This is a genomic window from Scytonema sp. HK-05, from assembly GCF_963872035.1.
Lineage (GTDB): Bacteria > Cyanobacteriota > Cyanobacteriia > Cyanobacteriales > Nostocaceae > Kalymmatonema.
The window spans coordinates 1-103,792 of sequence record NZ_CAWMYC010000099.1 but is presented as its reverse complement, the minus strand read 5'-3'; the positions used below and the strand labels follow the sequence as shown (position 1 = coordinate 103,792).

Sequence of the window (103,792 nt, the reverse complement as noted above, 5' to 3'; positions counted from 1 at the left end):
AGTTAATAAAAAGCCGCCACTAAACGGCGGGGCTTTAAACCCCATTTTTCGGTAATCATCAAAACTGGAGGACAATCATCACCCAAAATAGCTCGCATCTTGGCGCAACAAGCAAAGCCATCCATTCCTGGCATCATCGCATCTAATAAAACCATGTCTAGTGGTTGTTGCTGACAAATATCTAAACAATGTTGTCCGTTGCACGCCTCGGCAAATCGATATCCTTCCTTCTCCATAGCCCGCTGCAGCACCAAGCGAAAAGCTTTTTCATTATCTACAACAAGAATCAATGGTGGGTTATTCTGAAAGTCGGCATTAGGCATGCTGTCTCCTTGGATGTTGTCATTGCAAAGCAGCTTCTACCTGTTGATACTCTTTCTTAAGCTACTAGCCCAGGGTAGAAATACTGACTTGGAAATGCCCTGACTCCTCTGTTCTATTTCTTTGCATGGTTAAGCAAAAACCATTACTCGAAGCGCTATATAGACGCTCTATTTCTGGTAGTTTTGTTTTTGTCACATTTTTTTATATATATTGATTTATATTTTATATTTCTTAAGGTAGGTTTGTTTTTTCTTTCCTACCTACTTAGCTAAAGCTTTAAAGCAGCCATTTTCCAATTTCTGAAGTACATCCAACAAGAGTGAGAACTCACAACTCACCAATCAGGATGCATTCTGCGTTCTTTCAAAAGGTATTCTATGCAATTGAAACCCGCCATATCTGTTTTTAGAGCAGTCAGTGATTTGTTTAGAATTATTGCATTTCAAATTTCCAAGCCAAGTTTATTTTCTTTTAATGCAAGAATAGGGTAGATACTGTTAGCCTGTGAATTGAGCAAAGCAGCAATTCAACTCTATTACAGGTGTTTCAGACTGTTAACAAAGCTTCACAATTAGTGATTAATCTTTAGTTCTATACCAATTGGTTGACTGGTCAAAAATTAGCAAGGAATTTCTATTTAGGTTCTAAACATTATGCCAATTCAACTTCCCAGCCCCAATATGAAGCATTATCGTAATGAATGGATTGAGGAATGGTGCCTAGAAAATGGCTGGACAGATCTCTTTGAGGAGCGGTGTAACAACTACTGGGCATTTCCTCCAGGAGCAGTTATGCCTGAGCCAATTCCGACTCACACTCTCAAATTGATTAAAGCTCAAAAGGGACTGACATCTCAGGAAAAATTCTGGTCGATATCAGCAGTTCTTGGCACACTTGTAGCTGTCATGTCTACCTATTTGCTCAAATGTCCAATGCCTCTAGTTTTGGCTTTTGCTTTTGATGCAGTGACGGCAGCTCAACTTGAGGTAGAGTAAGCTGAAAGTTGAGTTATTGTGACTAGGGCGTGTTTAAGGTTGGTTGACTTTTGGAAGAGGTACGTGACTGTGGATACGTCCCATTAAATATCTGGGCAAACTGTTCGGCTGTAAAAGACTGTACCAGGTTTAAGTTTAATGGTGCTTGGCTAATAAATTTGGCGTAGGATGCGCTCACATAGGGGCGATATTGCTGTTGATTGATCAAATGAGTTTGGAAGAATACCAAGCTAAGAGCATTGACATAGGAGCGAGCGATCGCCGGATCTGGACCAATTAAACTCGGGGGAACAGGTAAAAGTCCCGTATTAGGATTTATTTTGTCCACAGTAGAGAAATGCGTTCCGTTCTCGATTAAGACAAGGTACTTATTTTGAGTTTGCAGCCAGGTAAACGGACGAATCTGTTCTGGTACAGCTGGCGTAAAAATATCTTGACTACCTCCAACCAGCATCACAGGAACTTGGATTTGGCGAAATCCCTCTTGTCCTAAAATCGTACTACCCAAGGGATTGAGTGCCATCACTGCTTTAATTCTTTGGTCTTGTAGGGGATAGTTATCAGCTTGCAGATCACCAGCTCGGCATTGTAAAAAAACTGATAAATTCAAAGAACGATTGGGATAACAATCCTTACGAATTTGCTCAAAATTAATTGTTGCTCCTGCCGAGGTGAGAACAGTATATCCTCCTAAAGAATGACCAATTGCGCCTACCTGTTGCAAATTCAGTTGTCCTTTAAAGGTGGGGTTAGTTTCAGAAAGACGCTGAAGTTCATCCAAAAGAAACTTGACATCCAGTGGACGATTAATTAACTCTGTAGCTTGTGGTGGACCAGCCAAACCAGCAAAGTATTGCTCAAATTTCTTAGCATCACTCCCAGGATGTTCGAGGACAGCAACTGCAAAGCCATAAGAAGCCAAATGCTGAGCCACGTAAGCAAATGTCTCCCGGTTTTCCGCTACGCCGTGAGAAATCACGATCACGGGGAAAGGAGGCTTTTGGGTATTTTGAGTTTTCGTTACTGTTTGAGGTAGATATAAATCAGCCTCAAAACGCCGACTTCGAGAGTTATCATTGAGAGTCAGGGTTTGTTTTGAGAAGCGAAAAGAACCTGCACGTCGTAAGTCTGGCTGTTTTGAAAAATCCGTGCTTGGCTGATTTGCTGCTTCTGTTTCTGCTATTTGTTTGAGTACAACAACAACTGCATCTCTTTTCTGAAGGAGTTCTGACAAGTTAGCGATAATTCCTTGGGTTTCGCTCAAATTTAGCCTGATAGTTGGGCTAGGATAGCGACGGATTACATTCACAACAGTTAAGCCTTCTGAGTCAGCAGCACCCAAGATGAGCGCAGAACGTAGAGCGTAGAAACCATTTTGTCTAGCTTCTGTAAGTAGCAATTCGCCCAGACGTTTCAGCAAGTTTTCACCAATGGCTGAGTAGCTGAACTGAGAGACTAGGGTGGGGGTAACATTAAACCTTGTCTGGAGGAAGTTTCGCAGTTGTGCCAACTGCTGTGGTGGGACACGATTAGCATAAAAGGAAAATTCTTTAGTAATCTTACCTTCTTTGGCAAACACTTCTAAGGAAGCTGTGGAGATAGAAAACTCACCAAACGGAGGATAGAAGAATTCAATTTCCTCTGCTCCTAGTACCGGAGTTGTCGTGGTAATACTGGAGAGGATTCCGAAGGTGAAAGCACTTAATAATGTTTGTAGCCAACTTTTGCGAGCAGACCAATCTTTTACCACACCTGGTAGGACTTTGGTGTTAACTTTTGTTTGGTTGTGAGGTATTATCATTTGAAAAATTTTACTTGCCCACGTATAGCGGTTCTCAATTGCATGGAGTACATGCTAGGGGCACAAGGCATTGCTTTGTGCCCCTACTTTAACTGTGTTTAAGCCACTGAAAAATTGCACTTGCGATTTTTGATTCTTTTTCTACAATAGTAAAAAAAATATTTCAATATTATTACTTAATTTTATTTATTTTTTAGTATAAAAACATTATTGTTAATTTCCTCAGGTTGATGAAAATTTTAACATAGTAAACGGCATGATTTTTGCTGAAACAGCTTGTTTTGATAGCTTTACTTCATATATGCAGGACTAGACGTTATAAAGGTAATACTTTAACTTATCTTTGAATCAGAAGAACTATTTTCGATTTTTTATATATACAAAAATCGCTCAAGTTGATATACTTCTTCTAAAGCAAATACGTCATAGAGCGTACGTATACAGGTTTGCATCCTAACCCCTAGTACCGCAAGGCGGAAGTCAAAAGTCAAAAGTCAAAAGTCAAAAGTATTATGGAATGAGGTTTTTAGGGATTTTAAATGGTGAACCAGCGCTGCAGGAGGGTTTCCCTCCGTAGGCGACTGGTGAACCCGAAGGGTTGCCCTATTTACGCCGCGTTGTACTAGATTTCGCAAGTATCTCATTTTTTTGTGGAGATACTCGTTTCTACTTGCTTAATTGTGAATAAAGCAAAGTAGTAAACCGCTCACTGTGTAGCGGTTCCGATAACTACAAAACACCCTTGCTCGTTTTGCCCACCTAAAAGAAAACTGCAGCAATCGGCAGCCATGCAACTGCTACTTTCACCCCTTTTACATGGGGACACCAGACAAAGAAGTCTCCAAAGAGGACAGCCTGTAGCTCACGTAGTGCAGATGCGCCCAAGACACGACTTTCTCGTCGCAAGCACGGTTGTTGCAGCTTCGTCACTACCCCTAATTATGTTTGGTATTCTGCCATAGACACTTTCTGTGGTGAGATACGCTTTCACTGTTTACTTACTCCCCTTTTTGCGTGTAAAATTTCCTATTTTCTCTCCCCCTGCTTCTCCTGCTTCCGAAAGCTGCGATCATGGGTAATCTTTGCGTGGAAACGGAGTCGCGCTCCTCAGGTTTGCTTCTACCAAAAGTTGCAGCAGAATTGTTATCCCTGCTGAATTCATCTGAACAAATCTTTAGGAGGACGGATTCATGGAATCATCAAACAACACGACATTCGAGCAGCAAGTTTTTGAACTTACGAACCAAGAACGAGCCAAGAATGGTCTTTCACCTCTGAAAGCAAATGCTGAGTTGAACTTTGCTGCAGACAAATATGCTGAAGAGATGTCAGAACGTCGTGTCTTGAGTCATACAGGACCAGATGGCTCTAAAGCTTGGGATCGAGCAGAGGCAGTTGGCTATGAAGCTCGAATGATGGGAGAGAATATAGCTGCAGGTCAAAGAACACCTGAACAGGTTGTAAAAGGTTGGATGGATAGCCCTGGACACCGAGCTAATATCCTCAGGTCGCAATATACTGATATCGGCGTTGGTTTTTATAACAACTATTGGGTTCAGGACTTTGGTAGTGGTGATACAAACCCGATTAGCAACATACCAGGATCTACATCTAACTCAGAGATTGTAGCCCAATCAGCACCTGCCCCGGAATCTACCTCCACGCTTACAACGACATTGGGCAATATTTTTTCTTCAGATTCTCAACCTACACCTGAATCTGGTTCTGACACCAAAGGAAGTGGTAGTGACATCATAACCAAGCAACCTAATGATTGGCTGCTCAACGGTGGTGTGGACAACAACACGCTCTCAACCGCTCCTAAAGGTGATACTTTCATAGTTGGTGAAGGTGCAAACGCTGACTGGATTAAAAACCTTCAACTGAGCGACGACAAAGGTGTTATCGGTCGTCTCGACACAATCTTTGAGACATTATCAGCGCCTCAAACTCAAATAAGTAACCAAACCCTAACTGAAGATAGGAATAGGGGAACTTTGTTTGCACAAGTACAAGACGTTAATGCTAATTCTTTGATTCCAGCAGGATCAATACCGTTTAGTTACAAAGGTTAGTTACAAGGTTTTCTGTAAGGTAGGCAATGCCCATAAAAGCTTATGTGACGGACATTTGAGATTTTGTGCGGCATTGCCCATACCATTTATGGTCTAATCAGAGCGAAAAGCCCTGTAATACCATTTCACGTTAATCGCGATACATTGAAATTCTGTAAAGACGCGCCATGGCGCGTCTCTACACTACCGATTTGTATCATCCTTTTCGTAAAATGGTATAAGTGATTATCCGAACTTGACATGAGGGTTATTTGTGACAATTCTATGCGTTTAGAGACGTAGCATCCTACGTCTCTACATAGGTCATAAGACTTGGTGGCGGGAAGATATTAACGAAATAACCACACGCGCAACAGTGAAAGCAACTGTTCGATATCTACAGGTTTGGTGATGTAGTCCGATGCACCTGCTTCAATACACTTTTCTCTGTCGCCTTGCATTGCCTTTGCGGTTAGTGCAATAATCGGCAGGGATTTAAATTGATTGTTCTGTCGGATTTGGCGGGTTGTTTCATAACCATCCATTTCTGGCATCATCACATCCATCAACACCACATTAATATCAGGTGTATTTTGCAAAACTTCGATGCCATCTCTCCCATTTTCGGCATATAAGACCTGCATTTGATAACGCTCTAGCATACTTGTGAGGGCAAAGATATTACGCACATCGTCATCTACAATGAGAACTTTTTTACCCGCAAGTACTGAGTCAGTGGAATGCAACTGTTCCAGAATTTCTCGCTTGGGGGCAGGCATATTTGCCTGAACTCTGTGCAGGAACAAGGCTGTTTCATCAAGCAGACGTTCTGGAGAGCGGACATCTTTAATAATAATCGTCTCTGCCAAGCGCCTGAGTTGAGTGTCTTCTGCTCTATTCAATTCTCTGGCAGTGTAGACGATAATTGGTAGTGCTTCACCATTGGGTTGTTGTTTGATTTTTTCGATCAGTTCAAACCCGCTCATGTCGGGCAAACCTAAATCGAGAACGACACAATCAAAATACCCATTTTGTATGGCTTCTAGCGCCTCGGCACCGGTGCGGACAGCAGTGGTGGCAACATCGGTGTTGCCAATCAACTCCACTATGCTGTGCCGTTGATTCTCGTCGTCTTCCACGACGAGTAGATTTTTCACCCGGCGTTCGACGAAACCTTTGATTTTGGTCAATGCTTGATGCAACGCCTCACTACTAACGGGCTTTTGGATATAAGCAATTGCGCCTAGTTGCAATCCGCGCTGTCGTCCCTCCTCAACTGTCATAATATGGACTGGGATATGACGGGTACTTGGATCATGCTTGAGGCGATCCAGCACTGCCCAACCATCCATTCCAGGTAAGCGGATATCCAAGATGATCGCTGAAGGCTGAAATTGTTGTGCCAGCGCTAAACCCGTACTGCCACTGTGGGCGACAATGCCCTTAAATCCTTGTTGTCGCGTCATGTCTAAAAGAATACGGGCAAAATTAACGTCATCTTCGACGATGAGAAGTATGCGATCGCCCTCTTGGATATTGCCTCTGTCATCAAGCAGGGAACTGGTGATTTGGTCGGGTGATATGCTGTTGGGGCTTGTTGTAATAGGAGGTTCGCCAGATGCGGGGCTAGAGTCCACGTTCACGTATGCTTGCGGTGCGCTCAGCGCGAAGCGTGTCTCAAGGGCAGAATAAGGTTGGGGTGTTTTGTGACGAAGTGCCCTGGTGGAGGGCTGTGGTGAAATCCTCTGTCCATCTTCCCATGTTCCCATCTCTTGATCTGAGTGAAGCGACTGGGGTAAGTAAAGTGTAAACGTACTACCTTCCCCAAGACGGCTCGTTAATTTAATTTCTCCACCAAGAAGACGGGTGATTTCGCGGCTAATTGATAAGCCTAACCCCGTACCACCATATTTGCGACTCGTGGTGCCATCAGCTTGTTGAAACGCCTCGAAAATGATCCTTTGCTTTTCAGGGGCAATGCCAATTCCCGTATCGCTGACTGCGAAAGCGATCACAGTTTGAGCGTGGCTCAAAGTTGCGTGATCGGGACTCCACCCTTGTGTTGCCACGAAGATGTGCAAGCGGACTTCTCCACGTTCTGTAAATTTAAAAGCATTGGCAAGCAGATTTTTCAAGACTTGTTGTAAGCGCTTTGCATCTGTGTGGATGCTTCTGGGCAAATTCGGAGCACAGTCAACGGTGAAATTGAGCCCTTTGTCAATAGCGACTTGTCGAAAGGTACGCTCAATGTGTTCTTGCAATTCTGTAAACAGCATCTGGTCTACGTCAATTGACATTGTTCCAGATTCAATTTTTGCTAAATCTAAAATGTCGTTGATCAGCGTTAACAAGTCATTGCCTGCTGAGTAAATCGTACGGCTATACTCGACTTGTTTGGCAGTGAGGTTCTTCTCGACATTATCTGTCAGCAATTTCGCCAAAATCAACAAGCTGTTCAACGGTGTCCGCAATTCGTGGGACATATTTGCGAGAAACTCAGACTTGTATCTTGACGAGAGCGCCAGTTGTTCTGCTTTCTCTTCTAATTCTCGGCTTGCCTTTTCAATTTCTTGATTTTTGCGTTCGACTTCTTTGTTTTGTAAAGCTAATAACTCGGACCTTTCTTCGAGAGAAGCGTTGGTTTCTTGTAACTCTTCTTGCTGTTTCTTCAGTAAATCCTCGGAGGCTTTGAGCGATTGAGCCTGTTGTTCTAGCCGCTTGTTGGTTTCTCGCAGTTCGTTTTGTTGACTTTGTAACTCGTGTGCCAAAGACTGCGACTGTTTAAGTAACTCTTCAGTACGCATACTGGCGGCGATGGTGTTCAACACGATCGCGATACTTTCGGTGAGTTGGTCGAAGAATGACAGATGAATCTCGCTAAAGCGGCGGAATGAAGCGAGTTCAATAACTGCTGTGACTTGTCCTTCAAACAGTACAGGTAACACAACGACATTCAGCGGCGTAAATTCGCCTAAGCCAGAACTAATCTTGATATAGTCGTGCGGGACTTCTGTCAGCAGAATGCGTTCTTTTTCCAAAGCGGATTGTCCCACTAAACCTTCACCCAAGTAGAAGCGGTTGGCAAGATGCCTGCGCTCGCGGTATGCGTAGCTGCTGAGTAACTTCAAATACTGCGTCTCTTCCGCAGAATCCATGATATAGAAGACGCCATGCGAAGCTCCCACTAACGGTGCTAACTCGGAGAGAATCAGTTTAGACACCGTTTCTAGATCACGCTGACCCTGAAGCATTCGGGTAAACTTGGCGAGGTTCGTTTTCAACCAGTCTTGTTCAGTGTTTTTCTGCGTTGTCTCCCGCAGGTTGGCAATCATCTGGTTGATGTTGTCTTTGAGGATGGCGACCTCACCTTCTGCTTCCACGGCAATCGAACGCGTTAAGTCGCCTTTGGTCACAGCCGTTGCCACCTCGGCGATCGCCCGCAACTGAGTGGTGAGGGTAGCAGCCAGTTCGTTGACGTTGTCGGTCAAATCTTTCCAAGTTCCCGCCGCCCCTGGCACTTTGGCTTGTCCACCCAACTTACCTTCAATACCCACCTCACGCGCCACGGTGGTGACTTGGTTGGCAAACGTCGCCAGCGTGTCAATCATTTCGTTGATTGTTTCTGCCAAAGTTTCAATTTCTCCTTTGGCATCCAGCATCAGTTTCCGCTTCAAGTCACCGTTAGCAACTGCCGTCACCACTTTGGCAATGCCTCGCACTTGTGCCGTCAAGTTCCCTGCCATCGAGTTCACGTTGTCGGTCAAATCTTTCCAAGTCCCAGCTACACCTTGCACTTGGGCTTGTCCGCCCAATTTACCTTCGGTTCCCACCTCACGGGCAACTCGCGTCACCTCTGATGCAAAGGAACTCAGCTGATCCACCATTGTATTAATGGTGTTCTTAAGTTCCAGAATTTCGCCTTTGACATCAACGGTGATTTTCTTCGATAAGTCACCTGTTGCCACTGCCTTTGTCACTTCGGCAATGTTCCGCAGTTGTGCCGTCAAGTTACCTGCCATCAAGTTGAAGTTGTCGGTCAAATCTTTCCACGTACCGGCAACACCTCTGACATAAGCTTGCACACCTAACTTACCTTCGGTTCCCACCTCACGGGCAACTCGCGTCACCTCGGATGCAAACGAGTTGAGTTGGTCCACCATCGTATTGATAGTGTTCTTCAACTCCAAAATTTCACCTTTGACATCAACAGTAATTTTCTTAGAAAGGTCGCCGTTTGCCACCGCCGTTGTGACTTCGGCAATGTTCCGCACCTGTGCCGTCAACGAACCCGCCATCGAATTCACGCTGTCGGTTAAGTCCTTCCAAGTTCCCGCAACTCCCCGAACTTCCGCTTGCACGCCCAGCTTACCTTCGGTTCCCACTTCACGGGCAACTCGCGTCACCTCAGAAGCAAACGAGTTTAGCTGATCCACCATTGTATTTATGGTGTTCTTGAGTTCCAAAATTTCGCCTTTGACATCAACGGTGATTTTCTTAGAAAGGTCGCCAGTTGCCACCGCCGTGGTGACTGTGGCAATGTTCCGCACCTGTGCCGTCAACGAACCCGCCATGAAGTTCACGCTGTCGGTCAAATCTTTCCAAGTTCCGGCAACACCGCGCACATCCGCTTGTACACCCAGCTTACCTTCAGAACCCACTTCACGGGCAACCCGCGTCACCTCCGATGCAAAGGAGTTGAGTTGATCCACCATGATATTGATGGTGTTTTTCAACTCCAAAATTTCCCCTTTGACTTGCACAGTGATTTTCTTAGAAAGGTCACCGTTGGCGATCGCTGTCGTCACGTCGGCAATGTTTCGCACCTGCGCCGTCAAGGAACCCGCCATGAAGTTAACCGAGTCAGTCAAGTCCTTCCAAGTTCCGGCAACGCCTTTCACATCGGCTTGTACACCCAGCTTGCCTTCAGAACCCACCTCACGGGCGACTCGTGTTACCTCGCTGGCGAAGGAACTCAGTTGATCCACCATTGTATTAATGGTGTTTTTCAACTCCAAAATTTCGCCTTTGACATCAACAGTAATTTTCTTCGAGAGGTCACCATTTGCCACCGCCGTCGTCACTTCCGCGATGTTCCGCACTTGTGAAGTCAACGAACCCGCCATCAAGTTCACGTTATCGGTCAAGTCCTTCCAAGTCCCCGCCACACCTCGTACTTCTGCTTGTACGCCCAGCTTACCTTCGGTGCCAACTTCACGGGCTACCCGCGTCACCTCCGAGGCGAAGGAGTTGAGTTGATCCACCATCGTATTAATAGTGTTCTTCAACTCCAGAATTTCGCCTTTGACATCAACAGTAATTTTCTTCGAGAGGTCACCTGTTGCCACCGCCGTCGTCACTTCCGCGATATTCCGCACCTGCGCTGTCAAGGAACCCGCCATGAAATTTACACTGTCCGTCAAGTCCTTCCAAGTTCCCGCAACACCCCGGACTTCCGCTTGACCGCCAAGTTTACCATCTGCACCCACCTCACGGGCAACTCGCGTCACCTCCGATGCGAAGGAGTTGAGCTGATCCACCATGATGTTCACGGTGTTCTTCAACTCCCAAATCTCACCTCTAACATCAACAGTAATTTTCTTAGAGAGGTCACCATTGGCGATCGCTGTGGTCACTTCAGCAATATTCCGCACCTGTGCCGTCAAGGAACCTGCCATCAAGTTCACGTTATCCGTCAAGTCCTTCCAAGTTCCGGCAACGCCTCGCACTTCTGCTTGTACGCCCAGCTTACCTTCGGTTCCCACTTCACGGGCAACCCGCGTCACCTCTGATGCAAAGGAATTGAGCTGATCCACCATTGTATTAATAGTGTTTTTCAACTCCAAAATTTCGCCTTTCACATCTACGGTGATTTTCTTCGATAAGTCACCGTTTGCCACCGCCGTTGTTACTTCAGCGATGTTCCGCACCTGTGCCGTCAAAGAACCTGCCATGAAATTCACACTGTCGGTCAAATCCTTCCAAGTCCCCGCAACACCCCGTACTTCCGCTTGACCGCCTAGTTTACCATCTGCACCTACCTCACGGGCGACCCGCGTCACTTCCGATGCGAAGGAGTTGAGCTGATCCACCATGATGTTAACGGTGTTCTTCAACTCCAGAATTTCGCCTTTGACATCAACAGTAATTTTCTTGGAAAGGTCGCCATTTGCCACTGCTGTCGTTACTTCGGCAATGTTGCGCAATTGTGCCGTCAAGTTCCCCGCCATCAAGTTGACGCTGTCGGTCAAATCCTTCCAAGTTCCCGCAACACCACTCACTTCTGCTTGTACGCCCAGTTTGCCTTCGGTTCCCACCCCACGGGCAACCCGTGTGACTTCTGATGCAAAGGAATTAAGTTGATCCACCATTGTGTTGATGGTGTTTTTCAACTCCAGAATTTCACCGTTAACATTAACAGTAATTTTCTTAGAAAGGTCGCCGTTTGCCACTGCTGTCGTCACTTCCGCAATATTGCGAACTTGTGCCGTCAAATTCCCCGCCATCAAGTTGACGTTGTCAGTCAAATCCTTCCAAGTTCCCGCAACACCCCGAACTTCCGCTTGTACGCCCAGTTTGCCTTCGGTTCCCACCTCTCGGGCGACTCGTGTCACCTCAGATGCAAACGAGTTCAACTGCCCCACCATCGTATTGACCATTTGGGCAGTTTGCAGAAATTCCCCTTTCAAGGGTCTACCTTCAATTTCTGGTGCGATCGTTTGAGATAAGTCACCATTCGCCACAGCCCGGATCACACGCGCTGTTTCCGCTGTCGGCTGGACTAAATCTGTCACTAGGGTGTTGACAGAATCAACACAATCTGACCAAGAACCTTGAACTTTTCCTAGAGAGGCACGTTCGCTGATTTTGCCGTCTTTCCCAACAACATTACTAATTCGCTGTAGCTCTTCTGTCAGCCGTTCATTTTGTTCAATAATATCGTTGAGCGTATCAGCGATTTTTCCTGCCATGCCTGTTTGATCTAAGGGCATACGGGCAGAAAAGTCTCCTTTTTTGACGGCTGCCAGCGTTTTCAATAGCTGTCTTAAATCCAGATTATCGGTTTCTCTCGTTAACTGTTCAGTCGGCATGGCGGCGGGGCTTTAATATCTATATTAATTATTATCAATTAATTTTCTCTGCTACTGCTTGCTATCAGTTCCAATTGCGTTCTTTGACACAAAAGATACACCAATATATTCCGCAAGAAGAAACTTTGCGATTCGACAGCTAGCTGTACAAGAGATGCAGTATAAACTATAACGAATTTAAAACACCTTGATAAAGATAGATTCTAGAAATCTATCCCGAGTATGAAAAGTCTTTTTTTTGAGAATACTCCCTAATTTTTCAGTTCCACTGAGGCGATCTGCGCTTCGCAGCAGCGCTTCGCTATCGCCCGGATACGTAATTACATGACTGCTTGCTATGTAGTAGATGTGACCAGACTTATTACTTTAGAAGCAATTCGCGGCGTTGAAGCTCATAACTTTGGATTTTGGGATGCTCAAATTTGGGCTACTGCGAGGCTGAATCAAATTTCAGAGGTTTACAGTGAGGATTTCAATTCCGGTGCAATGATAGAGGGTGTACAGTTTACTAATCCTCTCACAAATTAGGTGTAGGTTGGATGGAACGATAGCGAAACTCAACAAATAATAGAGTGCTTGCAAAAGTATATGGGAGCATCCCAATGCGTGCAAAAACAATGGTAATGGGAGCATCTTGCTCCCTACTTTAATTGAAAGCGGGCAAGATGCCCGCACTACAAAATAAAATAAATTTACACATTTGGGATGCTCCCAAGTATATGGATATTTAGAACCGCAGAACTACGCAGATAAACGCAGATAAATTATCTGTGTCCATCTGTGTCCATCTGTGGTTTTTTTACAAAATAGTCTTTTGCAAGAGACACCATGAACTACCCACCATTACCAAACCTAATTCTTGAGTTTAGTCCAACGCCAAGCCAGCCAGCCAAAAAGCAAGGTAGCAGCAAAACTCCAAAACAACGATGTCACTATGAGATGCGGCGGTTTGTTAAAAGATATTGTGATTGGTTTGTCAATGTGTTGCGTGACAACGCCAGAGACGATCGCCCCTGCACCCAATCCGACACCGACGATTTGGATAGTGTTTTCTAAAGAGCGATCGCGTTCGGCTTGTTCTATTTCTACTATCCCGCGAATTGAGGATATAGCTTGCTCTAACAACGTAGAACCGTGACGGAAATATCCCAAATCAGCTTGAATTTGTTTTTGGAAAAAAGGAGAATTGTCCTGGCTGAAAGCTTTTAAAAGCGCCAAGTCAGCATTTTGGATTATACCACTTATTTGTTGCAATTTTTCGGAATAATTAGACTCATTTATGGCGATTGTATTTTGATAATCTTCTAAATTTCGCAGCAAACGAGTATACTTCAAGGCTAATTGCGGTAATTCTTTCAACTTGTTTTTCAAGTCTTTTAATTCGTTTGTTGTCACCTCATCGTTTTCATCTTTCTTGGGCAAGTTATCAATTGCGTCTTCTATCTCTTTATAGGCTGAAGCAACATCGTGATAAGTAATGCGACTATCTTGATAAGCTTTGATAATTTTGGTGCGAAAGAAGAACAAGTCTAACAATTCTTGATAACATAGATTTAAATTCTCATCTGCCTTGCTATCGCGGAATAACCAGATGAGGACGTGTTGATAGTGAGTTAACTGGCTAAACAAGCCATATTCAAAAATCGGACTTCCAAATAACTCTCCTTGACGATGAAAAGGCGGACGTTGAGATGCATTAGGAAAAACTGCTTCCAGACACTCTTGAGCAATTTTATGGAGATTTTTTTCATCTTTAGCGCCTGTTAGCCAAGCGGTTATTAATAAAGTTTGTCCGAGAAAGAATTTGTTCTTTTCTAAGGTGAAACAATTATTTGGATTTAACTTGCTTAAGAAAGCAATATTGACATCTTCCGTTGGTGTACCATCATCTTCTTTTTCTGGACGACGTAAATTGAGCCACAAAGCGTAGCTATCAGAAAGTCGTAAGGGATGAGCAAAGCCTTTAATGACGACTTGTTGCTTGTCATCTAGCGAGATTTTACCCTCTACATCTACAGCATAATTATCATCTTTGACTTCTAAGTCTTTGAGCAAATCAACGCGCAAACTGTCCGGTTCTTTGTGAATATCTATGCGCCGACTCAGATGTAAATCTTGATGTAAAGTGGAGTGGACTATTTTATCAGCATTTTGCCACAGTTGAATATCATCAGCTTGCACAGAAGTGGGATCTATATTTGCACCTTTGTAAAGCTGAAAAGCGAAGAGGTGAATATTAGGAGCATAGATTTTCATGTAAGGTTTTGGTACTCAGTTTTTGATATTTTCTCCCTTCTCATTCCCTTCTCGTTCCCTTCTCGTTCCCATGCTCTGCATGGGAATGCATTCTGTGAGGCTTTGCCTCCAGTTTATCAGTTTTGAGGCAGAGCCTCAAACCATGCGTTCCCAGCCGGAGGCTAGGAACGAGAAGCCGGAGAAAGCCGGAGGCTAGGAACGAGAAGCAGGAGGCTGGGAACGAGGAACGAGAAACTCTATTTTTGCTCATCTCCCTTCTTTCTTTCTTGTAATTTTTGCACTTCCTCTTGCAAAACTCGGTAACGATTTTCCAGAGTATTTTCTTGACTTTGCGGTTTCGTCTTCGCCACTTTACTAATTTCTCGTTCTTCAACCAGCATGGCATCTATCACAGATTTATGATTTTTGTACCACTGACGAATCACTTCTGCAATTGCTTCTGAGGTAAGATTTTCTATCGCAGCAAGATTTTTTTGCAGTGTCGGTAAATCGGCGATCGCATCGTCAGAAAACACATAATCTTGTTCTCTCACGACTTGGGTAAAGGCTTCGATAATCTTATCTGGTTCCATAGTTTTTACCTGTTTGAGATTTTGGATTATTTTTCTCGGTTGTATCCTTCATACAACCTGATTATGAATAAGGAAATACTCCCCCTCTCTGCTAGCGGAGAGGGGGTTGGGGGGTGAGGTTATTCTCCTATTGCACAAAAAGCTGCCCAAAAACCCGCCTGTTCAAATGGTTTATGTTCTGGCTTATATTCTTTTAATCTCTCTTTGACTTTCTGTTTTTGTTGAGCATTCATATCTGTTTTAGTATCAATCCATTGCAGTAACTCTTCTTGCGTGACTCGACGAAACCACTGCTGTGCAGAGTTAAGAGCAATTGGCACATTGTGAGTTACTGTTTGCAAGTTTTCATAAAATTTAATCATTAATAAAGCGGTGGAAAAGTCATCGACAGCCCATAAACTACTGACAATACTGGCTGCACCGGCGCGGATAAACCCACTGGGTAAACCAATATATTCATCGCTGGTATTGAAACCGTCAACTAAGCCTGTTTCGCAAGCGGAAAGCGTCACAAGACGACAGTTAGGTAAATTTAATTGAAAGATATCTTCTAGAGTAAGGCACTTTTTTAAATCAATTCCGGCGTCTTCAGAAACTCGCAAATAGCGGGAGATTTCTGCATCTGCTGGGAGAGGAGAAATCTCAGAAGCTGCTAACTGTAAAGCGGATTTTTCAGGAAGGTTAAAATTGAAGTAGCCGTGACAAGAAAAATGCAGCCAGTTTGCATCGCGGAAATATTCGGCGGTTGTTGGTTCTGTCAAAGCTTGTGCTGTTGCTTCACTTTTTTTCAGGATTTGGCGTGGGTGAAATGCAGCAGCAATTGTCTCGACTTCGATGTCGGTGAATTCTAAATTATCTGTCGGGTTTTGAATCGCGAATAGGTGACTGTTCAAAACCTCACCCCCTCCCCTCTCCTTAGTAAGGAGAGGGGTGCCCGTCAGGGCGGGGTGAGGTAATTTAGTATGAGATAATGTTTTGGCTTTGTTTTGCGTCACGCGCCAAAGTTGACAACTGGGGGCGTATCCTACTCCCTGGGGGAATAATTCCAGGAGACACGATTCCTGTATGGGTAAAGCATGGAGAGGGAGAAGGTGCAGGTAACGATGGGGTATTAAAATAACTTTCTTGCACTCTTGTGGAACAACAGAAAGAATTTCTTGTATATGTAAAATCTCAGCGAGTTGGCTGAGTTTATCATTCAGGCAATATCGCCAGTGCTTTTTGTTATCAGAGTAAAGCTGGAGATATTCATCTCTCCAATTCTGCAACTTTTTTAAATCTTGAGGTTCCGACTGCCAAATTTCTGGTTGCTCTTTGTGGCGGGTGATGATGAAAGCGCGAAAACAATTGCCAAAGATATAGAATTGAATGATCGCAGTTTCCTTATCTAGCAGGTTGTAAATTTCGTCATAGCGGATAGGGTTTAAGCCGATAATTTTTGTGATCAGTTGTTCTCGCGTTTGACGCAACTTATTCAGCAAGGCATGATCGCTATCTTGGAGATAAGATTTTTCTGCTTGTTCTACACGGCGCTTTTCTTCTTCGATGTTTTGCTGTAGCTGTTGGAATTGATTTTTCAATTCTTCAGAAATTGCGAGTTTGGGGTACAAGTCAGGGGTGAACAGCAGTTCCACCAAGTTACGGGTTTTGCTACGCTCAATATATTCGATTGCTTCGCTATATTTTTTCAACTCCAGACAAACTTCTACCATGCGGCGATAAAGACTGTTCCATTCTTCTGCTTGTTTGCGTTTGCTTTCATCGCCAGAAACAATTTCCCCCCGCAACAACTCCGCTGTTTCAATAGCAGATTTAAAAGTTGTGTAAGCGTCAGTGAAGCGTTGTACGTCTTGGTAAGCAATACCCAGGTTGAATGATGTGTCAGCATGGTTTTGCGGGAAGGCGTCTTTGGTTCTAACGGACAAAGCATTCGTGTAAGAAGCGATCGCCATTTCTATATTCTGTGCTTTCTCCCCCAATATTCTGTCAGAGTAAGCAAGCCCCAGATTATTTTGCGTCATCGCCCAATCTTGGGGAAACGCTTGGCGGGTGTAAACGGACAAAGCATTTGTGTAACAAGCGATCGCCATTTCTATATTCTGTGCTTTCTCCCCCAATATTCTGTCAGCGTAAGCAGTCGCCAGATTATTTTGCGTTGTCGCCCAATCTTGGGGAAACGCTTGGCGGGTTCTAACGGACAAAGCATTTGTGTAAGATGCGATCGCCATTTCTATATTCTGTGCTTTCTCCCCCAATATTCTGTCAGCGTAAGCAATCGCCAGATTATTTTGCGTTGTCGCCCAATCTTGGGGAAACGCTTGGCGGGTTCTTACGGACAAAGCATTCGTGTAAGAAGCGATCGCCATTTCTATATTCTGTGCTTTCTCCCCCAATATTCTGTTACGGTAAGCAGCCGCCAGATTATTTTGCGTCATCGCCCAATCTTGGGGAAACGCTTCGCGGGTGTAAACGGACAAAGCATTCGTGTAAGAAGCGATCGCCATTTCTATATTCTGTGCTTTCTCCCCCAATATTCTGTTACGGTAAGCAGCCCCCAGATTATTTTGCGTCATCGCCCATTGTTGGGGAAACGCTTGGCGGGTTCTAACGGACAAAGCATTCGTGTAAGAAGCGATCGCCAATTCTATATTCTGTGCTTTCTCCCCCAATATTCTGTCACCGTAAGCATTCCCCAGATTATTTTGCGTCATCGCCCATTGTTGGGGAAACGCTTGGCGGGTTCTAACGGACAAAGCATTCGTGTAAGAAGCGATCGCCAATTCTATATTCTGTGCTTTCTCCCCCAATATTCTGTTACGGTAAGCATTCCCCAGATTATTTTGCGTCATCGCCCATTGTTGGGGAAACGCTTCGCGGGTGTAAACGGACAAAGCATTCGTGTAAGAAGCGATCGCCAATTCTATATTCTGTGCTTTCTCCCCCAATATTCTGTTACGGTAAGCAATCGCCAGATTATTTTGCGTCATCGCCCAATCTTGGGGAAACGCTTCGCGGGTGTAAACGGACAAAGCATTCGTGTAAGATGCGATCGCCAATTCTATATTCTGTGCTTTCTCCCCCAATATTCTGTCAGCGTAAGCAAGCCCCAGATTATTTTGCGTCATCGCCCAATCTTGGGGAAAGGCGTCGCGGGTGTAAACGGACAAAGCATTCGTGTAAGATGCGATCGCCAATTCTATATTCTGTGCTTTCTCCCCCAATATTCTGTCAGCGTAAGCAGTCGCCAGATTATTTTGCGTACTCGCCCATTGTTGGGGAAACGCTTGGCGGGTGAACACGGTTAACACGACTTCATAACCAGCAATAGCAATTTCCATGTTGCTGGCTTTGTCACCCAAGGGGAATTGCTGAATGAGATTACTAAAATTGCCAATATCTCCAGCGATGGATGGTGCTTCATCTGTCTCAACTTCCGCCAGCTTACTTGTCGCCCAACGCCGCAAGACTTCTGCTAAATTACGATTGAGATATTTTGTGTTTTCTACCAGCAACGGGTAAATTACCTGCGCATCACCTTCGCTTTCTGCTGTTGCTTGCAGTACCTCCATCAAAAATTGCAGATAGGCTTGTAACCCATCTCCATCAGCGGTAAGGGGAGAATTCTCCCCCCTCTCTGCTTGCGGAGAGGGGGGTTGGGGGGTGAGGTTCAACGCTTCCCTCAACTGATTTGCCAGATTTCTCAACCAATTTCCTATTCCCCACATTTTCATACCCCCTGCAGTGAGAAATTCTCCGCCACAGCTTCCAGCATGAGCAAGAATTCAGCATCAAGTAAATCTTGGTTAGCCTGTAAAACCTCTGGTTCTTCCCCACTCGGACAATTCAGCAGTCTTTCAATCAAGTCGAGATAGGCTTGCTGGCGCTGTTCGTTCATCAGTAGGCGCGGGTGTGAGATATCAATATTATGATGCTTCAACAGTATTGCCCGCAATTACGGAAATATACGCCTGTTGCATTCATGACTTACACCTCACTCCGCCCTTACAGACACCTCTGTTCCAAATTGGGAGACGGGACGAGGGCATAGGTGTCTAAGGCAAGAACCTTGTCATTAAGTTACATCACGGCTTTATGCTTACCACCCCGAAGCTGCTTCACCCCACCCCGGCTTTGGCTAACGCCAAAACCTCCCCTCCCCTTACCAAGGGGAGGGGATTAAGGGGTGGGGTAAATCAACGTGGAATAAACGTTTGAACGTGATTGTTGACACGCATGGCTTCTAGCCCGTCCTATAAACTGGGCGGGCAAGATGCCCACCCCACTGTTAGGGGATAATTTATTTGTTGGAAATCCCTTAATACTCGGAGCCCGAAGTTCTGATACTCGTCGCTGAGATTTTGATACTCGTCGCCGAGTCTCAAACACTCGGAGCGCGAAGTTCTGATACTCGTCGCCGAGTCTTAAACACTCGTGGTTGAGTCTTAAACACTCATCGCTGAGTCTTCAACACTCGTCGCTGAGTCTTCAACACTCGGAGCGCGAAGTTCTGATACTCGTCGCCGAGTCTTAAACACTCGTCAACCAAGTTCTGATACTCGTCGCTGAGATTTTAGGGACTTCCAAATAAAAAAATATCCAACTTTTTCTTGTGGGATGGGCATCTTGCCCGTCCTATAAACTGGGGAGATTAGATACCATTGGTGTCAACTTAAGCCAAAACCCTGTCTTTAATCTCGTGCGCGGTGGTTCCACCTGGAAATGCCCTTAAAACAGTGAACAGTGAACAACTGATAACTGATAACTGATAACTGGTAACTGTTGAAGCGGCTAGCAACGCAAGTAAGGCAGGCAGAGCCTCCCAATAGGCATTCCCAGCCTCAGGCTGGGAACGAGGCAAGGCTGGGAACGAGGCAAGGCTGGGAACGAGGCAACGCAAGTAAGGCAGGCAGAGCCTCCCAATAGGCATTCCCAGCCTCAGGCTGGGAACGAGGCAAGGCTGGGAACGAGGCAAGGCTGGGAACGAGGCAACGCAAGTAAGGCAGGCAGAGCCTCCCAATAGGCATTCCCAGCCTCAGGCTGGGAACGAGGCACGCCAAAACCTCCCCTCCCCTTACCAAGGGGAGGGGATTGAGGGGTGGGGTAAATCAACGTGGAATAAACTGGGGAAACCAGATGCCCACCCCACTCTCATTGGATAATTTATTTGTTGAAATATTCTTTACGACCAATTGCGCTATTGTGAAGCTGAGTTTACCTGCGCACACCTTCTCCATTATTCATAGAATAGCATAAAATCCACATTTTTTGTAAGCAATTCCCCCTTGAGTTACGACAACACCTGCAAATATCTCGCGGAAAACTACCCAGCCGATTTTGCCAGATGGTTACTCTCCTCTGACACCTCAGATATCGAAGTCCTGAAAACCGAACTCAACCTAGAACCAATCCGCGCAGATTCAGTCACCTTCCTGCAAATCTCCAACCAAATCCTGCATTTAGAACAGGACTTACGCACTGAAAACCCGAAACCTCGATCCCCCCGCTAGCCCACGCCAGTCCGCTCAACGGGGGGAACCCCCGCACGCGGCTGGCTCCCCTTAAAAAGGGGGGAATCTTAAAAGCCCCCTTTTTAAGGGGGTTGGGGGATCTCTTCTGCGTAAGTCCGATAGAATTTCAAACTTCACCAAAATCCACACCGCCACTCGACTTTCGCATGCTTGATTACTACACAAGATTGAAACGACAATACTGGTGTGACATTGAGCAAGTGTTGATTTTCTTACAAGCCACTTCCTCAGAAATTGTCTTTAACACTCAATATGTGGACAGAAAAACCAGACACGAGTATCGAGTCATTCGTCTGTGGGAGGAAGATCCAACACCACTGCTGGCTAACCCCGCACTCCTACCACTGGCGACGTTGGCTAGAACCGACTCACCCCAGGACTTATTAGAACAAGTCGCCGCTGCTGTCGATATGATTGAGGAAAGGGACGAACGACAGAATATATCAGCTTGCGTACAGGTTTTAGCTGGTTTGAGGTTTCCAAAAAATTTGATTACACAGCTATTTAGAGAGGAAGTTATGCAAGAATCTGTGATTTATCAAGACATTTTGCAAAAGGGATTGCAGCAGGGAGAACAAAGAGGTCTACAAAAAGGAGAGGTAGCAGTCATACTGCGTCTTTTAATACGTCGGTTTGGTGCAATTGAACCAGAGATAGAACAGCAGATTCAGACTTTATCCATCACTCAGTTAGACGAGTTAGCTGAGGCACTGTTGGATTTCTCCAGCCAAAGCGATTTAGTCAATTACCTGGTGAATATCTCTCCAGCGCAACCGAACCAATAAGATAAAGCGAGTCGTACCCCAATACGCTTGGTGATAAGACCAGAATCCTTATCAGGAACACAATGTTGAACTCTCGGATGGCGCGTCTCTACACACATGATTTTTTACACATCAACCTTAACTGAACGTATTGAGTCGTAAAGCGGCGATCGCCCTTTAAGACGCTGCGTTACTTTGTGCCTTCGCCACGCCTAACACCACTCAACTACAATAAAGAAAGATAGACTTTGTTGAGATTTGTATAGTTAGGATAAACTATCATGGCTGCCGCCGTTTTAATTGAAAATTTAAAAAAGCGCTACGGCACGGTTGAAGCCGTGAAGGATGTTTCCTTCAAGGTAGAACCAGGGGAAATCTTTGGTTTACTCGGTCCCAATGGAGCGGGAAAAACCACTACCCTGCGTTCTTTGTGTACTCTCACCACACCGGATGCGGGTATTATAGAAGTATCTGGCATATCTGTTATTAATAACCCTCGGGCAGCAAGAAAACGGCTAGGTTATGTCGCCCAAGAAGTGGCACCAGATAAAGTACTGACTGGGCGGGAACTTTTGCAACTGCAAGCAGCGCTGTATCACTTACCTGGCACAGTGGCAAAACAACGAGTGAACACGATGCTGGAGTTACTCGGGTTGCAGGAATATGCTGATAAAAAGACTGGCACTTACTCTGGCGGCTTACGCAAACGCCTAGATTTGGCAGCGGGATTACTTCATGCACCGGATGTCCTGGTTTTGGATGAGCCAACGGTAGGACTTGACATAGAAACCCGTTTTGTGGTATGGAATTTCTTGCGGAAGTTGCGAGAAGCTGGAACAACCGTAGTGATTACCAGCCATTATTTAGAAGAAATTGACGCTTTGGCTGATAGGGTGGCGATTATTGACCGTGGAGTTGTGATTGCCACTGGGACACCTTCTCAGTTGAAAGATAAAGTGGGGGGCGATCGCATCACTTTACGAATCCGCGAGTTTTCACCCGTTGAGGAAGCCGAGAAAGCCAAAGATTTGCTGAAATCTTTGTCGTTTGTTCAAGAAGTGATTATTAATAACGCTCAGGGGAATTCCCTCAACTTAGTAGTGACACCGCAAAATGATGCTTTGATTTCCATCCAACAATCGCTGAATTCCGCTGGTTTACCGATTTTTGGTATTGCCCAATCTCGACCGAGTTTAGATGATGTTTACCTAGCAGCGACGGGACGAACTCTGATGGATGCGGAACTGGCGGCTGCTGGAAGTCGCGATCCCAAGGCTGAGAAGAAGCAGAGTATGAGATAGATATTAGGGAATGAGTTCGTAGTGAGCGCTTAAGCGCTTACTACAAACCGAATTTACAACTAACAAATGTAGAGACGCGCCATGGCACGTCTCTACAACTAACAATTAACAACTAACAACTACTATGAGTGGTACTGTTTCACCTCCAAAATCTGATATTAATTGGCAGCAAGTCGCGTCACCCCAAGCATATGAGGTAGAGACTGCTCCTAACGTATTTGGTGAATTTGTGCAAGAGACGCTGGCTTTGACTCGTCGCTTGTTTATTCAATTGCAGCGGCGTCCCTCAACGTTAATTGCGGGTATTATTCAGCCGGTGATGTGGTTGGTGCTGTTTGGCGCTTTGTTTCAAAATGCACCGAAAGGCATATTTGGTGATACCACAAATTATGGGCAATTTCTGAGCGCAGGTATAATTGTTTTTACTGCATTTGGTGGGGCGCTGAATGCTGGCTTACCCGTGATGTTTGACCGAGAATTCGGCTTTTTAAATCGTTTGCTGGTAGCGCCACTAGCATCGCGGTTTTCGATAGTTTTTGCTTCGGCTATCTTTATTATCAGTCAAAGTTTGGTGCAAGCAGCCGTCATTGTGACAGCAGCAGCGTTTTTAGGGGCTGGTTTACCAGATGCAGCAGGTTTGGCAACAATAGCTTTAATTGTCTTCCTCTTGGCATTAGGCGTAACTGCTATCAGCCTTGGTTTGGCTTTTGCCTTGCCTGGACACATCGAACTCATCGCGGTTATTTTTGTCAGTAACCTGCCATTGTTGTTTGCCAGCACAGCTTTAGCTCCTTTATCCTTCATGCCCAAATGGTTGCAGGTTGTAGCTACCCTTAATCCCCTGAGCTATGCCATTGAACCAATTCGCTATTTGTATTTTCACAAAGATTGGGCATTAAATAGCGTAGTGATGCACGCTTTTTGGGGTGATGTCACCTTTGGCGGTGCGTTGCTGGTGTTGCTTGGCTTCGCCGTTGTAGCTTTATTGAGTATTCAACCCCAACTGCGGCGGACTCTTGCTTAAGATAAAAGCATTACTTATTTTAAGGTAAAAACTCATCCGCACTCCCACACCTTGAGGGTGTGGGTTTTCAAAATTCTTGGAGGCTTTTATGAAAATACCTTTTTTACCGCTTAAGCAACTATTTGCAGTCACCTTTGCAGGAATGAGCTTTACTTCCTTAGTATTGCCTCAACCCAGCTTAGCTCAATCCAGAAGTATCCTGCAAGACCTCAATCCACAACAGGCTGACGATCCATTGTCACCTCGCAGCGATGAGGTGAATAATATGGGTGCGTTTGGTCTATTACATCGCCTTCAACAAGGAACTACGGTTTGGAATGCAAATGAACAGAACCAACAACTGAATGACGCTGCAGCTGCGTTCAGAGCAAAGCAACAACAATTGCTTCAGCAACAGCAAACTCAACAGCAGCCAAACCAACCACGCTTTCAGGTGACTACGCCTCAGACGACTAAGTGAAAAAACTTGGGGAGGATAAGGAGGACGAGGAAGTTATCCCCCTGTCCCATCTCCTTATCCCCTGATCTCGTCTACAGCCCCAATGCAGCTAAAACATCACTAGCATGGGTAGATGTGTTGACACTAGAGTCAACCTTGATGATTTTGCCGTTACCATCAATCACGTAGGTAACGCGCTTGGCGTATCCACCACCATCAACATCGTATGCTTGAATCAAGCTTTTATCGGTGTCAGCCAGTAGCGGAAAATTGAGATTATATTTTTGGGTGAATGCCTGGTGGGAGGCTTCATCATCTGCGCTGACTCCCAATATCACTATATCTTTGCTCTTGTATTGGTCAACGGCGTCCCGAAAGCTACAAGCTTGTTTGGTACAGCCTGGTGTGTCATCTTTGGGGTAGAAATACAAAACTACCGTTTTCCCCTTAAAATCAGATAACGAGACAGTGTTGCCGTTGGTGTCTTTGACGGTAAATGTAGGTGCATCACTACCAACTGCTAGTGCCATAGTTTTAGTATCTCTCGTATACAAGGTTAGTTGCAGGGCAAGTCATGTTAACAACATGGTTCAACTTTCCCTGACGAGTGCTATTGTATCAAAGTTTGTCTATTTTTTTTAAGTGGCGTCTACTACAGGTATTCCATAGAAGTCAGAATTCAGCTTGGAACTCCACCTATAACGGGATATTTCACAAATATTGAAATGTTATCCGGTTCCTTGAACGCAGCCCGGCTTGTACCACTGATTCATCTCCCACCCCCACGCGAATTCCCAAGCTAATACCGATTCAAAAAATGTTTGCGACAGATACCCCACCCACGAAGAGAGCGCACCCTCCCCGATTCATGGGGAGGGTTAGGGAGGAGTATTTTACTATGTGTTGCATTCTTTTTTCAAATTGGTATAAGTTCTGAGTTCTAACCGATGTACTCTTGTTAGTCAAAAGGTTGTCTATTGCCGATAGGAGTAGGTAGTAGATAATAGGTAATATGTGAAGATTTGTTGGATTAGGTATCTCCTGCTACAATTTACTTAGCAGTAGATATCTCTCTTTAAAGAAAATTTATCAAGAGAGCCATAATGCCTGTTGTCGATTCTCAAAGCCAGAAAACCTTTTCCTACGCCCAGCCTACGCTAAAACGAGCTCAAAGAGCGCTAGTGTGTTCTCCCTTCAATCTTGGTTTGTTTGAAGCGATGCGCTCTCGTCGTGTAGCGATAAGTGAGATGATTGGTAATTCTGGTGTCCAGAAGGACTTCACGAAACGACCTCTGTCAGAATTGGCAGCAGATAACGCTTTGGTGTGGCTAATCCAAGTGGGTGTACTGCGCCGCGAAGTTGATGGTCAGGGTATTACAGACAGTTTTCGGCTGACTCCCCTAGGTCGCCAATTGGTGGAACAATCTCAGGGTAAAGCTTGGGGTAGTCCTACATGGGGCGATCGCCTTTACAATGCTGTCATTCGTTGGTTTAGACTACCCTTTTAGGATTAAGGGTCAACAAGAGTTAAGAGTGGGGAATCAAAGGGAACAATAAACACGGAAGTTTCAACTCAATTCATGAAGTCTTGATCATACCTATCCGACTTCATTGGTGAAATCTTGGCTCTTTAGTCAAGAGTCCAAAAACTTGTAACTCATGACTAATGAGTCATAAATCACCCTTAACCCTTTAAGTTCACACACCCAATCTGGAAAAACAGATATTTGGTTATGAAAGCAATTATGATAGTGGGAACGACATCCCATGCAGGGAAATCACTGTTAACCGCAGCTATTTGTCGCATTTTGTCGCGGCGTGGCTGGCGAGTGGCTCCCTTCAAAGGTCAAAATATGGCTTTAAATGCTTATGTTACCGCCAATGGAGGGGAAATTGGCTACGCTCAGGCGGTACAAGCTTGGGCTGCGGGAGTTATTCCTTGGGTAGAAATGAATCCAATTTTACTCAAACCCCAAGGAGATATGACCTCGCAAGTCATAATCAAGGGAAAGCCTGTGGGCAAAGTGAGTGCTGCCGAGTACTACGAACAATATTTTGAACTAGGGTGGCGGACAATTGAAGAATCGCTACAGCATTTGAGCACAGAATTTGATTTATTGGTTTGCGAAGGTGCTGGGAGTCCTGCGGAAATCAACCTCAAACACCGAGATTTGACGAATATGCGGGTGGCAAAACACCTGAATGCACAAACTCTACTGGTTGTTGATATTGACAGAGGTGGCGCTTTTGCCCATGTCGTGGGAACTTTGGAGTTACTGGAGCCAGAGGAACGCGCTTTAATTCGGGGTATAGTCATTAACAAGTTCCGTGGACAGCGATCGCTCTTAGAACCGGGAATAAAATGGTTGGAAGAACGCATTGGTATTCCTGTTATCGGTGTTATCCCTTACTTGGAACAGGTATTTCCCGCTGAAGATTCTCTAGACTTGTTAGAACGTAGAGTCCAAAAATTACAAAGTGAACTTAACATCAGTGTTATCCGCTTACCGAGAATCTCTAACTTTACCGACTTTGACCCATTAGAATCAGAACCTACAGTCGGAGTGAGATACTTAAGTCCCAAGCAAGAATTAGGACATCCTGATGCCGTGATTATCCCAGGGACAAAGACCACAATTCCTGACTTGTTGCTACTGCAAAAAAGTGGTATGGCAGAAGCAATTCAGCACTACGCAGCAGCTGGTGGTACAGTTCTTGGTATCTGTGGTGGGTATCAAATATTAGGTCAGATGATAGCCGATCCAGAGGGGATTGAGGGACAAGCTGGTAGATATCAAGGACTGGGCTTATTACCGATAAAAACTGTGATCACAGGACAGAAAATTGCCCGCCAGCGCCAAGTCAGCTCGAATTATCCGCAAATGGGCTTACCCGTGATTGGGTTTGAAATTCACCAAGGGCGATCGCGCATAGAAATTCCCACAACAGAGCCTCAGAAGTACCATACTCTGTTTGACGATGCTAATTTAGGTTTGGTGGATAATTGCTTATCCGTTTGGGGTACTTATCTCCACGGTATTTTTGACAACGGTCCTTGGAGACGTGCTTGGTTAAACCGCTTGCGTCAACAGCGGGGTTTAAAATCTTTGCCTACGGGCGTTGCCAATTACCGGGAACAAAGAGAGCATATTTTAGACTCTCTTGCAACTGAAGTTGAACGCCATTTAGACTTAACACCGTTTTTGTCTTAAGGATGGTTTTCATGAGTGTTCGCGTCCGGTTTCTACCAGATGATATTACAGTTGATGCCGAAGTGGGAGAACCACTGCTGGATGTAGCAGATCGGGCAGGTGTGTTCATTCCCACTGGCTGTCTGATGGGGTCGTGTTACGCTTGCAGTGTGGAAGTGGAGGACGGAGATACCATCCGCGCTTGTATTGCCGCAGTACCACCCGGACGCGAGCAATTGACGATAAATTTGTTTAGTGACCCGACTTGGTAATGGCTTCATACAGTGGCGTTGCTGATTTGAAGTATGAATTCAGTTTTGTCATGCTTCATTTCGCGCTCGCTACATTCAGCATCTGCGAGATTTTTCGCTTCACTTCGTTACGCTCAAAATGACAATTCATATCCTGATTCAGCAACGCCCATACAGTTTATAGGTGTGCTGAAACACAACTACAAGCAAATGACCAGTTGATCAGGAACTACCAACGAAACCGTTATGAGCACTTGTAGGTGAGCGATTTCGTCGGCAGAACTTTAACACTATTACTCATGACTAACCGATGGCAAAAGCTATCTCAGCAATACAGCTTTCGATAGATCCCTGTACTACTGATTACTGGAAATTAGACTTTTGAGTTCGGAATCTACCTGGTACAAGTAGTTCTGGTTAGTTAGAAAGTGTGATGGTAATTTGTTGTCCTCAATTGCAGCTTGGACAAGCGTTTTAGCAGTGATACTTCCAGATTGATAAGCACTAAGCAGGGCTGCGTAACTGGGAATTTTATACTGCTTCAACTCACCTTGATAAGCCAAGAAAACCAGATTCTCTGGTTTGATTTTATAATCTGAGGTACTCTCGACCGTAGTTGGGCTAACTGTTGTTGTTTGTGCTTGTACAATGGGCGCTGTGGTAGCAGACAGAAGCAACAGCGATAGACTATTCAGAATTAGGTGTTTCATAGTATAATATCCAAAAGCATGAACTATTCAAGTCAAAAAAATTGTTTAGTAGCAAAAACTGAGCCTGGGACTTGCTTATGGTACTGAGGCTTGGTAAATGCTCAAACTTTTGACCTTTCGTATATTATTTGGCTTATTTGAAGAGAAATAAAGGCTAGATATACCAGTTAATCTGCAAGTTAGCAATAATTTAGCAAGACAGCATAACACTCAATCTAGGACATTGAGAAGAGTAAAATCAAGATTGAGCCGTTAAGCTGCAACTTATTGAGGTTATCCCAACTAGAACTTGCGTTTATGCACCAAAACCCCGAGTTTCGATCTCCGAGACTCGGGGTAACATTGACTACATTTAATTGACTACATTTAGATGATGACTAGGATTGATTTGATTTCGCCTTAAGAGCATATTCTCGAAACCTTTCCAAATCCGCTTTAATAGTTGATTCTACAGCACGTCCCAAAAACAAATTATCCATAATTTTCCCTATGATACCGGGGATAGCATAGGCAACGCTAAGTTTAACAATACTACTACTGTGGCGGTCATAAAAACGCACTGCTCCCTGATTTGGCAAACCATCCACCGATTCCCACTGGATGATTTGGTTCGGGACAACTTTGAGAATGCGGGATTTCCAAGTAAACTCCAAACCGCCAGTGTTGAGCTTCCACAAAGATATCTCTGGATTATCCTTTGGAACCGTCACTGAATCAATCCACTTCATCCACCGGGGCATTTGCTCCAAATCAGCCCAGAGGCTCCATACTAACTCTATGGGAGCCTCTACCTCAACCTGCACACTATGCTCCAACCAATCTGCCATATCTGTTATTCCTTGGCGTCCTTAGCGCCTTGGCGGTTCATTTCTTCAGATTCTCCAAAATCGCCTTCGCCGCACGCCTTCCCGAAATTGTTGCACCCTCCATACTATCGATGTAATCCTGTTGCGTATAACTACCCGCTAGGAAGAAATTAGAAATCGGCGTCTTTTGCTGAGGACGATAAATATCAACTCCTGGTGCTTCTCTGTACAGAGACTGAGCAAGTTTTACCACACTGTACCAAGTCATATTTAGCTCCCGCGAGGAGGGGAACAACTGATGCACTTGCTTGAGGACGTGTTGGGCGATCGCCTCATTACTTTGCTTAATAAACGGATCACCTGGTGTCAGAACTGCCTGCAATAGTGAACCTTGTCCTTCCCTGTAATAATCTCCAGGGCTTGTCAATGCCAAATCAGAAAAACACGAAAAGTCAGCATCAGCAGTATAAAGCAAATTATCAATTCCTGCTGCATGGTTGAGTTGTTTGCGCTCTTCGGCATCATGCAGTTCCGTCACCCAGCCATCAAACCGCAACTGTACTGTTGCTACTGGCACACATTCCAATTTATATATATTTTCAAACTCTGACCACTTGCGCCACGCTTGAGGCAGCAAACGCTGGATTCCTGGGACATCACAGGCAGCGACATAGGCATCAGCTGTGATCACTTCTTCTGTATCACCATCAGCCACTACCATTCCAGTGACACGCGTTTGGTCTGCCTCTTCAGTAAACTGTATTTCTCGCACTCTCCGACGAGTGTAAACTTTTGTCCCCCTAGCTTCGAGATACTCCAAGATAGGCTTGTGCAGGTACTCATAAGGGGAACCTTCCAGCATTCGCAGTTTCGACGCTTCGGTTCTGACTGCGAATAACTGAAAGACTGTTAGCATACAACGGGCAGAAATATGTTCGCAATCGATAAAACCGAGGGCGTAGGCGATGGGGTTCCACATCCGCTTGATGCTACCATCATTACCCCCATGACTGCGGAACCAGTCGGCAAAGCTGACTTTATCCAAGTCACGAATATTTTTCATCGCGCCGTCAAAGTCTACCAAGCCGCGTACTATAGGGCTAGTTCCTAATGCCACTGCATTTTGCAACTTATCCAGCAACGAAAGTTGGGAAGCGGTGAAAAATGCTTTTAATCCATTAAAAGGCGCACCCATGATGAAGCGAAAATCTAAAACACCAACTTTTCCCCCCTCATTAATGAAGGTGTGGATATGTTCCTTAGGGCGCAGGTTGTCCAACGCCCCCACTTTCTTCATCAATTCCAACATCTGGTAGTAGTTGCCAAAGAAGACGTGCAACCCCATTTCAATATGGTTGCCATCGCCATCAACCCAGCTGCCCACTTTCCCACCCACAAACGGACGGGACTCAAAAATGTGGACTTCACAGCCAGAATCCGATAAATCGACAGCGGTTACTAGCCCAGCCAGTCCCGCACCTACGATTGCAACGCGCATTCCGTCCTTCCTTTTCAGTTTCATTACAAATTGTAACTGGGTTGGTGTCGGAATTTGCCACTTATATCAAGTTATGTGTGAGGAAGTGATAGTCAGTAGTTGTGAGTCGGTCGTCAAAAACCTTTGGATTGTTGACTTCAGACTTTAAACTCTAGAGTGTCTCCTTAGCGACTTGCTTCTTTAGCCTCCTCGGAGGAGAGCGGCAGTCCTCGGATCAGCTCCCGGATGACATCCGTTGCAGGTCTACCCGTCTGCCCACAATACTTTTCCAGTTTTTCCGCCTCCTGTGCTGCTAAATTGACAGTGATACGTTTTACAGCCCATTTCTTATTTGTCATTTGATTGTACTATCTGCTGGTTGTTAACATCATCAAAAGAAACTAACTAGACGATGAAAAGGATAAGATTATCAGAGTTTTTGTCAGGAAACAAGTAATTTGGTTAAGACCAAAAAATTGTTCAATTTTGATAAAGTATGCTTCATTTTCCAATAAAGTCTAAATAGAGAACTCCTTTAATCGCTCTTGTGACAGGAAAAATAGCGCACACTCGTTGCTAAAAGATTAAACTCAGCAACAAGATGAATAAAGCCTGACTATGAATTTTATAAATTTAGTTGAGATATCTTCTGTCAACCAAATAACGAATTTTAATGTTGGTAGTTACAAGAGCATTTAAGTTTGTCTACAGCCCAAGTTAACCAAACACTCTAGTCATAAAATCATAATCTTACTTGGCAGCTACCTTGTATGCACCTTCTAGTGGCATCTACAGGTGGTTCCCAAGAACTTTAAAGTAGGCACCGACAAGCAACTGCTCCCAAGAGGAAACCTGTTTTGTGAACATTTGCGTGGTGCCATGAAAGTGCATACTTACAAAGTTGATAACTTTGGAGTCAAGACTTGTGCATTTTCTTCTTATCGCCCCCACTTCTACACTATTCCATATTTGGCAACTCATGGGGAGTCACCCGAATAGCTAGGAGTTCCAACCCCTGTTCATCAGGGAGATGACCTTCTTCCTTCGAGTCTCATCACCCAAGAAAAGAGGTTAGAAGCACTTTGCGAGGTGTAGAGATGCAAAGCTGTCTGGGAATTCTAAGAATACACTGCAATCTCCCACAGATTCATGAGCTATGGATTCATGCAATGTCGCTTAGCTTCCACTGATAGCAGGGCTTCAGTTTTGTCCCAAACTTTTTATTAACATTCCGTAATAATTATATTAATTTACGGGTTGTTTTTTCTCACCTTGCTTGTAGTGCTACCTTGGTTAAATTTAGGGTGCAATTCGTTTCTATCTCCAGAGCATCAATTTGGAGATTCTGGAAATAGCATTGAAACGACAGCCGCCTTAAAACCCAACATTACCATTATTTCCTTTGTTTTTTTAGTCTTTGATTTTATCAATTCAAACGTTTTCTAACAATTTGAATTTATTGCCATAATCTTGCATAAATGAAACAATTAACTGATTACATTGTATATCTTTTTTAGAAGAGATTTTAGTCTTTACTAATTTTTCATCAATGGTATGAAAATTCTTAATTTTACTTCAATCATAAAATATTATTAAAGCCATCATAAAATTTTGAACAACAGTTTTTAAAGATTTTGAAAAAACAAAATTACAAAAACTTTATATTTGGCAATATTTCCCACTGGCACGACATTTGTAAATTAGATGCGGGGCAATGTATTGTCATCTAAATTAGAGTTAGTGACTGCTGACTAACTGGTCACAGATGGAATTTGCATTTATAAGCAGATATTAATGGTTGCAGAGAAGCCCAAGAAGACATGGGAACAGGGATACCAAGAAAAGAGAATTTTGAAGAAATTTGGTCAAATCTCCTCTTCATGTCACTGAAGAGTGTCCATCAGCCTTATCCCAAAAATCTGGAATCTCAATCCTATTGTGATAGCTTCAAGGAAAGTTGAAGATGAGATGGTGTAATTCTTAGAGTGTCAATATTGATTTGAGTGTTGCGTACTGAGTCTGCACTAGTGCTAACCACAAAGACAAATTTACTACGAATACACTAAAGTTTTACTAACAAAATTTAAAGTGCCGCTTATATGTATTTTTTTCGACATTTGAGCTAAATAATGCTGTGACAGCACATGATTTTTTTATCTATTTTATAGGTTTAAAAGTTTAAAAAATTATAAATAAAATTTTTGTTTAGTTTTTTTAAAATAAATAAACACTTTAAGAGTAAACAATACGTTCGCCAATTTCTGAAAAGCCCCAGAGGCTAGAAGTCTGGACGGCAATTGCTATCTCCTAAGCCTAGCGGCACCACAGGCATAGGGCTTACAACGGGGGGAACCCGCCTTTAAAGCCAAGGAAGTCCTGTTTTGGAGAGGATTAATGTAGGAGCATTTTGGCGAAGGTCTTGAGTAAAACAACACTATATGGCTACAAGTAGCAGTACTATCACTTAGGCACTGGGCTTGTCTATTCAGACTGAGTGAGAGATATAGGGTAATACCGTTCAGAGAAGAGAATTTCCATGCAACGATAACCAATACAATCTTAGGTTGCATGCAACCTAAGACACATGTACTCTAGGGCACATTCGTGCCACGGTATGCCGTGTGGACACAAAGAGCGATCGCCCAAGGGGCATCCCGAGAGCCAATCGCAAAAAATTTTTAACTGAACCGTATTGGGATACAGGGTAATATCAAGTCCGGATAACCACTTGTAAAAAAATACCCCTCCCCAACCCTCCCCTTGATAAGGGGAGGGTGCCGTCAGGCGGGTGGGGTAAATGTGGAAATTATAAATTTGATAAGGGGAGGGTGCCGTCAGGCGGGTGGGGTAAATGTGGGAATTATAAATTTAGACTGGACAAAATGCCCAGCCGATAAAATATATATATATTTCATCCAAAAGAGAATGACCATCATTCTCTATGCTTTTGCCTAAAGGCTTATTCAAATTGGAGTTGGGGCATGAGTTGGAGAGTGCCAATGCCTAAATCCTTGGGAGAAAGGTAGCGCGCTTCAAACAAAGCCATCATATCTCGTAACTGGGGATTACCACGAGAAGACCCTGTCAATCCTTTGGCAATAATCAAGCCACAGTATCCTTTGGTATTTTTACACCGCTGATTCCATTTTTTACGGGCTTCTACGTGTATTGGATCGTCATCTTCAAACTCACCGAACAGGAACAATTCGCCGTTTTCAGTTTGTAACAAACCTAAGTCATAGCCTTTGCTATCAAAAGGATCAGCACCTGGATTAAAACAAATTGCTTTGAGTCCTCCAGCTTCTTCGATATTTGAAATCACAGTTTTCGCTTTAGGACGGGAAGTTTGAATTAAAATCACGGGCAAACCATCCCCTGCTTGTGTGATTTCTCCAGTTTTGTGATATTTTGCACCTTGATGCAAGTACTCCAACATCTCCCATGACACGACTCCTAAGCTGAGGAATGAGTCTTCTGGTATCAAATCATCTCGTAATGACTGGAACATTGGTGTCGATTCTGACTCCATGTCATCATCCTCGACGTCAAAACCTCCTATTTCCTCTAACTCGGCGGCTAACTGCGGCATGGAACAGACAGTTACAGGCAGTGATTTTGTTGGTTCATCCGATGACTCGGGTAACGGAATGCGATAGCGACGACTGAGGGTAGGGAAGGTGTCATCACTAAGCTGACGGCGGTGATCGCGGATAAAGCGATTTAGGCTTTCTAATGCCACCAAGACTACAAGTGCTTCTTCGTCATATAAAACAGACCGCAGTCCTTCTAAAGGATGGATGTTACCGAAGGTGGGTTCTATTTCCGATAACGGCAAATCCGCTAAATCGCCGAATTCTTCATCATCATCTTCGTCATCATCTTCGTCTATGTCGTCAGCACTCTCAAAGGTGAGAAACAGGCAATCTTGTTTAAGGAAAGCTTCTTCTAAATGCCCTTGCGATTCGTCTTCTGTTAAAACTGTTGCGCGAAACCGCTTCAACGACTCTTCTGAACGATACAACAAAATGCCATACTCCATCCCCAGCATTCCCATAACTGAGGCGTAGAGTGTACCAACATCCCATTTATTAATTTCTATGGACAAGATTTGCTGTTCTTCTAATAATTCCCAAGGCGCTGCTTGCCAAATTGCAAATGCTTTTTCTCGCAACGCTTGTGCATACTGTGGGGGCAAATCAGGAACTTGGCTATCCAAGATGTCGGTAAACCCACGAAACAGTTCATCAATCAAAGGCAGTTCTGGTACATAGTCAATTGCAATGTCCAAATCCTGTAGGACTCCGCGCAGGTAAAATTGGATTTCGCGGTCTTTGACTACAATTCTTTGAGGGCGAGCAGGTTTTGCTGGACTGTGAGGATGCTCCATTGCTCGCATGAGGGTACGAACAATTGCTTCTGGACCAGTTTCTGCTGCGACTACGTCCATACCCCGGACAATGCCTTGTGAGCCATCTACCCAAAGAATGCATTCGCCCTTTGCCTCTAAGTCTGAGTTGTGAGTTTGTGATGACGACAATGGACGGCGATCGCCCTCCCATACAGAAGGAATTTGGGTTAATTTCTTCAGCCGACGACTGGTAGAGCGATTAAAACTTGTCATAGAGGTAAGTTAATCAAAACAAGCTATATAGAATTAAACTTTCAACTTGGGCTTACGCCTCGGATCAAAACTCTCTGGCTGTTTGTGAACAGTGGTCGCTGCTGGTGGCTACCACAAGGCTTGAACTTCAAAATATCAAATCTCTAAATACATTGAATCTCTCAATTCTAGAATAAAAATCTTTGTGTGCTTTTGACGCAGTGTTTACAATTTGCATTCCTGTGGCATTAATGTCGCTAGAATGGATACAAAAACCTTTACAGCCACCAAGCGGTAAGCTTGGTGTTGAAACTAGAGTGCTTGCCCCCACACAGCCATGCTCACACCAACTGATACCATTTGACTTTAAGGTTGATATATATGGGCAAGCAGTTGTTGAGCAGCAAAGGCAAGGGGAGTCAATTGTATCAGGATTTTTGTGAAACGGTATAAGGAATAAGGAGTAAAAACAGCAGATGACACAAGCAACTCAGTCTCAACAACGGGGAATTCTATTGAGCGAAGCCGCATTGCGTCAGGTGAAATTCTTGCAAGATCAGCAAGGCGGCAAAGACCTATGCTTACGGGTTGGAGTGCGTCAAGGTGGCTGTTCCGGAATGTCTTACTTGATGGATTTTGAAGACCCCAGCAAGATTACTCCTCAAGATGAAGTTTTTGATTATGATGGCTTCAAAATTGTTTGCGATCGCAAAAGTTTATTATATCTCTATGGTTTAATGCTAGATTATAGCAACTCTATGATTGGCGGTGGTTTTCAATTCACTAACCCCAACGCCAGCCAAACCTGCGGTTGCGGGAAGTCGTTTGGTGTGTAATATAGTCATTTGTCCTTTGTCATTTGACGAAGGACTGATGACTGGTGACTAATGACTAATGACTCATGACTAATACAGTTGACTCTCTGTTTGATACAGGTTTAGAACGTTATAAAGCCGGAGAAGAAGCTTCAACTCTTATTCCTGTGTTTAAGGATCTGTGCGATCGCGCTCCCAGAAGTAGTCCTGCTTGGACTTGTCTAGCGTGGTTGTATTTACTAGATGACAAACCCAACCTTGCTTACAAGGCTGCACAGAAGGCGGTAAAGCTCAATCCACAAGATGCCCAAGCACGGGTGAATCTTGCTGTTGCCATGCTGGAAACAGGTCAAAAAGGTTTGCGACAACACGTTGACTTTGCACAACAGTTGATTTTTGTCAACCCAGACTGGCGAGAAGAAGTCAAAAATAGCATTGAAGACGGTTTCAACAGAAAACCAGACTGGCAAAGTTTGGCAAAAGTCAAAAACTGGCTGTTTCCCGAGGAATAATTGCTAAACAGTCCCACATCTACAGTCAATAGTCTAAAGCTATTGACTGATAATTAATCACTACTATGAAAGATAAGTTTTTAAGCTGGCTAAACTTGGTTTTAATGGCAGATGTGTTCCTAGTTTTGTTTGGTTTTGGGTGGTTGGCGGTTGCAGCTATTGGTAAAGCAGTAGGAGTCCCACTGGGCTTAGATTTGTGGCACACGCTTTGGCAACCTGTATTTAACCCGGCTATTGGCATCCTTATGGCTGGTGCCATCATCAGTGGCATTGTTAATTGGGTTTCTCAGAAATTCCTCAAAACTGGTAATTAATGATTGGTATTAAAATATAGCGGTTCTGGTGTTGAGTGCAACACATCAAGAAATAAGAACCACAGATGGACACAGATGAACACAGATAAATAATTATAATTACTTCATCCCAACGAGAAGCACTATAGTTATCAGTTATCAGTTATCAGTTACCAGTTATCAGTTATCAGCTTTTTGTTCACTGTTCACTGCTTACTGGTCACTGTTCACTGTTCACTAGATTTCTTGCAAAAGTTAATTATCTTTAAAAATAAACCACTCATGGAACACAGATAATTTATCGGTGTGCATCTGTGTTCCATGAGTGGTTCTATATAAAAAATACTTTTGCAATTCTCCTAAAAAACTGATCAACCAAGAGGCACAGCGGTTCAGGAGTTGCGACCACAGAAGAATCCCCACGAATGAATTCGGGAGCAAGAATCAATCCCTAATGCTTCATTCCTAGGATTTGAGAATTTTTACCAGTGCTGGTTCCAAATTGGGATAGTTGTACTTAAATCCACTTTCTAAAGTACGTTTGGGAACGACTTGTTGACCTTCCAGAACGACCATTGCCCCGTCCCCTAAAAGGGCTTCGAGAGCAAATGCCGGAACAGGTAACCAAGAAGGACGATTCATGACTTTTCCCATAGTTTGGGTCAATTGAGCCATTCGGACAGGATGAGGGGCAGTGGCGTTATATACCCCTTGCATTTCGGGTTTCGTTAAAGCTAGAAAAATCAGGTTAACGACATCATCTAAGTCAATCCATGAGAACCATTGCTGACCACTACCCAAGGGACCACCAGCGAAAAGTTTGAACGGTGTAATCATTTTACCCAAAGCACCACCGTTACCCAAAACAATACCCAATCGGACAATGACGAGTCGCACGCCAGCATCTGTTACCTTTGTTGCTTCTGCTTCCCAGGCTTGGCAAACTTGGGCAAGAAAATCGTGACCGGGTGAACTGGTTTCATCAAAGGTAGCCGTTTCACTCGTACCGTAGTAGCCAATAGCCGAAGCGTTGACTAACACACTAGGCTTGGGGTCAGCGTTGGCGATCGCGTCCACAATGTTTTGTGTAGCCAGTTTACGGCTGTTTAAGATTTCCTGTTTCCGTTCGGGTGTCCAACGTCCTTCAGCAATAGATTCGCCTGCAAGATTAACGACACCATCACAACCAGAAATGGCACTTTGCCAACCTCCCGATGCTGTTGGTGTGTAGGCAACAATTTCCACATCGGGAAAAGCCGTAGGTGGAAATACCTTTTGGGCATAAGTGGTGTTACGAGTTAACACTAGCACTTTTATACCCTCCACCTGTAGTCGTTCTACCAAACGACTACCTACAAATCCTGTTGCTCCAGCAATTGCTACTTTCATAATCAACCTCCGCCAAACCGCTATTTTAAAGTTTTTTATCCAAGTTTTGGCTTATGCCACCTTAGTTGACTCTGGGAATTTGCTTGTGTGTCTTGTGCTGCTTTTGTCTTTACTCAAAACACAGGTTCTTTAATGAATCTATAATGATTTGGCTTTTAGATGGTTCGGTATTATAGGATGGACGGAGTGTTGCAAGGCTTGGGGCTATTATGGCTCGCTATACGTGTTCATTTATTCTTTCTGTTCCTCTTGACCAACTTCAACCGTTACTTGTAGAACTTCTGCAAGATTGTAATTTGGATGTTCAATACTATACAGCCGATTACATCATGGCGCGTGAAATTCCTGGTCATATATCCTTTTTAAAGTTAGTAACGGTGGAAGCATTGATTGACAAAAGCACAGCTACTGAAACAGAAACCCGGATGAGTATCGTGATTAAAAACGAGGAACTAGCACTTCAGCGAGAGAATCACTGCCGACAAATGTTTGAATATGTTAAGCAGGCAATTGAAGACTGCCGCCATTGGCATCTGATTGAGAGTCTCGCCGGGTAAGTAGCTATTCTTTGCTTTTGACGCTTTCCCGCCTTATAAGGATGCTCCGGGTGAAAACCCTTGGTGTCCGACTCTTGTCCTATACATCCGATGAAAGCTGCCATCGATGCGTTTACGCCTGAGTCAAAAAATGGGACTATGAAATGGTCAGTACAAGACATAAAAACCTACCCCTGGACTGGGGGAAAGTACACCGCTAAAAGATTGTTCGGAGATATCACTACGCACCTTGTGTGCAAACGTGCCGTAGCGTGCGAATCTGAGAAATCAGGATATTAAGACAGCGATGTCTTAAGAATTTCTGCTCCTTTAGAACACAGAGTGTCAATCTGTAAAGAAAGGCGTCTGCTTGGGCTAGCTCAATGATAAGGCTAGCTTATAGCAAAACGCCCCTCCAAAAAATGTGCAAGCTGACAGTAGAAATATTCCAGAATCAATATGGCTTCAGTCCTCCAGATCCTCGGTCATGCCGGGGTTTATTAGTGTAATATCATACTCACTGGAATCTGTTTGTCCTCCTGTGCGCATACTATCTCGCAGTAGGTAATAAATAGCACGTACTTGAGGTCCAAAAACGATTTCGTCCTCATTTTTCAGGTCATGAGCGGGGATCTTCCGCCCGTTATTAATCATTAGACCATTGGAACTAGGTTTGCCTTTGGCATCACCATCGACAATCCGATAATAATAGCTATGCTTCTTACCATCGCGCGGTAGCCTAATGAGTGTGGCATGGCGGCGCGAGACAAACTGCGAGATTAAACGGATATCGCAGTGGGCGTCCCTACCAATGGAATATACGGGGCGATCAAGAATAAATTCTTTGCGTCCTTGATCGTCTTCTATTATCAGTAGATGGCTTTCATTTGTTTCTGCTGCCATTGAAAAATCGTTGCTAAATTCGTCGGTTGAACTGTTATTAATCAAGATTTGTTTCGTATTGTTTGCTGCCATTCTTTAAGTAAAAGTCTATGGTAATTATCTTATATGCTTTTAAATTGCTTAGTTGTTCACAAGAGTAGAACAAGCTGTCCTACTCTTTTAACTACTGTGGGCGTTGCACCCGTCTCAACAGGTTTTGTGCGTCTCGAAACACTTAACTACCGACCTAGTTTAACGTGAGATTGGCAAAACCAAATATTTACGCTCACAAATAATACCTCGAAACGAGGAGATTAGGAGCGATGAGCAAAACGTCGTAATAAAAGGGAATTCGTGACGACACTAACAGAGCTAAAAGCCATTAATGCAGCTGCACCCGATGGGCTTAAGACAAAACCTAAACTTGGCAACAAAACACCAGCTGCCAAAGGAATGCCAAGAGTGTTATACGCAAAAGCCCAAAATAAATTTTGACGGATTTTGCTCAAAGTTGCACGACTCAGTTGTATGGATTTTACAACATCAGTTAAGTTATCCCGCATCAAGACAATTTCCGCTGTTTCCATTGCAACATCAGTGCCTGAGTGTAAAGCAATACCTATATCGGCTTGAGATAGGGCTGGAGCATCATTAATGCCATCTCCTACCATCGCGACAATAGAGCGCTGAGTACTTCCCTTTGTTAAGCGTGCTTGTAATTCTTCAATGGCAGCAGCCTTCTTCGCAGGGAGAACGCCAGCCATGACATCAGCAGCATCCAGTCCGAGTTGTTTTGCTGTCACACTTGCTGCTTGTTGTGTATCTCCACTGAGCAACATCACCCGTAAACCCATGTGGCGCAACTCGTCTAGTGCTGCTTTAGCATCTGGTCTTAGGGTATCTTGAACAGCAATCAGTCCGGCTACCGCGTCTCCAACTGCTACGAAAACTACCGTTTTCCCATCTGTTGCTAGCTTGTGAGCCTGTTTTTGTGCAGTTTCACTGACAGAAATTCCGTGCCAATGCAACCAGTCACAGTTCCCTAAAAGCACCAAAGTGCCTTCTACGACAGCAGAGACACCAAGCCCTGGTTCGGTACGAAAGTCCACAGCATCTGGGATAGATAACTCTTGGCGTTGCGCTTCTTGCTGAATTGCCGTTGCTAAAGGATGAATAGTGCCGATTTCTACTGCTGCTGCCAGTTGTATGAGCGATTGGGAATGATTCTCCAGTCCCTCAATTGGTAGGCAATCTGTGACTACGGGACGACCTGTGGTAAGAGTACCAGTTTTATCAAACACGACTGTGTTTAATTCGTGTACTTTTTCTAAAACGTCGCCGCCTTTGATCAGCAAACCCCGTTCTGCGCCAATAGCTGTTCCTACTAAAATTGCTGTTGGTGTAGCAAGCCCTAAAGCACAGGGGCAAGCGACTACCATTACGGCAATTGCTAGCTTTAAACTCACAAGGAGCGGGGTGTAGATCGTGGGGTGTGAACTGTGAGGCGTGCTGAGTAAGGAGTGGTGAGAGATTTGCATGGCATACGACATAATTGCGTGATGCCAGATGTGCGTGCCGAAAAAGTACCAAAAGACAAATGTTAACAATGCCGCCGTTAATACACCGTAAGTGAAGTACCCAGCGACTGTATCTGCTAATTTTTGTACCGGCGCTTTACGGGTTTGTGCGGCTTCCACTAAGGCGACAATTTGAGCCAAAGTCGTATCACTTCCAGTGCGGGTTGCTTCAATGGCGATCGCTCCTGATTGATTGAGTGTCCCTGCTGTCACGAAATCTCCTGGTTGCTTTGTCACTGGCACCGCTTCTCCAGTTAGCATGGACTCATTTACAGTTGTTTGCCCATCAACGACTTTACCATCGACTGGAATTTTCTCTCCTGGCAAAACCTGCAACCATTCACCAACGCGCACCACCTCAGCGGGAATTTCTACAATTCCGTTATTGGAAGACAACGCAGCAGGCGATTCCGTCGTTTTAGGCTTGGCAATCAATCGCGCAACAATCGGCTGGAGGGCGAGCAATTCTTTAAATGCTGCTGCAGCGCGACCTCTGGCTTGTTTTTCCAGTGTCCGTCCTAGTAGGATAAAGCCTAACATCATGACTGGCTCGTCAAAGAAGCACTCCCACCCAAGTTGAGGAAACAGCAGAGCCACCAAGCTAGCGATGTAAGCTGTCAGTGTTCCCAATCCCACTAGAGTGTTCATGTTGGGTGCATTGTGCCGTAAACCCCGCCACCCATCCACTAAAATTGGGCGACCAGGGATGAGAAGCGCTAGCGCTGCCAATCCACAGTGGAACCAGATGTTATGCAAAATCGGTATTACGTAACCACCAATGTTACCTACATGACCAATAAATGACAGGATCAGCAGGACAGCAGCAACGATCAATTGCTGTTTTGCAGACTGCATTTCTCGGCGCTGTCGTTCTGCTGGGTCTTGTATTGATTCTGTCTCACCTACTACTTTCCCGCCTAGTTTCCGGGGTTGAGTTGGGAACCCAGCAGCTGTCAATTGCTTTGCCAGTGCATCCGCATCGACTGCACCAGCTTCCAAATCTACGACTGCTACCTCTGTCGCCAGGTTCACACAGGCGCTCTTAACTCCTGGATACTCAGTAAGCCGACGTTCTACTGCCCTCACACAGCCAGCACACTTCATACCCCCGACATCCAAAGTGATTTTCTCTGTTGTCGAGGCTGGTTCTGGGGAAACGTTAGTTTTCGAGACAATTTGCATGGAAAGTTTTTGAATTTGCTACGATGAAACTTTAACGCCTCTCTAAAAGCGTCTCTAATTCGAGCGTAGGCGAAATCCAAAGCTTTGACATAATGTCAAACTTATTAAGTTTTGTTAAGTTATGGTTGTATAGGGGTCTAGTTGTGTATTAGTTATAAAAAAATTGTTTTTCTTTTGAATTTCTAATTTAATTTACACCTTCAGACCCTATCACCGACGACTCGAACGCAGATAAGTCACGTATATAAGTGTAACTAGCTGTATTGGTATAAGGAGCATCTCGCTTTTCCAAAAAGGATTGACTGCGATATGAGACATAGTGCAGAAATAAGCTAATCCCAATACTGTGAGTAGTGTTAAGGTTATATTTTTACGTTTGAGCGTTAGCATATTGGTACAAATAAAATATTTGTCACTAAAGATAAATAGTGTTTAGAGTAAGTAATAGACTAAAATTGAGTTCTTCAGATCCCCGACTTCTTTAAGAAGTCGGGGATCTTAGACAGAAGATAGTTTATTCTTAACTTAAAATTAATTGATACATACTATAGAAAGAAATTTACCCACAGGAGGGTGAATAAAAGAGAGATAAAGTTCTCGGTTTAGTGACAAATCTTAAAGGTATAAGCAATGGTAACTCAAGGCTGTCAATAGCCATTTGTAGGATGAGGAGAGCCCCTCCTACTACTGTAAAATTATGAGTTCATGCACCTCAGATAGATACTCTAAAATAGAAATTCAATACTGAAAGACGAATTTCTAAAACCAGCCCTGCTTTTTCACGAAGTAGGTATCAACAAATTCGTCGTGGGATTTGTTCAAATAAATCATCCCTTCAATTAAACCTACAAGCTGCATAATCAAGAATGTAAATCCGTAGGTGAAATAACCTCCTACTAAGGAAATCACTAGCATGATAAATCCTTCTGGTGCATACCCAAGAATGAATTTATGGATACCAAAACCTCCAAAAATAATGCCGCAGTACCCAGCTAAAAGTTGTTTGGCGGCGTGACTGGGGGTGAAATTTGCCATATGCATCAAGCTCCTTCACTTTATAAATGATGTATAAAATTGAAATCTTATACTGCTATAAAATAATTCTGTTTAAGTACTGAGTATTAATAGTTTTTTATTAACCAGAATAAATACTAGTCAAACAGATATGCAAAAGCTGCGTACCACTAGTTTTTAGGGAACGCAAAAGCTTTCGAGGAGGGAGGTTTTCAGGACAACGCCTGAGACTACACTCGTCAATAACTGCTCTTTCTTTACTTTAACGAGAAATTCTAGTACAGCACTTTTGTACGATTTCTTGCCCAAAAATGCTTTTATTGAGAGTATTTTGCAATTAATGCGAAATACAACTATGCCCCATTACTTCATACAAGTTAACTAGTGCTATTTCCGGATTTTTTTTATTTCTCCTGACATAAGTATCAGTCTCCAAGCGCTTAACGACCCTACATACGCAGATCCTTATGTGTACTCCAGTTTACACATCTCTAGACGATTCATGAAAAGTGGAGTTCGCATTTCGTTTTTTATTCCGCCCATGCAGGGTTTGGGCTTTCAGACTTACCGCAATTTTTTGTAAGTGTTATCCGTAATAATATTTGTGCATTAAAGGTAGCATTGATCCACACTAAATACCAATAATGAATTGGTAAAAAATTGTAAATTTTTTTTAAAGATTTTGAGTATTTTCAATGGCAAGCAAAAAGTATTATTTACTAGTACTGCCTAAGACAAAAAGGCTTAGCAGAGTGCCGCTGTTCCAAAGGCTGTGGAGAAGCATAGGAGCAAGGAGATTGCGCGATCGCGTGTAAACGATCCCCAAGACAGTACCTAGGGCGAATAGTGGTAAAATTTCTGACAAGCTTAGATGAGCTGCTGCAAACAGAAAAGCACTGGCAAGAATTGATCCCCACACAGGTAAGTAACGAGTCAGGGAGGGTAATAAAAACCCGCGAAACAAAAGTTCTTCAAATATTGGGGCGGCGATCGCAGCCGTAGAGAAGAATATGCCAAGCGCCACAGTATCTTGACTTTCTAACGCCAGTTGCAACAAGGGATTACTACCACCTTGTCCTCGCCAGAGTTGTTGATTAATCAAAGACACGACCACCACTATGGGCAAAGCCACGCAATAGCCACCCAGCCCCCACAAAAACCACTTACCTCCTAACCGGAAGCGAAACCAGTCGTCTGGTAAAGGGAAAAAGCGTTTGATAGATAAATACAGTACTGATAGGGCACCAAATGCCACCAACAGGTAACTTACCAAGACGTATAATGCTTGAATTCTGACATTAGGGGCGGGACGCGGGATAGGGAGGAGAGATATGACTATGGGTACAAGAAGTTGTCCCATTAAGAAAAAGCCCACGACAAAAACTTGTAAAATCGTTTCCCCATCCCAAGGCGTTGACCAACCCACATCCGAATTTTGAGCCAATAAAGCTGTTTTCCCTTTAACAAGGCGCTGTCCAACCAAAAAAATCAGCAGCCCTAAACCTAAAAAAGCCGTCAGTGCTGGAACGGTTCCGATAATTGCTAATTTCAACAATGCTTGTTCAGCAGCTTCTTGTTGAACTGCTTCCAAGTCTGCCAAAGCATCCTGACGCTGCTGAAGTTGGTATACTTGACTCAGAGCAATATAGCGAAACCAACCTTCTAAATTCTTTTGAATCAGTTGTTCGGAAGAAGGCAAAATACGCGGGGGATCACTCCTCAGCCCTGCCAACACAGCAGCAGTTTTCTCAAATTCAGGATTAATGTCTGAACGTTGCTGTAATTGACTCCAAGTTTTCTGTGCCGTCTCTATTTTTCCTTGCTGCGCTTGTAAAATTCCCAGTCGCAAGTCTAATTCAGGAATCAATTTTTGCAGTTGGTTGACAGACTGCTGCAATTGTTGTTGCTGTACCTGACGAGAGGTGTTGGTAGCAGGAGGCAATTCTGGTTGCGGTTTAGGAGTTGTAGGAGTCGTCGCGGGTTGAGATTGGATCTGCGCCAGTTGCTTTTTGGCTTTTTCCAAATTAGTTTGAGCGGATTTACGCGCCTCTTGATACTGTTCTGTCGCGCTTTCAAGAGGTTTAACGCCCAGTAGTGCATCCTGCAATGACTTAAAATTCGCGTTCTTGTCATCTAACGGTTCCCAAGAAGCAGCTTGCAGCACAATATTTGTTTGATAAAGTTCCAAACGACTCTGGAACTGAGGTTCCTGCCAACTGCTTAACAAAGACGAGCCAGCAAACAATATCGCAACTAACGTCAGTATGATTAAACCCAACCGCTTGAGAGTCATCTGTTCTCCCTTAACTAACCAAATTTAGAGCGCAAGCTTCACAGATTCTCCTATGGAGGTTCACCTAGTGGGAATTTTCGCAAGAAAACGCTGTCAGAGTATAAATTTCTTAATACAGAGACAATGGTTCTCGACTCGATATCATCAGTGTAAGAGTCTGCAAGCAACTTCACTATCTTAAAGTACAAGCCATTGCACTGCTTGCCCTGTGGGGAGGATTTACCCAGTTCTGACGATACTCCTGTAAATAATCAATTGCAAGATTTGATCCCCAGTTTGCTCAAAGCAATCCTAGCTTAGGTATGGGTAAGCCGCATGGATTGGTTTTTTGGCGTTGACATGGGGATTTAGTACGATCTTGATGATCGCGCGATCGTACCAGAAGGATTTTTGAGTTTAGCGGTAGATCCTAATACTTGAAGTTGATTTTTGTGCCGACACTCTAGAAGGATGCGGCTACACAAACGAAGCCCGTAGTCAAATGTTTAACAAAATATACTAAAAATGAACCACAGATGCACACAGATAATTAAGTAGTGTTAATCTGTGTGCATCTGTGGTTCTAAATATCCATTAATCATATTTTTGCAAGAAGTCTAATCACCACCCAACTATAATATTTTCCCTCTCACCCAAGCGCGAAATGATTTTAGCAAGGCAATTTCCCCCACGGTTTTACTCTGCTCAATAAATCTGCTTATTTCACTAACTGAGACTGTGGGAAAAGCAATACTAAACTCACGCTCAACATATTGCCCTTCTACCAACTGATAAAATTTCAAATCTCGTCCGTTGTATCGCCATAGTTCAGGTACAGCCAACGCAGAGTAAATCGCTAATTTGTTAACTGAACTGCTGGTAATATCAATCTCAATTACTAAATCTGGCGGTGGATCAGTTTCTAAATCAAGTGTTTGCCTACCTCTAACAATAGGTTCGCTTTGGATGTAGTAACAGTTGTCTGGTTCTATTCCTCGCTTTGCTATTTGTCGTTTTAATGTTGTAGATCCAGCACTTTTAATGTCAATTTCTAGTTCTTCAACCAAGGCAAAGATAAAACGGTCGAATTGAATTTTAGAGTTTTCATGTTCAAAAAGTGGCGTCATAATTTCTAAAGTGCCACACTCATAAGCAAACCGAGAACCTCTATCCTCACCTGTTTCTGTTAGCAAGGCTTCAAAGGTTTCCCAGCTAATATTGTGCAGCACTGTTCTTTGTTCAGCAGGGGTTGAGGTAGTAATCATGCTTGAAAAATACCTGGCGATGTTCGTAATGGCGGCTATACAAACATGACGCGAAGCGGCTTCCCGAAGGGAAGTCCGCCTACGCGGACTTATATCATAGCGTGCGTAGGCAGGCTTTGTATGTGTGCCTGGTTTGCTCCCAGACTTCTAGTCTGAGGGGCGCAACAAACATTAGACTTCTTGTAAAAATACGATTTATGAATTTTTGAACCACAGATGGACACCGATGGACACCGATATTTATCTGTGTGCATCTGTCTTCATCTGTGGTTTAATTCCAAAAAAATTGACTTATGCAAGAGTTCTATTGTCCATCATCAACTTAACTTAAGAAACCGCCAAAGAAATCTAACGTTTCCTTCAACGCTTTGACAAAAACATCAATTTCTTCACGAGTGTTGTAGAAAGATAGACTAGCCCGTGCAGTCGCCGGAATCACTAAGTGGCGGTGTAATGGTTGCGTGCAGTGGTGTCCGGAACGGATGGCAATGCCTTCTTGGTCTAATAATGTAGATATGTCGTTAGCGTGAATTTCTCCGGCGGTGAATGCAGCAAGAGCAGCTCTGCCCAAACCTGCTACTTTAGGTTTAGGACCATAAATGCGAATTTGTGGAATTTGTTCTAGCTGCTCGAATAGATAGCCAGTCAATTCTGATTCGTAGGCATAGATTTTATCCATGCCAATCCCACTAAGGTAGTCTACCGCTGCACCAAGAGCAATTGTTTCTCCAATTGAAGGTGTACCCGCTTCAAATTTATGTGGTAAATCCGCGTAGGTAGAATGGTCTAAAAACACATCCGCAATCATTTCACCACCGCCCAAAAAGGGAGGCATTGATCGCAGCAATTCTAACTTGCCATACAAAAAGCCAATCCCTGTTGGAGCACACATTTTGTGACCAGAAGCCACCAACCAATCACAGTCAATTTGCTGCACGTTGATAGGCATATGAGGGACGCTTTGGCAAGCATCAATTAATACTTTCGCGCCATATTTATGAGCTATTTCGCAAATCTCCTTTACAGGGTTAATACAACCCAACGTATTAGAGACATGTACCAGCGACACCAATTTTGTTTTGTCGGAAACCAGCTTTTTGAACTGTTCCAAATCAAAAGTTTCTTCTGCAGCCAGTTCGACAAATTTCAGCACCGCACCCGTCTTTTGTGCGACAAAATGCCAGGGTACCAAATTACTGTGGTGTTCCATCACCGAGAGAATTATCTCATCCCCTCGCTGCAAATTGTTCATTCCCCAACTGTAAGCAACCAAGTTTATCGCCTCAGACGCATTGCGGGTGAAGACAATTTCCTGGCGCGATGCAGCATTTACAAACGCAGCAACTTTGTCTCTTGAGGCTTCGTAAGCGTCGGTGGCTTTGGCGCTGAGAATATGCACGCCACGATGCACGTTGGAATTGTACTGCTCGTAATAGTCTCGCAGGGTGTTGAGTACGAGCAAAGGTTTTTGCGACGTGGCGGCGTTGTCGAAGTAAATTAAGGGTTTGCCGTTAACTTCTTGGTGTAGTATCGGGAAGTCAGCACGGACTATATCAGCAAGGGTTTTTTCTTGGGTAAAAGTCATTTTAATTATTACTCATTAGTCATTAGCCATTGTAGAGACGCTTTCATTCAGCGCGTCTCTACATCTTTGTCATTAGTCATTAATTATTGACTGATAACTGTTGACGGTTTGTGTGAGTCTTTCTCGCAAAGAGGGTACAGGTATTTGGTTGATGATTTCGGCGGCGAAGGCGTTAATCAATAAGTTGCGAGCATCATTCTCATCGATACCCCGACTTTGCAAGTAGAAGATTTCATCATCTTCCAACTGGCTAACCGTAGCACCGTGGGCGCATTTTACGTTATCTGCGGTAATTTCCAATTGCGGCTTGGTATCAACTCTGGCTTTCGGCGACAACAGCAAGTTGCGGTTCAACTGTGCTGCATCTGTTAACTGTGCAGGCTTTGGAACAAAAATTTTGCCGTTAAACACTCCATGAGCGCGATCGCCCACGATACACTTATGCAATTGCCGACTCGTACTATAAGGATAATTGAGCGCGATCGCACTATGCGTATCCGCCAACTGGTTTCCCCCAATCATCGTCAATCCATTGAGGGTAGTTTCCGTTTGTTCACCAGTTTGCAAAATCTCTAAATTGTGGCGCGACAGCTTTCCACCAAAAGTTACCGCATGACAAGTATACCGACTGTCACGAGCTTGAGAAACAGCAGTCTTCCCAATATGGAAAGCCTCTGCACCTTCCAACTCAAGCCGAGTGTGACTCACCTGAGCATTTTCCTCTATCCAAATCTCCGTCACCGCATTGGTAAAGTAAACCTTCTCTGCGCTCTCTGCGCCTCTGCGGTTCGTAAATTCTTCCACCAACGTCACACTACTACCAGTCTCTGCCACCACCAAACAACGCGGTAGAGAAATCGAAGGAGCCTCTCCAGCAACAAGAAACACCAAATGAATCGGTGTTTCCACTACCACATTTTTCGCCACCCAAACCACCGCAACATCTTTTATTCCACTGGTATTGAGGGCGGTAAATACCTCATGTGCTCCCTCAGTTTGAGCCAAATATTGCTGCACGCGTGATTGTAGAGACGCGCCACCTCTCGTCTCTACAGGCAAATTAGTCAAATTGCTTACCACAATCCCATCAGGCAAATCTGCAACCGCTGATAACTCAGGCGTATAAATTCCGTTAACGAACACCAAGCGACTGTTAGCAGCTTCTGGTACTAGCAGCGTATCCGCTTGTACAGACGTTGCATCCAATGTCTCTACATTAAATTGCACTTTCCGCAAAGACGACAAATCAGTGAAGCGCCATTCTTCATCGCGGGTGGTGGGGAGAACCGATTTACGTACCCAAAGCGCGGCGCGTTCATGTAACTCCTGCAACCAAGCATCAACCTCAACAGACGCGCTATGGCGTGTCTGGACAACCTGATTTAACAACTCAGTTAGATAAGCATCCCTATCCAGCACAGTCGATGCCAAATCTACTGGATTTGAGTTAGGAACCGAACTGGGAGAAACCAGAATATTCATCACACACCTACCTCAGCCGCATTCTCTTCCAACACCCAGTCATAACCACGCGATTCTAACTCTAGCGCCAATTCCTTACCGCCACTGGTAAGAATTTGCCCGTTTGCCATCACATGGACGTAATCTGGCACGATGTAATTCAGTAATCGCTGATAGTGCGTAATCATAATCGTGGCATTTTCTGGACTCGCCAGCTGATTCACTCCATTCGCCACAATCTTTAGCGCGTCAATATCCAAACCCGAATCTGTTTCATCCAAAATTGCCAGCTTCGGTTCTAGCAGTGCCATTTGCAGAATCTCGTTGCGCTTCTTCTCGCCACCAGAGAAACCTTCATTTAAACTCCGACTCAGGAAAGCAGGATTCATCTTCACGACATCCAGCTTTTGCTCGATCAAATCATCAAAATCAAACGCATCCAATTCCTCTAAACCCTGCGCCTTACGACGCGAGTTGTAAGCCACCCGCAGGAAATCCAAATTGCTCACACCCGGAATTTCCAACGGATATTGAAACGCCAAAAATATCCCAGATCTAGCGCGTTCCTCTGGTTCCATTTCCAGCAAGTTTTGCCCTTGGAAAATTATCTCGCCGCCAGTCACTTCATACGCGGGATGTCCAGCCAAAACTTTAGAAAAAGTACTCTTACCAGAACCATTCGGTCCCATAATCGCATGGATTTCACCCAAGCGTACCTCAAGGTTCACACCTTTAAGAATAGGTGTTCCATCAACTTTTGCTGTCAAATTCCGTACAGACAGCACAACTTCACTATTCTCAATAATCATGCTTGTTCTCTCTCTCTTCTCTCTTCTTCCTTGGCGCACTTGGCGTCTTGGCGGTTAAATATTCAAACCACAGATGGACACAGATGCACACAGATAATTTATCTGCGTCCATCTGCTACAACCGGCTGTGGTTCCATTTACCCAACACTACCTTCCAACTTCAGACTCAGCAGCTTATCAGCTTCCACTGCAAACTCCATCGGTAGCTGATTAAACACATCCTTACAGAAGCCGCTAATCATCATCGAAATAGCATCTTCCGACGAAATCCCCCGCTGTGCAAAGTAGAATAGTTGGTCTTCCCCAATCTTGGAAGTGGAAGCTTCATGCTCCACCTTCGCAGTATGATTTTGTACTTGAATGTAAGGGAAAGTATTCGCGTGAGCATTATCCCCAATCAGCATTGAGTCGCACTGGGAATAGTTCCGCGCCCCTTGTGCCTTGGGATTGATTTTCACCAAACCCCGGTAGCTATTACTAGATTGTCCGGCAGAAATTCCCTTAGAAATAATCGTGCTGCGGGTGTTCTTACCAACGTGAATCATCTTTGTACCGGTATCGGCTTGCTGCATATTATTTGTCAGCGCCACCGAGTAGAATTCACCCACAGAGTTATCACCCACTAGCACACAGCTAGGATACTTCCAAGTGATAGCCGAACCAGTTTCTACCTGTGTCCAAGAAATCTTGGAATTAACACCTTGACACAAACCGCGCTTGGTGACGAAGTTGTAAATACCGCCTTTGCCATTCGCATCACCAGCGTACCAGTTCTGCACGGTGGAATATTTAATTTCGGCGTTGTCGAGAGCGACGAGTTCTACGACAGCGGCGTGTAGCTGGTTGCTGTCATACATCGGCGCGGTGCAGCCTTCCAGGTAGGAAACATAGCTACCTTCTTCAGCAACAATCAGTGTCCGCTCGAATTGTCCAGTCTCACCATTGTTGATGCGGAAGTAGGTAGACAGTTCCATCGGGCATTTTACGCCTTTGGGTATATAGACGAAGGAACCATCGCTAAATACAGCGGCATTGAGAGCTGCAAAGTAATTATCTGCGGCTGGGACAACGCTACCCAAGTACTTCTGCACCAATTCTGGATATTCCTGCAATGCTTCCGAAATTGAGCAGAAGATAACACCATCTTTAAGCAGCTTTTCTTTAAAGGTGGTACCGATGGAAACGCTATCGAAAATCGCATCAACGGCGACGTTTGCCAGTCGCTTTTGTTCTGATAAGGGAATGCCTAGCTTCTCAAAAGTATCCAACAAAGTTGGATCAACTTCGTCCAAGCTGTTAAGCTTTTGTTTTGCTTGCTTGGGTGCGGAGTAGTAGATGATATTTTGATAATCTATCAGAGGATACTTAACGCTTGGCCAAGTTGGTTCTGCCATTTTTTGCCACTGGCGAAAAGCTCTCAGGCGAAAATCCAACATGAACTCCGGCTCGTTTTTCTTGGCGGAGATGAGGCGGACGATGTCCTCGTTTAGTCCACGCGGAATCATGTCGGCTTCAATGTCGGTGATAAAGCCGTACTTGTATGGCTGGTTGACTAAGGTTTTGACAGTGGCACTCATCGGTAGTTTTCTCTTGTGTTCGCTGTATGGAATCTCTTTAAGGATGGGAGACGGGCTTTTTGTAGCCGATTCCCAGATTGAGTAACCAAGTGGTTACGGGACTGCTAAAATAAGTATAGAGACTAAAACAACAACTATGTTGTTTAACTTATCTTCATTTTAAGCTAGATTAACAACAACATTGTTGTCAAAATCATATTTTCTTCAAAACAAATGAATTTTTAGGACGATGATGGTGACTATCCAGCAGTCCTCAACAAAGCAAGATATTCTAGAATATCTGCTGAAACACCCGCAGACTACAGCTTTTGATTTAGCCGAGGCTCTTGATATTAGCCCCCAAGCGATTCGTCGTCATCTTAAGGATTTAGAGGCGGAGCAACTGATTTCTTTCTCTTTGTCCGTGCAAGGGGGAATGGGGCGTCCGCAGCATATTTATCAATTAACTCATCAGGGACGCGATCGCCTGAGTAAAGAAGTTGCCGATAGCTACGGTCAATTTGCTGTTTCTCTACTGGATACATTAGCAGAAACGGTAGGACGCGACCAAGTCAGTTCAATTTTACGAAAGCAGTGGGAGCGTAAAGCACAAGAATATCGAGAACGCCTGGGTAACGCTTCCTTATCACAAAGGGTGGCAACTTTGGTAGAACTGAGAAAAGCTGAAGGCTTCATGGCTGAATCTCACCCTGTAGAATCGAGTGAGTCATCGCAAGGCGAAGGATTTATCCTCATGGAACACAACTGTGCAATTTCTAACGTTGCCGAGTCTTTCCCCAGCGTCTGCGGTCATGAATTAGAAATGTTTGCCGCAGTTTTACCAGATTGTACAGTAGAGCGTACGCACTGGATTATTAACGGCGAACATCGCTGCGGTTATTTAGTACAAGAGCGAAAAAACAGAGCTTAACTTTTCCATGAAATGAGTACCCCCAACCAGTGGGGACTTCATATTAAGTCTAAGTCATGAATTATAAATAATTCGTAGTAGGCTTTACCAATCTGTGATGATTCATCACCAGTTACAACTACTAAATTTGAGTCAGTTTTAGAGAAAAGTTATGGAGTTACCATCACAGCAATCAACACCACAATTTTTAACTCCAGAAGAGGCAGTCAAAGTCGATGCTGCTTTGCTTTCCTCACCGGAGAAATTTTTAACCAGATTGACAATTTCATCACTCAGGCTTTTGAAACAAATTGCTCAAGAGTATGAAGTAAAGATTGAAGATTTGACAGCGCAACAGGTCATTGCTTGGTTTGAAAAAGATGGGAAGATTCGGCGAGAGCAAGGAATTGAGGCGGCGTACTTGAAGTGGTAGTGGGAAATAGTTAGTTGTTAACAACTAACTACTAACCAGTAACTACTACCAATAACAAAAAAGCACCTTAATTAAGGTGCTATAAAAAGAAGATATATTTATTTTTATCAACAAGTTTTTAGGCGTGATGGGTAGTGCGCGGACTGCGAGCTCCAGCAGCAGCTCCAATCATTGAAGCGAGTAAACCTAACAAGGAACCGAATACAAACCACCACAAGCCCGAACGTACATTTGCTGCAATCTCACGAGCTTGTTGAGCAGTAACGTTGCTTTGCGGTACATTCACGCCACCTTGCCGCTGCACTTGGTTAATAACTTCTCCAGCATTGGAAGCAGCAACACCAAAAGCACCCGATACTCCACTTGCTAACAGCCAAGAGCTTAATGCTAAAGTTGTTGCCCAAAGTATTGCGCCGTTGAGAAGAGCTGTATTGCGGTTCATTGGACCACAAGCACGAGCCATAACCCAAGCACCAGTAAACAGGGAAATCAACAAACCGATGGTTGACCAAATCCCCGCATTACCTGCAACGTTAGGTGCAATTGTTCTGGGTGCGCCTGAACCTTCAACAGTGCCTGCTGCGATCGCGCTAAACATGGCGCTCAAAATCAATTGAGTTGCTAAGGCAACCAACAAACCAGAAATAATAGGACCCCAGCGAACACGGTCGTGGTAATCGCCTACTCGACCGATCACAGGCTCGGTAATAACTTCGTCACCTAGTCGATTTGTGTATGACATACTATATTTTCCCCTTAACTACTCCACTAAACTTTTTTCTCAGGTTTTCATGCTAATGATTAAAATTAAATGGCTTGTGATGATTTTACATATCTATCAGTGGAAATAATTAAGAAGTCTATCTTTAGTTATAAGAATATTATTATTTTCACAACATTTGTTTAACTTTTATTAAGTGTTAATACCTTGACCAAATTGAAAATTTTTGATGATAATTTACAAAATTTCAAAAGACCAATCAGATGAAACTAACATTTTTTAATTATAGCTCTCTTTTTTTAATTACAGTTAATCTATCATTTAATCAATATCAAAATACTTATTAGTAAACAGTTATTAGTGAACAGATAATAACTATATAAATACCATTTAATTTAAGAAATGTTGTTAATGGTTGTTTAGTACTTAGTCGGTAGTTGGAGCGTTGTTTATCACTACCGACTACCCACTAGCAGTCATAACGAGTCAGTTCACAATATTTAGAATTGCTGTAATAACTGCTAACGCAGTTTCACAGCGGTGCCTGTGGCAGTAATCAGTATGAGAACACCTGATTGGTCAACATTGATTGTGCCAGTATCGACTTCAATGCCAACGACAGCATCTGCTCCTAAACGTAATGCCCGTCGCTCTAATTCTTCTAAAGCCTTGCGTTGACCCTCCTCAAAGAGGCGTTCGTAGCTACCCGTGCGCCCACCGATAATATCGCGGATGCTAGCAAAAAAATCTCGGAGGAAATTGCTGCCATAGACAACTTCCGCCGTCACAATCCCTAAATATGACTGAATGATGGTTCCTTGAATCACATCGGTCGTAGTTAAAATCATATATTTGCCTCAAAAACATAACTGTCAGTTCATACTGGTGTTTGGATTTTCAAGTGTAGAAGCAGATACCTGAAAAGCAGATTGTATGAAAAATGAATGTTAATTTACTGTAATTTCACAGAACAAAAGGAAAATTATCGTAAATATTTTGTAAAAGTAAACAAATAGAGTTTGCAAAACCAAATATATCTGTTTTAATGGACAATCAACCACGGAGATTGTAGAAAAAAGTTGCAGAAACTTTCAGGTAATTTACTGTGTATAATCGAACATCATTGATAGTAAGTGTTCTCCTAGTAGGAAGCTTTGTAGCAACAATACCCTTGGTAGCTCAGGCTCAAGAAGCACTACCACAACAGCAAAGCAGCCAGGAGTTAAAGGGACTTTTGGAGGAAGGGCGGAGGCTGGTAGATAGTGGTGATTACAATGGGGCGATCGCCATCTATCAAAGAGCAGCTGCTGTAGAACCAAAAAACGCCACGATTTATTCTGGCATTGGCTATCTCTACGCCCAACAAGGGAATTTTCCCGCAGCACTACAGGCTTACCGTCGTGCTGTTGCCCTTAATCCTAACAATAGCGATTATCAATATGCTTTGGGTTATGTCAGTGGCAATTTGGGAGATAACAAGGGCGCAAAGGAAGCCTACCGTCAAGCGATACAAGCTAACCGGAGTAATGTCAACGCTTATATAGGGTTGGCTACAGTTCTGTTGCGTTTAGGAGAGAACAACAATCTGAAATGGGCATACGAACAAGCTGTCAACCTTGACCCGAAAAATCCTCAAATCTATGAGTTGCGGGGTAATATCTTAATGAAGCAGGGCAAATCAAGAGAAGCAATTACAGTGTTTCAACAAGCCCGGGATTTATACCAAAAGCAGGGTATGCAGGACGGCGTAGCAAGGGTAGAAGCCGTACTCCGAACTTTGAGGGGGTAAGATTAGTCCAACTTGCGTCCGGTGAGTTCAACGAAAATATCTTCTAAGTTAGAGGGACGTACCATCATCCCTGTTTTATCATTTTGTTGATTTAGGTACAAGTTTGCATCTTCCAAAGTGGGGAAAAAGAGATATTCCCAACGGTCTCCTGTTTGCTTCATGACCAAACCTTCGCCATGAGCGGAGCGCAACTGTTGTAGGGTGCCAAGAGAAATTAATCTACCACTATCCATAATGCCAATGCGATCGCACAAATACTCCACCTCATCCATATAATGAGTAGTGAGCAGCATTGTCATCCCTTGCTTATTCAAATCCCGAATAATCTCCCAAAGACGTCGCCTTGTTTGGGGGTCTAGTCCTACCGTCGGTTCATCTAGAAACAGAATTTGCGGTTGATGCAACAACGCTCTGGCTATCTGTAGCCGCCGCTTCATACCCCCAGACAGGGTTTTTACCAAGTCATCGCGTTTGGTTGCCAGTTCAACATACTCCAGCCATTGATTAATCAATCGCTGTCGCTTAGGATTGGCAATGTGATGTAGCCTGCCGTGCAGCTCCATATTTTCCCACACGGTTAAATCGTTATCCACACTAATTTGCTGCAACACAACGCCAATATGCTGCTTTGCTAATATCGATTGCGACACTACATTATAACCAGATACCTCTATCCGTCCCTGGCTTGGTTTCGTCAGCGTGGTCAACATCCGAATTGTCGTAGATTTCCCCGCACCATTCGGACCAAGTAAACCAAACATTTCTCCCGCATTAATTGTAAATGAGAGGTCATTGACCACGGGAACATTATTGTAAATCTTGTAAACGTTTTCTAGGTGAACAGCAACAGTCATGGATAGCTTGGCAAGAGAGAACTTGATCGCCTGTTGTGACCATTGTGCCAGAAGAGAACGCTTTACTCTATTTATCTATCTCTATTTATCTATATTTATTTTTTGGAAAACAAACAAATCCCCTGCCCCTTATACTATTATGGGGCAAGGGGGGTAACAAGTCACAAACATTTCAGAAAACGGGATTACATCAAGTTGTTAACTCACTCTCGCAAAACTAACCAGAATATCTAAAGCCAAACTAAACACTGATTTGAGGTTATACTAAATAGGGTACTTCCTACACGTACTTCAATTGCTATTGCCAATATATTTTCCATTGGAAGTCCCATCCTCACCACAAGAACTGCTATTCTTTGGTAAGGTTTGTACGGGCTGAGAGGGTTCAAGTAACTTGAGATGGTTTGTCTGTGACGTTGATTCTACATGAGCAATGATGTCCCTAAGTCGATCATTGACTACTGTTGGTCGATGTTGTCTTCTCATACGTTCCACTCCTAAAATAGTAGATCACCCAACTGACGACAAATAGTGGAAACTTTAATTATATCTCAATTCAAGGTTTGGTTAAGGTACAGGTACAACAGAGCGATTTTTTAGATCGCCCTACTTCATGATCTATCACCATCGCCTGCTTTAGCAATGACATCTGCAATACCATTTGCTTTTTAAAATGTTAAGAAAAATTGAGTTGTTTTATATATATAGAAATATTATTAAGTTTCAAGAACGCATATACTCTATTTGATAGATGACACAAAGCCAGACTTATGCAGTACTAAGGCTGATGGTTCGCTATTAGCAAAATTGATAAATGCTTGAGTCGGCTTTCGTCTTTTTCGAGACAAGAGCGATGGTACGTACTATTTGATACTTGCCAGTTTCTACATTTTCTGGCGTCGCTTCTACATTATTAAGCCTGAGGCGGTTGACCGGTAGTTGGTGAGAAATGGCGTAAGCTGAAGAAAAAGCAGCAATGCTGTAAGGTGTGTTTTGTACTGGTGCAATGACATCTTTCTCGTCCCTAAAAATGACTGCTGACGGCGAATTCTTCAAATTACCAAGATAATGCTTCCGTTTTACTAGATGTCACCTCGGTTGGCGATCGCCAACCGAGGATGGTTGCACCAGAGGCTAACCTGAAAACTGGTTTACCCCGCTTCCATGTCTTTCGTCAAGGTGAATTGTTGACACTCCTCAGCCGTCATGCTGAGGATTCTTGCTTCAACCGTCCGGACTAGATACTTGAATCTTGCATTCAAGTATCCCCGTTTGGATACGTCCACTTTTCGCAAGGACTGCCCGACCGCGTTTGAAAAGATTTGTTCAATTACTTCTATCTCTTTCCTACAACAAGAGCACGAAGCTGAGCATTGTAGCTGGGGAGTACCCAATATTGCCTCACTAGAGCCTTTTAGACTACGGGCAATAGTATAATTTCATACTTTTAGTACGCTGTCAATAAAAAGCGGCCCTACAAGGGCGGGGCTTTAAACCCAAATTTTCGGTAAAATAACTCACTGATATCCAAGATGTGATTATTTAATTGTCTGTGGTGTTTATAATTGGGCTGCAACTAGTTTATCAAGGGCTCTTTGCTAGTTCGTCCTGATGGGAAATCAGCAATTCTTGAAGGATTAAATCCACAGATAGAGTTTCGGATTTTAGAAAAGATTGGGAATGACTAACCAGCGGTAGATAGAATTACAGGGGTGCAAAGTTTAACGGTAGATAATTGATTTTGGGAATTTCATACAGAAGTGAGAAAACTGGCAACTCAACTGATGGAGTGATTTCATCGAGTGATTTAAAGGTTAAATTAGTAGGGGTATTACGATTTACCTTTGCCTGTTTACAATTTTTCCAACTTAATAAAGAAGTATTTTTATTCTAATGGTTTGATGAATTCAATTCCCCCTGGATTTCAACTTGAGCAAGCTGTCATTCTGGCTTTACTCGTAGCTAGAACGAGCTATGAAATTATTTTTTCACCAGAAGCCGTCGAAGACTTACGCACTTTAGAGCCAAATATTCGCTCGACAGTATGTGATGCTATAAAAGAATACCTGCGACATGAGCCGACCAAAACCAGAAAGAATCGGATAAAGCGTTTACGAGGGATGTCGCCGTCGCAGTTTCGGTTACGAGTGCATGACCTGTTTATTGTTTATGATGTTACAGAAACCACAATCGAAATTTTGGCAATTGTATTCAAATCTGAAGTAGAAGCTTGGTTAGAAAAGGTGGGGAAACCCGATGAAGAAAATAGCACTTTCTGAAATTCAAAAGAATTTATCCAAGTATTTGCAGTCGGCTGGTGAGGAGGAAATTGTGATTATTCACAATGGGAAATAAGCAGGAATACTCATTGGTTTTCAATCAGAAGATGACTGGTTAGATTACTGTTTGCAAAACAACCCACGCTTCCTCTATAAAATTAAATCAGCTAGAAAAAGTCTTCAATCTGGGCAAGGAGTGAAACTGGAAGATATTGAGTTTTAAAATTTGCATCGCAATCAATTTTTCACCTCTTCCCACGCTTGCAAAATCCTTTCAGCTTCCTGACACAAAACCTCGTGATACTGACCGTTGCTTGCAAGCAAACCACCCCACTGATTCACATCACCAGTGTTATACTGCAACGGCGTACCGTCAAAATGAGTGAACTTACCACCAGCTTCTGTCAGAATCAGTTCTGGGGCAGCTATATCCCAATCTTTTGGGGCAGACTTACCAGAAAGAGAAATATAAACATCTGCCCGTTGTTCAACTATTGCAGCAATTTTGCCGCCTACACTGCCAACTGCTTTCTGATTTTGACATGGTAAGTGTTGTAGTAGGTAATTTAATCTTTGATTGCGGTGACTGCGACTCACAACTAAGGTTAAATCTTCGATACGTTCCCGTGATGACACTTGTAACGGTATTTTCCCATCACGGGTTTCCACAAAAGCACCGCCTCCCTTGATGGCATAGTACAACTTTTGAGCTTCAGGTACTGCTACTACAGCAAGCACTGGACGTGTTTCCTGCACTAAGGCAATGTGAATTGCATACTCCCCAGTTTTTTCGATAAAATCTCGCGTACCATCCAATGGATCAATGATCCACACCCATTCTTGCTTAGCTTGTTCGACTTTGTAAGTTTCTTCGCTAATGTAGGCAAAATCATCATGACCCAAAGCAGCTTGCAGGTTCTCTAAAATGTAATTATTGACATTTACATCTGCAATTGTGACAGGCTCATTCTGTTTATACTGTACTTCTAGATTGTAGTCGCCAGTCTGATGGTAGAAAGAGCGCAGTATATCTGTTGCTCCCCAACCTACGGAACGAGTTAATTCTAGGATTTTTTCTAAGTCTTTCATTAATTGCCTTGTCCTCTTATCTGTCTTGAGTGTTTAACGGCTATGTAATCCCCATATTCCAAAACGCAGGAGTGTTATACCGCACACTACGGTATTAAGCTTTCTACAGAAGGCTATCCCACGACTTGTAGGATAGCATGACAGGCAAGCGTGTTATATTAGACAGCTACTTACTCCCTTCCCGGTACAAAATTACCGAACTTGAACCTTGGCGTTCTTGGCGTCTTGGCGGTTTTTTATAAGTAATCTTCTGGCGGGAAGCGAGTAGGAAGTCAGATTACTAAGGGCTTTCGATGGTTTCGTAATCTTTCTGATGGTCGGATACCTATAGGTTGCACAGATCATAGAAAAACGAACCGCCAAGGACGCAAAGGACACGAAGAAAAGAGGGTTAGAGAGAGTTGTTCCGTAAGCCCTGAAAGTGAAAAATTTACTGCTGAGAATGCATCCAGCGGCGTGTGCCAAAAAATTGACAGGAAAAAGAAGCAATCTGTGCTGCTTGCTGCAATGCAGTCGGAAAACTTTCCCGTAAAATGTAATGACAAAAAGCACCGTGGAAAATATCTCCAGCCCCTAGTGTATCAACGGCTTGTACTGTCGGCACATCTATCACGCCTGTTTTACCGTGTTGGAGGTATCGAATGGGTTTTTCTCCATGAGTGATGGCGATGTGAGGAATACCAACTCGACTGAGATAGGTAAAAACCTCATCTTCAGTATGGCAGTTCGGGGGATAAAAATTAGCAGAACAAAGAGCATAATCTACATAAGGTAAGACTTTGTCAAACCCGAGTTTCCAACTACCGCCATCGATAGCAACTGGGATATTCTTAGCTTTTGCCATTTGGGCAATTTGATTCCCAACAGTCATCTGATGTCCATCAATCAAGACTATATCAACGTTTTGCAAAATGTCTGGCGGGACAGATTCGCTGCTTGCTTGAGTTTTGACGGCGTTGATGGAAATAACTGCCCGTTCACCAGTTGCTTGGGTGACAATAATAGAAGAAACTGGCGGCGCGTTTTGGGTAGTGGGGTTAAGATCAGTTATCGCAACTTTGTGATTTGCCAAATCTCCTTTAATTAGCTGCGTCATTGGGTGAGAACCTATGACACCCAAGACTGTAGCTTGATTGCCCAAATGACTGAAAGTGACAGCAGCGTTAGTTGCTGGACCACCTGCGGTCATAGTATAGTCAGCAGCGACTAGCTTCTGGTTATTTTTGGGGGGAGACTCAGCAAGGTAAATCAAGTCCAAGGTGACTAAACCGACAAATAGTCCATGTTTTTCCATTTTTGTGCAGTAGGCGAGACATCTGCCAAGACTGAATAATCTGTGGTTCCTAATAGTCAATACATTTTGCAAAAAGTCTAATTTATGGCGGGCAAGATGCCCACCCCACAAGATAATATTTATGCATGGACATAAAACCAGCAACACTCTATGTGGTAGGTACACCGATTGGCAATCTGGAAGATATGACATTCCGTGCCGTAAAAATTTTGCAAACAGTGGATGTCATCGCTGCGGAAGATACGCGCCACACGGGTAGACTACTACAACATTTTCAAATTAAAACGCCCCAGGTGAGTTACCACGAACATAACCGTAGCAGCCGCATCCCAGAGTTATTAGAACAACTGAGTAACGGCAAAGCAATTGCTTTAGTCACTGATGCAGGTGTACCAGGAATTTCTGATCCTGGATATGAACTGGTTAAAGTTTGTATTGAGGCTGGGATACCAGTCGTGCCAATTCCTGGTGCAAATGCAGCAATTACGGCATTGAGTGCAGCAGGATTACCAACAGATCGATTTGTTTTTGAAGGATTTCTGTCAGCTAAAGGTCAACAGAGGCGATCGCACCTACAATCCCTGGAAACAGAATCCCGCACACTCATTTTCTACGAATCTCCCCACCGCTTGCGCGAAAGTTTACAAGATTTCGCAGATATTTTCGGAACTTCTCGCCAAATCGTCATAGCGCGAGAGTTAACTAAATTGTATGAGGAATTTTGGCGGGGAACAATTGAGAGTGCGATCGCTCACTACAGCGAACGCGAACCCCAAGGCGAATATACTTTACTCGTGGCGGGAACCCCACCGGCTCAACCACAACTTAGCGAAGAAGAACTCAAAGCAGAGTTGCTAAAGATTATGAGTCAGGGAATATCGCGATCGCAAGCTAGCCGTCAGTTAGCAAAAATGACTTCGCTTCCCCGTCGTCAACTATATCAATTAGCGCTTGCAATCAAAATGGACCAAGAGACTCAATAATCAATCCTCAAAAATTCTTATTCCCTACTTCCGCTACTGTCTCAGTTTTCTTAAGGGGAGTTTCGCCAATGTTAAGGCAGCACTACAATGGGAGATATTGATTATGAGGAACACGAGGAACAAGAAGAATGACCCAAGTGGTTTTAGGAGAAAATGAAGGCATTGATTCAGCTCTACGTCGGTTTAAACGCCAAGTTTCTAAAGCTGGAATTTTAGCTGATGTAAAGTACCACAGGCATTTTGAAACACCACAAGAAAAGCGCAAACGCAAGGCAGTAGCAGCTAGACGCAAGCGACGTATGAAATAAAATAAGTCTTAACGTATTCGGTTGCTTAATACATTACTTAAGCAAAATAAATCGTACCCCTTGTTGGGGTACGATTTAGTTGTGTTACGGATGCGTTAAGTCAGAAAATTATGTATTTATACTTAACTCACAGAGACAGTCTAAGACTCAGGACTATCAAAAGAGCGGCTGTTACAAACATTCATAGCCTTTTCTACTCCCTGCTTGAGACTCAGTTCTACACATTCCACGACAAACTGGAGGACAAGAGACATGACCTCATTTTCAGCAGCAGAAAATCGTCCTAGGACATGAGAAACGCTACCTGATTCATTGGCGTTGGCTGTACCTTTTGGTTTGCCAATACCGATACGCAAACGAGGAAAGTTTTGCGTTCCAAGATGTGCGATCGCGCTTTTCATCCCGTTGTGTCCCCCAGCAGAACCAGACAAGCGCAGCCGAGTTTTTCCTAAGGGTAAATCCATTTCATCATAAATGACCAACACCAATTCAGGTTCTAACTTATACCAACTTGTCACGGCTTGCATTGCTTGTCCGGAACGATTCATATAAGTCAATGGCTTCAGCAAGCGGATTTTATCTCCAGTAGCTGCGATTCCCTCGCCATACTCCCCTTGAAACTTACGATTTTCTGCTAAGGGAATCTTCCAACAACGAGATAGCGCGTCTACAGCAGCAAAACCGATATTGTGGCGAGTTTTGTCGTACTTGGGTTCTGGGTTCCCCAACCCAACTATTAGCTGGGGAATCACCATTTTTTTGGCAATAGCTTCCGTCATTTTGCCTTCAGTTTAGCTTTTTTGGGCAGAACTGGTAGTGTCTTGTGGCAACTGAGCTGCTTGTATTTCGTTAGTTTCTAGCTTAGCAGTCGTTTTCACAGCTTCTTGCAACTGAGTTGCTTCTTTTTCAAACTCGTTTTGAAACTCGCTAGAAGCTTGTTGAAAACCGCGAATTGCTTTTCCCAAACTGCGACCAACCTCTGGTAGCTTCTTAGGACCAAAGATTAACAGCGCTACCACAAAGATTAAAGCCATTTCTGGTAAACCGATACCAAATACATTCATGTTTTTCTCCTGTAAACTCAAAAACCGCCTGACAAAACCCACATATGTAGTCTAATCAATAGTTATTAAGCCATACTGCGGTCTAAAGACACGCAGATTTTGGCAGAAATTCGAGTTAGCTTGTCGTCCTTGCTGACTATCTGGCTAACTTTTTCTGCCTGCGTTGGGATCTGCTCTGCCGGGAATCAGGCACGGGTGTTCGGACTTGCCTACTAATCTCGCAGATTTTAAAACGCCTCCACGCCCCAAACAAGATCGACTTCGACCTTGGATACTGCTCAACAGCATCCTGCAATGAAAGCTCATCCTGATTAACGAATTTAGCCAGAAAAGCACTGAACAAGTCGCGGTGCATTCCTTCACCTGTTAACCTGTCGATATGCACTCTCTGCGACAAAGTCTTTTTGATGCGCTCACCATTAAGATGAGTTTGACTTAGCGCAGTCTTCTGGGTAGAGAACTTGATAACTGTGCCACCAGCTTTCTCAGCTTTGCGGATCAGTTCTGATTGTACAAATCCTGGGGACTTGGCAGCTATGGCTTTTCCATATCGCTTTTGCCATCCCTTTACACTGACATTTTCAGTTTTGATATCTTTGCCATGCCTCAAAATCTCGTTAATAACACGACGATTTTGATTTTTTGCATACGCAGTCTTTCTACGTTCTAGCTCACGTTTCTTTGCAGCAGCTTTGCGGTAATTGTTGGACTTGTTCCACTTGCGGCTGTTCTTTTTAACTTTGCCTTTTTTAACAACGGTCTTGCGCCCGCAACTACCTATAAAGTTTGGTTCAAAATTATCTGGGTTGTTGGTACGTTGAGAGCGTTGCATCTTTCTTTGCAGTACCGCTATTTCTTTGTGGAAGGTGGGGACATTTGGCGCGAATGCCAATAGGTCAGCATGTTTATCACCAACAAAAGCAATATTGCTGATGTTAAGATCCAAACCAATCAAACCGTCAGAAACATAATTCTGAGGTTTCTGGTAGGGCAACCCTTCATTGATCATCTGCGCATACCACCGACGTTTGCCATTTAAGATGCGCCACAACAAGCGAACATACTTAACCGGAGATTCAAGCCCATACCGAATGACCAAATTGGTTGGATCAATGACTGGTTTCAGCATGAGTTTTCCCCACACCAGGCAGTTATCTTTCCATCTAATACCAGTTTTATTCGACTTGCCTTCCATTGAGCGGAAACGACTTGGTACTTTGTACCGCACATCTTTAGCCACACCCAACATAACTCTCTCACTTGCCTTGAATGCCCGCGTAGCTAGTTTCTGTTGAGTATTAGAGTCTATTTTTTCAGCTATCCATTTAGACTTCTTACTCGTTATTGTGGCGAAAGCATGCAAGTCATATTCTGAGTATCTGTATTGCTCTCTTGCTTTCTTGAAAGCTTCACATCGCTCTTTCTTCTGAGTTCTAAAAATCTTCTTAGCACTCTTATATAGCTCGGAGTTGCCAACTAACTCTAATCGCTTCATCGCTTCATTTAAGCAGGCATTATAGAGTTGTCTTCCTGCTTGAAAACGAGATAGTAACTCTGCTTCCTGCTTGCTGTCTACAATTAACGGTACTTCCGTTATGAACGATAATGTTGTACTCCGAGCCAATTAAATTACCTCCTATTTTTTTGCTGATTCCTGTTAATATCTTACCATGAAGTCACGTCACTTGATGCTGTTTTCGCAAAGTTCAACATCGCGGCAGATAAATCTGCCGAGTCGTATTTCATCCCCGATATAAATAACGTGTGTCTGTCAATTGATTTAATTCTTGACAGACACACTTTGGGGTCGGGTGAAACCATGACAAAACCGGACTTCCTTCACTCGCGTGTACTCATGAAGCGCCGTACAGAACTTTAGGAGAGGCATGCATAGGCGGATTTTTCTTAATTAGTTTTGCTTATTGACAATGGAACCCGCCTTTTTTGCCCTTAGCGCAGCGTTGCCGTTAGGCGATAGCCGTGGCGCAAGCCATAGGCAATAGGTTGTCCGGTTTTGGAGAGGAAAAATGTAGCGGCTTCCATACTCCCGCGTTATTTTAGGTGAGTGGTGGGTAGTAGAGGATAGTCGGATCATTAACAACTAACAACTGATAAAAAAACCCGGGGCGAACCGGGTATGGGGTAGCTTGTTATGCAGGCTTTTCAACTTTAAACATCACTTACCGCCCAAAGTCCGCCAGTCAACAGAAACATCTTGGATGATCAGGGACTTGTTGTAGAGTTGCAGAATAATCAGCAGAAACACGAAAAATAGCAGCATAAAAACAGCCATTAGGGGCGTAGTACCCCAGCCCGGAGCCACTTTACCGTACTCAGAGTTCAAAGGTCTGAGGATATCTCCCAACCGCGTCCTTTGTGCCATAGTTCACCTAATATGAGTTGCCAAAGCATTTTTTAATCTTCTGTAATATTCTATAGGAATAAAACACATAATCTATACTTGTCATGGAACCCGCAATAGTTCTTAGCATTTCCGTCTGTGCTATTGTCATTACAATCACGGCGCTGTCCATCTACACCTCTTTTGGCCCTCCTAGCAAGGAATTGAGCGATCCCTTTGAAGACCACGAAGATTAAAATTAATAGGGGTGGTAGTTGCGCTCAATCGCAATTATCAACCCATAAGCGCAGGTGAAAGCTACCGATTTTCCCATTTATTGTAAAGATTTGTTGATTAGATGAGAATTTGGCAGCGTAACAAGTCTACCGACTCTCGTGAACCCGGTCAGCACTTGTCTATGTTGAGCTACTGGGTGACACTACGACGCAAGTCGCTGCTGTCACACGGTAGACTCCGCCTGTTCTTAGTTCTAAAAATCTTTTCGTTGGACTTCAAGTTCGCGTGAATGAGGGAAGTCGGAGCATTACGCTCAAGCCCAAGGTTGAACAATTACGCTAGTCGAAACTTTCATTTCTTTGAGTTTCGCTAGCGCTGATTCTAATTGGGCTTGTTTGTTATTGTGTCTATCTGGTTTTAAATCCTCTAATACCTTAATCGTGAGACGAAATCACTTTGCCCCCAGCATCCTGCTAACTTGTTGTGATGTCAATGGTCGGCGTTCCATTGTTTGAAAATGGGGCAATTTTTTCAAATGACTATACCCTTGTTGATAGTTTCTTAAATTTACTAACACAACATCTTCGTATACCGAATCTTGAGGAACTTCCACTTTCACAATTAAATCTTGCAATTTGTATTGTGTAATAGCAATGTCAAGATATCTGTAAAAAACGTCACGCTTTTTCGAAGAAACATTAACCAAATACCAGTTATCCTGTTTGGCAGTCTCCTTCACTTGAGGTTGAGTCTGCTCAGATTTTGGTGTTTGTATGAGAGTACCTACAAGTTCGACACGCGCTTGATTCAAAAACTTTAAAAGTCCTTTTAGCTTGCGAAGTAAACTCTCAGGACTTAACCAGTTAGGAAAATGATAATGATGACTTTCTAAACTAGAAATTCCTGCTTGTAGCTGTTGGATGTCAAAATCCAATTTAAGTTGATTAACAGCAGCTATGAATTGTTCTGTAGATTCATTATTCCCCAAAATCGTATAGCAGTAATTTTCTCTTGCTTCATCTCCATCAATGGCTTCTGGTATATCATAAGGACCACTATCACACCACCAGCCCAAATTTTTTGACAAATTTTGTCCAAAAAGTAATTGAATATAGTAAATGCCAGTAGGTAGATCTAGAGAAACTTCACAAGCTGTGACACCTTGTTCAATTAAAGGGATTTTTATTTCCTGTGGCTCCTTATCAGGTAAAAGTAAATTCCAGCAGGATAAGGAGTACAATTCATCAGGTACTAGTCCTGACAAACGAACAGATTTACTTGTCCAAGTCCAACTTACATTTTCAGATAACATCTGCATTTCCATTAATCGCTGTGGTTCACACCCCAAAAGCTGCTCATCCAAGGCATACCAAGAGGAATTAAGTAATAAATTATACAATAAATAGATGAATTACTAAAACTCCTAAGGCATCTGCTTGTAATTCATAGGGTGTCTTTTCATTATCATTGGATAAGAACAAAATAATTTCTTCTAGAGGCAAAAGTTTCTCAATCTGGATAATTCAGGGCTTACGCAAGATTATAAAAAACGAACCGCACTCGTACGCACTCGTACACAAAGAAATAGAGTTTGAGAGAGTTCTTGCGTAAGTCCTATAACTTTTAGCCAAAACCTATGTGCTGTGTCATGTTTAATAAACAAACCTGCTTCGGAGAATCCGGAATTAATTCTAATCTTAAAAGGCAAAAGTGAAAAGTTTGAACCAGTCACAAATCTGGTTTTTGGCTATTTGGAATCGCAGATGCACGCAGATAGATTATCTGTGTGCATCCGGAGGACACTATGCCTTTGGGAGTTCCCCTGTTGTAAACCTTATGTTTTATGCCGATCGCTCTTCGACACCTTAAAGCTACAGATTTTCCAAGGCTGTATTGTAAAGCTTTGTTGCATAGATAAGAATTCAGGTTTGGGCAAACGCTCTAACAAGTCCACCGACTCTCCCAGAGTCAACCCCAAATCACTTTGCAAGTGTAAATTGGCTGTCTCTCCGTGGCATTCGTAACATCTGAAAATCCATTCTTCTGGGTCATCTTCCGCTTGCTTAAACGCCATTAATATCAAATTTTCAGCTGATAAATCTAGGAAACTACCGACAGGTGATAAAGGTTTATCGCTCTTTTCCTCATCGTTCGCCAATAGTATGACTACCATTGGTAGATTCAATTCATACCCACGTCTTACCGTATGGGCTGATTCCCAGCTACCAGCATGAGGATACAAGGCATATGTAAATTCATGAAATCCTTGGTCTGCTTTTGGATCGGGCCAATTGGGACTGCGTAGCAAGGTCAAGCGTAGTTGATGAGGTTGGCTGTCGTAGCCGTATTTACAATCATTTAAGAGGCTGACACCGTAGCTCGTACCGTCAACCGGGAGAGGATTTGTTAAATCTGCCCAACGCAAAGCCGAAACTTCCCATTTCGCCTTTTGTGCTGGAGTTTTGGGTTTCGTGGAACGGCGAATAGCCCCACAAGGAATTTCATAGGTAGCAAAGTCCGCCTCTAGATTCAGAGGAAAAGCAGCTTTCACCAACACCTGGCGTTCCAGCCAATGAACTGTTGTGGCGATTTTGAGAACAGGCGATCGCAGCTGTAGTATGTAATCTTGGGTAAACTCAGATTCCCCAACTTGGCGCACCACCCGCACCCGACTTTGTACTGGTCCAGTTTCCAGGCACTCAATAGATTTAAGCTGCGTTGGTGCTAAGCGATGCTGCTCGTAGTTGGGGTGAATATTCCATGCATCCCAGTATTGACCACTATCTTGAAAAGCTTCTAATTGATTTCCACCTGGTTGACTCAAAACTTCTTTCTCATTAACTTTGTCAAAAATACTCGATAAATTACCAGTTTTCTCGTCAACAATTACCCGCAGAAATTCATTTTCTAAACTCAATCTTTTTGGATCAAAATGTTCTTGCTTTTGCAAGCCCGATTTTGTATCATCATAATGAGCTATACTATTACCTTTTTTAGGCAATTCAGGACAAAGCCAAAAAACGCCATAGCCAACAGAGGGGACATCGCTTGCTAAAAACAGCAGCTTTGAGCCGTCAGTGAGTTGGGAAGGCAAAAGTTCTCCTTGGAGATTATAAACGCAAGCATCCAAGTGAGAATGAGGAAGGTCAACGGCAACAACCTGGGAGCGCTGCCAATTCAGGGAGTTAAAGACGAAAATTGGCAAAGCATTGGGTTGCGGTGGCTCTGGTAAGTTTATTTGGGATGCGATCGCACTCAAAGACTGCTGTAATATCTCATTACCAACTTTTTCCACCGACTGCCAAGTTGTCAGCGCATCCTCATAAACTTGAGTAATCGAAGAACCAGGCAGAATGTCGTGAAATTGGTTAAACAAGACCTTTTTCCACGCGGCTTCTAGTTCTGCTTTGGGATATGTCACCTCACAGCTTATAGTTGCCAAAGCCGCAAACAGTTCTGCTTGGTACAATAAGCCTTCACAACGACGATTCCAACGTTTTTGGTCGCCGTGAGTGGTGTAGCAACCGCGATGGAATTCTAGATAGAGTTCGTCCTCCCAAGTGGGGAAGGAAGCAGGGGAAGCAGGGGAAGCCGGGGGAGAATCTTGTTGGTTGTGGCTTGAAGTTTTGATTTGCTGTAGATAATTTTCAGCAGTAGTAAACTCTAGTTGAGGAAAGACAGGAGACTTTTGCCAGCGTTGGGCGATTTCTAACATATCACGGGTGGGACCGCCGCCGTGATCCCCGACACCAGGGAGCCAAAGAGCTTGTGAAAGACCTGTTTGGATTTGCCATTCACAGGCATAGGATGCCATTTTAACAGGATCGATGCCTTCACCAACAAGCGCAGACATGACGCTAAAGACTTCACTACCGTCAGGCGATCGCCACCAAAAAGCGCCATAATCAAACTTAGTCGTATCATTCCAGCGCAACTTCTGAGTCACGAAATACTCAATGCCCGCATTAGCCAAGAACTGCGGCAAAGTCGCGCAAAAACCGAAACTATCTGGTACCCAGACCACAGTAGAAAGCTTACCAAATTTCTCCAGCACATAGCGCTGACCATACAGCAGCTGACGGACAATTGATTCACCCGCAATCAAATTCAGTTCCGGTTCAACCCAAAAACCCCCCACAACTTCCCAACGCCCAGTTGCTACCGCTTCTTGAATAGCATCAAACAAATCTGGGCGATGTTCTTCAATCCAAGCATAAAGCACCGGAGAAGAATGACAAAAAATTAACTCAGGAAAATCCTGCTGAAGTTTGAGAACCGACTCAAAAGTACTTTGTGCTGCCCGCCAAGTTTCACTGACACGCCAAAGCCACGCTAAATCAAGGTGAGCATGACCCAACAGGTAAATTTTAGATTTTGAACCGCAGCCTGTAGCAGATGTACCCAGATAATTATTGATTTCGAGGAGTTTTCCGCGCAGAGCAAACAGGGAATTTTCTAATCCTCTGTTATCTTCCTCTGCGTTCTCTGCGCCTCTGCGGTTTATTTCTTCCCAATCAATCTCCGCCACAGTCGCCGCCAAATTATCCAACTTCTCAGACTCAAAAGATTCCAAATAACCCTGCATCACAGCCAACTCATCAGCCACAAAACCGGGATCAGGACGATTCTCATCAGTAGACTCATAAATAAGCAGCGACTTTACCAAAGCCCCATCACAATGACTTGGACTTACCAAACGCAAAGCCACGATAAATTCCTCTCCTGGTGTCACCGCAGGACTAACTAGCACCCTAGGTGAGCAATCAAATAAATCTCCTTCAAGTACCAAACTCCCATTCACATAAACTTGGGCAAAGTCCGCCCACCAAACAAGCGCCAGCCGCAAAGACAAACCCTGTAGCCCATAACCGTGTAAATTTTGGGGAATGACCAATTTTTGCACCAACCATAGCACTTTTTGCCCCCCAGCCCAAGCAATGTGTTCTCTGGCGTTAACTTTAGCAAGACTCCAATCAGAAAAGTCACAGGTGCTAATATCAGCCGCAGGCAAGTCAGCTTCACAGCATCGCCAAGTAGACGAAATATTCACTCTTACATAAGAGCGCAACTTCTCAATTGCTTCCGAGATGAATTTGGTATTAGGTTGAGAGACTTGGGAGGTCATAATTTCGCTAAGATGAGGAAACTCACTGGTCACAACAGTCTTTGAATTTATTGTTTGGTGAGAGTCCGACAGCTTACCACGCTCTCAACAAAAATTTACTACCATGCCACGCATTTAATTTGGACACTAGCTAAGGGCTAGACCAATTGCTAGCACTGCTTGTCTTCCAGATTGACTTTTGAGTTTTGACTTTTGAATGAGTGAATTTTGAATTGCTTATGCCATCTGCTACCCCTGGTCGTTATCAAAGCAGACTTTTTAAATTTTTTCACCAGCAATCTCGGCGCTGGGGCGAACAGTTTGATCGCACTAAACGGCATCTACAAGTCGCTGCTAGTTGGTCATTAGAGGCTCTACTTTACCCAGTGTATCTGCTGATTCAAAAAGCAACCGGATCAGCTGGTAAACAACTGCATACAGACAAGCAACAACCTAAGCTGCATTTACAAGGAAATGAGGCTAGTTCCCAATCCGAAATTCCATCTGCCGACAGTGCAATTCAGCAGGTTCTAGAAGCAGTGGTGACTCTGCAAGTCAGGAAAGCAGGGGAAGTAATCAATTCAAAATTCAAAATCGCAAAGCGTTCTGAGCGAAGCGAAGGATCTAATTCAAAATTAGGAGTTTCTCCCTCATCTCCCTCATCTCCCTCATCTCCCTCATCTCCCTCATCTCCCCCTCAGGTGCTGGGAATTGCTTCACTTTTAGGAAACCGTAATTTGGTACTCGTCACTGCTGAAAATGAAATTCTCGACATTTTGACGCCCCAGCAGCAGAAAAAATTACAAAATCGGATTAATGACGAAGTTACTAAATACTGGCGTTCTTGGCGGATGGCTAAAGTAAAAAATGAAACCAAGATTTTATCGGAAATTGACCACTTATTGAACAAGCTGACTTCCGGTAGTAGACGCGAGGTACCTGCTTTACCTCAGGAAACGGTAACAGAAGATATAGTTGAGTATAAATATTTACCTTTACCTTCCCCAGCGCTAGCATTACTAGACGCAGCTGTTGCCCAGATGGAATCTTATGCTGTAGTACCAATATCTCGCGTCAGTGGGCAATTGCTCGAAGCTGTTCAAAATCAGCTAAACATATTTCTCTATGGTAAACACCAGCAATTTACCGCTGAACAAGAAGTATTAACTCCTGATGGGGAACATCAAACATCGAAGATTCAAGCTTTAATTTGGGGGGCAATTCATTACTTTTTTGGACGCAATCCCAAGAAATTAGAGCAAACAACTCCAACAAATAGTGTTGACCAACTACCAATAGGTGGAAATAAGAAACCACAAACTGCTCTACCACAGCGTCCTCCTTCGTCAGCTTTGCCCAAAAGCCCTGATTTGCAAAGCGAGAACATAGCAGATCCTTGGTTAACAATGGACGATTTGTTTGGGGATTTGCAAGAGAGCACAGAGGTTGTCGATGAGCAACAATTATTAGTTACATCATCTCAAACCACAAAATCTGCTCTCCCCGATAGTTCTTCTGTAAGGACAACAGGAGAAATAAATTCAAAATTCAAAATTCAAAATTCAAAACTCAAAATTCAAAATTCAAAATTCAAAATTCAAAACTCAAAACTCAAAATTCGGAAGCTCTCCCCAATACTTGCTTTGTTCTCTAAGCGATCGCCACTTCCCGATTCTGAAAACAACAGCAATAAAGGTGAAATTCTTGACCAGCAGTACCAACAAACGACTGAAGTTGAGGCGAAGCCAGATTGGATTGAAACACAAGCTCAAACGATTGGGTATGAAAAGCATCCTCTAGAGCAAATACTCGAATGGCTAGACCGCGTCATGCTTTGGCTAGAAGATATATTTGTGAAAATTGGTCTATTTTTGCGGGGGCTGTTGCGAGGGAAATAAGAAGATGAGGGCGATGAGGGCGATGAGGGCGATGAGGAAGAAAATTTTCTTTTCTCACCCATCCTCTTCAGGGAATTCTCTTTTTACTTTTCACTTTTTACTTTTTACTTTTTACTTTTCACTTTTCACTTTTCACTTTTTACTTTTCACTTTTTACTTTTTACTTTTTACTTTTTACTTTTTACTTTTCACCGCTGCCGTACACCATTTACAACTGGCTTAATTTCAGAAGGGTCAGAAAATGGATCAGTGCCACCAGACCAGTTGAAATCACTAATTCGGAAGCTGATGCCACCTAATTCCTGCACTGGGTTGTAACGCAAGGTGACTCCATAAGTGCGGCGACTATATTCCACCACGTAGTCGGTGCTGCTGCGTTCTCCAGTGTCCAAGTTGATTGATGTTTGAAAGCCGAGGCGGAATGGTCCATAAATTTGCTGTGTAATTCCAGCAGTCAGCACGCTGTTATCAACTTGACGGTCAAACAAAAAGGGCGATAAGCCAGTGTTTAGACCTTGGGAGTACTCGACTCTAAAGCCGGTATAGTCAAAAAAGGGTCGAGAGAAATGACCGAACTGCCCTTCCAAACCAACGGTACCAGTTAAGGTATTTTGGCTATCGCCACTGCTGTAGTAGCTGGTTGTGCCAGTCAATCCACCAAAAAGTCGTAAATACGGTACGACTGGGTTTGGTGTATACCGTAATCCCTCAGTAGCTGTGGCTGGTAATCCTTGCCCTTGCCATAGGAAAATGCCCCCATTGAGAGCAGCACTTGCTTGTAGGCGAGTCAATGAGATGCGGTCATTCTCCCGCTTTGGTTTCAGTAAGTCTTGGCGGTCTGTGTTGGCATTAATGTATTGAGCGCCACCTTGATAGCTGAGATTGATGCCGCTATTGCCTAAAGGAATCACAGGAGAGGTAAGAATACCGCCAAGACTACTTTGGACTGTTTGAAAGCCGAGGGTACCGTTGTAAAGGCGATCGCGGTAACTATATTCTAGTGTGAGCGTGTGGGGATTTTGCTCACCTAATAACTGGCGCAACCGCAAACTCGCCCGCAAATTGTCTTCTATATCGTCCAAGTCGAAACTGGTTAACAATCCAGTACCCTCGACGGTAGTTTTTGGACTCAAAGTACCCCTGAGGCTTGTCTTTAAACCAAACAGCGATGGGATATTACCAGCACCGCTTTGTACTGCTTTTTGAACAAAAAACTCAGGTGCGATACGAAAGGTGAATGCTTCTGTATTGATCGGTTTGAAGCCACGCTCAATAAATAAGCCACCCCGTTGGTCGCCGTCATAGCCAAGAGAGAATAATCCAGGAGTGACTTCGCGCTGGCTACGGTCAATAACCTGCTCATCTTTGGGAATAGGTAAAGATACCCCTCGGTCAAATACTAGACGCTGTCGCTCTGTTTTGATGCGCTCGCGTAAAGGTGTTTCTCGGGTGACGGTAACTTTATCTGCCCGTACTTCCAACTCTGGAGGTGAAAAAGGGTCGTTGGTGAGTCGGACATCTCTGGCTTGCCAACCTCGGGGATAGAAATCAATTTTTCCAGCTTCAAAACGTACCCGTCTGACTTGACCGCCTTGTTTTGGCACTGGTATGTTCCTCGCACCCCCTGTACCACCTGCGTTAATGTTAAGACCTCCAGGACTATTAGCTTGTAAAGGTTGGTTTTCTCGGATGCGATCGCTTAGAGGACGCGCTGGTACTCCTCCGGTTGTCACATCGGTGGGTAAGAAAGAGAAATCCGACCCGGCTGTTGGTATAAAAACTTCACCTCTGCCGTTTGTCAGTTCCCCACTATCTTGGACAATATTATAAGTAAAGCGTTGACCCCGCAAAACTTGGTCACCCCGTGTCAAGGCAACATTTCCTTCTCCCACTGCAATCAAATTCTCCAAACTGACTTGCAGGCGATCGGCATCTATGAGTGCTCCATCAAAGCGCACAACTACATTACCTTCAGCCGTGACAATCCGCCGCTGCTCGTCATACTGCTGTGTATCAGAAGTAATTTCCACAATTCTTTCTCTGGCTGCAGGCGTGTTAGAAGGCGCTGTTGTACCTGATGGTTGACTTTGTTGCCTTGTTGTGCTGTCTGGCTGTCCTGTTGGTGCCGATTGATTTTGGGTATTAGGGGGAGCAGGAGTTGACGGTTCAGTTGTTTGGTTGCGAATCTTGAATTCTATTTGTACTGGTTGATCACTTGTTGATTTTTCAGTTGAGGTGTTAGCCGGAGTTGGTGTTTGGGTTGTTTCAACGACTCTTTGCTTGTCCTTCTGAGATAAGTTCTCAATGGTAACTGTTTGAGCAATTTTCTCTCCAGTAAGGAATGTTTCATCTGCGGCATTTCTACTGCCACCATCATAGGGACTAAAGCCTTTGAGTTCCTGTACAGGATAACCAATGGAAAGCTGATCACCCAGTAAAGCGGCACTTTTAGAAGTGGTGATGGGAGAAAATTCAGGTGGCAAACTTTCCGGTTTACTGGGTGCGGCTAATGTCTTAGCAACTAATAAATCACTATCAGTAGGCTTTTGCCCAGCAGTTTGGAGAGGCGTTTCCCGTTGTACCTCAGACTTCTCTTTGTTCCCCAGTGTCTTAGTGTCAGCCTTCAGGACTGGGGTGGGATTTGCAGATTGTAAAGATTCGAGAATCGGAGGCGGTTCGGGCGGCAGAACTGGATGAAGCATACTCTAGCACGAATCAAGCTAACAAATAGCCAATAAATAGCCGGAAGGACATAACACATTATGCCTCCCAGCTTTTGCCTTCTGCCTAGATGAGATTTAGGCAAGCCACCCCGGAGGAGGACATTCGCAAAGAACAGGTTTCCCTAGAGCCAAGTGTCTCTAGGCGTATAATGTATTCCGCCTTCCGGCAGTCACGGATAATTTGTCGCGCTTTTACTCGAGATCCCGACGACCAGGGTTACGAGCAGGGTCGCCCGACAAAAATCCAAAGAAAAAGAGACCGACGAAGAAGGCAACAACTATATAAACAACGATTTTTAAAGTCAGCATTTAGATATCTCCTGTGGGTATGAGAAGCTTTCAGTGTCTGCGACGCAGAAAAGATAGCTCCTTTATCTTACCCAAATCTTGTTCTCTTTTTGGAGAACACTGATAGTGCATGCCCGGTAGTAGCTGTCCAAAAAGCGGCTGATCACAGGGTAATTCAGAGTCGTTCGCTTTGGAATGCAGGTATTGGCAAAGAATCGTTACCGCAATTGAGTGTCCTTTGTGGGTTATCTGACCTTTAACAGTTATCAGTTATCAGTTATCAGTTATCAGTTTCATCCTTTGCATGTTTAAGTCCCCCACCCCCGAGCACCGTTCGTCAAGAGACGTGCCGTAGGCATAAGCGTTGGTGGCTCTTTTAAATCCCCTACCAGCCCGAGAAAGCGTCACTGCGTAGGTAGCTGTTCACTGTTCACTGTTTTAAATGCTCCTTAATTTTAAGTTGTCAACTCGTTAATGTCTCTAGTTAATGTGAGACGTTGACTGAAGGCAGATGTTTCCCAGTTCTGATGCCAAGAAATTGCAACTTCGTGTAAGAAACCCGGTAACTCATCAAGAAACCGGGTTTATGAATAGGCGTGAACCTATAAAATCAGATTAAATTGGTGTGACCACGCGAAAACCCAAAAAAGAGCAGGGTGTGCTGGGTTCATCACTCACCTGGTTCTATGTAATTTGGGAACTCATGAGCGTGCCATTTTACTGGAAATTTAGCCCACAGCAGAAAGTTCTTGTTGAAAGAAAGCTTGTAACACCTTTTGAGCTATTTGGGGACTTGTTAAACTGATTTCTGCTTTAGATTGATTAGGTTCGGCATGTTCCACTAAAACATCTGGCACACCAATGCGTTTGATGGGAACGACGATATTAGCATCTAACAGCGCTTCTGCAACTGCTGAACCAAAGCCCCCCATGACACAACCTTCTTCCAAGGTGACAACGCGCTTAATTTTCTTAGCTAATGGGAAAATTAATTCGCTATCTAGAGGCTTGGCAAAACGGGCATTAATCACAGTGGCTTCAATGCCATGTTCGCTAAGAATTTCAGCAGCTTGCATTGCTGAATTGACCATTGTACCATAGCCTAGCATCAAGACATCATCGCCGTTACGGAGAATTTCCGCTTTGCCGATTTCTAAGGGTTCCCAGCCTTCTTCCATTAACGGGACGCCGTACCCGTTACCGCGAGGGAAGCGCATGGCGATCGCTCCTGTGGTATGATTTACGCCAGTAACCACCATCCGTTGCAGTTCCGCTTCATCTTTAGGTGCCATAAGTACCATGTTGGGAATGCAACGCAGATAGGCAATATCGTACATTCCTTGGTGAGTCGGACCATCAGCACCAACGATTCCCGCCCTGTCAAGACAGAAGAACACTGGCAGGTTTTGGATACAGACATCGTGAATGATTTGGTCGTAGGCGCGTTGCAAGAAAGTGGAGTAAATAGCGACAACCGGGCGCATACCTTCAGATGCCAGTCCTGCTGCAAGAGTGACGGCGTGTTGTTCGGCAATCCCTACATCAATATATTGATCTGGTAGCTTGGCTTGCAGTTTATCTAACCCTGTCCCCGTTGCCATTGCGGCAGTGATACCAATAATTTTGGGGTTTTGTTCAGCGAGTTTGACCAAGGTATGGGCAAAAACTTTCGAGTACGCGGGGGGTTTGGGTTTGCTGGAGGGGACGGCTTTGCCAGTTGTCAGGTTAAAAGGAGATTGGGCGTGGTAGCCAACTTTGTCTTGTTCAGCAATGTCATAACCTTTGCCCTTGACGGTTGCGACGTGTACCAAAACTGGTCCCGGTATTTCATGTGCTTGCCCGAAGGTAGCAATCAATTCCTCTAAATTATGCCCGTCCACAGGTCCGATGTAGGTAAAGCCAAGTTCTTCAAACACTGCGCCCACTTTCGGAACAGCTAAGCGCTTCATCCCTTCTTTGATGCGTCCCAGTTCAGGAGAAAGGGATTCACCGACGAAAGGAATTTGCTTGAATTGTTCCTCAAAGTTATCGGTGAGAAACTGCATCGGAGGACTGAGGCGCATTTTGTTAAGGTAGCGCCCAATTGCGCCCACGTTGGGAGATATAGACATTTCGTTGTCGTTGAGGACAACCAGCAAGTTAGTTTTGGGCATATGTCCAGCATGGTTGATGGCTTCTAGTGCCATACCGCCAGTCAGGGCACCATCACCGATGATGGCAGCAACTTTAAATTTTTCGCCTTTGAGATCCCGCGCTAAAGCCATACCCAATGCCGCAGAGATACTCGTGGAAGCGTGTCCTGCGCCAAAGTGGTCAAACTTGCTTTCACCGCGCTTAAGATAACCAGCAATTCCATCTTTTTGCCGCAAAGTATCAAAGCTACTGTAGCGCCCTGTAATCAGTTTGTGAGGATATGCTTGGTGTCCGACATCCCAAATGACTTTATCGCGATCCAAATCCAGCGTTTGGTAAAGCCCTAATGTTAACTCTACAACACCCAATCCTGGTCCCAGGTGTCCCCCAGTGGCTGCTACTGTTTGAAGATGTTTGTCCCGAATCTGACGGGCAATTTGTTGCAGTTGCCGAATCGATAAACCGTGCAACTGGTTAGGATGGGTGATTTCACTCAAGTGCATATTGTAGGGTTTTCCTCTCTACTTTTTCGTATTTTTGATTTTCCCACGCTCGGTTGGGTCTAAACGTGTAAAAATCCGGCATCGGAAAAACCGATGACTAAAATTACTTGTTTTGTCCCCAACTTTTGGGGTTTTGGCCGGTTTTTCTGTCACAGTCGTTGGCTAAAACGCCGTTAATGAGTCATAAAGCTGCCGAATTTTTCCCGTTTTAATGAAACGGGTCAAGCGGTGCTTCATACTAATTAGCATTTATTTACTTATATTGAAGCAGGGACACGCCAATGGTAAGAATAAAATTCCGGATTTAACGTACGAAGTTTTACGTAAAATATAAAAGTATCCAAAAAAAACTAAGATAGTAAAATCAACTAGAAAAATACGAGTAAATGCAGTTGTTTGAGCTTGGACAGCAGCGAGAAAATGTCAAAAGAATAGCCATGAACAAGAAGTGACTTCTGTTTTCCGCCAAGCGCAAACTTTGCCGTTCTAGAAAAAAATGTGTGTGCCTTATTACTGAGAAGATTCTGGACTATTATGACCACCAGGTACTGCCGGGGTTTCGGCTTGTGGCTGTTGCCTTTGCAAATATTTACTTAACACATCAGCCATATCCCCACGAGTCATCGGTTGTAGCGGGGAAAGATTGCCTTGTGCATCTGTATTGACAAATCCCTCAGTCGTTACTGTGGCGATCGCTTTTTTTGCCCAAGCAGGAATAGACGCTGCATCTGGATATGGGGCAAGAATTTCATTGACAGTCTCATCTGGAAACTGAAACACTCCATACGCTTGGGCAAAAATCGCCAAAGCTTCAGCCCTGGTAACTCGTTGGTTGGGGAAAAACAGATTTCCGCGATAGCCTTTCATAATCTCGGTTTTTAAGACGGTCTGGATATCCTGAAACGCTGGATTAGAAAAAGGGACATCTGTTACTTTTACATTTTCTTTGGTGACAGCTTGTCGTTTATCCAGTTGAAAAGCTTTCACCATAATGGATGCTAATTCTGCCCTACTGAGCAAACGTTCTGGATAAAATTGCCCATCTGGGTAGTTCGTCATCACTTTAGCAGCAACTACCTTTGCAATTGGGTTAGATAGTTTTTCAGTACTGGGTTTTTCTTGGGCATAGACTATGTTAGGAACCAATTGCAGTAATGCCACTAATGAAAGAGTACTTAAAAGCTGACGCATAATTACAACCACTTTTAGCTACTACTGTGAATGCACAAAAAAAACTGCGGTACTTAGGTTAACACCATTTCTAATTTAGCTGTATCAGAAAAGTGTATGTCTTTTCCGTATAGTGACGAATTTTTGTTTAGTAATGTTGCGTACACACTTATAGTTATTTGAGAGTCTCCCTACGTTCCTCTGTCCACCTACTAGCGGAGGGATGAAAGGGTGGTGTGATTTCCAATTTTGAATGTAAATATTTAGTCAAAACTCAAGTTGCGAGTATTGAGATGAGTTATGTTCCTAAGTAAGAATTACTCGATGCAAATGACTTAGGCAGGACTGATGCAGTGTTTCTTCGCACTTTGTCCGGGCAACTGAATCGCTATTTTTATTGGATTACAGGGAGTATTTCCGTAGCAGTGAGTTTGAGTACACTGGCTTGGACTGGAAATTGTGCCAAAGCCCAGATTATTCCAGACGGGACTCTACCCAATAATTCCATCGTCACTCCCTCTGGCAACACCATCCTCATTGAGGGAGGAACGCAAAAAGGAAACAACCTGTTCCACAGCTTTACACAGTTTTCTCTTCCCAAGGAAAACACGGCTTATTTCAACAACGTCTCGCAAATTCAAAATATCTTCAGCCGTGTCACGGGTGGAGAAGCCTCTAATATTGATGGTTTCATCAAAGCCAACGGTCAAGCCAACTTATTTATACTTAATCCTAACGGCATTATCTTTGGACCCAATGCCCGTTTGGATATTGGCGGTTCGTTTGTAGCGAGTACAGCAAACAGCGTTAAATTTGCTGATGGGTACGAATTCTCTGCCAAGCTTTCTCAAAGTACACCCCTACTAACTGTCAGTGTTCCTGTTGGCTTGCAATATGGCAGCAATCCGGGCAGGATTCAGGTACAGGGCGATGGTCAGGGGATAAGGACAAACAGCGATTTAATTGATACTACAAATGCTCTACGGGTTCAATCTAATCAAACCTTGGCTTTGGTGGGCGGTGATATCAGCTTAGAGGGGGCAACGCTTAAGACCCCTGGGGGACGAATAGAATTGGGCAGTGTCGCTGGCGAAGGTTTAGTGAGCATCACGCCGATAGAAGGCAAAGGCTTTTCCTTAGGTTATGGTGGCGTGCAAAACTTTGGGAACATTCAACTATCGCAACAGACCACAGTTGATGCTAGTGGGGAAGGTGCAGGTGATGTACAGGTGATGGGCAAGCGGGTCACAATAACCGATGGTTCCCGGATTGAGGCAAGTACTTTGGGCTCTAAACCAGGAGGAGCTTTAGTTGTCAACGGTGTGGAGGCGGTGCAGGTCATTGGTACCTCCTTTGATGGTCAATTTGAAAGCGCCTTGAGAACTGCTGTCTTCCGGACAGCGACAGGAACTGGTGGAAACGTGACGATTAATACTGGTGCGTTGCTAGTTCGGGATGGGGCACAGGTTGGTGCTGGCACTTTTGGTCAGGGGAAGGGAGGAAATTTGACGGTTAATGCAAAAGACTCTGTGCAAGTGATTGGCACCTCTGCTGATGGTCAGATTGCCAGCGGTTTGTTTGCTCCAACAGCTTCAGGCTCTACAGGAGCCGCGGGAGATATGACCATTAACACTGGTGCCTTGTTAGTTCGGGATGGTGCATTGCTCAGTGCCGACACTTATGGTCAGGGGAAGGGAGGGAATTTGACGGTTAATGCTTCACAAGGGGTGCAAGTGATTGGTACTTCCGCTGATCGTCGATTTACTGGCGGGTTGTTTGCTGCAGCTAATTCAGACACAACAGGAGCGGCGGGAAACCTGACAATTAACACAACTGTCTTGCTAATTCAGGATGGGGCACAGGTCAGTACTGGCACTTTTGATCAGGGTGAGGGAGGGATTTTGACGGTTAATGCCTCACAGGCGGTACAACTAATTGGTACCGATGCAGATGGTTTTCCCAGCGGTTTGTTCACTCAAGCTGATCCAGGCGCAGCAGGGTCGGCGGGAGACATGACGATTAACACGGCTACGTTGCTAGTTCGAGATGGCGCACAGGTCAGTGCTCGCACTTTTGGTCAGGGGAAGGGGGGCAATTTGACAGTGAATGCAAAAGACTCTGTGCAAGTGATTGGCACTGCCACAACAGCTACATTTGGTCAGTTTCCCAGCGGCTTGTTTGCTTCATCTGAAGGAGGCTCAACAGGTGCGGCGGGAGACCTGACAATTAACACTCGTGCCTTGCAAGTTCGGGATGGAGCTACAGTAGCTGTTCGGAGTCGAGGACAAGGGAATGCAGGCAACCTCAACATCAATGCTCGCTCTATCCGTTTGGACAATAACGGCACCCTAACCGCTGACACCCAAAGCATCAACACTGACCCCAACAAAGAGCAAGCGACTATCACCTTGCGCTCTAGAGATTTGATATTGCGTCGTGGCAGCAACATCACCACTAACGCCACTGGAAACCAAGTCATCGGCGGCAATATCAACATCGATACGGGCGTCTTAGCGGCATTTGAAAATAGCGACATCAGTGCCAATTCTACTGACTTTCGCGGAGGTCGGGTGAATATCAAAACCCAAGGCATCTTTGGTACACAGTTCCGAAATGCACCTACCCTAGAAAGTGACATCACTGCCACAGGGGCAAGTCCTGAGTTATTAGGCACTGTAGAAATCACCACACCCGATGTTGACCCCAGCCAAGGATTAATCGAACTACCAGCAAATTTAGTCGAGGCGTCGAATCAAATTGACCAAAGCTGTGTTCCCGGTGGAGCGATCGCACGAAGACGAAATAAGTTCACTGTTACCGGACGCGGTGGCTTGCCTTCCAGCCCTGAGGAAACGCTTCAAGGTGAGTCGGTAATAGCAAATTGGGTGACAATAGATGATGACAATAATAGAACCAATAATCTAAGTAATATAACTAATATTGCCAGTCCTGCCTCAAATCAAATTATTGAAGCGCAAGGCTGGATAATCGATGCCAACGGTGATGTGATTCTCACGGCTCAAGTTCCCAATGTCACACCGTATAATCCGGCGCAGACACCTGCTGTCTGTACTGGTTCCTAACCTAAAAGGACAAGGAGAACAAATCAATTCAAAATTCATCTGTGTACGGCATTAAAGGTCTGTTCCTCATCTTCCTCAATACTCGCTTCGCTCTCTACCCTCATCGCTCCCTTTGCCCACTACTATGTTCTATAGTAAGTTTTTGAGGAGCTTTGGGAATGACCGCAGCAGCAGATCCCGTCAAGTTGAGCAAGCAAGAAGTTGGCAAAGCCGCCGCCGCCTTGGTACAATCAGGTTCTATTGTCGGGTTGGGTACAGGGTCAACAACAGCGTACGCAATTCAGTTTATAGGCGATCGCCTCAAGTCGGGCGAACTGAAAGATATCGTTGGTGTCCCCACTTCGTTTCAAGCAGAAGTGCTGGCTAAGCAGTACGGCATTCCACTCACCACCCTAGACGCTATTGACCACATTGATATTGCTATTGATGGTGCGGATGAAGTCGATCCGCAAAAGAATTTGATTAAAGGTGGTGGTGCAGCACATACCCGCGAAAAAGTCGTAGATTACCTAGCAAACCGATTCATTGTAGTTGTGGATGGTGCCAAATTAGTTGACCGACTGGGTTCTGTTTTTGCCGTCCCAGTAGAAGTGATACCAATGGCAGTCACGCCTGTAACGCGGGCAATTGAAAAACTTGGTGGCAAACCAGAACTGCGTATGGGTGTGAAAAAAGCTGGTCCAGTGATCACCGACCAAGGCAACATGGTTATAGATGTCAAATTTGACAATATTGATGACCCAGTCAATCTAGAAAAAACACTAAATAATATTCCTGGTGTTTTGGAAAATGGTATTTTCGTCAACTGTACAGATGTGGTGTTAGTTGGCGAAGTCAAAGATGGTCAACCTGTAGTCCGGGAATTGTAGTTATTTGAACTAGGGGCGTAAGGATACTGAGAGGCAATGCCTTACGCCCGTATTAAATCTTGTTCTGGATACCTGAGTGTAAAAAACCAGAAGTAATGTTAACTTCTGTCTTTAATCTTGTCTATAAGTATTATTTTTAACATCTATTAACCATAATTTCTCGAGGTTAGCAACTTGTCTGCGGAAAACAGCAACACGATACTTTTTATAAGTAATTATTCCTAAAAGGAGAACAACAGGAAAGGAAATAATAGAAAACCCTATAAGATTATTGGTATGGGCATCAGTAGAACCCTTGGAGTGGATATTTACAGAGTGAGTTGTTGGTTGACTGCTTAAATAGTGTGGCATCAATACCTCCAAAGACATTATCGTTCCACTAATAACTCTTCAATGGGAACGTTTTATTTTTCGTATAAGTAAGAGATTTTCCGGATTGATCTAGACTGTGCTTGCTAAAACAAAGATTTTTCCTAGTTTTTACGGTTAAAAAGGCTTTTTCCTTTGTCGGTAGCAAGTAAAGGTGGTAGAGTACGCTTACATCAATGCTGTCTTCACCCAAATCACCTTGGGCAACCTCCATCACACCCTTTACGTGTCACTGTAGCGGTGGCTGTTTTTTATTTGCTACCTCTGATGATATTGATTTTCATCAAATATATTAGCGTGACGCTAGCCATTCTTTGAATCTGAATGTAATTTTTTGTTACTTATATAGTATTTGCTATCCCAAGAAGGCATTGGGGGCTGTTGATTTCAGATTTTAGATTGGGGAGAGATCCAAAATCCAATGATGTTATACAGACGATTTGGACGCACAGAATTAAAAATGCCAGTGTTTTCCTGCGGTGGCATGAGATACCAGCATAAATGGAAGGATGTCCCACAATGGCAAATACCCCGTGATAACCAGCAAAATCTAGAAGCAACTATTCGACGCGCAGTCGAGTTAGGAATTAATCATATTGAAACTGCCCGTGGTTATGGGAGTTCCGAAATGCAGTTGGGGAGAATTTTGCCAAAATTTCCCCGTGAACAGTTAATTGTTCAAACTAAAGTCGGTCCGATGGCAAATGCAAAAGAATTTCAGCGTGACTTTGAAAAGTCACTACGAAATCTGCGGCTAGATTATGTTGACTTGCTAGCAATACATGGCATCAACAATGCTGAGTTATTAAACTACAGTATCCGTCCTGGTGGCTGTTTAGAAGTAGCAAAAAAACTTCAGGCACAAGGAAAAGTCAGGTTTATCGGTTTTTCCACGCATGGATCAACAGATATCATTATCCAAACTATTGATACTAACCAATTCGATTACGTCAATTTGCATTGGTATTACATAAATCAAGTGAATTGGGCTGCAATTGAAGCGGCAACCCGCCAAGATATGGGCGTATTTATTATTAGCCCATCTGATAAAGGAGGGATGCTATATAAACCACCACAAAAATTAGTTAATCTTTGCACTCCTTTGAGTCCGATGGTGTTTAATGATTTGTTTTGTCTAAGTCACTCCCAAGTACATACCCTAAGTGTGGGCGCTGCAAAACCCGAAGATTTTGATGAACACCTGAAAACTTTAGATTTGTTGGATAATACATCCGATATTTTGCCACCAATTTTGGCACGGCTAGAGGAAGAAGCTATTACCACTTTGGGGGAAGAATGGGTGAAAACTTGGCACCTCAATTTACCTACTGTTGAAGAAACTCCTGGTCAAATCAATATTCCAGCGATTTTATGGTTAAGGAATTTGGCGATCGCCTACGATTTACTAGAGTATGCCAAAATGCGTTACAACATGCTTGGCAATGCAAGCCATTGGTTTCCTGGTAACAAAGCTGACAAGGTAGATAAACTAGATTTGCGGCAATGTCTCAGCCGCAGTCCTCATGCTGAAAGAATTCCCCGCCTCCTTGTAGAAGCACATCAGATGTTGGCGGGTAAAGAGGTAAAGCGCTTGTCGCAAAGTTAGTGTTGTATAAATTGTGAATTATGAATTATGAAGATTTCAAAAAACTTCATAATTCATAATTTTTTAATGCATTAACTCAAAAAACTCTTCGTCAACCGAAAGCTTATATTAAAATTCTTGTTTAATATACCTTTCCAATATTTGAAACAAAACACTTCCAGGAATATTTTATAAAAATAAAAACTTTGTCAAAATATAACGCAATACGGTTCATATAAAATGGTTTGCAGCGCCTTATGACCTGTGTAGAGACGCGTCATGGCGCGTCTCTACACGCATGGAATTGTCATAAAGAACCCCTTAGTTTCAATTTCAGCAACATCCTAGAGCTAACTGGCTAGTCACAGTGTAGTTATTAAGGCTTAACTTAATTATGTATAAATAATTTACACTTATCTGTGCCCATCTATGGTTAAAATCAAAAGTCATCTAACAATTTGTCTAAATTTCAGCAAATAACAACGGAAATTAGAATTATTCTGCGGCAATCACTGTTATGGCTATTAATCGTCGTCATTTCTTATTTTTACTCGGATCTAGTGCAGGTGCTTTTGCCTTAGATTCTTGTGCTTCGGCACAGAATAAGCCAAGCCAAAACAAACCAAGCCCAGCAAGCAAAACAACGGCTATCCAGCTACCACCATTGCCCTATCCTTACCAAGCGCTGGAACCACACATCGATGCTGGAACGATGCGGTTTCATCACGATAAACACCATGCGACTTATGTCAAAAACTTAAATGCAGCATTAGACAAACATCCAGAACTAAAAAGCAGAACTGTTGAACAGTTGCTAAGTAACCTTAACAGCGTGCCCGAAGATATTCGCAACACCGTACGCAATAATGGTGGTGGTCATGTGAACCACTCGATGTTTTGGAGAATTATGAAGCCGAAGGGTGGTGGAGAACCAACAGGGGCGATCGCATCTGCTATCAAACAAAACTTCGGCAATTTTGCTACATTCAAAAAGCAGTTTAACGAAGCTGGTGCAAGTCGTTTTGGCAGTGGTTGGGCTTGGCTAGTCCGAACGAGAGATGGCAAGCTTGCGGTGACAAGTACACCTAATCAGGACAGTCCCCTAACTGAAGGCAACTACCCAATTATGGGCAATGACGTGTGGGAACACGCATATTACCTCAAGTACCAAAACCGCCGCGCCGATTACTTGGATGCTTGGTGGAATGTCCTGAACTGGGATGAGATTAATCGGCGGTTTGCAGCAGCGAGTAAAGCGGCGTGAGACGGAGACAGGGAGGACGAATCAATTCACGCATTCGCTCATTCAAAATTCAAAATTTTGAATTTCTCCCTCATCTCCCTCATCCCTCTTAAAGTGGTCGCTGGGTGGGTATACCAACAGGACGGGGAAACTGGACTGGTGTGGTTGTTTTCTTGCGTAAGTAAAGGCAGTGACGGATGCTATCAGTTAAGGGAGTTGTAAATTTTTCAATTGATTCAATGACACCACCCAACTGATTAACGGCATTTTCCAGCGCTTTTGTTTCTTCTTCTGTCCAATTGCCCCGGTAGATTACGGCTAAACCACCTTGCTTAAGGAATGGCAAGGCATATTCCGCACAGACAGAGGCTGTCCCAACAGCGCGAATGAGGGCAACATCATAAGTTTGTCGGTGCTGGGGTTGCTGACCGACTTCTTCAGATCTGCCAGTGAGAGTTTTAACATTGGTCAGGTCTAGCGCAGCCCTGATTTTTTCAACAAACGTAATTTTTTTCTGAGTAGAATCAAGCAGAGTAACAGTAGAATTAGCCACAGCAATTGCCACTGGAATTCCTGGAAAACCTGCGCCCGTGCCAATATCTATAAAAGATAGGGAAGTGGGGGAAGATGAGGGAGATAGAGAAGTGTTGCCTTCCCCTGCTTCCCCTACTCCCCCTACTCCTCCATCTCTCAAAAAAGGGGCAATTCCTCGTAGAGAATCCCAAAGATGTTTTTCCCAAAACTCTTGGGGGTCGGTGATGCGAGTTAGGTTAAATTGGCGGTTCCCCTCCAGGATCAATTCATACAGGCGTTGAAATTGTTCCTGCTGTTGGACGGTGGGAGTCCAATCAAGAGTTTGCTGCCAAATATCTGCTACCTCAGGCAAAGAAGGCAATTTTAAGTTGTTCACAGTCACACAAATAGCTTTAGATTGTATGCCAAGTTTTCTTTCTTTATTGTTAGAGCAATTTTATTGAGTGTAGGGTATAGGGTAAGCTTACCCACGGCTGGAACCCGTGGGCTTTCGCACACGTTCCAGAGCGCAGATTTTCAGCAGCCCTGAGAATTAACGATGTTGAGGAAGTTCTTCCGCAAGCATATTAACCCCCGAACCTCAGGGACGGCTTACTCAATACCACAAATGGTATTGCTTCTACCTCCCTTGACAATTCCGGACGCCCCTATTAACCACGGTTTGCGTATCAATCTCCGATACTTGCCTACTGCGAGACTCTTTCTGCGTGGTTACCGACCGTGCCTTTTGCAATTTCGGCATATCATTAATGTAGCACTATTATTGCTACGTTGTGTGATGCCAAGAGAAAAATGTTGAGAGTTCGATTGTCCGAAAAAGAGTTTGAGGCATTGAGAGAGTACGCTGAATCAACAGATAGGCAAATATCGGAAGTTATCCGAGACTACATTAAACGTCTGCCAACCAGTAGACTTGACGAGGACGCGCATTCCCCTACGCATTCCTCCCACGGCTAAAAGCCGTTGGGCTTCCTGCTTCGATTACTGTGAGAATGCCCACCTTATTATAAAGCTGTGAGTTTTTCCCATGTTAAAGCTGTATCACTATCCGATTTCTCCAAATTCGCGTCGTGTCTGGATTACGTTGCTCGAAAAAGAACTTGAGTTTGAATTGGTGGAGATGAAACTGGATGGCGAACAGTTCCAGCCAGAATATTTAGCACTCAATCCCTTTCACCATATTCCAGTTTTGGTAGACGACGGCTTTAATATAGTAGAATCTTTGGCAATTTTAGATTATTTAGAGGCAAAGTACCCCAAACCTGCGATGTTGCCAACTGATGCCAAGGATTTGGCGAAAGTGAAAATGGTGCAACTGGTAAGTGTGAATGAGTTATTGCCTGCTACTGTTTCACTGTCTGGGGTGATGTTAGGCTTATCGGTTAATGCAGAAAAAATTGAACAGGCAAAGCAGAAAGCGGCAACGGTACTGAAGTTTTTTGAGGATTTATTAGATGAACGCCCTTACTTTGGCAGTCAAAGCATAACTTTAGCTGAGGTTGTGGCTGGAACTATCGTACCCTGGTTGCCGAGAACGGGTTTGTCCTTAAGTGATTATCCAAAATTGAGTGCTTGGTGCGATCGCCTAATAGCACGTCCTGCTTGGCAAACGACTGAGGCGACACCCGAGGCAATGGAAGCGTTAAAATCTCGCATGGCGGCAAGAATGACGCACAAACCCACAAGCTAGCATCAGGCTGCATTCACAAGCCGACGATTAAACCTGCTCTTTAGCCCGTCCGCATATAAGACGGGCTGGATGCTTCCACAAGAATCTAGAACTATATTTTATATAATTAAGAACCGCTATATGCAATAAGTCTAGTATTTTATCAAGGAGTAAAATCTTACATATTTTGTCTGTTTGCCCTTTTTTTACTGTAGCTCAAAGCCTGAAAATGGCAAATTATCTGTAAACTTTATTTAAATGAATAAGTTCTATAAAAATGACAATTATTTAATACAATTCTTATCAAAGTACTCTTAATGAGTATAGCACTCGCACAGAAACAGTCTTGAACTATAAATAGTCTTATATACTTTACTTTTTGTCAAGACTAATACTAACTTTATCATTGCTCGACTATGAAACAACCTGCTGCTATTACAACTGCAATATTCACGACTTGCGCTATGCTGCTAACAGCCTGTGGCGGCGGCACTAACAGTAGTACAAACACTGGAACTAACGCCACCCCAAATTCTGCAACTAACGCCACAGCGACAACAAGTACATCTGGTGCTATTCCCATTGGTATTGCCTTGGCGCAAACGAGCAACGTGGCATTACTTGGTCAAGAGGGATTTGTTGGAGCCAAAATTGCCGAGAAGTATTTCAATGATCAGGGCGGCATCAATGGCACTCCAATTCGATTAGTTATGCAAGATACTGGCGGAGATGAAGCCGGAGCAATTAATGCTTTTCAAACTTTAATTAACAAAGATAAAGTTGTTGGTATTGTTGGTCCTACTTTATCACAGCAAGCTTTTAGTGCCGACCCGATTGCAGACCGTGCTAAAGTTCCAGTGCTTGGAGCATCAAATACGGCAAAAGGAATTCCGGAAATAGGTGATTATGTTGCGCGTGTATCGGTACCAGTTTCTATCGTCGCTCCTAATTCGGTAAAAGCTGCGCTTAAGCAGAATCCTAATATTAAAAGAGTGGCAGTATTTTACGCTCAAAACGATGCGTTTAACAAGTCAGAAACAGAAATATTTCAGAAGACAGTTAAGGACCAAGGGCTAGAATTGGTAACAGTTCAAAAGTTCCAAACCACTGACACCGACTTTCAAGCGATCGCCACCAATGCTCTTAACTTAAAACCCGATTTGGTAATCATATCTGGTTTGGCTGCGGACGGAGGTAACTTAGTTAGACAACTGCGGGAACTGGGTTATAAAGGGATAATTGTAGGTGGTAATGGCTTTAACACACCAAATATCTTCTCTGTGTGCAAAGCGCTTTGTGATGGCGTGTTGATTGCTCAAGCTTACAGTCCTGAACATCCAGGAGAAATTAACGAAACATTTCACAAAATCTATGTTCAGCAATACAAGAAAGAACCTGCCCAATTCAGTGCTCAATCTTTTACAGCAGTACAGGTATATGTAGAAGCTCTGAAAGCTTTGGATAAAAAGACCAAAATTAGTACAATGTCCATTGATAAACTGCGGACTGAATTAAATAAGCAATTACTAGCAGGAAAATACAACACTCCTCTGGGTGAAATCTCTTTCACACCAGTAGGTGATATCGTTCAAAAAGATTTTTACGTCTCCCAAATTAAGATGGATAAAGACGGAAATAATGGCAAGTTTGTATTCTTAAAATAGCTGCAATATGGAGATAAATCTGGTTTTACAAAAGTTGTTGAATGGTTTATCCATAGGCAGTGTCTACGCTATTTTTGCCTTGGGATACACCTTGGTTTACTCCATTTTGGGCATCATTAATTTAGCTCATGGTGCAGTTTTTACCTTGGGTGCTTATCTGACATATGCACTCGTAGGTGGTGCTTTTGGATTTAATGGATTGCTGGCTAATGCATCGCTACCTATACAATTACCATTTGCTGTTGCCTTGATTTTAGGAAGTATCCTTGCAGGGTTAGTTGGGGTGGCAATTGAACGTCTTGCCTTTCTCCCTTTGCGACAGCGGGGTTCTGACCCTTTACTCACAGTTGTTTCCAGTTTGGGTGTAGGAGTGGTTATTGTTAACTTGCTCCAGTACCTGGTAGGGGCAGAAAGTTACACATTTCCAGCAAACACTTACGGTAATTTGCCACCTGCTATCAATTTTGGCACAGCCGAAAACCCGATTCCCATTCGCACTGTTCAACTGGTGATTTTTGCTATATCAGTAGTGATTGTTGCCATTCTTACTGGTTTTATTAATTACACGAAGTATGGTAAGGCAATGCAGGCGATCGCCGAAGATCCAACCACCGCCAGTTTGTTGGGAATAAACAGCGATCGCTTTATTGTGCTGACGTTTTTTATCAGCAGTTTTATTGCAGGAGTGGCGGGAACATTGGTTGCTTCTAGTGTCAGCATTGCTGGACCTTATTTTGGACTGAGTTTTGGGTTGAGGGGGTTATCAGTCATTGTCTTGGGGGGTTTGGGCAGTATTCCCGGTGCGGTGCTAGGAGGTTTGGTGATTGGACTGGTAGAGGCGTTTGTCCCAGGTGAATATTCAGGGTATAAAGATGCTGTTGCCTTTGGCATCCTATTTATCATGCTGTTAGTTCGACCCCAAGGTTTACTGGGGCGTCGGTTTGTACAGAAAGTTTAAAAGCGATTGGTAACTCAATGATTATCGACCCAGAAAAAGTACCTACTGAAAGGAGAACGAATTACCCCGATGAGTTCAAGCCAATTGTTGCAGGACGAGTTCGACAACGGTTAGGCAACTTTGCAGGACTCAAGAACTTTGGGGTAAATCTGGTGAAGTTAGAACCTGGAAGCAGTTCTGCTTTGCGACACTGGCATTCGCATGAAGATGAATTCATATATATTTTGGAAGGTGAACTCACTTTAATCACAGATGCAGGTGAGGAAATTTTGAAACCAGGAATGGCAGCGGGATTTCCAGCTAATGAGGCAAATGGACATCATTTGGTGAATCGGTCGTCGGTGGTTGGTGTTTATCTAGAGGTGGGCGATCGCATACCCTACGACGACGTGACATATCCTGATCATGATTTGATGGCAAAAGCCAGTCCTGATGGCGAATTCAGCGTATTTATCCATAAGGATGGAACACCCTACTAAAGCTTAGTCAAAACTCTTGAAAATGGCTGAATTTATCGCTACTTACGGGTCTCTTATCGTCTCTATGGTACTGGGGGCGCTGCTGGGGCTATCGTTATACTTGCCACTGATGGCGGGACAGTTGTCTATGGCAAGCCCTGGCTTTTATGCTTTGGGTGGTTATATTGCGGCAATTCTTTCCACAACCGTTTTTTCTTCTACAACTGGTTCATTCCCGATTCCACTGTTATTACTAGAAATGTTGATTGCTGGTGTGGTTTCTGGTTTATTGGGTGTGGTGGTGGGAATTCCAGCGTTGCGGTTACGAGGGATTTATTTGGCGATCGCCACCATTGCCTTTGTGGAAGTTCTGCGAGTCATATCTCTAAATTTAGATATTACAGGTGGTGCTGTCGGCATTTTTGCCATTCCCCAACCATTTCAAACACCAATCGAATACTTGTGGATTGCCCTGCCATTACTCCTGATTAGTATTGTCTTCGTTTACCGTTTAGAACGCATCCGAGCCGGAAGAGCATTCATCGCTATCCGTGAGGATGAATTGGCAGCAAGTGCGATGGGAATTAACCCAACTTACTACAAAGTTTGGGCATTCACGTTAGGGTGTATTCTGGCAGGAGTGGTTGGTGCAATCAGCGCCCACTTTCTCAATACCTGGAATGCACGCCAAGGTACCTTTGATGCGAGTATTATTTACTTAACTTTCGTGTTAATTGGTGGTTCCAGAACTTTTCTTGGTTCCGTCGTTGGAGGTATGGTATTTACAGCTCTGCCAGAAGTGTTGAGAGCAATAGCAGATACAGGTGGTTTACCGAGTTGGCTAGCGCAATTTTTGCGAGATGGTAGATTAATTATCTTTGGATTACTTATAGTTATCGGTACAATATTTTTCCCCCAAGGTCTTGTCACTCCAGATTTATTTAAAAAACCTAAAAAGCGCAGCAAAGATGTATTGAAATAACTATAATGACTCAAGAAAATGTGACGAAAACTGTATTTGGACTACCGATATTAGAGGCGAAAAACCTCACTCGTCGCTTCGGGGGATTAGTGGCAGTTAATAATGTCTCTTTCGTAGTCAATCAACATGAAATTTTTGGGCTGATTGGTCCCAATGGTGCTGGCAAGACAACTTTATTTAATTTAATAACAGGATTAATTACACCTTCGAGCGGCGAATTACTTTATCAAGGTAGCGGAATTTCTCAACTCCCTCCCCATAAAATTGCAGGTTTGGGTATTGCTCGAACATTCCAAAATATTCGCCTATTTGCTGAACTATCTGCATTAGAAAATGTTAGAATTGCGCGTCATTTACATACTAAAAGTAGTTTGGTGAAAGGTGCTTTAGGACTGCCACCGACTTTCAAGGAAGAACAAAAAAATAAGCAAAAATCATTAGAATTACTAGATCTGGTTGGTTTGGGCGATCGTATCGATGAAAAAGCTAAAAACTTTTCCTACGGTGACCAACGACGACTAGAAATTGCCCGCGCCCTTGCCTTAGAACCGCAAATTTTACTCTTAGACGAACCGGCTGCGGGTATGAACCCCAGCGAAAAGCAACAACTCAGTAAATTTATCCGTAACCTCCGCGACAAATTCAACTTGACAATAATCCTGATTGAGCATCATGTACCTTTAGTTATGGGTTTATGTGACCGTATCGCCGTTTTAGATTTTGGTCAGTTGATTGCTTTAGGAGAACCATCTGTTGTCAGAAATAACCCAGCTGTCATTAACGCGTATTTGGGTAACGACTAAGGATATTAACCACAAACGCACACAAATGAACACAGATATATTAAATAATAAAGAAAGTTTTCAAATATTAGAAATCAAAGACCTTTATGTTAACTATGGAGGCATTGAAGCTCTACAAAATATTAATTTATATATAAATAATGGCGAAGTCGTGACTTTGATAGGTGCTAATGGTGCCGGCAAAACGACGACTCTGCGCGCTATCTCCAAAATAGTTAATCCTCACCGTGGCAAAATTATGTACAGCGGACGTAACATAACCCGCCGCCAATCGCACGAAGTTGTACAACTAGGTATCGCCCATTGTCCTGAAGGAAGAAGAGTATTAGCGCGGCAAACAGTTTTAGATAACTTACTCTTGGGTGCTTATATTCGCTCTAATCAAACAGAGGTAAGGAATGATATTCAATACTACTTTGAGATGTTCCCGCGTTTAGCACAAAGACGCCATCAACTCGCGGGAACCCTCAGTGGTGGTGAACAACAAATGTTAGCCATAGCCCGTGCTTTGATGAGTAAACCCAAACTTTTGCTTTTAGATGAACCAAGTTTGGGTTTAGCACCTACAATTGTTCGCGAAATTTTCAGCATTATTCAGAATTTGCGTGCTACAGGCGTGACTATCCTTCTAGTTGAACAAAACGCTAACCTTGCCCTACAAATTGCTGATCGTGGTTATGTGTTAGAAGCTGGTTGCATTACCCTGTCAGGTGCAGCATCGGAATTAATCACCGATGAGCGAGTGAAAAAGGCTTATTTGGGGTGATTAAGTTATTAGACTTCTTGCATTCATTCCAAAAAAAAGAATAATTAACCACAGATGGACACAGATGGACACAGATGGACACAGATGGAATCAAAGAGATGCAATCTTGTCTATTGTTTCAGCAGAGATTTGAGAGGCATAACACATGGTACAGTTACCAACCAAAATCTTAACCTTGGAAGAGTTTCTTAAATTACCAGAAACTAAGCCAGCAAGTGAGTATATTGATGGTCAAATTATTCAAAAACCAATGCCTCAGGGAAAACACAGTATTATTCAAGGGGAACTAGTTAGCAGTATAAATGCTGTAACAAAGGCTAAGAAAATTGCTTTTGCCTTCCCAGAATTGCGGTGTACCTTTGGTGGACGTTCAATTGTGCCAGATGTCGCTGTGTTTGCTTGGCAGCGAATTCCCATAGATGAACGTGGAGATGTAGCAAATGTTTTTCAAGCTGCTCCAGATTGGACAATAGAAATTCTTTCTCCAGACCAAAGCCAGACCAAAGTAACAAGTAATATATTACATTGTCTTGAGCATGGTAGCTCCTTGGGTTGGCTGATTGATCCAGATGAGCGGGCAGTATTAGTTTATCCGCCTGGACAACAGCCACAATTTTTACAAAAAGAACAGGAAATATTACCAGTTCCTCATTTAGTAGGTGACTTTCAATTGAGTGTAGGGCAATTATTTGGATGGTTGAAGTTGTAAGTGAATGACCAGAATATTTGGTTCAGATTCCCGACTTCGTAAAAGTTGTCGGGAATCTTGTTGTTCACGTAAGCGTGATTATTTGCAGAACAACTCAAATGTGAGTGAGAGTAATAGAAGTTCGTGCGATGGGATTAAATGACTCGGCGTTGAGTGTTAGATACTCGGCGTTGAGTTTTGGAATCTCACCATTGAGTGTTGGAACCTCGGCGGTGAGTGTTAGATACTCGTCATTGAGTGTTGGAACCTAGTCGTTGAGTGTTAGAGCTTCGTTATCAAGTATCAAAACCTCGGCGTTGAGTATTGAAAACTCATTGCCGAGTATCAGAATCTCGCCGTTGAGTGTTAAAAACTCGTTGCCGAGTATTAGAACCTGATTGTTGATACGCGCGTTGCATTCTACGTATCACCTCACCCCGCCCTTACGGGCACCCCTCTCCGAACTCGCGGAGAGGGGCAGGGGGTGAGGTTCTTGCACTTAGTATGAGTTGCTTGTATAGAGCGACAGGGAAAACGGGTAGCGGTGATTCTCTGTGCGACAGAATGCGATCGCCTCTTGCATTCATTCCAAAAAAAAGAATAATTAACCACAGATGGACACAGATGGACACAGATGAAATCAAACAGATGCAATCTTGTCTAGTTTAGATAAGACCAAAACCGTTATCAAGACATCAATGTAGAGACGCGCTGTTTGAAGCGTCTCTACACCTATAGCGATCGCGCGTCTCTACACGTATAGTTACACAACTTGTCATATTATTTAATATACAGCCCGCGAAACGGGCTTAGTTTATGTAGCCCTAAACTTTAGCCTGCGGGAAATGTATCAAATCATCGCATGAGTCAAATAGTCTGGATTGCAAGACACGCCAACCGCCTGGATTTCGTCAACCCTGATTGGTTTCTCACAGCAGAACGACGCTACGATCCACCACTGTCTGAAGATGGTATGGTGCAAGCGCAGCAGTTAGCCAAGCGTCTCAAGGGAGAAAATATTGCCCACATTTTTGCTTCCCCTTTCCTACGAACAGTACAAACAGCGATCGCAGTTGCAGAAGTTCTCGATTTACCAATAAAACTGGAAACAGGCTTGAGTGAATGGCTGAATCCAGCTTGGATGACAGAAGAACCACAGCGACTCTCAACTCCAGCATTAGCAGAATTATTCCCCAGAATTGACATCGGCTACACTTCGTGCATTGCTGCAAAATACCCGGAAACAAGAGAACAAATGCTGGAACGTTCCGGGCAAACTGCGAGATGCTTAACTACAGAATTCTCTCCAGAGGATATTCTTTTAGTGGGACACGGTGCATCTGTATTGGGGGCGACAATAGGCTTAGTAGGTGAAATTGCCAGAACGGAAGTGAAAGCTTCGTTGTGTTCTTTAGTAAAAGTTGTGCGTCAGCACCCAGAGTGGTTGTTAGAACTCAAGGGAGATACCTCCCATTTAACACAGGTAGAAGAAGTCATTCGGTTTAATTAAGAAGAACTCATATGACACTATTATTGGCAGGAGACATCGGCGGCACGAAAACCATTTTGCGTCTGGTTGAGGCGTCAGATAAGCATCTATCACGTACTATTTATGAGGAACGGTACCGTAGTGGGGATTTTCCTGATTTAGTGCCGATAGTCCAGCAGTTTTTGCTCAAAGCTAATACACCAACACCACAAAAAGCCTGTTTTGCGATTGCAGGACCTATAGTAAAAAATACCGCTAAACTGACTAATTTAGCTTGGTTCCTCGACATCGAACGTTTACAACAAGATTTGGGCATCGCCCAAGTTTCTTTGATCAACGACTTTGCCGCCGTTGGGTATGGCGTTTTGGGTTTAGACAAACAAGATTTCCTGACTTTGCAACCTGGCAAACTCAACCCCGAAGCCCCGATTGCGATTATTGGTGCTGGTACTGGTTTGGGGCAAGGATTTTTAATCAAGCAAGGAGACAACTATCAAATCTTCTCTTCTGAAGGTGGACACGCTGATTTTGCCCCGCGTAGCGAGTTAGAGTTTCAGCTTTTGAAATACCTGCTGGATAAGCATGATATCCAACGGGTTTCTGTGGAACGAGTCGTTTCAGGTATGGGAATTGTCGCTATTTACCAATTTCTGCGCGATCGCAAAATTGGTACTGAATCTCCAGAAATTGCTCAAGTTGTCAGAACCTGGGAACAAGAAGCGGGACACCAAGAAAAAAGCGTCGATCCCGGTGCTGTCATTGGTAAAGCAGCATTAGAGAAAAGCGATCGCCTCTCGGAACAAACCATGCAATTGTTTGTAGAAGCATACGCCGCAGAAGCAGGGAATCTGGCGCTGAAACTTCTACCCTACGGTGGTTTATATGTTGCTGGAGGAATTGCACCTAAAATACTACCCTTAATTCAACAAGATAGATTCCTGCTTAATTTCACGCAAAAAGGTAGAATGCGTTCCCTCCTAGAAGACATCCCCGTGCATATTATCCTTAATCAACAAGTGGGACTCATAGGTGCTGCGATCGCTGCTGCTAGGTTATGACAGAAACAATTCAAAATTCAAAATTCAAAATAAAAAAAAGAAAATTTTGGATTTTGAAAAAAAAGATATAACAATCTTATTTAAGTAAGTCGGCAAGAAAAAACCAAACTATGTAAAGAAAAGTAAAATCTCTGTATTTGGCTCGTAGTAGCGCTATGGCTGACGCCACGCTGCGCGAACAGCGCTAAAGCGCTACTACAAACCAGTGATGATTATTTGCGCCGACTTACTTACAGTAGATTGCAAGTTGGTGAAGTACAAAGATACCCCACCCGCGCTGTCGCGCACCCTCCCCTTGCTAAGGGGAGGGTTGGGGAGGGGTGTACTCCATTTAGATGCAAACCGCTATAATTTGTGTGAAAGTGTCTCCGGGAAGCGCATAAATCGCGCCAGATTCCTCAGATTCCCGACTTCTTTAAGAAGTCGGGAATCTTGTTGTGTTTATGGTTGACGCTGACGATTTTTGTAACACTGCCAAATTTTATCCCCTCCCCAAATCAACATTCCTACAACAACTCCAAAAAGGAGACTGTAACCAAGCGATAAGGTGAAGCGATGAGGAAAAGGAGTGGAAAAGGGAGGTAACAGAGGTTCTTCTTTTGTGATTAAGGCGTAACTCGATGCCAAAATCCCGCCAGAACCAATTGCACTACCTACCGCAAGAATAGTGATTTGTAAGTTGCGATCGCCTATTTCTTTCTTTTCCTCTGCAAGGCGATCGCTTTTCGCCCTGTCTATCGCCACACGTCCCCGGATTGAGGCGATCGCTTTATCTAGCAAACTAGAACCATGATGAAAATATCCCAACTCTGCTCTTATTTGTTCCTGAAAATAAGAGCAGTTTTCTAAGCTAAATATTTCTAAGAAGCTAATATCTTCTTCTTTCATCATACCACGTATTTGTTGCAATCTATCAGCATAGTTTCGAGCATTGATGGCGATTGTATTTTGGTATGCTTCCAGATATCGCAGAAGATTGGCATAATCTAATCCCATTTTGGGAAGTGTCTTTAATTTCTGGCTTAATTGCTCTAATTGTTTTTCTGTTAATAACTTATCGTCCCCAAATTGTTCTAAAGTCTTAATTTCTTCTTCTATTTTGCTATATTCTTTATTTGTGTCTTGATAAACTTGCCGGTTTTGTTGAAAAGCTTTCACAACTTTGGCACGAAAGAAAAATAAATCGAAGAATTGTTCCTGATAAAAATTAAATTTTTCTTCGGCTTCTGGATGGCTGAAGAACCAAACTAAAATATGACGGTAATTGGTTAATTGGTTAAAAAGCCCGTATTCAAAAATGGGGCTACCAAATAAGGTAGCGGAACGAGCAAATGGGGGTATGGTATAGTCTTGAGGAAAGAAAGCTTTGAGACATTCATCAGCAAGTTCCTTCAAAGCTTTCTGATTTTGAGGGTCTTGTTCTGATGACAACCAAGCGGTAATGATTAGGGTTTCACCAAGAAATTTCTTGTTTCCATTTAACAGGAAACAATTATTTGGGTTCAACCGACTTAAAAGCTGAATATCGACATCCTCAGTTCTTTGACCATTTTCTGTTTGTGGACGATATAGATTGAGCCACAACCCGTAACTATCGTAAAGTCGTAGCGGATAGGCAAAGCCGTCAATAATAATTGACCGATGATTTAAAGTCACCTCACCTTCAATAGGAGCATCTTCTCTTTGTTTCTCGGCTTTGATTAAAGAGACACTAGGGTTATTTGGCTCTTTTTCTAAATCCAGCCATTCCATCAAGTTTAAATTTTTATGCAGTATTTTGTAGATGATTTCATCACAGGTTTGCCAAAGCCAATGTTTCTCCTTTTCTTCTGCATCATCACCATCAGCGCTTTTTTGCAGAACAAAGGCAAATAAATGGACATTGGCAGCATAGACTTTAGGACTCATTAGGACTTTTTACAAAAGTATGATTAATTAATATTTAGAACCACAGATGGACACAGATTAACACAGATAATTTATCCATGTGTATCTGTGTTATATCAAGTCTCGTTAAATACTTATTATTACCTGAATAACCCCACCCCGGTAAAGCTGCGCTATGGCTAACGCCACGCTAGTCCCTAAGAGGGACGCTGCGCAAACGCTATCACCTCCCCTCCCCGCTTGCGGGGAGGGGATTGAGGGGTGGGGTTCTTCAGGAATGATAAGCAATCAACCGAACCTGATATTAATCTGCGATTTTATGTTTATAAATTTGACTTTTGCAATCTTGTTTATTTTTTAGGAGGTTCTGGCTGTGGATTTTTCTGCCGTTCATCAATAATTTTTTGGTAATCTGGAAACTGATTGATTAAAGTTCCTTCTTGGTTTGCTGGATTACGTTTTTTGATAGTAATTTCTCTAGCAGCAAACAGGGCAGCATCTGCAACATCTGGATGTTCTCTACACCAAGCGGTAATTGCATCAGCAGCTACTGAAACTGGTTGATTTTCTAAATCTGCCAAGGTTTGCTTAATTGTCAACAAATCTTCGCGGCTTTTTTCATCAAAGACAAATCCTTGCTGTTCTACGACTTGCAAAAAAGCCTCAATGATGATGCTAGGTTCATTAGCTTCCATAGGTTATACCTCCACTAGGATTTGAGATTTTGTTCTTCGTAGTGAGGAATGCGCGTCCTCTTGTACAAAAGCCAATACGGTTCAGTTAAGGATTTTAGTGGCATTCGCGTTCTCTGTAGAGACGCGACGCCAGTCGCCTGCGGAGGGAAACCCTCCTGCAGCGCTGGCTCGCCATGGCGCGTCTCTACAATATGGTTCTACTACGAACTTTATTGCCCAATTGCACAGAAACCAGCCCAAGCCTCAGGTTTGCGAAAGGGTTTATGCTCAGGAAAATACCACGTTTGTAGACGCTGCTGAATTGTTTGCTTATGTTCTTCATGTATATTGAGGTGATTTTGAGCCCATTCTATGAGTTCGGCTTGAGTAGAGTTGCGTAACCAGCGCTGCGCCTGACAAAGTGCTTGGGCGATCGCCAGAGAGTGCTGATTGTCGTAAAATCGAATCATTAACAAAGCAGTCGCGAAGTCATCCACCGACCACAAACTGCTGACTATACTAGAACTGCCTGCCTTGAGAAAGCCACTCGGTAAACCGATATACTCATCGCTGGTGCTGAAAGGATCGGAAAGCCCAGTTTCACAAGCGGAGAGAGTGACGAGGCGACATTCTGGTAAATTGAGATTAAAGATGTCAGGTAAGGTGAGGCATTTTTCTAAGTCAATGGCATCACCATTTGCTAACTTTCGACAGCGTTTGCTGGAGTCAGCATCGGCAGGTATGGGAGAAATGCAATCTGCTAAAGCTATTGCCGAATCTACAGGCGAATTTCTATCAAAGTAGCCGTGACAAGAAAAATGAATGACTTGAGCTTGAGACAAACTCTCAAAAGCTGGTGTTTGGAATAAAGCTTGTTTGGTAGCGTTGCGTTTTTCTATAACAGTGGTTGGCTGGAAGTCACGCTCAATCGTTTCTACTTCAATATTGGTATAAAGCAGGTTCTCGTTGGGATCTTGAATGGCGAATAGAGAACGTGATTCCTCGCCGCCAGTGCGCGTCCCCCTCCTCGCTTGCGGGGAGGGGTTAGGGGTGGGGTTCCGAGATTTGGCTAATTTTAACAACTGACAACTAGGCGCATATCTCACCCCACCAGGAAATTTATCCAAAAGACAATTCCCTTCTTCCCCAATCTTACTTTTCACTTGATCGGTCGAACCTCTCTCCAAACCTCTCTCCTGCAAGGAGAGAGGCTTTGAATTGTCGCCATTTCCCAAGGGGGTTAGGTTTTGCGTTGGTTTTTCCCCAATAGGCAAAGCGTGCAGCGGTAATAAGTGCAGGTAACGATGGGGTACGAGAATTAAGGCTTGGCAGGAAGATGGTATGAAGTCGAGAATATCATTGATGTGGAGAATCTCAGCTAACTCGCTCAGTTTGGCAGCCAGTTGATATCGCCAGCGTGGTTTATCGGTAGCGTAAGTTTCCAGATACTCATCTGACCATTTATTTAAATCTTCTAAATCTTGCTGGGAAGATTTCCAAATTATCGGGTGTTGGTTGTCGCGAGTGATGATAAAAGCGCGAAAGCAATTATCAAAGATATACCATTGCACAATTGCAGTGCAGTCATCCACAAGCGCTTGAATTTCAGCAAAGCGGATATGTTCCAATTCTTCGGCAATTTTTTGGTCGAGTTCGTGCAGTGGCTGAAAAGGCTTTTGACTTGCTATCAGTTCCACCAAGTTACGCGTTTTGCTACGCTCGATGTATTCCACTGCCTGGTCGTAGTATTCTAATTCCAGACAAACTTCCACCATGCGGCGATAAAGCTCATTCCATTCCTCTGCAAGTTTTTGTTTGATTTCATCGCCACAGACAATTTCACCCCGCAGAAATTCTACAGTGTCGATAGCAGATTGAAAGATGTTGTAAGCATCGGCATACTGCTCAGCATCTATGTAAGCTAAACCCAAATTAAACGCAGTTTCAGCATGGTTTTGGGGCAAAGCATTGCGCGTGCGGACTTGCAAGGCGTTTGTGCAGCATGAGATCGCAATTTCTAAATTCTCGGCACGCTCCCCCCGGATGCGGTTTCTGTAAGCTGCGCCCAGGTTCTTTTGCGTGGTTGCCCAGTCGATAGGAAAGCGATCGCGCGTGCGTTCTTGCAACGCCTGTGTGTAGCATGAGATCGCAATTTCTAAATTCTCGGCACGCTCCCCCCGGATGCGGTTTCTGTAAGCTGCGCCCAGGTTGTTTTGCGTCATTGCCCAGTCGATGGGAAAGCGATCGCGCGTGCGTTCTTGCAACGCCTGTGTGTAGCATGAGATCGCCAGTTCTAAATTCTCGGCACGCTCCCCCCGGATGCGAACGCTGTAAGCATTGCCCAGGTTGTTTTGCGTACCTGCCCATTCGATGGGAAAGCGATCGCGGGTGTATTCTTGCAACGCCTGTGTGTAGCATGAGATCGCAATTTCTAAATTCTCGGCACGCTCCCCCCGGATGCGGTTCCTGTAAGCATTGCCCAGGTTGTTTTGCGTCATTGCCCACTTCATGGGAAAGCGATCGCGCGTGTGTTCTTGCAACGCCTGTGTGTAGCATGAGATCG

83 protein-coding genes and 1 pseudogene are annotated in these 103,792 nt (G+C 43.8%); 39 read left to right on the top strand and 45 right to left on the bottom strand.

The features are described 5' to 3' along the window. Positions 1–2: 2 nt before the first annotated feature. The gene (locus AACT52_RS16755) at positions 3–323 is read right to left on the bottom strand and encodes a response regulator (RefSeq protein ID WP_083630368.1); all 321 of its coding nucleotides are present in this window, start codon (positions 321–323) and stop codon (positions 3–5) included. A 681-nt stretch (positions 324–1,004) separates the two neighbouring features. Here AACT52_RS16755 and AACT52_RS16750 point away from each other — a divergent pair. After that, positions 1,005–1,319, top strand: a complete 315-nt coding sequence (locus AACT52_RS16750; RefSeq protein WP_073632440.1) for a hypothetical protein — start codon at positions 1,005–1,007, stop codon at positions 1,317–1,319. 22 nt (positions 1,320–1,341) lie between these two features. On the opposite strand, the gene AACT52_RS16745 is transcribed toward AACT52_RS16750, so the two are convergent. Both AACT52_RS16745 and AACT52_RS16740 read right to left on the bottom strand, forming a co-directional pair. Next, entirely contained in the window at positions 1,342–3,120 is a 1,779-nt protein-coding gene (locus AACT52_RS16745) for an alpha/beta hydrolase (RefSeq protein ID WP_083630366.1), read from the bottom strand. A gap of 759 nt (positions 3,121–3,879) precedes the next feature. After that, positions 3,880–4,050 (bottom strand): hypothetical protein, encoded by a 171-nt coding sequence (locus AACT52_RS16740; RefSeq protein WP_158054665.1) that lies wholly within the window; start codon positions 4,048–4,050, stop codon positions 3,880–3,882. Between the two features lie 260 nt (positions 4,051–4,310). Here AACT52_RS16740 and AACT52_RS16735 point away from each other — a divergent pair, with 260 nt between their 5' ends. Further along, positions 4,311–5,195 carry a CAP domain-containing protein gene (locus tag AACT52_RS16735; protein WP_083630364.1) on the top strand — a complete coding sequence of 295 codons (885 nt, stop codon included), beginning with the start codon at positions 4,311–4,313 and terminating at the stop codon, positions 5,193–5,195. A 329-nt stretch (positions 5,196–5,524) separates the two neighbouring features. Here the strand turns inward: AACT52_RS16735 and AACT52_RS16730 are convergent, their stop codons facing one another. Continuing rightward, positions 5,525–12,262, bottom strand: a complete 6,738-nt coding sequence (locus AACT52_RS16730) for a HAMP domain-containing protein (RefSeq protein WP_073632419.1) — start codon at positions 12,260–12,262, stop codon at positions 5,525–5,527. Positions 12,263–12,586: 324 nt separating this feature from the next. Here AACT52_RS16730 and AACT52_RS16725 point away from each other — a divergent pair, with 324 nt between their 5' ends. After that, positions 12,587–12,790: a hypothetical protein gene (locus AACT52_RS16725; protein ID WP_233153973.1), complete on the top strand. Its 204-nt coding sequence runs from the start codon at positions 12,587–12,589 to the stop codon at positions 12,788–12,790. Between the two features lie 324 nt (positions 12,791–13,114). On the opposite strand, the gene AACT52_RS16720 is transcribed toward AACT52_RS16725, so the two are convergent. From AACT52_RS16720 to AACT52_RS16705, 4 genes are all read right to left on the bottom strand, one after another. Then, a complete protein-coding gene (locus tag AACT52_RS16720) occupies positions 13,115–14,518 on the bottom strand; it encodes a hypothetical protein (protein ID WP_073632417.1) in 1,404 nt (467 codons plus the stop codon). Positions 14,519–14,754: 236 nt separating this feature from the next. Continuing rightward, positions 14,755–15,090, bottom strand: coding sequence for a hypothetical protein (locus tag AACT52_RS16715; protein ID WP_073632415.1), 336 nt, complete (start codon positions 15,088–15,090; stop codon positions 14,755–14,757). Between the two features lie 119 nt (positions 15,091–15,209). Beyond that, positions 15,210–18,821 carry a CHAT domain-containing protein gene (locus AACT52_RS41395; protein WP_143172810.1) on the bottom strand — a complete coding sequence of 1,204 codons (3,612 nt, stop codon included), beginning with the start codon at positions 18,819–18,821 and terminating at the stop codon, positions 15,210–15,212. Continuing rightward, complete coding sequence (locus AACT52_RS16705; RefSeq protein ID WP_233153972.1) at positions 18,818–18,985, bottom strand: hypothetical protein; 168 nt, start codon at positions 18,983–18,985, stop codon at positions 18,818–18,820. Before AACT52_RS16705 ends, AACT52_RS41395 begins: the two co-directional genes overlap by 4 nt. A gap of 1,387 nt (positions 18,986–20,372) precedes the next feature. Here AACT52_RS16705 and AACT52_RS16700 point away from each other — a divergent pair. The 5 genes and pseudogenes from AACT52_RS16700 to AACT52_RS16680 all read left to right on the top strand — a co-directional run. After that, a pseudogene (locus tag AACT52_RS16700) lies at positions 20,373–20,596 on the top strand (hypothetical protein); the annotation flags it as partial. Between the two features lie 189 nt (positions 20,597–20,785). Then, complete coding sequence (locus tag AACT52_RS16695; protein WP_339374989.1) at positions 20,786–21,403, top strand: DUF4351 domain-containing protein; 618 nt, start codon at positions 20,786–20,788, stop codon at positions 21,401–21,403. A gap of 260 nt (positions 21,404–21,663) precedes the next feature. Beyond that, positions 21,664–22,683, top strand: coding sequence for an ABC transporter ATP-binding protein (locus AACT52_RS16690; protein WP_073632410.1), 1,020 nt, complete (start codon positions 21,664–21,666; stop codon positions 22,681–22,683). A gap of 124 nt (positions 22,684–22,807) precedes the next feature. Then, positions 22,808–23,707: an ABC transporter permease gene (locus AACT52_RS16685; RefSeq protein ID WP_073632408.1), complete on the top strand. Its 900-nt coding sequence runs from the start codon at positions 22,808–22,810 to the stop codon at positions 23,705–23,707. Between the two features lie 88 nt (positions 23,708–23,795). Further along, on the top strand, positions 23,796–24,167 hold the full coding sequence (locus AACT52_RS16680) for a hypothetical protein (RefSeq protein ID WP_073632406.1): 372 nt from the start codon (positions 23,796–23,798) through the stop codon (positions 24,165–24,167). Positions 24,168–24,238: 71 nt separating this feature from the next. Here AACT52_RS16680 and AACT52_RS16675 read toward each other — a convergent pair whose 3' ends face one another. Beyond that, a complete protein-coding gene (locus tag AACT52_RS16675) occupies positions 24,239–24,676 on the bottom strand; it encodes a peroxiredoxin (protein ID WP_073632404.1) in 438 nt (145 codons plus the stop codon). Positions 24,677–25,249: 573 nt separating this feature from the next. Here AACT52_RS16675 and AACT52_RS16670 point away from each other — a divergent pair. The 3 genes from AACT52_RS16670 to AACT52_RS16660 all read left to right on the top strand — a co-directional run bounded on the left by AACT52_RS16670 (position 25,250) and on the right by AACT52_RS16660 (position 27,609). Continuing rightward, positions 25,250–25,654 (top strand): Npun_F0494 family protein, encoded by a 405-nt coding sequence (locus AACT52_RS16670; RefSeq protein ID WP_073632402.1) that lies wholly within the window; start codon positions 25,250–25,252, stop codon positions 25,652–25,654. 225 nt (positions 25,655–25,879) lie between these two features. Further along, the gene (gene cobQ / locus AACT52_RS16665) at positions 25,880–27,358 is read left to right on the top strand and encodes a cobyric acid synthase CobQ (protein ID WP_073632400.1); all 1,479 of its coding nucleotides are present in this window, start codon (positions 25,880–25,882) and stop codon (positions 27,356–27,358) included. Positions 27,359–27,369: 11 nt separating this feature from the next. Next, complete coding sequence (locus tag AACT52_RS16660; RefSeq protein ID WP_073632434.1) at positions 27,370–27,609, top strand: 2Fe-2S iron-sulfur cluster-binding protein; 240 nt, start codon at positions 27,370–27,372, stop codon at positions 27,607–27,609. Positions 27,610–27,944: 335 nt separating this feature from the next. On the opposite strand, the gene AACT52_RS16655 is transcribed toward AACT52_RS16660, so the two are convergent. The 5 genes from AACT52_RS16655 to AACT52_RS16635 form a co-directional block, all read right to left on the bottom strand. After that, positions 27,945–28,298: a hypothetical protein gene (locus AACT52_RS16655; protein WP_073632398.1), complete on the bottom strand. Its 354-nt coding sequence runs from the start codon at positions 28,296–28,298 to the stop codon at positions 27,945–27,947. Between the two features lie 377 nt (positions 28,299–28,675). Next, entirely contained in the window at positions 28,676–29,125 is a 450-nt protein-coding gene (locus tag AACT52_RS16650; RefSeq protein WP_073632395.1) for an SRPBCC family protein, read from the bottom strand. Positions 29,126–29,162: 37 nt separating this feature from the next. After that, a complete protein-coding gene (gene zds, locus AACT52_RS16645) occupies positions 29,163–30,602 on the bottom strand; it encodes a 9,9'-di-cis-zeta-carotene desaturase (RefSeq protein ID WP_073632393.1) in 1,440 nt (479 codons plus the stop codon). A gap of 164 nt (positions 30,603–30,766) precedes the next feature. Next, positions 30,767–30,940, bottom strand: a complete 174-nt coding sequence (locus AACT52_RS16640) for a CopG family transcriptional regulator (RefSeq protein ID WP_073632391.1) — start codon at positions 30,938–30,940, stop codon at positions 30,767–30,769. A gap of 2,600 nt (positions 30,941–33,540) precedes the next feature. Beyond that, entirely contained in the window at positions 33,541–35,202 is a 1,662-nt protein-coding gene (locus tag AACT52_RS16635; RefSeq protein WP_073632389.1) for a DUF6930 domain-containing protein, read from the bottom strand. A 200-nt stretch (positions 35,203–35,402) separates the two neighbouring features. Here AACT52_RS16635 and AACT52_RS16630 point away from each other — a divergent pair, with 200 nt between their 5' ends. The 4 genes from AACT52_RS16630 (at position 35,403) to AACT52_RS16615 (ending at position 36,822) form a co-directional block, all read left to right on the top strand. Then, entirely contained in the window at positions 35,403–35,624 is a 222-nt protein-coding gene (locus AACT52_RS16630; RefSeq protein ID WP_158054663.1) for a hypothetical protein, read from the top strand. Positions 35,625–35,657: 33 nt separating this feature from the next. After that, complete coding sequence (locus AACT52_RS16625; protein ID WP_073632385.1) at positions 35,658–36,017, top strand: iron-sulfur cluster assembly accessory protein; 360 nt, start codon at positions 35,658–35,660, stop codon at positions 36,015–36,017. 65 nt (positions 36,018–36,082) lie between these two features. Continuing rightward, positions 36,083–36,508 (top strand): tetratricopeptide repeat protein, encoded by a 426-nt coding sequence (locus AACT52_RS16620; RefSeq protein WP_073632382.1) that lies wholly within the window; start codon positions 36,083–36,085, stop codon positions 36,506–36,508. 65 nt (positions 36,509–36,573) lie between these two features. Further along, positions 36,574–36,822, top strand: a complete 249-nt coding sequence (locus tag AACT52_RS16615; RefSeq protein WP_073632381.1) for a hypothetical protein — start codon at positions 36,574–36,576, stop codon at positions 36,820–36,822. Positions 36,823–37,266: 444 nt separating this feature from the next. Here the strand turns inward: AACT52_RS16615 and thyD are convergent, their stop codons facing one another. Further along, positions 37,267–38,190, bottom strand: coding sequence for a thylakoid membrane protein ThyD (thyD, locus tag AACT52_RS16610; protein WP_073632379.1), 924 nt, complete (start codon positions 38,188–38,190; stop codon positions 37,267–37,269). Between the two features lie 209 nt (positions 38,191–38,399). Between thyD and AACT52_RS16605 the strand changes: the two genes are divergently transcribed. After that, positions 38,400–38,747 carry a hypothetical protein gene (locus AACT52_RS16605; protein WP_073632377.1) on the top strand — a complete coding sequence of 116 codons (348 nt, stop codon included), beginning with the start codon at positions 38,400–38,402 and terminating at the stop codon, positions 38,745–38,747. A 444-nt stretch (positions 38,748–39,191) separates the two neighbouring features. On the opposite strand, the gene AACT52_RS16600 is transcribed toward AACT52_RS16605, so the two are convergent. The 9 genes from AACT52_RS16600 to sufB form a co-directional block, all read right to left on the bottom strand. Then, complete coding sequence (locus tag AACT52_RS16600) at positions 39,192–39,701, bottom strand: FHA domain-containing protein (protein WP_073632373.1); 510 nt, start codon at positions 39,699–39,701, stop codon at positions 39,192–39,194. Between the two features lie 221 nt (positions 39,702–39,922). Next, positions 39,923–42,367 (bottom strand): heavy metal translocating P-type ATPase, encoded by a 2,445-nt coding sequence (locus tag AACT52_RS16595; protein WP_073632371.1) that lies wholly within the window; start codon positions 42,365–42,367, stop codon positions 39,923–39,925. Between the two features lie 759 nt (positions 42,368–43,126). Further along, complete coding sequence (locus AACT52_RS16590) at positions 43,127–43,402, bottom strand: TM2 domain-containing protein (RefSeq protein ID WP_073632368.1); 276 nt, start codon at positions 43,400–43,402, stop codon at positions 43,127–43,129. Between the two features lie 691 nt (positions 43,403–44,093). Continuing rightward, the gene (locus tag AACT52_RS16585; RefSeq protein WP_073632367.1) at positions 44,094–45,674 is read right to left on the bottom strand and encodes a CPBP family intramembrane glutamic endopeptidase; all 1,581 of its coding nucleotides are present in this window, start codon (positions 45,672–45,674) and stop codon (positions 44,094–44,096) included. Between the two features lie 611 nt (positions 45,675–46,285). Further along, entirely contained in the window at positions 46,286–46,918 is a 633-nt protein-coding gene (locus AACT52_RS16580; RefSeq protein WP_073632365.1) for a Uma2 family endonuclease, read from the bottom strand. Positions 46,919–47,240: 322 nt separating this feature from the next. After that, entirely contained in the window at positions 47,241–48,503 is a 1,263-nt protein-coding gene (locus AACT52_RS16575; RefSeq protein WP_073632364.1) for a SufS family cysteine desulfurase, read from the bottom strand. 72 nt (positions 48,504–48,575) lie between these two features. Beyond that, complete coding sequence (sufD, locus tag AACT52_RS16570; RefSeq protein ID WP_073632362.1) at positions 48,576–49,985, bottom strand: Fe-S cluster assembly protein SufD; 1,410 nt, start codon at positions 49,983–49,985, stop codon at positions 48,576–48,578. Then, positions 49,985–50,773: a Fe-S cluster assembly ATPase SufC gene (gene sufC / locus AACT52_RS16565; protein WP_073632360.1), complete on the bottom strand. Its 789-nt coding sequence runs from the start codon at positions 50,771–50,773 to the stop codon at positions 49,985–49,987. The genes sufD and sufC overlap by 1 nt, the downstream gene beginning before the upstream one ends. 137 nt (positions 50,774–50,910) lie before the next feature. After that, complete coding sequence (sufB, locus tag AACT52_RS16560; protein WP_073632358.1) at positions 50,911–52,350, bottom strand: Fe-S cluster assembly protein SufB; 1,440 nt, start codon at positions 52,348–52,350, stop codon at positions 50,911–50,913. Between the two features lie 232 nt (positions 52,351–52,582). On the opposite strand from sufB, the gene sufR reads away from it, so the two are divergent. Further along, complete coding sequence (gene sufR / locus AACT52_RS16555; protein WP_073632433.1) at positions 52,583–53,260, top strand: iron-sulfur cluster biosynthesis transcriptional regulator SufR; 678 nt, start codon at positions 52,583–52,585, stop codon at positions 53,258–53,260. A 151-nt stretch (positions 53,261–53,411) separates the two neighbouring features. Then, positions 53,412–53,672, top strand: a complete 261-nt coding sequence (locus tag AACT52_RS16550; protein WP_073632356.1) for a hypothetical protein — start codon at positions 53,412–53,414, stop codon at positions 53,670–53,672. A 118-nt stretch (positions 53,673–53,790) separates the two neighbouring features. Here the strand turns inward: AACT52_RS16550 and AACT52_RS16545 are convergent, their stop codons facing one another. Together AACT52_RS16545 and AACT52_RS16540 are read right to left on the bottom strand one after the other, a co-directional pair. Next, a complete protein-coding gene (locus AACT52_RS16545) occupies positions 53,791–54,414 on the bottom strand; it encodes a hypothetical protein (RefSeq protein WP_073632354.1) in 624 nt (207 codons plus the stop codon). A 500-nt stretch (positions 54,415–54,914) separates the two neighbouring features. Next, complete coding sequence (locus tag AACT52_RS16540; RefSeq protein ID WP_073632352.1) at positions 54,915–55,241, bottom strand: YbjQ family protein; 327 nt, start codon at positions 55,239–55,241, stop codon at positions 54,915–54,917. A gap of 257 nt (positions 55,242–55,498) precedes the next feature. Between AACT52_RS16540 and AACT52_RS16535 the strand changes: the two genes are divergently transcribed. Beyond that, the gene (locus AACT52_RS16535) at positions 55,499–56,182 is read left to right on the top strand and encodes a tetratricopeptide repeat protein (protein ID WP_073632350.1); all 684 of its coding nucleotides are present in this window, start codon (positions 55,499–55,501) and stop codon (positions 56,180–56,182) included. 2 nt (positions 56,183–56,184) lie between these two features. Here AACT52_RS16535 and AACT52_RS16530 read toward each other — a convergent pair whose 3' ends face one another. The 3 genes from AACT52_RS16530 to AACT52_RS16520 all read right to left on the bottom strand — a co-directional run bounded on the left by AACT52_RS16530 (position 56,185) and on the right by AACT52_RS16520 (position 58,092). Then, a complete protein-coding gene (locus AACT52_RS16530; RefSeq protein WP_073632348.1) occupies positions 56,185–57,036 on the bottom strand; it encodes an ABC transporter ATP-binding protein in 852 nt (283 codons plus the stop codon). 291 nt (positions 57,037–57,327) lie between these two features. Then, entirely contained in the window at positions 57,328–57,522 is a 195-nt protein-coding gene (locus AACT52_RS16525; RefSeq protein ID WP_073632346.1) for a hypothetical protein, read from the bottom strand. A gap of 312 nt (positions 57,523–57,834) precedes the next feature. After that, positions 57,835–58,092, bottom strand: coding sequence for a hypothetical protein (locus AACT52_RS16520; protein WP_073632344.1), 258 nt, complete (start codon positions 58,090–58,092; stop codon positions 57,835–57,837). Between the two features lie 62 nt (positions 58,093–58,154). Here AACT52_RS16520 and AACT52_RS16515 point away from each other — a divergent pair, with 62 nt between their 5' ends. Together AACT52_RS16515 and AACT52_RS16510 are read left to right on the top strand one after the other, a co-directional pair. Further along, the gene (locus tag AACT52_RS16515; protein WP_272937104.1) at positions 58,155–58,277 is read left to right on the top strand and encodes a hypothetical protein; all 123 of its coding nucleotides are present in this window, start codon (positions 58,155–58,157) and stop codon (positions 58,275–58,277) included. 660 nt (positions 58,278–58,937) lie between these two features. Further along, positions 58,938–59,315: a type II toxin-antitoxin system RelE family toxin gene (locus AACT52_RS16510; protein WP_233153970.1), complete on the top strand. Its 378-nt coding sequence runs from the start codon at positions 58,938–58,940 to the stop codon at positions 59,313–59,315. 237 nt (positions 59,316–59,552) lie between these two features. On the opposite strand, the gene AACT52_RS16505 is transcribed toward AACT52_RS16510, so the two are convergent. Beyond that, a complete protein-coding gene (locus tag AACT52_RS16505; protein WP_073632342.1) occupies positions 59,553–60,404 on the bottom strand; it encodes a 3'(2'),5'-bisphosphate nucleotidase CysQ family protein in 852 nt (283 codons plus the stop codon). Positions 60,405–60,834: 430 nt separating this feature from the next. Further along, the gene (locus AACT52_RS16500; protein WP_073632340.1) at positions 60,835–61,698 is read right to left on the bottom strand and encodes a sugar kinase; all 864 of its coding nucleotides are present in this window, start codon (positions 61,696–61,698) and stop codon (positions 60,835–60,837) included. Between the two features lie 125 nt (positions 61,699–61,823). On the opposite strand from AACT52_RS16500, the gene rsmI reads away from it, so the two are divergent. Next, on the top strand, positions 61,824–62,681 hold the full coding sequence (rsmI, locus tag AACT52_RS16495; RefSeq protein ID WP_073632338.1) for a 16S rRNA (cytidine(1402)-2'-O)-methyltransferase: 858 nt from the start codon (positions 61,824–61,826) through the stop codon (positions 62,679–62,681). Positions 62,682–62,809: 128 nt separating this feature from the next. Continuing rightward, positions 62,810–62,989: a 30S ribosomal protein S21 gene (gene rpsU / locus AACT52_RS16490; RefSeq protein WP_041034566.1), complete on the top strand. Its 180-nt coding sequence runs from the start codon at positions 62,810–62,812 to the stop codon at positions 62,987–62,989. Between the two features lie 140 nt (positions 62,990–63,129). Here rpsU and pth read toward each other — a convergent pair whose 3' ends face one another. The 4 genes from pth to psbH all read right to left on the bottom strand — a co-directional run bounded on the left by pth (position 63,130) and on the right by psbH (position 66,436). Further along, a complete protein-coding gene (pth, locus tag AACT52_RS16485; protein WP_073632335.1) occupies positions 63,130–63,768 on the bottom strand; it encodes an aminoacyl-tRNA hydrolase in 639 nt (212 codons plus the stop codon). Between the two features lie 12 nt (positions 63,769–63,780). Next, entirely contained in the window at positions 63,781–64,053 is a 273-nt protein-coding gene (locus AACT52_RS16480) for a TatA/E family twin arginine-targeting protein translocase (RefSeq protein WP_073632333.1), read from the bottom strand. Positions 64,054–64,189: 136 nt separating this feature from the next. Then, positions 64,190–65,677, bottom strand: coding sequence for a transposase (locus tag AACT52_RS16475; RefSeq protein ID WP_073632332.1), 1,488 nt, complete (start codon positions 65,675–65,677; stop codon positions 64,190–64,192). A gap of 552 nt (positions 65,678–66,229) precedes the next feature. Then, positions 66,230–66,436, bottom strand: coding sequence for a photosystem II reaction center phosphoprotein PsbH (gene psbH, locus AACT52_RS16470; protein WP_069350974.1), 207 nt, complete (start codon positions 66,434–66,436; stop codon positions 66,230–66,232). 83 nt (positions 66,437–66,519) lie between these two features. Between psbH and psbN the strand changes: the two genes are divergently transcribed. Further along, a complete protein-coding gene (gene psbN / locus AACT52_RS16465) occupies positions 66,520–66,651 on the top strand; it encodes a photosystem II reaction center protein PsbN (protein WP_071838312.1) in 132 nt (43 codons plus the stop codon). 431 nt (positions 66,652–67,082) lie between these two features. Here the strand turns inward: psbN and AACT52_RS16460 are convergent, their stop codons facing one another. Both AACT52_RS16460 and AACT52_RS16455 read right to left on the bottom strand, forming a co-directional pair. After that, positions 67,083–67,994 (bottom strand): hypothetical protein, encoded by a 912-nt coding sequence (locus AACT52_RS16460; protein WP_233153969.1) that lies wholly within the window; start codon positions 67,992–67,994, stop codon positions 67,083–67,085. Positions 67,995–68,465: 471 nt separating this feature from the next. Further along, on the bottom strand, positions 68,466–71,756 hold the full coding sequence (locus tag AACT52_RS16455; RefSeq protein ID WP_073632428.1) for an alpha-mannosidase: 3,291 nt from the start codon (positions 71,754–71,756) through the stop codon (positions 68,466–68,468). A gap of 218 nt (positions 71,757–71,974) precedes the next feature. Between AACT52_RS16455 and AACT52_RS16450 the strand changes: the two genes are divergently transcribed. Beyond that, positions 71,975–73,633 (top strand): hypothetical protein, encoded by a 1,659-nt coding sequence (locus AACT52_RS16450; protein ID WP_073632330.1) that lies wholly within the window; start codon positions 71,975–71,977, stop codon positions 73,631–73,633. A 188-nt stretch (positions 73,634–73,821) separates the two neighbouring features. On the opposite strand, the gene AACT52_RS16445 is transcribed toward AACT52_RS16450, so the two are convergent. The 4 genes from AACT52_RS16445 to AACT52_RS16430 form a co-directional block, all read right to left on the bottom strand. After that, a complete protein-coding gene (locus AACT52_RS16445) occupies positions 73,822–76,335 on the bottom strand; it encodes a DUF3769 domain-containing protein (RefSeq protein ID WP_073632328.1) in 2,514 nt (837 codons plus the stop codon). A gap of 213 nt (positions 76,336–76,548) precedes the next feature. Further along, positions 76,549–76,665, bottom strand: coding sequence for a photosystem II reaction center protein I (locus AACT52_RS16440; protein WP_073632326.1), 117 nt, complete (start codon positions 76,663–76,665; stop codon positions 76,549–76,551). 707 nt (positions 76,666–77,372) lie between these two features. Further along, positions 77,373–79,280 carry a 1-deoxy-D-xylulose-5-phosphate synthase gene (dxs, locus tag AACT52_RS16435; RefSeq protein WP_073632325.1) on the bottom strand — a complete coding sequence of 636 codons (1,908 nt, stop codon included), beginning with the start codon at positions 79,278–79,280 and terminating at the stop codon, positions 77,373–77,375. Between the two features lie 510 nt (positions 79,281–79,790). Further along, positions 79,791–80,471, bottom strand: a complete 681-nt coding sequence (locus AACT52_RS16430) for an S-layer homology domain-containing protein (RefSeq protein ID WP_073632322.1) — start codon at positions 80,469–80,471, stop codon at positions 79,791–79,793. 332 nt (positions 80,472–80,803) lie between these two features. Here AACT52_RS16430 and AACT52_RS16425 point away from each other — a divergent pair, with 332 nt between their 5' ends. The 4 genes from AACT52_RS16425 (at position 80,804) to AACT52_RS16410 (ending at position 87,620) form a co-directional block, all read left to right on the top strand. Further along, positions 80,804–83,533: a two-partner secretion domain-containing protein gene (locus AACT52_RS16425; RefSeq protein ID WP_096549328.1), complete on the top strand. Its 2,730-nt coding sequence runs from the start codon at positions 80,804–80,806 to the stop codon at positions 83,531–83,533. 158 nt (positions 83,534–83,691) lie between these two features. Continuing rightward, positions 83,692–84,402 carry a ribose-5-phosphate isomerase RpiA gene (gene rpiA / locus AACT52_RS16420; RefSeq protein WP_073632320.1) on the top strand — a complete coding sequence of 237 codons (711 nt, stop codon included), beginning with the start codon at positions 83,692–83,694 and terminating at the stop codon, positions 84,400–84,402. Positions 84,403–85,195: 793 nt separating this feature from the next. Continuing rightward, the gene (locus tag AACT52_RS16415) at positions 85,196–86,377 is read left to right on the top strand and encodes an aldo/keto reductase (protein ID WP_073632424.1); all 1,182 of its coding nucleotides are present in this window, start codon (positions 85,196–85,198) and stop codon (positions 86,375–86,377) included. 496 nt (positions 86,378–86,873) lie between these two features. Beyond that, the gene (locus tag AACT52_RS16410; RefSeq protein ID WP_073632316.1) at positions 86,874–87,620 is read left to right on the top strand and encodes a superoxide dismutase; all 747 of its coding nucleotides are present in this window, start codon (positions 86,874–86,876) and stop codon (positions 87,618–87,620) included. 88 nt (positions 87,621–87,708) lie between these two features. Here the strand turns inward: AACT52_RS16410 and rsmG are convergent, their stop codons facing one another. Next, the gene (gene rsmG, locus AACT52_RS16405) at positions 87,709–88,509 is read right to left on the bottom strand and encodes a 16S rRNA (guanine(527)-N(7))-methyltransferase RsmG (protein WP_073632421.1); all 801 of its coding nucleotides are present in this window, start codon (positions 88,507–88,509) and stop codon (positions 87,709–87,711) included. Positions 88,510–89,160: 651 nt separating this feature from the next. Between rsmG and AACT52_RS16400 the strand changes: the two genes are divergently transcribed. From AACT52_RS16400 to AACT52_RS16355, 10 genes are all read left to right on the top strand, one after another. After that, complete coding sequence (locus AACT52_RS16400; protein WP_073632312.1) at positions 89,161–89,823, top strand: glutathione S-transferase family protein; 663 nt, start codon at positions 89,161–89,163, stop codon at positions 89,821–89,823. Between the two features lie 395 nt (positions 89,824–90,218). Continuing rightward, positions 90,219–91,466, top strand: a complete 1,248-nt coding sequence (locus tag AACT52_RS16395) for an ABC transporter substrate-binding protein (protein WP_073632311.1) — start codon at positions 90,219–90,221, stop codon at positions 91,464–91,466. Between the two features lie 7 nt (positions 91,467–91,473). Next, positions 91,474–92,424, top strand: a complete 951-nt coding sequence (locus AACT52_RS16390; RefSeq protein WP_073632309.1) for a branched-chain amino acid ABC transporter permease — start codon at positions 91,474–91,476, stop codon at positions 92,422–92,424. Positions 92,425–92,441: 17 nt separating this feature from the next. Next, the gene (locus AACT52_RS16385; protein WP_073632307.1) at positions 92,442–92,903 is read left to right on the top strand and encodes a cupin domain-containing protein; all 462 of its coding nucleotides are present in this window, start codon (positions 92,442–92,444) and stop codon (positions 92,901–92,903) included. A gap of 22 nt (positions 92,904–92,925) precedes the next feature. Beyond that, positions 92,926–93,864 carry a branched-chain amino acid ABC transporter permease gene (locus AACT52_RS16380; RefSeq protein WP_073632305.1) on the top strand — a complete coding sequence of 313 codons (939 nt, stop codon included), beginning with the start codon at positions 92,926–92,928 and terminating at the stop codon, positions 93,862–93,864. A 5-nt stretch (positions 93,865–93,869) separates the two neighbouring features. Then, positions 93,870–94,667, top strand: coding sequence for an ABC transporter ATP-binding protein (locus AACT52_RS16375; RefSeq protein ID WP_073632303.1), 798 nt, complete (start codon positions 93,870–93,872; stop codon positions 94,665–94,667). 25 nt (positions 94,668–94,692) lie between these two features. Further along, entirely contained in the window at positions 94,693–95,433 is a 741-nt protein-coding gene (locus tag AACT52_RS16370) for an ABC transporter ATP-binding protein (protein ID WP_073632301.1), read from the top strand. Between the two features lie 145 nt (positions 95,434–95,578). Further along, a complete protein-coding gene (locus tag AACT52_RS16365; RefSeq protein ID WP_073632299.1) occupies positions 95,579–96,142 on the top strand; it encodes a Uma2 family endonuclease in 564 nt (187 codons plus the stop codon). Between the two features lie 841 nt (positions 96,143–96,983). Further along, positions 96,984–97,631, top strand: a complete 648-nt coding sequence (locus AACT52_RS16360; protein WP_073632297.1) for a histidine phosphatase family protein — start codon at positions 96,984–96,986, stop codon at positions 97,629–97,631. An 11-nt stretch (positions 97,632–97,642) separates the two neighbouring features. Then, positions 97,643–98,668, top strand: a complete 1,026-nt coding sequence (locus AACT52_RS16355; protein WP_073632295.1) for a glucokinase — start codon at positions 97,643–97,645, stop codon at positions 98,666–98,668. Between the two features lie 441 nt (positions 98,669–99,109). Here the strand turns inward: AACT52_RS16355 and AACT52_RS16350 are convergent, their stop codons facing one another. From AACT52_RS16350 to AACT52_RS16340, 3 genes are all read right to left on the bottom strand, one after another. Further along, positions 99,110–100,576 carry a hypothetical protein gene (locus AACT52_RS16350; RefSeq protein WP_073632294.1) on the bottom strand — a complete coding sequence of 489 codons (1,467 nt, stop codon included), beginning with the start codon at positions 100,574–100,576 and terminating at the stop codon, positions 99,110–99,112. Between the two features lie 329 nt (positions 100,577–100,905). Beyond that, positions 100,906–101,250, bottom strand: a complete 345-nt coding sequence (locus tag AACT52_RS16345; RefSeq protein ID WP_073632290.1) for a hypothetical protein — start codon at positions 101,248–101,250, stop codon at positions 100,906–100,908. A gap of 209 nt (positions 101,251–101,459) precedes the next feature. Further along, the coding region (locus AACT52_RS16340; RefSeq protein WP_073632288.1) for a CHAT domain-containing protein at positions 101,460–103,792 on the bottom strand (2,333 nt) is incomplete at its 5' end.

Excerpts from the sequence above, each read along its gene's own strand:
- AACT52_RS16755 (WP_083630368.1), bottom strand. The coding sequence starts at position 323 with ATGCCTAATGCCGACTTTCAGAATAACCCACCATTGATTCTTGTTGTA.
- AACT52_RS16750 (WP_073632440.1), top strand. The coding sequence starts at position 1,005 with ATGAAGCATTATCGTAATGAATGGATTGAGGAATGGTGCCTAGAAAAT.
- AACT52_RS16745 (WP_083630366.1), bottom strand. The coding sequence starts at position 3,120 with ATGATAATACCTCACAACCAAACAAAAGTTAACACCAAAGTCCTACCA.
- AACT52_RS16735 (WP_083630364.1), top strand. The coding sequence starts at position 4,311 with ATGGAATCATCAAACAACACGACATTCGAGCAGCAAGTTTTTGAACTT.
- AACT52_RS16730 (WP_073632419.1), bottom strand. The coding sequence starts at position 12,262 with ATGCCGACTGAACAGTTAACGAGAGAAACCGATAATCTGGATTTAAGA.
- AACT52_RS16725 (WP_233153973.1), top strand. The coding sequence starts at position 12,587 with ATGACTGCTTGCTATGTAGTAGATGTGACCAGACTTATTACTTTAGAA.
- AACT52_RS16720 (WP_073632417.1), bottom strand. The coding sequence starts at position 14,518 with ATGAAAATCTATGCTCCTAATATTCACCTCTTCGCTTTTCAGCTTTAC.
- AACT52_RS16715 (WP_073632415.1), bottom strand. The coding sequence starts at position 15,090 with ATGGAACCAGATAAGATTATCGAAGCCTTTACCCAAGTCGTGAGAGAA.
- AACT52_RS41395 (WP_143172810.1), bottom strand. The coding sequence starts at position 18,821 with ATGAAAATGTGGGGAATAGGAAATTGGTTGAGAAATCTGGCAAATCAG.
- AACT52_RS16705 (WP_233153972.1), bottom strand. The coding sequence starts at position 18,985 with ATGAACGAACAGCGCCAGCAAGCCTATCTCGACTTGATTGAAAGACTG.
- AACT52_RS16690 (WP_073632410.1), top strand. The coding sequence starts at position 21,664 with ATGGCTGCCGCCGTTTTAATTGAAAATTTAAAAAAGCGCTACGGCACG.
- AACT52_RS16685 (WP_073632408.1), top strand. The coding sequence starts at position 22,808 with ATGAGTGGTACTGTTTCACCTCCAAAATCTGATATTAATTGGCAGCAA.
- AACT52_RS16680 (WP_073632406.1), top strand. The coding sequence starts at position 23,796 with ATGAAAATACCTTTTTTACCGCTTAAGCAACTATTTGCAGTCACCTTT.
- AACT52_RS16675 (WP_073632404.1), bottom strand. The coding sequence starts at position 24,676 with ATGGCACTAGCAGTTGGTAGTGATGCACCTACATTTACCGTCAAAGAC.
- AACT52_RS16670 (WP_073632402.1), top strand. The coding sequence starts at position 25,250 with ATGCCTGTTGTCGATTCTCAAAGCCAGAAAACCTTTTCCTACGCCCAG.
- cobQ (WP_073632400.1), top strand. The coding sequence starts at position 25,880 with ATGAAAGCAATTATGATAGTGGGAACGACATCCCATGCAGGGAAATCA.
- AACT52_RS16660 (WP_073632434.1), top strand. The coding sequence starts at position 27,370 with ATGAGTGTTCGCGTCCGGTTTCTACCAGATGATATTACAGTTGATGCC.
- AACT52_RS16655 (WP_073632398.1), bottom strand. The coding sequence starts at position 28,298 with ATGAAACACCTAATTCTGAATAGTCTATCGCTGTTGCTTCTGTCTGCT.
- AACT52_RS16650 (WP_073632395.1), bottom strand. The coding sequence starts at position 29,125 with ATGGCAGATTGGTTGGAGCATAGTGTGCAGGTTGAGGTAGAGGCTCCC.
- zds (WP_073632393.1), bottom strand. The coding sequence starts at position 30,602 with ATGCGCGTTGCAATCGTAGGTGCGGGACTGGCTGGGCTAGTAACCGCT.
- AACT52_RS16640 (WP_073632391.1), bottom strand. The coding sequence starts at position 30,940 with ATGACAAATAAGAAATGGGCTGTAAAACGTATCACTGTCAATTTAGCA.
- AACT52_RS16635 (WP_073632389.1), bottom strand. The coding sequence starts at position 35,202 with ATGACAAGTTTTAATCGCTCTACCAGTCGTCGGCTGAAGAAATTAACC.
- AACT52_RS16625 (WP_073632385.1), top strand. The coding sequence starts at position 35,658 with ATGACACAAGCAACTCAGTCTCAACAACGGGGAATTCTATTGAGCGAA.
- AACT52_RS16620 (WP_073632382.1), top strand. The coding sequence starts at position 36,083 with ATGACTAATACAGTTGACTCTCTGTTTGATACAGGTTTAGAACGTTAT.
- AACT52_RS16615 (WP_073632381.1), top strand. The coding sequence starts at position 36,574 with ATGAAAGATAAGTTTTTAAGCTGGCTAAACTTGGTTTTAATGGCAGAT.
- thyD (WP_073632379.1), bottom strand. The coding sequence starts at position 38,190 with ATGAAAGTAGCAATTGCTGGAGCAACAGGATTTGTAGGTAGTCGTTTG.
- AACT52_RS16605 (WP_073632377.1), top strand. The coding sequence starts at position 38,400 with ATGGCTCGCTATACGTGTTCATTTATTCTTTCTGTTCCTCTTGACCAA.
- AACT52_RS16600 (WP_073632373.1), bottom strand. The coding sequence starts at position 39,701 with ATGGCAGCAAACAATACGAAACAAATCTTGATTAATAACAGTTCAACC.
- AACT52_RS16595 (WP_073632371.1), bottom strand. The coding sequence starts at position 42,367 with ATGCAAATTGTCTCGAAAACTAACGTTTCCCCAGAACCAGCCTCGACA.
- AACT52_RS16590 (WP_073632368.1), bottom strand. The coding sequence starts at position 43,402 with ATGGCAAATTTCACCCCCAGTCACGCCGCCAAACAACTTTTAGCTGGG.
- AACT52_RS16585 (WP_073632367.1), bottom strand. The coding sequence starts at position 45,674 with ATGACTCTCAAGCGGTTGGGTTTAATCATACTGACGTTAGTTGCGATA.
- AACT52_RS16580 (WP_073632365.1), bottom strand. The coding sequence starts at position 46,918 with ATGATTACTACCTCAACCCCTGCTGAACAAAGAACAGTGCTGCACAAT.
- AACT52_RS16575 (WP_073632364.1), bottom strand. The coding sequence starts at position 48,503 with ATGACTTTTACCCAAGAAAAAACCCTTGCTGATATAGTCCGTGCTGAC.
- sufD (WP_073632362.1), bottom strand. The coding sequence starts at position 49,985 with ATGAATATTCTGGTTTCTCCCAGTTCGGTTCCTAACTCAAATCCAGTA.
- sufC (WP_073632360.1), bottom strand. The coding sequence starts at position 50,773 with ATGATTATTGAGAATAGTGAAGTTGTGCTGTCTGTACGGAATTTGACA.
- sufB (WP_073632358.1), bottom strand. The coding sequence starts at position 52,350 with ATGAGTGCCACTGTCAAAACCTTAGTCAACCAGCCATACAAGTACGGC.
- sufR (WP_073632433.1), top strand. The coding sequence starts at position 52,583 with ATGGTGACTATCCAGCAGTCCTCAACAAAGCAAGATATTCTAGAATAT.
- AACT52_RS16550 (WP_073632356.1), top strand. The coding sequence starts at position 53,412 with ATGGAGTTACCATCACAGCAATCAACACCACAATTTTTAACTCCAGAA.
- AACT52_RS16545 (WP_073632354.1), bottom strand. The coding sequence starts at position 54,414 with ATGTCATACACAAATCGACTAGGTGACGAAGTTATTACCGAGCCTGTG.
- AACT52_RS16540 (WP_073632352.1), bottom strand. The coding sequence starts at position 55,241 with ATGATTTTAACTACGACCGATGTGATTCAAGGAACCATCATTCAGTCA.
- AACT52_RS16530 (WP_073632348.1), bottom strand. The coding sequence starts at position 57,036 with ATGACTGTTGCTGTTCACCTAGAAAACGTTTACAAGATTTACAATAAT.
- AACT52_RS16525 (WP_073632346.1), bottom strand. The coding sequence starts at position 57,522 with ATGAGAAGACAACATCGACCAACAGTAGTCAATGATCGACTTAGGGAC.
- AACT52_RS16515 (WP_272937104.1), top strand. The coding sequence starts at position 58,155 with ATGGTTGCACCAGAGGCTAACCTGAAAACTGGTTTACCCCGCTTCCAT.
- AACT52_RS16510 (WP_233153970.1), top strand. The coding sequence starts at position 58,938 with ATGAATTCAATTCCCCCTGGATTTCAACTTGAGCAAGCTGTCATTCTG.
- AACT52_RS16505 (WP_073632342.1), bottom strand. The coding sequence starts at position 60,404 with ATGAAAGACTTAGAAAAAATCCTAGAATTAACTCGTTCCGTAGGTTGG.
- AACT52_RS16500 (WP_073632340.1), bottom strand. The coding sequence starts at position 61,698 with ATGGAAAAACATGGACTATTTGTCGGTTTAGTCACCTTGGACTTGATT.
- rsmI (WP_073632338.1), top strand. The coding sequence starts at position 61,824 with ATGGACATAAAACCAGCAACACTCTATGTGGTAGGTACACCGATTGGC.
- rpsU (WP_041034566.1), top strand. The coding sequence starts at position 62,810 with ATGACCCAAGTGGTTTTAGGAGAAAATGAAGGCATTGATTCAGCTCTA.
- pth (WP_073632335.1), bottom strand. The coding sequence starts at position 63,768 with ATGACGGAAGCTATTGCCAAAAAAATGGTGATTCCCCAGCTAATAGTT.
- AACT52_RS16480 (WP_073632333.1), bottom strand. The coding sequence starts at position 64,053 with ATGAATGTATTTGGTATCGGTTTACCAGAAATGGCTTTAATCTTTGTG.
- psbH (WP_069350974.1), bottom strand. The coding sequence starts at position 66,436 with ATGGCACAAAGGACGCGGTTGGGAGATATCCTCAGACCTTTGAACTCT.
- psbN (WP_071838312.1), top strand. The coding sequence starts at position 66,520 with ATGGAACCCGCAATAGTTCTTAGCATTTCCGTCTGTGCTATTGTCATT.
- AACT52_RS16455 (WP_073632428.1), bottom strand. The coding sequence starts at position 71,756 with ATGACCTCCCAAGTCTCTCAACCTAATACCAAATTCATCTCGGAAGCA.
- AACT52_RS16450 (WP_073632330.1), top strand. The coding sequence starts at position 71,975 with ATGCCATCTGCTACCCCTGGTCGTTATCAAAGCAGACTTTTTAAATTT.
- AACT52_RS16445 (WP_073632328.1), bottom strand. The coding sequence starts at position 76,335 with ATGCTTCATCCAGTTCTGCCGCCCGAACCGCCTCCGATTCTCGAATCT.
- AACT52_RS16440 (WP_073632326.1), bottom strand. The coding sequence starts at position 76,665 with ATGCTGACTTTAAAAATCGTTGTTTATATAGTTGTTGCCTTCTTCGTC.
- dxs (WP_073632325.1), bottom strand. The coding sequence starts at position 79,280 with ATGCACTTGAGTGAAATCACCCATCCTAACCAGTTGCACGGTTTATCG.
- AACT52_RS16430 (WP_073632322.1), bottom strand. The coding sequence starts at position 80,471 with ATGCGTCAGCTTTTAAGTACTCTTTCATTAGTGGCATTACTGCAATTG.
- rpiA (WP_073632320.1), top strand. The coding sequence starts at position 83,692 with ATGACCGCAGCAGCAGATCCCGTCAAGTTGAGCAAGCAAGAAGTTGGC.
- AACT52_RS16415 (WP_073632424.1), top strand. The coding sequence starts at position 85,196 with ATGTTATACAGACGATTTGGACGCACAGAATTAAAAATGCCAGTGTTT.
- AACT52_RS16410 (WP_073632316.1), top strand. The coding sequence starts at position 86,874 with ATGGCTATTAATCGTCGTCATTTCTTATTTTTACTCGGATCTAGTGCA.
- AACT52_RS16400 (WP_073632312.1), top strand. The coding sequence starts at position 89,161 with ATGTTAAAGCTGTATCACTATCCGATTTCTCCAAATTCGCGTCGTGTC.
- AACT52_RS16395 (WP_073632311.1), top strand. The coding sequence starts at position 90,219 with ATGAAACAACCTGCTGCTATTACAACTGCAATATTCACGACTTGCGCT.
- AACT52_RS16390 (WP_073632309.1), top strand. The coding sequence starts at position 91,474 with ATGGAGATAAATCTGGTTTTACAAAAGTTGTTGAATGGTTTATCCATA.
- AACT52_RS16385 (WP_073632307.1), top strand. The coding sequence starts at position 92,442 with ATGATTATCGACCCAGAAAAAGTACCTACTGAAAGGAGAACGAATTAC.
- AACT52_RS16380 (WP_073632305.1), top strand. The coding sequence starts at position 92,926 with ATGGCTGAATTTATCGCTACTTACGGGTCTCTTATCGTCTCTATGGTA.
- AACT52_RS16375 (WP_073632303.1), top strand. The coding sequence starts at position 93,870 with ATGACTCAAGAAAATGTGACGAAAACTGTATTTGGACTACCGATATTA.
- AACT52_RS16370 (WP_073632301.1), top strand. The coding sequence starts at position 94,693 with ATGAACACAGATATATTAAATAATAAAGAAAGTTTTCAAATATTAGAA.
- AACT52_RS16365 (WP_073632299.1), top strand. The coding sequence starts at position 95,579 with ATGGTACAGTTACCAACCAAAATCTTAACCTTGGAAGAGTTTCTTAAA.
- AACT52_RS16360 (WP_073632297.1), top strand. The coding sequence starts at position 96,984 with ATGAGTCAAATAGTCTGGATTGCAAGACACGCCAACCGCCTGGATTTC.
- AACT52_RS16355 (WP_073632295.1), top strand. The coding sequence starts at position 97,643 with ATGACACTATTATTGGCAGGAGACATCGGCGGCACGAAAACCATTTTG.
- AACT52_RS16350 (WP_073632294.1), bottom strand. The coding sequence starts at position 100,576 with ATGAGTCCTAAAGTCTATGCTGCCAATGTCCATTTATTTGCCTTTGTT.
- AACT52_RS16345 (WP_073632290.1), bottom strand. The coding sequence starts at position 101,250 with ATGGAAGCTAATGAACCTAGCATCATCATTGAGGCTTTTTTGCAAGTC.